General features: G+C 46.6%; 103 protein-coding genes and 1 pseudogene (2 of these 104 cut by a window edge). 58 read left to right on the top strand and 46 right to left on the bottom strand.

Annotated features, from left to right (window positions below; all coding sequences use genetic code 11):
- From ACE1CM_RS07285 to ACE1CM_RS07265, 5 genes are all read left to right on the top strand, one after another.
- Nucleotides 1–301 carry the final stretch of an ABC transporter ATP-binding protein gene (locus tag ACE1CM_RS07285; protein WP_374876733.1) on the top strand. 650 nt of this gene lie to the left of the window's left edge, so only the last 301 of its 951 coding nucleotides appear in the window; its start codon lies beyond the left edge, outside the window; it ends in the stop codon at nucleotides 299–301.
- 75 nt (nucleotides 302–376) lie between these two features.
- Nucleotides 377–1447: a hypothetical protein gene (locus ACE1CM_RS07280; RefSeq protein WP_374876731.1), complete on the top strand. Its 1071-nt coding sequence runs from the start codon at nucleotides 377–379 to the stop codon at nucleotides 1445–1447.
- A gap of 19 nt (nucleotides 1448–1466) precedes the next feature.
- A complete protein-coding gene (locus ACE1CM_RS07275; protein ID WP_374876730.1) occupies nucleotides 1467–2207 on the top strand; it encodes a hypothetical protein in 741 nt (246 codons plus the stop codon).
- Nucleotides 2208–2218: 11 nt separating this feature from the next.
- Nucleotides 2219–3817, top strand: coding sequence for a hypothetical protein (locus ACE1CM_RS07270; protein WP_374876728.1), 1599 nt, complete (start codon nucleotides 2219–2221; stop codon nucleotides 3815–3817).
- A 96-nt stretch (nucleotides 3818–3913) separates the two neighbouring features.
- On the top strand, nucleotides 3914–5644 hold the full coding sequence (locus tag ACE1CM_RS07265) for a hypothetical protein (RefSeq protein WP_374876727.1): 1731 nt from the start codon (nucleotides 3914–3916) through the stop codon (nucleotides 5642–5644).
- Nucleotides 5645–5837: 193 nt separating this feature from the next.
- Here the strand turns inward: ACE1CM_RS07265 and ACE1CM_RS07260 are convergent, their stop codons facing one another.
- Nucleotides 5838–6725 (bottom strand): CoA-binding protein, encoded by an 888-nt coding sequence (locus ACE1CM_RS07260; RefSeq protein ID WP_374876726.1) that lies wholly within the window; start codon nucleotides 6723–6725, stop codon nucleotides 5838–5840.
- A gap of 313 nt (nucleotides 6726–7038) precedes the next feature.
- A complete protein-coding gene (locus tag ACE1CM_RS07255) occupies nucleotides 7039–8226 on the bottom strand; it encodes an RNA-guided endonuclease InsQ/TnpB family protein (protein ID WP_374876725.1) in 1188 nt (395 codons plus the stop codon).
- A 337-nt stretch (nucleotides 8227–8563) separates the two neighbouring features.
- Between ACE1CM_RS07255 and ACE1CM_RS07250 the strand changes: the two genes are divergently transcribed.
- From ACE1CM_RS07250 to ACE1CM_RS07240, 3 genes are all read left to right on the top strand, one after another.
- Nucleotides 8564–9283 carry a hypothetical protein gene (locus ACE1CM_RS07250; RefSeq protein WP_374876724.1) on the top strand — a complete coding sequence of 240 codons (720 nt, stop codon included), beginning with the start codon at nucleotides 8564–8566 and terminating at the stop codon, nucleotides 9281–9283.
- 448 nt (nucleotides 9284–9731) lie between these two features.
- Nucleotides 9732–10268, top strand: coding sequence for a cyclic nucleotide-binding domain-containing protein (locus ACE1CM_RS07245; protein ID WP_374876723.1), 537 nt, complete (start codon nucleotides 9732–9734; stop codon nucleotides 10266–10268).
- A 640-nt stretch (nucleotides 10269–10908) separates the two neighbouring features.
- On the top strand, nucleotides 10909–12210 hold the full coding sequence (locus tag ACE1CM_RS07240; protein WP_374876722.1) for an S-layer homology domain-containing protein: 1302 nt from the start codon (nucleotides 10909–10911) through the stop codon (nucleotides 12208–12210).
- Nucleotides 12211–12397: 187 nt separating this feature from the next.
- Here ACE1CM_RS07240 and ACE1CM_RS07235 read toward each other — a convergent pair whose 3' ends face one another.
- Both ACE1CM_RS07235 and ACE1CM_RS07230 read right to left on the bottom strand, forming a co-directional pair.
- Entirely contained in the window at nucleotides 12398–13771 is a 1374-nt protein-coding gene (locus ACE1CM_RS07235) for an ATP-binding protein (RefSeq protein WP_374876721.1), read from the bottom strand.
- A 109-nt stretch (nucleotides 13772–13880) separates the two neighbouring features.
- A complete protein-coding gene (locus ACE1CM_RS07230) occupies nucleotides 13881–14015 on the bottom strand; it encodes a hypothetical protein (RefSeq protein WP_374876720.1) in 135 nt (44 codons plus the stop codon).
- 147 nt (nucleotides 14016–14162) lie between these two features.
- Here ACE1CM_RS07230 and ACE1CM_RS07225 point away from each other — a divergent pair, with 147 nt between their 5' ends.
- Nucleotides 14163–14483, top strand: coding sequence for a DUF3155 domain-containing protein (locus ACE1CM_RS07225; protein ID WP_374876719.1), 321 nt, complete (start codon nucleotides 14163–14165; stop codon nucleotides 14481–14483).
- A 676-nt stretch (nucleotides 14484–15159) separates the two neighbouring features.
- On the opposite strand, the gene ACE1CM_RS07220 is transcribed toward ACE1CM_RS07225, so the two are convergent.
- The 3 genes from ACE1CM_RS07220 to ACE1CM_RS07210 form a co-directional block, all read right to left on the bottom strand.
- On the bottom strand, nucleotides 15160–15696 hold the full coding sequence (locus ACE1CM_RS07220) for a cofactor assembly of complex C subunit B (RefSeq protein WP_374876718.1): 537 nt from the start codon (nucleotides 15694–15696) through the stop codon (nucleotides 15160–15162).
- Nucleotides 15697–15771: 75 nt separating this feature from the next.
- Nucleotides 15772–16146, bottom strand: a complete 375-nt coding sequence (locus ACE1CM_RS07215; RefSeq protein WP_226575124.1) for a PadR family transcriptional regulator — start codon at nucleotides 16144–16146, stop codon at nucleotides 15772–15774.
- Between the two features lie 385 nt (nucleotides 16147–16531).
- On the bottom strand, nucleotides 16532–16834 hold the full coding sequence (locus ACE1CM_RS07210) for a hypothetical protein (RefSeq protein ID WP_374876717.1): 303 nt from the start codon (nucleotides 16832–16834) through the stop codon (nucleotides 16532–16534).
- 184 nt (nucleotides 16835–17018) lie between these two features.
- Here ACE1CM_RS07210 and ACE1CM_RS07205 point away from each other — a divergent pair, with 184 nt between their 5' ends.
- The 5 genes from ACE1CM_RS07205 to rpsN all read left to right on the top strand — a co-directional run bounded on the left by ACE1CM_RS07205 (nucleotide 17019) and on the right by rpsN (nucleotide 21728).
- A complete protein-coding gene (locus ACE1CM_RS07205; RefSeq protein WP_374876716.1) occupies nucleotides 17019–17585 on the top strand; it encodes a DUF3611 family protein in 567 nt (188 codons plus the stop codon).
- Between the two features lie 412 nt (nucleotides 17586–17997).
- Entirely contained in the window at nucleotides 17998–19281 is a 1284-nt protein-coding gene (serS, locus tag ACE1CM_RS07200) for a serine--tRNA ligase (protein WP_374876715.1), read from the top strand.
- A gap of 56 nt (nucleotides 19282–19337) precedes the next feature.
- Nucleotides 19338–20666 carry an RIP metalloprotease RseP gene (gene rseP, locus ACE1CM_RS07195; RefSeq protein ID WP_374876714.1) on the top strand — a complete coding sequence of 443 codons (1329 nt, stop codon included), beginning with the start codon at nucleotides 19338–19340 and terminating at the stop codon, nucleotides 20664–20666.
- A complete protein-coding gene (nth, locus tag ACE1CM_RS07190) occupies nucleotides 20663–21379 on the top strand; it encodes an endonuclease III (RefSeq protein ID WP_374876713.1) in 717 nt (238 codons plus the stop codon). The genes rseP and nth overlap by 4 nt, the downstream gene beginning before the upstream one ends.
- A gap of 46 nt (nucleotides 21380–21425) precedes the next feature.
- Nucleotides 21426–21728 (top strand): 30S ribosomal protein S14, encoded by a 303-nt coding sequence (gene rpsN / locus ACE1CM_RS07185; RefSeq protein WP_374876712.1) that lies wholly within the window; start codon nucleotides 21426–21428, stop codon nucleotides 21726–21728.
- 93 nt (nucleotides 21729–21821) lie between these two features.
- Here the strand turns inward: rpsN and ACE1CM_RS07180 are convergent, their stop codons facing one another.
- Entirely contained in the window at nucleotides 21822–22151 is a 330-nt protein-coding gene (locus ACE1CM_RS07180) for a hypothetical protein (protein ID WP_226575136.1), read from the bottom strand.
- Nucleotides 22152–22238: 87 nt separating this feature from the next.
- On the bottom strand, nucleotides 22239–22670 hold the full coding sequence (locus ACE1CM_RS07175) for a hypothetical protein (protein ID WP_374876711.1): 432 nt from the start codon (nucleotides 22668–22670) through the stop codon (nucleotides 22239–22241).
- A gap of 84 nt (nucleotides 22671–22754) precedes the next feature.
- Here ACE1CM_RS07175 and aat point away from each other — a divergent pair, with 84 nt between their 5' ends.
- The gene (gene aat / locus ACE1CM_RS07170; protein WP_374876710.1) at nucleotides 22755–23330 is read left to right on the top strand and encodes a leucyl/phenylalanyl-tRNA--protein transferase; all 576 of its coding nucleotides are present in this window, start codon (nucleotides 22755–22757) and stop codon (nucleotides 23328–23330) included.
- 41 nt (nucleotides 23331–23371) lie between these two features.
- On the opposite strand, the gene ACE1CM_RS07165 is transcribed toward aat, so the two are convergent.
- On the bottom strand, nucleotides 23372–24280 hold the full coding sequence (locus tag ACE1CM_RS07165; RefSeq protein WP_374876709.1) for a DUF3598 family protein: 909 nt from the start codon (nucleotides 24278–24280) through the stop codon (nucleotides 23372–23374).
- Nucleotides 24281–24487: 207 nt separating this feature from the next.
- Between ACE1CM_RS07165 and ACE1CM_RS07160 the strand changes: the two genes are divergently transcribed.
- From ACE1CM_RS07160 to ACE1CM_RS07145, 4 genes are all read left to right on the top strand, one after another.
- Complete coding sequence (locus tag ACE1CM_RS07160; protein WP_374876708.1) at nucleotides 24488–27568, top strand: Calx-beta domain-containing protein; 3081 nt, start codon at nucleotides 24488–24490, stop codon at nucleotides 27566–27568.
- 427 nt (nucleotides 27569–27995) lie between these two features.
- Nucleotides 27996–28559 carry a peptide deformylase gene (gene def, locus ACE1CM_RS07155; RefSeq protein WP_374876707.1) on the top strand — a complete coding sequence of 188 codons (564 nt, stop codon included), beginning with the start codon at nucleotides 27996–27998 and terminating at the stop codon, nucleotides 28557–28559.
- A gap of 22 nt (nucleotides 28560–28581) precedes the next feature.
- Complete coding sequence (locus ACE1CM_RS07150; protein WP_374876706.1) at nucleotides 28582–28776, top strand: hypothetical protein; 195 nt, start codon at nucleotides 28582–28584, stop codon at nucleotides 28774–28776.
- A 178-nt stretch (nucleotides 28777–28954) separates the two neighbouring features.
- A complete protein-coding gene (locus ACE1CM_RS07145) occupies nucleotides 28955–30319 on the top strand; it encodes a PrsW family glutamic-type intramembrane protease (protein WP_374876705.1) in 1365 nt (454 codons plus the stop codon).
- Here the strand turns inward: ACE1CM_RS07145 and ACE1CM_RS07140 are convergent.
- The 4 genes from ACE1CM_RS07140 to ACE1CM_RS07125 all read right to left on the bottom strand — a co-directional run bounded on the left by ACE1CM_RS07140 (nucleotide 30306) and on the right by ACE1CM_RS07125 (nucleotide 35692).
- On the bottom strand, nucleotides 30306–30941 hold the full coding sequence (locus tag ACE1CM_RS07140) for a hypothetical protein (protein ID WP_374876704.1): 636 nt from the start codon (nucleotides 30939–30941) through the stop codon (nucleotides 30306–30308). The two genes, ACE1CM_RS07145 and ACE1CM_RS07140, sit on opposite strands and share 14 nt — an antisense overlap.
- Before the next feature lie 170 nt (nucleotides 30942–31111).
- Nucleotides 31112–32686, bottom strand: coding sequence for a CHAT domain-containing protein (locus ACE1CM_RS07135; RefSeq protein ID WP_374876703.1), 1575 nt, complete (start codon nucleotides 32684–32686; stop codon nucleotides 31112–31114).
- Between the two features lie 73 nt (nucleotides 32687–32759).
- Entirely contained in the window at nucleotides 32760–35273 is a 2514-nt protein-coding gene (locus ACE1CM_RS07130) for a protein phosphatase 2C domain-containing protein (protein ID WP_374876702.1), read from the bottom strand.
- 131 nt (nucleotides 35274–35404) lie between these two features.
- Nucleotides 35405–35692 (bottom strand): DUF6737 family protein, encoded by a 288-nt coding sequence (locus ACE1CM_RS07125; RefSeq protein ID WP_374876740.1) that lies wholly within the window; start codon nucleotides 35690–35692, stop codon nucleotides 35405–35407.
- A 232-nt stretch (nucleotides 35693–35924) separates the two neighbouring features.
- On the opposite strand from ACE1CM_RS07125, the gene ACE1CM_RS07120 reads away from it, so the two are divergent.
- Nucleotides 35925–36182 carry a hypothetical protein gene (locus ACE1CM_RS07120; protein ID WP_374876701.1) on the top strand — a complete coding sequence of 86 codons (258 nt, stop codon included), beginning with the start codon at nucleotides 35925–35927 and terminating at the stop codon, nucleotides 36180–36182.
- A 127-nt stretch (nucleotides 36183–36309) separates the two neighbouring features.
- Here ACE1CM_RS07120 and ACE1CM_RS07115 read toward each other — a convergent pair whose 3' ends face one another.
- The gene (locus ACE1CM_RS07115) at nucleotides 36310–36654 is read right to left on the bottom strand and encodes an NAD(P)H-quinone oxidoreductase subunit M (RefSeq protein ID WP_374876700.1); all 345 of its coding nucleotides are present in this window, start codon (nucleotides 36652–36654) and stop codon (nucleotides 36310–36312) included.
- 325 nt (nucleotides 36655–36979) lie between these two features.
- Here ACE1CM_RS07115 and ACE1CM_RS07110 point away from each other — a divergent pair, with 325 nt between their 5' ends.
- The 11 genes and pseudogenes from ACE1CM_RS07110 (at nucleotide 36980) to argH (ending at nucleotide 49939) form a co-directional block, all read left to right on the top strand.
- Nucleotides 36980–37342 (top strand): transposase, encoded by a 363-nt coding sequence (locus tag ACE1CM_RS07110; RefSeq protein WP_374876699.1) that lies wholly within the window; start codon nucleotides 36980–36982, stop codon nucleotides 37340–37342.
- Between the two features lie 146 nt (nucleotides 37343–37488).
- Nucleotides 37489–38289 carry an HpsJ family protein gene (locus tag ACE1CM_RS07105; RefSeq protein WP_374876698.1) on the top strand — a complete coding sequence of 267 codons (801 nt, stop codon included), beginning with the start codon at nucleotides 37489–37491 and terminating at the stop codon, nucleotides 38287–38289.
- 115 nt (nucleotides 38290–38404) lie between these two features.
- Complete coding sequence (locus ACE1CM_RS07100; RefSeq protein WP_374876697.1) at nucleotides 38405–39298, top strand: glycosyltransferase family 2 protein; 894 nt, start codon at nucleotides 38405–38407, stop codon at nucleotides 39296–39298.
- Between the two features lie 124 nt (nucleotides 39299–39422).
- Nucleotides 39423–40124 (top strand): DUF502 domain-containing protein, encoded by a 702-nt coding sequence (locus ACE1CM_RS07095; RefSeq protein ID WP_374876696.1) that lies wholly within the window; start codon nucleotides 39423–39425, stop codon nucleotides 40122–40124.
- A gap of 771 nt (nucleotides 40125–40895) precedes the next feature.
- Nucleotides 40896–41519 carry a transcription antitermination factor NusB gene (gene nusB / locus ACE1CM_RS07090; protein ID WP_374876695.1) on the top strand — a complete coding sequence of 208 codons (624 nt, stop codon included), beginning with the start codon at nucleotides 40896–40898 and terminating at the stop codon, nucleotides 41517–41519.
- A 156-nt stretch (nucleotides 41520–41675) separates the two neighbouring features.
- Nucleotides 41676–43298: a signal recognition particle-docking protein FtsY gene (gene ftsY, locus ACE1CM_RS07085; RefSeq protein ID WP_374876694.1), complete on the top strand. Its 1623-nt coding sequence runs from the start codon at nucleotides 41676–41678 to the stop codon at nucleotides 43296–43298.
- A 537-nt stretch (nucleotides 43299–43835) separates the two neighbouring features.
- Complete coding sequence (locus ACE1CM_RS07080) at nucleotides 43836–44984, top strand: RNA-guided endonuclease InsQ/TnpB family protein (RefSeq protein WP_374876693.1); 1149 nt, start codon at nucleotides 43836–43838, stop codon at nucleotides 44982–44984.
- Nucleotides 44985–45108: 124 nt separating this feature from the next.
- Entirely contained in the window at nucleotides 45109–46650 is a 1542-nt protein-coding gene (locus ACE1CM_RS07075; RefSeq protein WP_374876692.1) for a GAF domain-containing SpoIIE family protein phosphatase, read from the top strand.
- A 215-nt stretch (nucleotides 46651–46865) separates the two neighbouring features.
- Nucleotides 46866–48095, top strand: a pseudogene (locus tag ACE1CM_RS07070) (RNA-guided endonuclease InsQ/TnpB family protein).
- An 84-nt stretch (nucleotides 48096–48179) separates the two neighbouring features.
- Nucleotides 48180–48434: a hypothetical protein gene (locus tag ACE1CM_RS07065; protein WP_374876691.1), complete on the top strand. Its 255-nt coding sequence runs from the start codon at nucleotides 48180–48182 to the stop codon at nucleotides 48432–48434.
- Nucleotides 48435–48523: 89 nt separating this feature from the next.
- Nucleotides 48524–49939, top strand: a complete 1416-nt coding sequence (gene argH / locus ACE1CM_RS07060) for an argininosuccinate lyase (protein ID WP_374876690.1) — start codon at nucleotides 48524–48526, stop codon at nucleotides 49937–49939.
- Between the two features lie 124 nt (nucleotides 49940–50063).
- On the opposite strand, the gene ACE1CM_RS07055 is transcribed toward argH, so the two are convergent.
- Nucleotides 50064–50243, bottom strand: coding sequence for a hypothetical protein (locus ACE1CM_RS07055; protein WP_226575194.1), 180 nt, complete (start codon nucleotides 50241–50243; stop codon nucleotides 50064–50066).
- Between the two features lie 511 nt (nucleotides 50244–50754).
- Between ACE1CM_RS07055 and ACE1CM_RS07050 the strand changes: the two genes are divergently transcribed.
- Complete coding sequence (locus tag ACE1CM_RS07050; protein WP_374876689.1) at nucleotides 50755–51210, top strand: NUDIX hydrolase; 456 nt, start codon at nucleotides 50755–50757, stop codon at nucleotides 51208–51210.
- A gap of 160 nt (nucleotides 51211–51370) precedes the next feature.
- Here the strand turns inward: ACE1CM_RS07050 and ACE1CM_RS07045 are convergent, their stop codons facing one another.
- Nucleotides 51371–52198, bottom strand: coding sequence for a pantothenate kinase (locus tag ACE1CM_RS07045; RefSeq protein ID WP_374876688.1), 828 nt, complete (start codon nucleotides 52196–52198; stop codon nucleotides 51371–51373).
- A 440-nt stretch (nucleotides 52199–52638) separates the two neighbouring features.
- Nucleotides 52639–52800, bottom strand: coding sequence for a hypothetical protein (locus ACE1CM_RS07040; protein WP_374876687.1), 162 nt, complete (start codon nucleotides 52798–52800; stop codon nucleotides 52639–52641).
- A 308-nt stretch (nucleotides 52801–53108) separates the two neighbouring features.
- Between ACE1CM_RS07040 and ACE1CM_RS07035 the strand changes: the two genes are divergently transcribed.
- The 3 genes from ACE1CM_RS07035 to ACE1CM_RS07025 all read left to right on the top strand — a co-directional run bounded on the left by ACE1CM_RS07035 (nucleotide 53109) and on the right by ACE1CM_RS07025 (nucleotide 57639).
- On the top strand, nucleotides 53109–54830 hold the full coding sequence (locus ACE1CM_RS07035; RefSeq protein WP_374876686.1) for a diflavin flavoprotein: 1722 nt from the start codon (nucleotides 53109–53111) through the stop codon (nucleotides 54828–54830).
- A gap of 444 nt (nucleotides 54831–55274) precedes the next feature.
- A complete protein-coding gene (locus tag ACE1CM_RS07030) occupies nucleotides 55275–55814 on the top strand; it encodes a phosphate-starvation-inducible PsiE family protein (protein ID WP_374876685.1) in 540 nt (179 codons plus the stop codon).
- Nucleotides 55815–55917: 103 nt separating this feature from the next.
- Complete coding sequence (locus tag ACE1CM_RS07025) at nucleotides 55918–57639, top strand: diflavin flavoprotein (RefSeq protein ID WP_374876684.1); 1722 nt, start codon at nucleotides 55918–55920, stop codon at nucleotides 57637–57639.
- Nucleotides 57640–57918: 279 nt separating this feature from the next.
- On the opposite strand, the gene ACE1CM_RS07020 is transcribed toward ACE1CM_RS07025, so the two are convergent.
- The 6 genes from ACE1CM_RS07020 to ACE1CM_RS06995 form a co-directional block, all read right to left on the bottom strand.
- A complete protein-coding gene (locus ACE1CM_RS07020) occupies nucleotides 57919–58362 on the bottom strand; it encodes a hypothetical protein (protein WP_374876683.1) in 444 nt (147 codons plus the stop codon).
- Between the two features lie 57 nt (nucleotides 58363–58419).
- Complete coding sequence (locus ACE1CM_RS07015; RefSeq protein ID WP_374876682.1) at nucleotides 58420–58686, bottom strand: hypothetical protein; 267 nt, start codon at nucleotides 58684–58686, stop codon at nucleotides 58420–58422.
- Nucleotides 58687–58706: 20 nt separating this feature from the next.
- Entirely contained in the window at nucleotides 58707–59459 is a 753-nt protein-coding gene (locus tag ACE1CM_RS07010) for a DUF6232 family protein (RefSeq protein ID WP_374876681.1), read from the bottom strand.
- Nucleotides 59440–59826 (bottom strand): hypothetical protein, encoded by a 387-nt coding sequence (locus tag ACE1CM_RS07005; protein WP_374876680.1) that lies wholly within the window; start codon nucleotides 59824–59826, stop codon nucleotides 59440–59442. Before ACE1CM_RS07005 ends, ACE1CM_RS07010 begins: the two co-directional genes overlap by 20 nt.
- A gap of 8 nt (nucleotides 59827–59834) precedes the next feature.
- Entirely contained in the window at nucleotides 59835–59966 is a 132-nt protein-coding gene (locus tag ACE1CM_RS07000) for a hypothetical protein (RefSeq protein WP_374876679.1), read from the bottom strand.
- 82 nt (nucleotides 59967–60048) lie between these two features.
- Entirely contained in the window at nucleotides 60049–60678 is a 630-nt protein-coding gene (locus tag ACE1CM_RS06995) for a Uma2 family endonuclease (RefSeq protein WP_374876678.1), read from the bottom strand.
- Nucleotides 60679–60879: 201 nt separating this feature from the next.
- On the opposite strand from ACE1CM_RS06995, the gene ACE1CM_RS06990 reads away from it, so the two are divergent.
- Nucleotides 60880–61977, top strand: a complete 1098-nt coding sequence (locus ACE1CM_RS06990) for an alkene reductase (RefSeq protein WP_374876677.1) — start codon at nucleotides 60880–60882, stop codon at nucleotides 61975–61977.
- An 806-nt stretch (nucleotides 61978–62783) separates the two neighbouring features.
- Here ACE1CM_RS06990 and ACE1CM_RS06985 read toward each other — a convergent pair.
- Nucleotides 62784–70427 carry a LamG-like jellyroll fold domain-containing protein gene (locus ACE1CM_RS06985; RefSeq protein ID WP_374876676.1) on the bottom strand — a complete coding sequence of 2548 codons (7644 nt, stop codon included), beginning with the start codon at nucleotides 70425–70427 and terminating at the stop codon, nucleotides 62784–62786.
- Nucleotides 70428–71080: 653 nt separating this feature from the next.
- Between ACE1CM_RS06985 and ACE1CM_RS06980 the strand changes: the two genes are divergently transcribed.
- Entirely contained in the window at nucleotides 71081–72640 is a 1560-nt protein-coding gene (locus tag ACE1CM_RS06980; protein WP_374876675.1) for an iron uptake porin, read from the top strand.
- A 4-nt stretch (nucleotides 72641–72644) separates the two neighbouring features.
- On the top strand, nucleotides 72645–73853 hold the full coding sequence (locus ACE1CM_RS06975; protein WP_374876674.1) for an MFS transporter: 1209 nt from the start codon (nucleotides 72645–72647) through the stop codon (nucleotides 73851–73853).
- A gap of 226 nt (nucleotides 73854–74079) precedes the next feature.
- On the opposite strand, the gene ACE1CM_RS06970 is transcribed toward ACE1CM_RS06975, so the two are convergent.
- The 5 genes from ACE1CM_RS06970 to ACE1CM_RS06950 all read right to left on the bottom strand — a co-directional run bounded on the left by ACE1CM_RS06970 (nucleotide 74080) and on the right by ACE1CM_RS06950 (nucleotide 79588).
- Nucleotides 74080–74301, bottom strand: coding sequence for a hypothetical protein (locus ACE1CM_RS06970; protein ID WP_374876673.1), 222 nt, complete (start codon nucleotides 74299–74301; stop codon nucleotides 74080–74082).
- A 20-nt stretch (nucleotides 74302–74321) separates the two neighbouring features.
- A complete protein-coding gene (locus ACE1CM_RS06965) occupies nucleotides 74322–74891 on the bottom strand; it encodes a phycobiliprotein lyase (RefSeq protein WP_374876672.1) in 570 nt (189 codons plus the stop codon).
- 148 nt (nucleotides 74892–75039) lie between these two features.
- Entirely contained in the window at nucleotides 75040–76254 is a 1215-nt protein-coding gene (locus ACE1CM_RS06960; RefSeq protein WP_374876671.1) for a glycosyltransferase family 2 protein, read from the bottom strand.
- Between the two features lie 230 nt (nucleotides 76255–76484).
- Nucleotides 76485–78026, bottom strand: a complete 1542-nt coding sequence (locus ACE1CM_RS06955) for a carotenoid oxygenase family protein (protein ID WP_374876670.1) — start codon at nucleotides 78024–78026, stop codon at nucleotides 76485–76487.
- 104 nt (nucleotides 78027–78130) lie between these two features.
- Nucleotides 78131–79588, bottom strand: a complete 1458-nt coding sequence (locus tag ACE1CM_RS06950) for a folate/biopterin family MFS transporter (protein ID WP_374876669.1) — start codon at nucleotides 79586–79588, stop codon at nucleotides 78131–78133.
- A 149-nt stretch (nucleotides 79589–79737) separates the two neighbouring features.
- Here ACE1CM_RS06950 and ACE1CM_RS06945 point away from each other — a divergent pair, with 149 nt between their 5' ends.
- Complete coding sequence (locus ACE1CM_RS06945; RefSeq protein ID WP_374876668.1) at nucleotides 79738–80208, top strand: hypothetical protein; 471 nt, start codon at nucleotides 79738–79740, stop codon at nucleotides 80206–80208.
- A gap of 3 nt (nucleotides 80209–80211) precedes the next feature.
- Nucleotides 80212–80574: a HEPN domain-containing protein gene (locus ACE1CM_RS06940; protein WP_374876667.1), complete on the top strand. Its 363-nt coding sequence runs from the start codon at nucleotides 80212–80214 to the stop codon at nucleotides 80572–80574.
- A 166-nt stretch (nucleotides 80575–80740) separates the two neighbouring features.
- Here the strand turns inward: ACE1CM_RS06940 and hisB are convergent, their stop codons facing one another.
- Nucleotides 80741–81385, bottom strand: a complete 645-nt coding sequence (hisB, locus tag ACE1CM_RS06935) for an imidazoleglycerol-phosphate dehydratase HisB (RefSeq protein WP_374876739.1) — start codon at nucleotides 81383–81385, stop codon at nucleotides 80741–80743.
- A gap of 107 nt (nucleotides 81386–81492) precedes the next feature.
- On the bottom strand, nucleotides 81493–82272 hold the full coding sequence (fabI, locus tag ACE1CM_RS06930; RefSeq protein ID WP_374876666.1) for an enoyl-ACP reductase FabI: 780 nt from the start codon (nucleotides 82270–82272) through the stop codon (nucleotides 81493–81495).
- 695 nt (nucleotides 82273–82967) lie between these two features.
- Between fabI and ntcA the strand changes: the two genes are divergently transcribed.
- From ntcA to ACE1CM_RS06915, 3 genes are all read left to right on the top strand, one after another.
- On the top strand, nucleotides 82968–83639 hold the full coding sequence (ntcA, locus tag ACE1CM_RS06925; protein ID WP_226575256.1) for a global nitrogen regulator NtcA: 672 nt from the start codon (nucleotides 82968–82970) through the stop codon (nucleotides 83637–83639).
- Between the two features lie 204 nt (nucleotides 83640–83843).
- Nucleotides 83844–85724 (top strand): DUF3084 domain-containing protein, encoded by a 1881-nt coding sequence (locus tag ACE1CM_RS06920; RefSeq protein ID WP_374876665.1) that lies wholly within the window; start codon nucleotides 83844–83846, stop codon nucleotides 85722–85724.
- Entirely contained in the window at nucleotides 85725–86147 is a 423-nt protein-coding gene (locus ACE1CM_RS06915; RefSeq protein ID WP_374876664.1) for a pre-16S rRNA-processing nuclease YqgF, read from the top strand. It begins immediately after the preceding gene.
- A gap of 73 nt (nucleotides 86148–86220) precedes the next feature.
- On the opposite strand, the gene ACE1CM_RS06910 is transcribed toward ACE1CM_RS06915, so the two are convergent.
- Entirely contained in the window at nucleotides 86221–86484 is a 264-nt protein-coding gene (locus ACE1CM_RS06910; protein WP_374876663.1) for a DUF3146 family protein, read from the bottom strand.
- 256 nt (nucleotides 86485–86740) lie between these two features.
- On the opposite strand from ACE1CM_RS06910, the gene ACE1CM_RS06905 reads away from it, so the two are divergent.
- Entirely contained in the window at nucleotides 86741–88150 is a 1410-nt protein-coding gene (locus ACE1CM_RS06905; RefSeq protein ID WP_374876738.1) for a GTP-binding protein, read from the top strand.
- A gap of 136 nt (nucleotides 88151–88286) precedes the next feature.
- Here the strand turns inward: ACE1CM_RS06905 and ACE1CM_RS06900 are convergent, their stop codons facing one another.
- Complete coding sequence (locus tag ACE1CM_RS06900) at nucleotides 88287–89987, bottom strand: mechanosensitive ion channel (protein ID WP_374876662.1); 1701 nt, start codon at nucleotides 89985–89987, stop codon at nucleotides 88287–88289.
- A gap of 228 nt (nucleotides 89988–90215) precedes the next feature.
- Here ACE1CM_RS06900 and ACE1CM_RS06895 point away from each other — a divergent pair, with 228 nt between their 5' ends.
- Entirely contained in the window at nucleotides 90216–90668 is a 453-nt protein-coding gene (locus ACE1CM_RS06895) for an SRPBCC family protein (protein ID WP_374876737.1), read from the top strand.
- A gap of 111 nt (nucleotides 90669–90779) precedes the next feature.
- On the opposite strand, the gene ACE1CM_RS06890 is transcribed toward ACE1CM_RS06895, so the two are convergent.
- The 4 genes from ACE1CM_RS06890 to ACE1CM_RS06875 form a co-directional block, all read right to left on the bottom strand.
- The gene (locus tag ACE1CM_RS06890) at nucleotides 90780–91601 is read right to left on the bottom strand and encodes a SirB1 family protein (RefSeq protein ID WP_374876661.1); all 822 of its coding nucleotides are present in this window, start codon (nucleotides 91599–91601) and stop codon (nucleotides 90780–90782) included.
- Nucleotides 91602–92306 carry an actin-binding WH2 domain-containing protein gene (locus ACE1CM_RS06885; protein ID WP_374876660.1) on the bottom strand — a complete coding sequence of 235 codons (705 nt, stop codon included), beginning with the start codon at nucleotides 92304–92306 and terminating at the stop codon, nucleotides 91602–91604.
- A 105-nt stretch (nucleotides 92307–92411) separates the two neighbouring features.
- Complete coding sequence (locus ACE1CM_RS06880; RefSeq protein ID WP_374876659.1) at nucleotides 92412–93113, bottom strand: actin-binding WH2 domain-containing protein; 702 nt, start codon at nucleotides 93111–93113, stop codon at nucleotides 92412–92414.
- Between the two features lie 130 nt (nucleotides 93114–93243).
- Complete coding sequence (locus tag ACE1CM_RS06875; RefSeq protein WP_374876658.1) at nucleotides 93244–94794, bottom strand: FAD-dependent oxidoreductase; 1551 nt, start codon at nucleotides 94792–94794, stop codon at nucleotides 93244–93246.
- 111 nt (nucleotides 94795–94905) lie between these two features.
- Between ACE1CM_RS06875 and ACE1CM_RS06870 the strand changes: the two genes are divergently transcribed.
- From ACE1CM_RS06870 to ACE1CM_RS06845, 6 genes are all read left to right on the top strand, one after another.
- Entirely contained in the window at nucleotides 94906–95166 is a 261-nt protein-coding gene (locus ACE1CM_RS06870; RefSeq protein ID WP_374876657.1) for a UPF0175 family protein, read from the top strand.
- A complete protein-coding gene (locus ACE1CM_RS06865) occupies nucleotides 95159–95659 on the top strand; it encodes a DUF3368 domain-containing protein (protein WP_374876656.1) in 501 nt (166 codons plus the stop codon). The genes ACE1CM_RS06870 and ACE1CM_RS06865 overlap by 8 nt, the downstream gene beginning before the upstream one ends.
- A gap of 286 nt (nucleotides 95660–95945) precedes the next feature.
- The gene (locus ACE1CM_RS06860) at nucleotides 95946–96659 is read left to right on the top strand and encodes a hypothetical protein (RefSeq protein WP_374876655.1); all 714 of its coding nucleotides are present in this window, start codon (nucleotides 95946–95948) and stop codon (nucleotides 96657–96659) included.
- Entirely contained in the window at nucleotides 96628–97911 is a 1284-nt protein-coding gene (locus ACE1CM_RS06855) for a hypothetical protein (protein ID WP_374876654.1), read from the top strand. Before ACE1CM_RS06860 ends, ACE1CM_RS06855 begins: the two co-directional genes overlap by 32 nt.
- 302 nt (nucleotides 97912–98213) lie before the next feature.
- Nucleotides 98214–98621, top strand: coding sequence for an IS200/IS605 family transposase (gene tnpA, locus ACE1CM_RS06850; RefSeq protein ID WP_374876653.1), 408 nt, complete (start codon nucleotides 98214–98216; stop codon nucleotides 98619–98621).
- A 905-nt stretch (nucleotides 98622–99526) separates the two neighbouring features.
- Nucleotides 99527–99796, top strand: coding sequence for an HNH endonuclease (locus ACE1CM_RS06845; protein ID WP_374876652.1), 270 nt, complete (start codon nucleotides 99527–99529; stop codon nucleotides 99794–99796).
- Nucleotides 99797–99865: 69 nt separating this feature from the next.
- Here the strand turns inward: ACE1CM_RS06845 and ACE1CM_RS06840 are convergent, their stop codons facing one another.
- A complete protein-coding gene (locus tag ACE1CM_RS06840) occupies nucleotides 99866–101122 on the bottom strand; it encodes an ATP-grasp domain-containing protein (protein WP_374876651.1) in 1257 nt (418 codons plus the stop codon).
- 52 nt (nucleotides 101123–101174) lie between these two features.
- Nucleotides 101175–102092: an SDR family oxidoreductase gene (locus ACE1CM_RS06835; RefSeq protein ID WP_374876650.1), complete on the bottom strand. Its 918-nt coding sequence runs from the start codon at nucleotides 102090–102092 to the stop codon at nucleotides 101175–101177.
- Between the two features lie 288 nt (nucleotides 102093–102380).
- On the opposite strand from ACE1CM_RS06835, the gene ACE1CM_RS06830 reads away from it, so the two are divergent.
- Nucleotides 102381–104231 carry a hypothetical protein gene (locus tag ACE1CM_RS06830; RefSeq protein ID WP_374876649.1) on the top strand — a complete coding sequence of 617 codons (1851 nt, stop codon included), beginning with the start codon at nucleotides 102381–102383 and terminating at the stop codon, nucleotides 104229–104231.
- A gap of 39 nt (nucleotides 104232–104270) precedes the next feature.
- On the opposite strand, the gene ACE1CM_RS06825 is transcribed toward ACE1CM_RS06830, so the two are convergent.
- From ACE1CM_RS06825 to fetB, 3 genes are all read right to left on the bottom strand, one after another.
- Nucleotides 104271–104489, bottom strand: coding sequence for a hypothetical protein (locus ACE1CM_RS06825; protein ID WP_374876648.1), 219 nt, complete (start codon nucleotides 104487–104489; stop codon nucleotides 104271–104273).
- Nucleotides 104473–104724 carry a hypothetical protein gene (locus tag ACE1CM_RS06820; protein WP_374876647.1) on the bottom strand — a complete coding sequence of 84 codons (252 nt, stop codon included), beginning with the start codon at nucleotides 104722–104724 and terminating at the stop codon, nucleotides 104473–104475. The genes ACE1CM_RS06825 and ACE1CM_RS06820 overlap by 17 nt, the downstream gene beginning before the upstream one ends.
- 531 nt (nucleotides 104725–105255) lie before the next feature.
- Entirely contained in the window at nucleotides 105256–106029 is a 774-nt protein-coding gene (gene fetB, locus ACE1CM_RS06815) for an iron export ABC transporter permease subunit FetB (protein WP_374876646.1), read from the bottom strand.
- 155 nt (nucleotides 106030–106184) lie between these two features.
- On the opposite strand from fetB, the gene ACE1CM_RS06810 reads away from it, so the two are divergent.
- A complete protein-coding gene (locus ACE1CM_RS06810; protein ID WP_374876645.1) occupies nucleotides 106185–107366 on the top strand; it encodes a DegT/DnrJ/EryC1/StrS family aminotransferase in 1182 nt (393 codons plus the stop codon).
- A 291-nt stretch (nucleotides 107367–107657) separates the two neighbouring features.
- Here the strand turns inward: ACE1CM_RS06810 and ACE1CM_RS06805 are convergent, their stop codons facing one another.
- Together ACE1CM_RS06805 and ACE1CM_RS06800 are read right to left on the bottom strand one after the other, a co-directional pair.
- A complete protein-coding gene (locus ACE1CM_RS06805) occupies nucleotides 107658–108404 on the bottom strand; it encodes a DUF561 domain-containing protein (RefSeq protein ID WP_374876644.1) in 747 nt (248 codons plus the stop codon).
- 327 nt (nucleotides 108405–108731) lie between these two features.
- Nucleotides 108732–108908, bottom strand: a complete 177-nt coding sequence (locus ACE1CM_RS06800) for a hypothetical protein (RefSeq protein ID WP_374876643.1) — start codon at nucleotides 108906–108908, stop codon at nucleotides 108732–108734.
- Between the two features lie 204 nt (nucleotides 108909–109112).
- Here ACE1CM_RS06800 and ACE1CM_RS06795 point away from each other — a divergent pair, with 204 nt between their 5' ends.
- The 3 genes from ACE1CM_RS06795 to mutT all read left to right on the top strand — a co-directional run bounded on the left by ACE1CM_RS06795 (nucleotide 109113) and on the right by mutT (nucleotide 111327).
- The gene (locus ACE1CM_RS06795) at nucleotides 109113–110072 is read left to right on the top strand and encodes an RNA polymerase sigma factor, RpoD/SigA family (protein WP_374876642.1); all 960 of its coding nucleotides are present in this window, start codon (nucleotides 109113–109115) and stop codon (nucleotides 110070–110072) included.
- A 288-nt stretch (nucleotides 110073–110360) separates the two neighbouring features.
- A complete protein-coding gene (locus ACE1CM_RS06790; protein WP_374876641.1) occupies nucleotides 110361–110708 on the top strand; it encodes a DUF760 domain-containing protein in 348 nt (115 codons plus the stop codon).
- A 208-nt stretch (nucleotides 110709–110916) separates the two neighbouring features.
- Entirely contained in the window at nucleotides 110917–111327 is a 411-nt protein-coding gene (mutT, locus tag ACE1CM_RS06785) for an 8-oxo-dGTP diphosphatase MutT (protein ID WP_374876640.1), read from the top strand.
- 24 nt (nucleotides 111328–111351) lie between these two features.
- Here the strand turns inward: mutT and ACE1CM_RS06780 are convergent, their stop codons facing one another.
- A complete protein-coding gene (locus ACE1CM_RS06780) occupies nucleotides 111352–112515 on the bottom strand; it encodes a histidine kinase (protein WP_374876736.1) in 1164 nt (387 codons plus the stop codon).
- A 300-nt stretch (nucleotides 112516–112815) separates the two neighbouring features.
- Here ACE1CM_RS06780 and ACE1CM_RS06775 point away from each other — a divergent pair, with 300 nt between their 5' ends.
- Together ACE1CM_RS06775 and ACE1CM_RS06770 are read left to right on the top strand one after the other, a co-directional pair.
- Nucleotides 112816–114534, top strand: coding sequence for a DUF2079 domain-containing protein (locus ACE1CM_RS06775; RefSeq protein WP_374876639.1), 1719 nt, complete (start codon nucleotides 112816–112818; stop codon nucleotides 114532–114534).
- Nucleotides 114535–114838: 304 nt separating this feature from the next.
- Nucleotides 114839–115343: the 5' end (the start) of a glycosyltransferase family 4 protein gene (locus ACE1CM_RS06770; protein WP_374876638.1), read on the top strand. The gene runs 683 nt beyond the window's last position; only the first 505 of its 1188 coding nucleotides appear in the window; it begins with the start codon at nucleotides 114839–114841; its stop codon lies off the right edge, out of view.

The raw sequence follows: 115343 nt of genomic DNA, 5'->3' as shown, positions 1-115343 counted from the left end.
GGTGGAAAGTGCATCGCTTCAGGAACTTTATCGCCGTCTCAGTCGCCAGCAAATTTTGATGTCTACTTTAGGGGACTTAGAAGCATTAAAAGCTGAATTGAAAAACTATCCCCAAATTGAAGGATGCGAAGAGATACCCGGAACCAAGCAGTTGCGGGTGCATTTTTCTGGGAGTCCGGAAGATGGGGCAGAATTGTTGCGAAGTCTCGTCCACTCCGGCATTCCCCTATCCGAATTCCACTGTACTAAAGAAGACTTAGAAACCATCTTCCTTAAAATGGGACACAAACAAGCATCGTGAGATTTTAGATTTGAGATTGCAGATTTTAGATTTAATCCAAAATTTGCAATCTGCCATTAATTTTGGAGTTAGACGATGAAATTTAACTGGATAGACCAAATCGGTGACTGGAATCCGCAATTGTTGCGAGAACTTAAAGGTCGCCTCAAACCTCGCAATGTCATCATCGCTGTTGTAGCTTCGCTGGTGGCGCAGTTTTTACTGTTCGTGTCTTTTTTAAATCAGCATTTGAATACCATTTACGTGGACAGTAATTATTGCCGCCTGCGACCTAATTACGAGCCGTATATTCTCCAACGCGACCAAATCAACGCGCAAATAAATAGTCTGTACTCGAACTATGGTAAAAACGAGCAGGCGATTAATCAACTGCATATAAAACTTAGTAAAATCTCCACGATTCTGAACAAACAATGTCCTGAAGATGCACTTAACATGAAACTTTGGTGGCAAGATTATGCGCCGAAACTATTCTTATTGATTAGCGTCATAGCAATCTTCGCGCTATTGGTAGCGGGTACTTTCATGCTAATCAACGACCTTTCTCAGGAAGAACGTCGCGGCACGCTCAATTTTATTCGCTTCAGTCCTCGCTCATCCGCAAGTATTTTGGTTGGTAAGATATTGGGAGTACCAATCTTAGTTTATTTGACAGTAATTCTGGCAATCCCATTGCATTTGTGGTTGGGGATTATGGGTCAAATTCCGATTGGGGAGATTTTCAGCTTTTACGGAGTTTTAGTAGCTAGCTGTGGCTTTTTCTACAGTGCTGCTTTGCTATTTAGCTTTGTTAGCTATTCTGGGTTACCTAGTTTGCAGTCTTGGTTAATGAGCGGCGCGGTTTTAGCTTTTCTATGTCTAACAAGTTTAGCCAAAGCGATTAACCAAAATCCAACAGATTGGATAATTTTGTTCAACCATTCTTGGATATTGCCATATTTAGTATATCAGAAAGGTCGTGAATACGTCTCATCTTTTCCCTTGAATTACGGAGACATAAATCAATTGCAATGGTTCGACTTGCCATTGGGTGCAGGGTGGATTTATGATTGTGGTATCCCTGCTAAATTATACTTTGTGGACTTACTGGATATGGCAAGCACTAAACCGTTGTTTTCGCAATCCAAATGCAACAATTATAAGTAAAAGGCAGAGTTATTGGCTGGTGTTTTATTTTGCCATAGTTACTTTAGGATTTGCCCTGCAAGATCCAAAATATTACTGGCAATGGCAATGGCAATGGCATAACCATTTAACCGCTAATTTTGCTGGTCTATTTCTGTTGAATTTGGTATTCATTTTTAGCTTAATGGCGATGCTTTCACCCCATCGACAACATTTGCAAGATTGGGCGCGTTATCGACACGGGCAATTCGCCGGTAAGCGTTTCTGGAATTGGTCTGTGTGGCAAGATTTAGTATTTGGTGAAAAAAGTCCAGCACAGGTGGCGATTGGAATTAATCTCTTAATTTTTACTGGCCTTTTCTTACCCTGGGTGTTAATCTTAACCAAAGAGCAGATTTCAACTTCCGAAGATGTCTTAAAAGGTATTTTTGCTATCGCTTTCTTTTTCAGCATCATGATGATTTATGCCAGCATTGCCCAGTTGATGTTGATGATGAGAAACGATCGGCGATCGCTCTACGCCACAGCAACCATAATCGCCGCGATTTCCTTACCACCCACTATTCTATCAGTCCTGGGTATCAATCCTTCAGAAAACCCAATTCCTTGGTTACTTTCAACCTTTCCTTGGATGGGTATACAAACAGCTTCGTTGACAACAATTTTTCTAGCATTATTGGGTGAATTAAGCGTACTGACATTAATCAACCTGCGATTAACTCGCCAACTGCAACAAGCGGGTGAATCTGCCACCAAAGCACTTCTCGCTGGACGTAATTGAGGACAAAATCGATGTTACTCACTTTATTTGACCGCATTGGAGAATCGAACCCGCAGCTATTTCGAGAAATCAAAGGTAGATTTATTTATCGCAACCTTTGGGTGACGTTTATTTGCTCGTTAATAGGTCAATTTTTTCTGGTGTTGAGTTTATCTAAACAAACCTGCATCAGCTATGTTGACAATGAATGCGCTCAAGTTAGCTGGGAGTTTCACTGGCAGACTATCTATAGAGTTCTCAATTGGATATTGCCGCTTTTACTAATCTCCAATGGCGTCTACGGACTGATTAATGATGTAGCGCAAGAGGAACGTAAAGGTACGCTAAACTTTATTCGGTTTAGTCCCCAAACTAGCCAAAGTATTTTACTCGGAAAAATCCTGGGAGTTCCATCGTTAATGTACCTGGGAATTGCCCTAGCAATTCCCCTACACTTGGGTTCTGCTTTAGTGGCAGGATTACCTTTATCTTCGATTATCGGCATCTACACACTTTGGGTAATTGGTTGTTCTGTATTCTTCAATGCTGCCCTCCTATATACCTTCCAATACAGCCATAAAATCGAGGCTAAAAATCTAGCTGGAGGAGGATGTTTTTTAGCCTTTTTGTTGGGGTTAGGTTACATCGGTACAATTGACTTCGCCTTTGATTGGTACAACCTCAAAATAATCCAATGTTTAACGCCAGCACCGAGTAACAATTATTTGGATTACTGTCAGACAAATGGATTGAACTGGCAATGGTTCTTTTTACCGATTGGCAATCAACCAGCGGTCGCCTATGGTTTAGCATTCATGACCGTCAGCATAGCAGCTTACTGGCATTGGCAAGCTGTAAATCGTCGTTTTTGCTCTCGCCATGCTACCCTAATTAGCAAGGGACAAAGTTATTGGTTAGTTGCCAGTTTTGAACTGTGGCTATTAGGCTTTTCATTAGCCGAAATTAAACCAGTTGCTGCTAATAACTTCGGTACTGGGTTTGGCTTACTATTCTTTTTGACTCCATTATTTTTGCTGTTTGTCGCTTTTAACTTAACTCCGAGTTATCAAGCTTTAGTTGATTGGAGTCGTTACAAACATTTGGAGGTCAAAAACCATAAGTATTCATTAATGCGCGATTTGATTTGGGGTGAAAAAAGTCCGGCAATTGTTGCAGTTGCCATTAACCTTGCCATGACAGCACTGATTTGGTTACCCTGGATGTTATTATGGCTACAAAAAGATGGGTCGGATAAGATTCAAACCCCCCAACTGCTACTGGGATGGTTTATGACCATGAATGTTATGCTGATTTATGTAGCGCTCGCAGAACTGCTGAGGTTGACAAAAACTCCAACTTGGCTGATATTTGCATCTACTGGCTTGAGCGCAATTGTCCTAACAACAGGAACGATTTGGCATCTCGCGGCAAACAAACTACCCCTCGTACAGTTTCTCTTACTATTTTCCCCCTTTCCGATTGTTAGCTTAGCATTGGGAGGTACAACAATAACATTTTTAGGTTTAGTGGCGCAGCTAGGAACTCTATCTTTGTTAACCTGGCAATTAACCAGAAAAGTGCAAAAAATTGGTGCATCTTCCTCCCAATCTTATCTGACACCTTCGCCTTGAAATAGCAGTAACGGCGGGTTGAACTAAATATTTCTTGGTTCCACTGAATGGTTGGTAAAACCCGCCCATACTATAATCCAAATTGAGGTAAATACGATGAAATTTCCTTGGATAGACCGAATTGGTGACTGGAACCCGCAATTGTTGCGGGAACTTAATGGTCGCCTTAAACCGCGTAATGTCCTAATTGCAATAGCAATTTCCCTACTAGGACAATTTTTCCTATTTCAGTTTTTCCAAACCCAGCTACCCATCGCACCTGCACCAGGGGAATACAAATACCCTATTTTCAACCAATTCTGCACGGGAAAACGCGAATATGAGAGCGCAAGAGTATATAAATGCGTCCTCGATTCTTTGGGCAATTTTTCCATAAATTGGCAACAATGGTGGCTATCTGTATTTGTATTTCTGAGTTGTGTCGGCATCTTCGCATTGTTAGTAATCGGCACTTACATGCTGATAGCTGACTTAACTCAAGAAGAACGTCGAGGTTCGCTCAACTTTATTCGATTAAGTCCAGAATCTACCCAGCGTCTTTTAATTGGTAAAATGCTGGGCGTCCCTATTTTGGTCTATCTCCTAGCAGCGCTAGCACTTCCATTGCATCTTGTTGCTGGGTTATCTGCTCAAATTTCCTTGGGCGAAATCCTCGCTTTCTACGCCGTCGTTGTTGCTTGTTGCATCTTCTTTTATAGCGCCGCGCTTCTATACGGTTTAGTTAGCAATTGGTTGGGAGGATTTCAAGCTTGGTTGGGTGCTGGTATCGTTCTCGGTTTCTTATGGTTAACTTCCACATTGGCGATTTACACACCCATCTACAATCCAATTGCTTGGATGAGGTTATTTGCTCCTTTTGATCTGATTCCCCATCTTGCTGATAATTCGATCTCGTATCAAAATGTGCAACTGGAAAAGTTACAGTGGTTCCACTTGCCATTGGGTGCGAATATCCCTATTCTGATCGCCTTTGCTCTCCTAAATTATGCCCTTTGGACTTACTGGGTTTGGCAAGGTTTGCAACGGTGTTTCCGCAATCCTAATGCGACAATTTTGAGCAAGAGACAGAGTTATTTATTCACAGCTTGCTTTACTGCTTCAACTTTAGGATTCGCTCTACCAGGATATACAGATGGTTATCTGGAAAATAATCCAAAAGAGTGGTTGTTCCAGCATCTAATGATGCTCTCCTTCTTCGATTTGCTGCTGTTTCTCTATCTGATGGCAGCTTTGTTTCCTCATCGTCAAGCTTTACAAGATTGGGCGCGCTACCGTCGGGAAAAAGTTTCGACTCGTAAGAGGTTTTGGAATATTTCCGTCCTGCGGGATTTAGTTTGGCATGAAAAAAGTCCCGCAGTGGAAGCAATTGCAATTAATCTTGTAATTGCCGTTATTCCATTAGTTGGATTGATTCTAGTTTCACCCTCTGAAATTGATGCAAAAATCTCGGCATTTTTCAGCATTGGTTTAGCTGCTAGTTTAGTAATAATCTACGCCGCCCTAACCCAATTAATCCTGTTTATGAAAGCTCAGAATCGCATATTCTGGGCAATTGGTACGATAGGGTCTGCACTTTTCTTACCGCCTATTATTTTAGGTGTATTGTCGATTCAACCCGGAACAACCGCTGGTTTCTTGTGGTTCTTTACCGCTGGCGCGCCAATAGTTGTATTATATCCCCCCTCCGGTTTGATGTCGTCAATGATGGTTTGCTTAGCACTTCTCGGTCAATGGACTATCTTTGGAGTGTTGAACTTACAATTGAATCGACAACTGCGAATCGCCGGAGAGTCTGCAACTAAAGCATTGCTAGCTGGAAAAAGCTAATTATATCAAATCCGGTTACATCGGAATGATTAACCTTTCTTGCTAATTGCTAATTGCTAATTGCTCCTAGGCGCAATAATTCCGATGCAACGGTCAACGATATTGCAGATTTAAAATTGCAGATGGCAGGTGCCAGAAACCGGGTTTCTCTGAGAAACCCGGTTTCTTTTATTTCTAAATCTGCAATCTGCAACTACTTCTTGAGTGCTTTTTTCAGCAGTTCGGGAATTTGAGAAGGGCGTTGCGCTACAGGGATTTTCTTTTGTTCAAATGCTGTAATCTTGCGTCCTTTCTTATCCACATCTACCTTTAAATCTGATTGAGAAGGCAGGAAGTCGCTGACGTGGTGTTGATGTTTAAAACCGGGTGAATGGCGCCCCGCAATATAAGCAATGACGGGTTTAGTCATTTTCTCTGCAATATACTCGGCTAGGGTTTGTTCGTTGGGTTCGCCCACCTCTCCCACCAGCACCACTGCCTTGGTATTCTTATCTTTATCCAACATTTGCAGCCATTGTGACAAGGAAGAACCTACAATAATATCGCTGCCAATATTAACGCCGATCGACTGCCCAAACCCCGCCTGACTCAACTCTAGGGCAATTTCTGAAGTCAGACTACCAGCACAACCGATTAATCCTACCCCGCCCGGTGTGTAAAATTCCTCTGGTTGAGTTCCCAACAACCATTTCCCAGGTACGATAATCCCCAAACTGTTGGGACCGAGAATAGTTGTCTGGGTCTCGGAAGCTATTCTTAGCAAGTGAACCATATCCAGCGGCGGGATACCGCCAGAAATTAGAATAATTTGTCTAATACCCGCGGATATCGCTTCTAATGCAGCATCCAGCGCCAGATAAGGCGAGACGAAGATAATTGTAGTGTCAACTGTCCCCACCACTGACAACGCTTGCTCGACTAAGTCGAAAACAGGAATATCGTAAACTGTCTGTCCCCCATATCCCACGCTCACCCCAGCGACGACATTCGTGCCGTAGTCTTTCATCTTAGCGGCATAAATCGCACCGAGCGGTTCGGTGATGCCTTGAATCAAAACTTTGCCATCCAGCGTAAAATTCATATCTAGATACAACCGTTGACTAGCTCTGTAGATTTGCCAAACCAGTCAGTTCTCAGTATTCCTGCCTTGCAAGTTTAGCTCCTCGGTTCCCAATTTATGCTCTCCACTCTAGCGCCCACTGGCGATCGCAATGAATCTACCCTTCGATAGATGCCTCTTGATCGGGGAGATGAGGATACGGGGATACGGGGACGCGGGGATAAGGGAGAGCGGTGACGCGGGAAAATCTTCAATCAACCTCGACCCGTCGCCGCGTCTCTCCGTCGCCGCGTCTTCTTCCCCTGCTCACCCGCTTTCTTCCGCTCTGCCAAACCTACTCAAATCTACATACAAGACTTGTATCGGCTTGACTTCCTGCTTCCACCAAGGGAGTCGGCTCCTTCTTGTCCACAGGCGTAACTTCGGGAGCAGCTCTCCCTACTCGCTCTAAATTGAGCGCTGCATTCAAGTCTCTATCTCCCTTCCAACCGCATTTTTCACAGTGAAAAATCCGCTCACAAAGAGATAAAGACTGTTTCACTTCACCACAACAATGGCAAGTTTTTGAACTGGGAAACCACCGGGAAACTATCAAAAGCTTTGACCCGTACAGTTGGCACTTGTACTCTAACTGTCTTTTAAATTCATAAAAACTCCCATCTGCTATATATGATGCTAACTTCCGATTCGCTAACATGCCGCTGACGTTTAAGTCCTCAATTACTATCACGCCGTGGTTCTTGGCTAAGTAGGTGGTTAACTTGTGTAAGTAGTCGGCGCGAATGTTAGCAATTTTGTGATGTAGCCGCGCGATGAGTATTCTTGAAGCGCGCCAATTTTGGGAGCGAAGTTGTTTTTGTCGATGACTCCATTGTAAGCGTGCTAGCTTTTTGAGCAGTTGACGAGTTTTTTTGACACCAGGAAAAACTTCTTTAGTTGAGAGTGTGGCTAAATTTAATATGCCTAAGTCTACCCCAACCACATCAATCGCTTTTGGCGTATATTTGGGTTCCACCTCCAGTTTAAACGAAATGAACCATTGATCGGCCTTGCGGCTAATCGTCAATGTTTTGGGCGTGATGCCACAAGGTAATTGTTCGTATGTTTTTAACACTCCGATGACCGGGACTTGAATCTGATTGGCACTAATAATTTTGATTTTCCCTTCAAGGTTGAATGAATCGTGACGTCCTTTCTGCTTAAATTTTGGTACCCCAGCTTTCTTTTGGAAGCATTTTTTCCAAGCTGAGCTTAAATGTATTAATGCATATTGGGGCGCTGTTTTTGATACTTCATAGTACCAAGGATGTTTCGACTTAACTAATGCCACTAGCCATTTATGTAAATCTATGGCACTGGGGAATTTGATTTTATCCTCTGGGTGGTTCTGATTGTGGTCGAGGATGGCTAGGGTTAATCCTAATCCCCAGTTCCAAGCATGACGTGCTACTCCTGCGTGTTTGGCAAGCAGTTGAGATTGAGTGTTTTTCAGTTGGATTTGAGTTTTAAATCCTAGTAGCACGGTTGGCTGGCTGTTTAGTACCTGTTGTGAGTGTAATGCTAATTCTAGCTTGGTTTCTGCTGGTCAAATTTTCGCAAAACTTCACATTCTGCTCAGTGTTTAGGAAGATTTAGGCAGAAATAGGTAGATTTTTTCAATCTGTTTTTACCCCTCTGACAGGTGCTAGCGCCCCATTAACTGCGCCATCCTGGGCAATAGGCGTACCTGGAGTGCAAATAGCCATCGCTACCGCAACCAATTCGCTATTTTCTTTGCAAAACTTTACTCGCGGTGGCAACAAACTGGACACCAGGGCGTCAAAACAGATAACACAGAGAAATTGTAACAGGTGTCCCCGATGTTTACTTTCTTGCGCTGGCAGTCCAAAACTGCTGTAATTATGGCTGTGGCAATGACTGGTGCAACGGCTACCCCATTTATGGCTGCGGCTCCTGTCTTGGCTGAGACTCGTATAGCTCAATCGCAACGATTTGTTGACTTTAGAATCCCAACGGGAACGGTAATTCCGGTTTCTTATGACAAGGAAAAAATTGTTGTCGCACCCAACGAAACGGCAGAATTAACTTTAACCGTAGCCCAAGACATTGTATCACGAGACGGACGCACTGTAATCATTCCGCGCGGCAGCGAAATTGTCGGGCAATTGCAACCCGTTCGCGGTGGTTCCCAATTTGTCGCTAGAGAATTAAGAATTTCTGACAATAGATCGCAGTCTATCAATGCCAGTTCTAGAGTTGTTACCACAACGCAAGAAGTGCGTCGCGGGCCGAATGCGAGAAATATCCTGATCGGAGCCGCAGCGGGTTCGGGAGCGGCAGCAGCGATCGCCGGACTTACAGGCGATCGCCGCATTAACCCCCTAGAAGTCTTAATCGGTACCGGGGTGGGTGCTGCAGGCGGCTTGCTCGTGGGTCAGAATCGCTCGTCTACTAGGGTAGTTGTGATCGACCCAGATAACGATTTAGACCTGACATTGCGCTCCGACTTGGTGGTGCGCGGTCTAGGTTACAATACCGGCTTGGATCGAGGCTTTGACCCGAATGACACAGGCATTTAGGGTTACCAGCAAAAGCCGGGACAGTTAGATCGAGGGACAAACAGGTAGCCCTGCTTAGCAGGGGTGACAAATAATTGCAACGCAATCGCAAGCTTCTGTTGCTTGCGATCGCGTTTTTTTATGTTTATATGTATTTGCGAGCAGGGTGCTTCAGGATATATTCAGCCCATGCCCCTATGCAAACTGGTTTATCAGTGTCGTAGATGCGGCCTTGTCATAGACCGAGACTTCAACGCTGTCATAAACCTAGAACAGGCTCCAAACAAGCGAGTACTTGTGGCAAGCAAGGAATTGACGCCTGGGGACTGTTGGTGCCGACACCCTTGCTTGAAGCGGGAAGCAAACCTTAAAACAAGCCAGTTAAATAACTTCAGCTGGTTTTGAGTCAGTTTTGTGTTGCACAACACCAACAATCGCCCTTTAGCCGAAATGAGGAATGTTGCCAACGATGAAAAAAGTACTGTTTTTATTGGGCGAACTCAATGACGACGACATCGACTGGCTACTCCAGACAGGTACCAGGCAAGAAATCGCCGCCGGTACCGTACTGATTAAAGAAGGAAAGCCGATTGATGCGCTGTATATACTGCTGACCGGCACTTTTACCGTTTCTATAGCAGAGTTGGAGCACCGCGAGATAGCCAGACTATCCAGCGGCGAGGTAGTCGGAGAAATGTCTTTCTTGGATAACCGTCTACCCTCTGCCACGGTTCAAGCTATTGAAGACTCGCTAGTCTTGTCAATCCCTCGGCGAGAATTAGCTAAAAAACTACAACTGGATATCGGATTTGCTTATGGTTTCTATCGCGCCCTTGCTACTATACTTTCCAATCGTCTGCGTCGGATCGTGAATCAACTGGGTGATGTTAAAGCCCAAGCACTGACTGAAGTTGGAGTAGATGATGCAGTTATGGAAAGCACGGCAAATATCAATCTTGCCACCACTAGGTTTGACTGGATTTTGCGACGTTTAATTGACGGGTAATAATTTAACTTTAGTTGCTAGCTATCTCAAACCTGCGGCTAATTGCTAATGGCTAATGACTCGAACGGGTAAAATGGTCAGGAATTACGCAAGCGCGTTCGTAGAAACCGGGTTTCCAGCTGCGTTCTCTAGTTTCCCACCCACGATTTTTCCGAGCAACCCGGTTTCTTTGCCTCAGCCCTGATGGTATAGTACTTAGATGTTTGAATATCTCGGTATTAGCTATTAACGCAAGTTGCTAGTTATCAGCTTTGGCGCTGGTAATTGGTAATAGGTAATTGGTAATTGGATTAAAAGCGCTGTGGCATCGTTACAATTACCCATTACCCCAGTCAGAAACCCGGTTTATTCTTCGATTTCTCGCTGTCAAACCCACGATTTTTCCGAGAAACCGGGTTTCTTTGGCCCGATGTAACTAGCAACTTGGGTTATTAGCAACGCCCAAGTTTATAACTGGTAGGGGCGGGTTTTACCTGCCATCACCTTTGTTTCTGTGAAAAATTGTTGAGCCAGGAAAGAGAGCTATGTCGAAACAAAGGTGATGGCCTCGTTAAAGCAACCCCTACTGGCGTTAATTTACCTTTCAAATGACAAAAAATAAATTATTCTGTTTTTATCCATTGACTAAAACAAGCACTTTATGCCTAATTTGAATCTCTCTAAGTTAGGAACTGCTTTATTGACGGCGATCGCAATGACGGCTAATACGGCAGTAACCCTAGCAATATTAGCGCCTGCCGTTGCCCAAACCGAACCGACTTTTTCCGATGTATCTTCTAACTATTGGGCAAAAGACTTTATTAGCGCACTGGCGGCACGGGATATAATTGCTGGATTCCCAGATGGGAAGTTCCGACCCAATGCGCCTGTAACGCGGGCGCAGTTTGCCACAATCGTCGGGAAAGCTTTCAATACCAACCCCATGCGGGAACCAATCAATTTTGTCGATGTACCCAGCAACTATTGGGCGGCTGATGCTATTAATGAAGCTTACACGACTGGGTTTGTCTCAGGTTATCCCGGCAGGGTTTTCCGACCGAATCAAAGAATTCCTCGCGAGCAGGTTTTGGTTTCCCTCGCCAGCGGACTGAATTATTCTGGCAGCTTACCCCCGGCTTCGGTTTTGGAATATTATCACGATCGCAGAGCGATTCCCGACTACGCTGGCGAAAAAATAGCCGCCGCCACCGAACAAGGAATTGTCGTCAACTATCCAGATGTGGATCGGTTAAAACCCAATAAAATAGCCACCCGCGCTGAAGTCGCTGCGTTCATCTATCAGGCGTTGGTCAATAGCTCCGAAGCGCAAGCGATCGTCTCCCCCTACATCGTGGCTCGCAACAATTCTTCACCTCCAGCAGTTCCAAAGCAGCCAAGCTTGGTAGGAACGGTGAGAATACCATCTGGAACTAGACTCCCGGTTAAATACGACGCCGCAGAAAGAATTTTAGTCGCGCCGAACGAACCCGCACCCGTTCCCCTTACCGTCACCATCGCGCGCAATGTTGTTTCCGAGGGGGGAGTGTTGTTAATTCCGGCCAGATCTCAGGTTATCGGGGAATTGGTCACCATAGAAGACCAAAAAAGCGCCCAATTCGTCGCCAAACAGTTAATTTTGACCAACGGTCAACTCGTTCAAATTCGGGCAACTTCCCAGATAATTAGCAAAATAGAAACGATCGCTAGGCGACCTGCTATATCTAGGAATCGTCGGTTCATCGGCAGCACGGCATTAGGCGTAGCAGCAGCAGCAGCAGTTGCGGTTTTGACTGGCGGGGCTAGCCTTGGGGGAATTTTACTCGGTGCTGGTGCTGGCGCTGGCGTCAACCTGTCAGGACTATTTCGCAACCGCGATCGTGTTGAACTAATCTCGATTATCCCCAATACCGATTTGACTCTCACCTTAAATGCCGATTTGGTATTGAGTAGTAGCGGTAAATAATTTTTGCCAAAAATACCGTTAATATCATGTCCTTAAGCAAGGGTTGTGTAACTGCTAATAGCTAATCGCTAATGGCTGCTGGAGGAGGCAATTGACAAACAAACAATTAGCAATTAGCAATTAGCCATCCATACACTACCGCTCCTACCGGCAATGATATAATTGGTCATTTGTCAATAGGCAATTGTCACTTTTTTACAAATGAATCGTCCTCTGTCCTTAACCAAACGACAAAAGTTACGCCCAATCTACCTGTATCAGGGTGTTGCGCGGGGCTAATCACTTGAATTTCCCCTTGCATTTGCTCGACTAACTCTTTGGCGATCGCTAAACCCAACCCAGTCCCCGGTATTTCCGTTTCTGCCTGGACGCCCCGATAACCCCGCTCGAACAGGTGGGCTATATCTTGCGGCGGAATACCTGGACCGCTATCGCTGACGGCGATGCCCACAAACCGACCTTGGGGCGTTTCTCGCTCTTGCCCGACTTGAATGTAAATTTTTCCCCCATGCGGTGTATATTTTAAGGCATTATCGATTAAATTACTGAGTATTTCCCGCAGAGCCTGGGCATTAGCTCGTACTGGCGGTAAATGGGAGGGAATTTCCGCTTGTAAATCCAGATGGCGTTCGACAGCGATCGCGCGAGCTGATGCCAGTAGGGGTTCTAAAACTTGTGTTACCGAAAGGGATTCCAAAGTCGAAGTGATTAAACCAGCTCCAGGTAACAACAGCAGTGGTTTAGCTGTTGGCTTTTGAGCGTCAGTCTCAATGTCTGTTTCTGTCTCAACCCGCAGGTGGGCGGGAGCCAGCGTCAGGGGCACCTGGTTGGTATCAGCCAGTTCCAGGACGCGATCGAACTGTTGCAGCAACTCTTGGATCCGATCGCTCTCCCGTAAAATATTGGCGGCAATGTCCCGGTTTGGATCGCCGATGCCCAGGCGCTTGAGCAGCAGCTTGCCAAACGTCCGCAGCGCCGTCAGCGGATTTCGCAACTGGTGGAGTAAATTGTGCAACAGGTCATTTTGTTTTTCTTGCAGTTGATGTTGTTGAGTTAACTGCTGCTCAAACCAGGCTCGCCGCTGATCGAGAATGCAAGCGATCGCCATTGTATGGGCAATTTCTTCAATCTGGGATCGTTCCCGCTGGTTCCAGGGTCGATCCTGACGTTCGGTTACCAACAACCCCATCACCAACCCCTCGTGCATCAGGGGCAACACGATGCGGCGCTGTTTTAGCAGCGTATTGACTTCCGACTGGGGCTGGGTACTTTCTGACCCCTCAAACTCGCCATCTAGGGGGATAAAGGTATCTGCTGCGGATGGCAACCAGGGAACCGGGGAGGTTGTATCCGTCTCATTTGGCAACAGCGCCAACTCTTGCTGTTCCTCCCACACCACATCGGGTGAAGGGTAAGCCACAACCGGAATTAGGTTAGCCTCTGAGTCTTCCACCAGTTCTTCGGTCAAATAAACCGCGCTCAAGGTGGCTCCTAGTTTTTGCATCACCTTGACCTGCGCTTGACAAAGCGCCACAAATTCTGAACTGGCAGGCATTAACATGGCGTCAAAGATTCTGATAACTTACCCGGTCAGGTGGCGAGCCGCGCCAACTAGGTTTAACGTTCCCAATTATCATGTTTTAAACATTTAATCTGGTTTGCTTCCCTCCTCAGGCTGTTTCGGTGCCGGTTTGGCAACGGCAATTATGAACTAGCCCTGGGACAGCCTTGGTGAGGAGGGATTCTCCTGCCACCAAACCCACCGCAATCCCCTCAATTAAAGGTTTTCCGGCTTTTTGTACCACACCAAATTAGCAAGGGCATCAGCGGCACTTCCAGACTTTGTATCAAAACCTTAAAAAAAGTTGATTTTTTCAACTAAACCAGATATACTTTGCACGGGTTTGGTAACTATCACTACAATCGCTCGCTGGAAAAAGGAGGTAAACAGCTTGGCAAGGAGACGCAAGCGCAAAAGCCGTCGTCGTCAAGAAGGACGGAGAATTCTTGAACACGTGCCTCAATATAGCATCGAAAGCGGACAGGATAAACCAGTGACGGCGGCACGAAAATTTATTCAAGCCGAAGGTATTGTCCCACCTGCTTTACTGCTAGTTAAACGGAACGAGCATACCACAGATCGATACTTCTGGGCAGAAAAGGGACTGTTTGGCGCTCAATACGTTGAAGAAAACCATTTCCTATTTCCCAGCTTGAGGCAGTTAATCGAAGCCTCTGGCGAAAAAGCTCCAATGGCTCTTCAACCCGTCTGAGACCCAACGGATGACCTCAGACACCATTTCTCGATAAATTTTACAGTCTGGAGGAACAGCCCCCAATCAAAGGCAAGCGACTGTGTTATCAGCTAAAACGAGAAGTGCAAAACTCCGCACCTAATGGTCGGAGATGTAGCGCTACCGGGAGAGCGAGTACGTGCGGCAAGCGCGGAATTTACGCCTGTAGACAAGTTGGAGCCGACTCCCAAAGGTTGAAGCAGGAAGCTTTCCGTCGAATTAAGCGAAATACTTGATTTGATCAGTTTTGTCTTGCACTCTGAGAAACCTGTGGGTAAAACCACTAAACGCCTGAAACAACGTCACAAGATATCACCGCGCGCTTGTGGATTGAGTGGTGCAGCCCAGGAAGCCCAAGAATCAGGATATTAAGGTTGTGAAGTCTTAAAAATCCCTGTGCCTTCAGCCCAGGCAGTGCCAAATCTGCACCGCTCAGATTTGAGTCAGTTTCAGGCCACGGAAGTCCGGCTATAACCAGCACGAAGTTGGCAATCAGCTGGTAAATCGGAGATAAACGCCCGCCCCTGCCCCTTAAGCTTGCCATAGAGCCATAGCGGCTATTAGGGCTAGGCGTTACCAAAATTTTCGGGAAGATCGTAAATCGACAGCCCCGCCTGAATCATAGATTCAGACGGGGCTTGCCATTGTTCTGAGATTAATCGCAGGGGGTCAAGTTCAGAGCCTGTTGCAGGGCTGCCAATTCATCCCGATGAGCTGTAACGGTTATCAGGCTCTGCGCCTGTTCCGTACCCTCACGAGGGGAATCCTCTAACTTTAACGATACCTGCTCAGTCCGCCCAGCTTTTTGCCAGTAAAACAAACCAGCTAAAGGCGACAAGAGTTCTAACCCCAGAAATAGAGTTGCTGCCCCTGGGAACAGCTGGGACAGAACCAGAGATAGACAAAGTAGTCCAACCGCCGCCAACAACGATAAAAAGATCGCCAAAAACCAACTGGGGCGGACAAAACCTTGGAAAACCACCTGGTTTTGCGCCGCATCCACAGCGGCAACCCGGTAAGCTCGTTGCGTAAAATACTGCTGTAATTGAGCCAACAGGGATTCTTGCGGTTGCCCGGATATCAGCTGGACGGCTTGGGTTCTGTCTTTGACGGACGCCTTAATAAAGAAAAACAATCCGACCGACAACAATATTGTCAGCAGGAATGTTGAAGAAAGAATCGTTGTGTTCATCCGTTTAGATCCGGGTCGGTAGGCTTGCAAAAATTTTACAAAAATTTACCGACCCTAACTCCCTACTTTGACTGGTTATCTGGCACTGGGTTTGGTTGGAATTGGATAATTGTTCCGGCTGGCATACTCGTGCCAAAGACGAGCCAAGTCCTGAGCGCGATCGAGCCAATCCACCCTGACTCGATACATGCGACGGGGACGTCCGCGCCCCTCTACTTTTTTCCAGTAACCAGCGATCGCCTGTTCTTCCTCCAGGAATTTCAGCGCGCTGTAGAGGACTGTATCCGACAGCCGGAAAGCTGGGTATTCGGTTTCGATCAGTTGAATTAGCTCAGTTCCATAGGACTCTCCTCGCACTAAAACCGCAAGTACGTAGCACACTGCTAGCTCCTTGCTCAGATAAATCGGAGGAGGACAATGAAAAAACTGGTAAATGTCGTCTACTTTCATGTGCATAATCCACGGCTCCACCCCGTCAAACGCATTTAAACGAACAATTGAGAAGCTGTAAGTCTGTACCATAGCCACAGAAGAAATTCACGCTTGGCTTTTGGGAAACTGACGCAGCTCATCCCTCAGTACCGTCAAAGGTATTGAGGTTACATCCTCAACCTTGGGGAACGGCTGAATACGATCAATTTTAGACAGTGAATTCTGGGAGTGCCTAACAGACTTAATAACGATACCAGTCTTAACCTTTAAACGAGACTCAAACTGGTAGTAGATAGCACCATCAGAACCCGAATATAGATCGCGAGGGAAGATGATTGTGTCAATGATAGAGCCAGATCTACGGCTGAGGCTACATCGCCAGGGACCTTTTGCAGTGATCGCTCTACGGAGAACTGTTAAATTTTGTTGTTTCCAACAATTGCTGCGAGCTAAAGTGGCTATCTCTACCTGGCAAGACTCGCTTGGGTACGCCAGTCTTTCCCACCGGGAACGCCCCAGGAGGGGACTGGGTTCTGATACCGTTGGGATTGGTAGCGGCGTTCCCTTCAGGGCGTCTTTGAGCAACCATAACCGGATTGGTCAAAACTGTTTTGTGGTAAAGTGCCAAACTACCCACCAAGGCAACCGCACAACTGCCACAGGTAAAACGCTGTCCCCATAAAGAAATTAAGGATTGAGACTGCATAACCTAGTTCCTTTCCATAACTGCGTTCGCTATTCGTGGCGTAGGCAATTGCACCCAGATCCCGGATCGCGAACGACCATCCAGACAAACGGCAGCACACCGGATGCGGTGACGACCCGCTGTGCTTGAAGTGTCTTCTTTAATTACGTTTTCCCATATCCAGTCAGTTTTAATCGGTATACCTATGACAGATCAATCAGAGTCACAATCAGTCCCTGCTCCTCTGCGGCAAATCGCCAGGACTTTTAGCAGAACCGGCTGGATTAGCTTCTGGTCTCAGGTAGTGCTAGGAGTAATTTCAGGCGTAGTCTTGCTGGTGTCGTCAGCCTTCGGTCGCAACACCACAGTCAATAATCCTGGAACGGGTTTTGGCGCCTTTTTAGCGGTTTGCGGACTGCTGGTGTTGGCTGGCAGCATTTACATGGCTTTCCGCTACACTTCCATTGCCAAACAGTTACAGTCTCCCAATCCCTCCCAGCGCCCTCGCAAAGCCGATACGATTCAAGTTTTGCGCCTGGGATTGATGGTGAATTTAGCAGGCATGTTAATTACGCTTTTCGGCGCCTATGCCATTGTCGGCACTCTGGTGGGAAAAGCGCTCTCAATCGGTCAAACCGCCTTGTTAGACCCCAGCCGGGGGATTAGCGGTTTTGATATGTTTGTCGTGCAGGCAAATATTAATACTATCGGCGCTCACTTTGTGGGAATTGTCGCTACACTCTGGCTGCTCCATCGTATCAGTCGGACTTGACATTCTCCCCGACTTGTTCAGGACTTACGCACGCAAAGCCAAAAACAAAGGTGATGCGTCAATCTCGCGCCTCTACACCCACGATTTTTCGGAGTAACTAGGCACGCAACCCAAAAACAAAGGTGATGCGTCAATCTCGCGCCTCTACACCCACGATTTTTCTTAGAAACCGGGTTTTTCCCGCCATCACTGACGAGGTTTCTTGGTTAGTCCTTGCACCTTACCAGAAGGGGTTTCCCCCTTCGTACAGCGGGTCAAATCATCCCCAGGCATTACTTCAAAGAAAGCTGTGATTTTGCCCAGCCGCGCCCAGTTCCTCTCTGCCTCAACTGGAATACAGTGGAGATACCCGCGATCGCACCAGTAGCAAACAGGCTATCCTAATCTATTGGCAGGTATCTAAGGACAATCGGTGCTAGACCTCAAGCAAATACGCGAAAATCCACAACAAGTCCAACAACGACTCGATCGTCGCGGCGCGGGTCAATATGACATCGAGCCGATTTTAGAGTTGGATCGTTCCCAGCGGCAATTAGAGAAACAGCGCAGTCAACTGCAAGCTCGCAGTAACGAAATTGCCAAATTAATCCCTAAAAAAATTAAAGAGCTTGGCGATGCTAACGCGGCAGAGGTTCAAGCTTTAAAGGAAGAAGGCAACCAAATAAAGACCCAGTTGGGTGAACTAGAGCCAAAGGAAAAAGACCTCAAATCCCAAATCCAAGCGCTTTTACTAGCACTGCCCAACTTGCCTGGCGAAGCCACCCCCGTCGGCAAAAACGAAGACGAAAACGTCGAAGTCCGCCGCTGGGGAGATGAATACATTCCCCAAAATCCCAATATTCTGCCTCACTGGGAAATCGGTGAAAAACTAGGTATTCTCAACTCAGAACGCGCGGTTAAAGTCGCCCAAAGTCGCTTTGTGATGCTGATTGGATCCGGTGCGGCGCTGGAGAGGGCGCTGATTAGCTTCATGCTAGACCGACAAACGGCGGCTGGTTATATAGAAGTTCTGCCACCCGTTTTGATTAACAGCCAGTCTCTCACCGCCACGGGGCAGTTGCCCAAATTTGCGGAAGAAAGCTTTAAATGCGACCCAGATGACCTGTGGTTGGCTCCTACAGCGGAAGTGCCGGTGACAAATCTTTACCGGGATGACACCTTGGAAGCCTCCCAACTGCCCATCTATCACTGTGCCTATACGCCTTGTTTTCGGCGGGAAGCGGGGGCTTATGGGCGGGATACAAAAGGTTTAATTCGACTGCACCAATTTAACAAAGTCGAGTTGGTCAAATTGGTTCATCCCGACAAGTCGGAAGAAGAACATCAATCGCTTGTCCGGGATGCCGAGGCGATTTTACAGGCATTGCAGCTGCCTTACAGGGTGATAGAACTTTGTACCGGCGATATCGGCTTTGGGGCGGCAAGGTGTTATGACCTGGAAGTGTGGCTACCCTCGTCGGGTAAATACCGGGAAATTTCCAGTTGTTCCAATTTTGGTGATTTTCAGGCAAGGCGGGGCAATATTCGGTTCAAGGAAGCGGGGAAGAAAGGCACTCAGTTTGTCCATACCCTCAACGGTTCCGGACTGGCGGTGGGGCGTACAATGGCGGCAATATTGGAAAATTACCAACAACCCGATGGGACGATACGGATACCGGAAGCGCTACAACCATATCTGAAGCGGGATGTGCTGTGAAGCACAGTTCTTTAGAATGTAAGGAAACGTGTAGCGGAGTTTAGTTAAATTTATCTATGTCAGTATTGGCAGCGATCGCAGTCCTGGCTCTCCTGATCTTGGTACACGAACTAGGTCACTTTATGGCAGCCCGCCTTCAGGGAATTCACGCTAACCGCTTCTCCCTGGGTTTTGGCCCGGTTTTGTGGAAATATCAAGGCCCAGAAACAGAATACGCTATCCGAGCATTTCCTTTAGGCGGTTTTGTCGGCTTCCCTGATGATGACCCCGATAGTACTATCCCCCCCGATGACCCGAATCTGCTCCGCAACCGACCGATTTTAGACAGGGCGATTGTGATTAGTGCCGGAGTGATTGCTAACCTGATCTTTGCTTACTTAGTCATACTGCTACAGTTTGGTATCTTGGGAATACCAGCAGCAAGTAAGCCAGGGATTTTGATTCCTCAACTGATTGCCGAAGTCAGCGAAGTTAGTCCCACAGCTGCTAATGCCGGGATAAAACCAGGTGACGAATTCTTGGTTGATGGTAAAAATTTTGAATTTTATTGGGATCAGGAAAAAAACCAAGGAGAATTGCTTTCCACAACTTCAAGCAAGCAAATAAAGTTGCTTGTCAGCCGTAAAAACGAGAAAGAGCCAAAGGCAGTCTATCTAACTCCTAAACTAGGAGCAGATGGTAAGGGTCACATAGGTATTAATTTGGCTCCCACTGCGGCAGTGAAAGCAGGAATCAAACCAAACGACGTTATTTTGGCAGCAAATGGCAAGTCGTTTGGTACTTCGTTAAATGACATCCAAGAATTCAGGGAATTAATCAGAAATAGTTCAGGGCAGCCAGTTGATATGCTCGTGCAGCGTGGCGAGCAAAAACTATCCTTGAACGTGACTCCTGAACGTACAACAAAAGGCTTCCGCATTGGAGTACCTCTAACCTTTAACGGCGAACAGGTGTACAGTCGAACCCAAAATGCGTTCCAGCTTTTTAGTGCATCTGCTGAAAGATTTCAGCAGATAGTTAATTTGACAATTAATGGATTTGGGCAGCTAATCGGTAACTTCAAAGAAACAGCAGAACAAGTGGCTGGGCCAGTTAAAATTGTGGAAATAGGTGCTAAATTAGCCCAAGAAAATGCAGCTTACTTGTTTAATTTTGCGGCTTTAATCAGCATCAACCTGGCGATTATCAACATTTTGCCCTTGCCAGCACTCGATGGCGGTCAATTAGCCTTTTTACTGATTGAAGGCATTCGGGGTAAGCCATTGCCAACTAAAATTCAAGATGGGGTGATGCAGACAGGTCTGATGCTACTGTTGGGACTGGGAATCTTTCTGATTGTCCGAGATACTGCTAACTTGGAAGGAGTTCAAAGGTTATTCCGGTGAGCATTATCCGCAAGTGGTCGTCTAAGCAGCAGCGCGCGTTAGAGATACTGATTCGTCTCAAGCGACTTTATCCCAACGCGACTTGTACGCTTAACTACGAGACGCCAGTGCAGCTGTTGGTAGCAACGATTCTTTCTGCTCAGTGTACCGATGAGCGAGTCAATCAAGTCACGCCTCTGTTGTTTGGCAGGTTTCCCGATGCCGTCAAGATGGCGACGGCAGATTTAGCAGAATTAGAAACCCTAGTCCGTTCTACCGGCTTTTATCGCAATAAAGCTAAAAATATTCAAGCAGCTTGCCGCATGATAATCGAAAAATTTGGCGGCAAGGTGCCCAAAACGATGGAACAGTTGCTCGAATTGCCAGGAGTGGCGCGTAAAACCGCAAATGTTGTCCTAGCTCACGCCTACGGCATAAATCAAGGCGTCACGGTAGACACCCACGTCAAGCGCCTGAGTAACCGTCTCGGTTTAACGGAACATGCAGACCCCATCCGCATCGAGCGCGATTTAATCCGCTTATTACCGCAGCCTGACTGGGAAAACTGGTCAATTCGACTAATTTACCACGGTCGCGCTGTTTGTACGGCCAGAAATCCCAAATGCGGCGCTTGCGTCCTTGCCGACCTTTGTCCTGCGGCGAATTTACCCCAAATCGATGCAGGTGTCGAGGAAAATAAATCCTCTGGTATTGTACCCGCCGCGAAACGCTAAGATAGAAAATGCTGTCTTCACAGATTCACAAAAACAAGCACCATTCATGGCTAAAAAGAGCATGATCGAGCGCGAGAAAAAACGCGCTAAACTCGCAGAAAAGTATGGCGACAAGCGGGAAGAATTGATGGAACAGTTTGCCCAAGCAACTTCCCAAGGGGAAAAGCTGGAAATTCACCGCCAAATTCAACAACTACCCCGTAACAGCTCTCGTACCCGCCAGCGGAATCGCTGCTGGGTCACGGGTCGTCCTAGAGGATATTATCGGGATTTTGGTCTGTCGCGCAACGTCCTGCGCGAGTGGGCGCATAAAGGTTTGCTTCCCGGTGTGGTCAAATCTAGTTGGTAGCTTGATTTTGGTAATTGGTAATTGGTAATTGGTAATTGGTAATTGGTAATTAGCTATGACCGATGACCTATAACCTATTACCAAGTCTAAAATTCATTGTCCGCAGCAGCGCTCAATGCCTAGACTGTCTAAAAGCAAGTCGCTTACAGCATTAGCGATGGCAAACTCGCTGTAAAAACTGTTGGAAAAGTCAAACGCCTGCATCTCCGTTACAATCGCGATTACGAGCGATCCCAGGTCATTTTCGCCTTCCATTCGGTGTCGGATGTAGATCTGGGTAGCTCGGCGAGCAATCTCCTGATTCACCGCTTCCGGGATAAACTCTCGATTAAGCCAATTTAGCAAGGTATTTTGCAACCATTCTCCTTCTTGCTGCGGATTTTGGCTAGCGGGTAGTGTAATTGGCGGGATTGGTTCTGACATGATTGCTAACCATCCTGAGGACTTGACAAGTTATACGGTTGAAATTCCTATTTAATTTTAATTTAACAATTTGGCCTCAGATCGCCGTCAGTCTTGTACAACGGTAACTAGGGGTGGCTTTTCATCTTCTTTGGTTTGTTTTGAGGTATCTTCAATAATCTTGGCTTTGACCAATTCAGCAAACATTTGATTAATGGAAAATCTCAAAGCATTTGAATGGTGTTGATAGCAAACTTGATAAATTCTTTGTTTGGTATAAGTTCGGGTTGGCTTATTGTATATTTTATTCAGCTTGGTTTGTACTGATACGTCTGGAGTAGAATTTTCATACCAATATAACTTATAAATGTGACCGGATTCGTAGGAAACAGTGAGCATAGCCTCATCAGTACCCACAAGGTGTAAAGTATAAACATTATCTTTTTTCTTGATTTGGCAATAGCCCCAATCTTTCTGGGTTTTATTGAGGAGATGGGTTAAAGTACTCTCAAGGAGTGGAACTTGCTCAAACTTTTTCATAGCATTAAAGCTTGGGTTTAAACCGGATTTTTATAGACAAATTAATTGTAGCTTAGTAAAAATATTACCAGAATCAGCCGATATATGCAGCTTGATATTACCGCAATAATCGAGGGATATGCTCAGGGATACTTCCTCATGGCAGATGAAACGGGGAATTTGGGGTGGTATTCTAGCCGCAAGCGGGCGCTAATTCCCTTGGATTCACGGTTTCGCTACCCGAAGTCGCTGCGTCGGGTGCTGAATAGCGATCGCTTCACCGTAGCCATTAACCAAGATTTTAAAGCCGTCGTTGCCGGATGTGCTGGCAGGGAAAGCACCTGGATCTCCAGGGAGTTACAGGAGATTTACTGGGCGCTTTATCAAAGGGGAATTGCTCAAAGCTTTGAAACTTGGGAAGGAGATCGACTCGCAGGAGGGATTTTAGGAATTGTCATCGGGGGCGCTTTTATCGGCGAATCGATGTTTTACCGCATTCCAGAAGGGTCGAAAGTAGCAATGGTAAAGTTAGTACAACGACTGCGGGATCGGGGGTTCGTCGTGTTTGATGCCCAGATGAACAACCCCCATCTAGAAAGATTTGGAGCCTATACCGTTACAGAAAAAGAATATCAAACCCTGCTCCAACAAGCTCTAAGTCGTCGTTGTTCTTTACTCTAGGATATGAGAATTTGAATTTATATTCTCCCATGCTCCCATGCTCACCTGCTCACCTGCTCACCCGCTACCTTAGATTCAGTTACCAGGGTTAAACTAACCCATCCACCCTTGGCGTCGTAACTGCGAATCATCCGCTGTCGTTGGTTAGGTGCGTGCATCCAACCCACTTCCAGGATAAAAGCTTGACGGTTCTTAATTTGCCAGGGACAGTTACAAGAAGCACCGTTAGGTAACAACAAGACTTGTACGGGTTGGGAACCTTGGTCAAAATAGAGGAATTTGCCATCAATTCTGGCAGATGAGGTGATGGTGCGATCGGCAAAACTGAGTTGCTGCACCAAACGACCGGCATCATTAAGATAAATTTGCAGTTTAGTGGGATAGATATCAGGCGATCGCAAGTCAGGATAAATCGTTACAGCTTGTCCCTGCCATTCGCCCAACAGGTCATCTACAGTTAAATTAGGCTGTTCTGCCACTACAGGGGGATTGGGGCTGTTATTTTCTCCTCTGAGTTTTTCCCGAATCAGGGTGATTTTCTCTAGCTGAGAATTGCGATTATACATTTGTAGCAGGCGCAGACGGCGATCGGTCTCAATTAAGCCTAACTCAGCACCGAATTCAGAAAAGGGTGAAAACTGCATCGCACCTTGGGAAAAAGCACCATTGTTGAAAAACAAGATGCTGCGATTGAGATAACTGTACTCCAGAACCAACTCCTGTGGTTCTAGTTCTCCCGTGGGACTGGTTAAAGGAAGATAGCGACGAACTATCTGGCGGATGGTTTTGTTGTCGTTCAATCCTTGGAGAGAAACTACCGTAGGTGTATCTTCAAGTAATTCTCCCTGAGGTGAGAAGCTGGTAAACGAACCCTGCCAGACACCTAGATTTTGCAGCAAACATTCCCATTGCGATCGCAAGGCTTGTCCATATATATCCCACTCTCCCATCGGTTCAACTCCAGATTCACCAACTTTCTGCGGGTAAATTACTAAGTATTATCGCTTACCATTCACCCCAAGGCTTTCCAGGCTAAGGATTGACCCCAGACACCTTCGGCCTAAAATTGACTACAAATAGGCATTATTACGGAAATATTAGTTGAGCGTAAACAGAAACATTAAAGTATATGACGTGGGTAGTGAGGAGTTTCAGAAATGGTATTTATCGTCGGCACGCCCAATAGCGATTTTCTCAACGGGACAGCAGAGAATGACACAATTCTCGGTCTCGCTGGGAATGACACGGTGCTGGGAGAGGACGGCAACGACCTGCTATTCGGCTTTGAAAACAACGATATCCTCTACGGCAATAGGGGGAACGATACTCTCCGGGGAGGTCAAGACAACGACCAGCTGTACGGAGGTCAAGACAACGACCAGCTGTACGGAGACAAGGGAAACGATACGGTTTCTGGCGACCAAGGTAGCGACACAATATATGGTTTAGACGATAACGACCTGCTATTTGGCGGTCAACAAGATGATGTTATCTTTGGCAACAAGGGCAACGATACCATCCGAGGCGGTAAAGATAACGATCTGCTGCAAGGAGGCAGGGACAACGATCAACTGCATGGCGATCTGGGTAACGATAGCCTGTATGGCGATCTGGATAACGACTTCCTCTTTGGCAGTGACGGAAACGACTTTATATCCGCTAACCAAGGCAACGACACCATCAATGGCAACATGGGCAACGACACCGCCTATGGGGGTCAAGGTAACGACATAGTGCGGGGAGGAATGCAAAATGACTCCCTGTTTGGAGACAAGGGCAATGATACGTTATACGGAGACTTGGGTGACGACACGATCTATGGCGGTGCCGATAGCGACTTGATATTCGGCGACCAAGGTGAAGAAAGTCAATTTGGCGGCAGCGGTAACGATGTTCTGTTCGGCAACGAAGGGAACGACACGATATTTGGTCTTGGTGGTAACGACGTCATGTACGGCAACCAAGGGGATGACATCCTTGTGGGCAACATGGCTAAAGACACCCTCTATGGCGGACAGGACGACGATACACTGCGGGGAGGGATGGAAAGCGATCGCTTGTTTGGCGACAAAGGCAGCGATGTTCTCTACGGCGACCTTGGTGCCGATACCCTCACGGGCGATGTCGCAGGCGACACTATCAGCGACACCTTCGTTATCGGTCGGGTAAGCGAAATACCGAATGCTGCAACTAAAACAACTGGCGGTCCCAAACGAGAAGATGCCGATGTTATTACTGACTTTCAAGCTTGTATCGATTTCATCTCGCTAACTGGCGGTCTAACTTACGACAATTTAAATATCTTCCAAGGAACCGGCGCTGATGCTGCCAACACGATTATTCAGGATAAAGGTACGGGCGAGTTTTTAGTCGTTTTGCAAGGGTTTAATAGAGAAAAAATCGATGGCACTTCATTCATCCCAGCAGGACCTCCGGATGTGCGGATTATAGCCACCGATGGGTTCGCAACCGAAGCTTCCATCGGCAGTCCCATAGATACAGGCGAGTTCACGATTTCTCTCCCTTGTCCTACAGAAAAACCGCTGCCGATAAATTACACTATTTCAGGCACAGCCACCAAAGACACCGACTACAACCCCTTAAGCGGTGTTGTCATTATTCCAGCTGGTTCTAACACTGTCACGATTCCGATTATCCCCCTCGGCGATACTTTAGCGGGTGAAGGTAATGAAACCGTGACGCTAACCCTGGTTGACCTTCCCGGTTACAACCCGCAAACCCCCTTAACCGCTACGGTGAACATTGCCGATGGGCCAATTGTACAACCCGGTGCGCTACCGATTGTTTTTGTCACCGCACCTGACCCGACTGCATTTGAACAGGGATCTAAAGCCGGTACGTTTCAATTCTCGCGGACTGGTGGCGATACCAGTAAAGACCTCACGATCAATTACACAGTTAGTGGCACAGCTTCTAGCGATGACTTTAACGCAGGTGCATTAACGGGTTCAGTTACGATTGCCGCAGGTAAAACTGTCTCTGATTTAATTCAAATTGTACCCACTAATGTGGGTGGCAGCGAACCAACCGAAACGGTGACGGTCAGCATCGGTCGAAATAGCGATTACATTGTAGCTGCGCCAGATACAGCGACGGTCAGCATTATAGATGAGCAACCGTTAAATCTGTCAGCAGCGGCCGAGCCGATTCTGGTATTTGACCAGAATGGCACATTCCGGTTTGGTCGCACAAACATTAATACAGCTGTCACCGATGCTCAAAATAACGACATCATTTTTCTGCGAGCAGGTACATACAATAACAACGCTGGCGATTCAACGATTACTATCAACAAACCGTTGACGTTCCGCGGACCGAATGCGGGGACAAACCCCACCAACGGGGTAACAACGAACCCGGCAATTGTGACCGTCGGCACAGCAAATCAACCAGTTTTTCAGGTTGTTTCTGGCAATAACGTCACGTTTGAAGGGTTGCGAATTCGCACCAATGGGCAGAATGCCATTCGATACCAGGTTACCGTAGACAATAGTCAACAGAATAATAATATCGTCATTCGTCAAAATGAATTTGACGGAGCTGGACCGGCAGATAGCGGTATTATCTATTTAGACTTTTTGGGTCAAGCAAATTCATCGGCAAGAATCTCCGAAAACTTGATCCGCGATGTCACGACAACCACCGACGTTACAAGTGGAATCCAGGCATTTCGCATTAGCGGTAATACGGTAATTTCCGATAACTTGATCGCTAACCTAACCGGACCCGGAATCGCCGCCGACGCGCTCAATGGCGCAGTGAATTCCAATCTAATTGCCAACAATAGGGTCAGCAATGTAGGAGAACAAGGGATTCAACTCGCAGGTGGCAACGCCAATATTACCAACAACAAAGTCACCAACGCCAACACCACCAGTGGGGCAGATCGAGGCGGTATCCGACTGCGGAATTCCGGTTTAAACCCTGCCATCAATCTAGGAACCGCAAACATTACCGGAAACGTCATCACCAATTCGTTCAACGGTATATCTATTAGAGATGGAGACAATATCACCGGAACTGTTAACGTCAATCGGAATAACCTGATTGGGAATAGCAATGCCGCTTTTTACCACGGCGGTACTGGGACGATCGATGCCACCAATAACTGGTGGGATTCGCCTACAGGTCCGTTCGGCACCAGTGGACCTTCTGCAATCGCCGGAACGGGTGCTGGCAGTGTCAACTTCGATCCGTTTGCGATCGTGCCTTTCTAAGGCATCTTTTCCCAATCAAGCAATGGGGGAAATCGGCAGGAGGGAAAAGGGTAATTCTCTGACCGCCTCCGCTCCCCCCATTGTCCAAATCTCCCAGGAATTAAGCAAAGAAACCCGGTTTCTCTAAAAAATCGTGGGTTTGGTGGCGAGAGATCCCAGAAGAAACCCGGTTTCTCTCAAAAATCTTGGGTTTGGTGGCGAGAGATCCCAGAAGAAACCCGGTTTCTCTCAAAAATCTTGGGTTTGGTGGCGAGAGATCGACTCAGAAACCGGGTTTCTAGGAAAAATCTTGGGTTTGGTGGCGAGAGATCGACTCAGAAACCGGGTTTCTGGCAACGCCCTTGGGTAAGTCCTGTCTCCCTGACTCACAGTGTTTGAGATTAAGATGAAAGTAAGAATGGGAAATTACTGTTTTGGTAACGGTTAAATGGCTTCTGAGGTTTTGGTGGAAAAGAAAAAGTTAGAAAATCCGCCTTTGGAAATTCACTATCTGGGCGATCGCGCGTTACGCTACCCAGCTAAGCGCATTGCCAAGGTAGATGCGGAAATCCGCGACCTGGCGCGACAAATGCTGCAAACGATGTACAGCGCCGATGGCATCGGTTTGGCAGCCCCCCAAGTGGCGATTCACAAACAACTAATCGTTATTGATTGCGAACCGGATAACCCAGCAAATCAACCGCTGATTCTGGTGAATCCCACGATCAAAAAGGCCAGTAGAGACATCTGCGTGGCTCAGGAAGGCTGTCTGAGCATTCCGGGGGTTTATTTAGACGTAAAACGACCCGAAGCCATTGAGGTGTCTTATAAAGATGAATACGGGCGTCCTCGGACAATAACCGCGACTGGACTGCTATCCCGTGCGATTCAACACGAAATGGATCACTTGACTGGGGTGCTATTTGTAGACCGGGTAGAAAATCGTTTGGCGCTAACCCAAGAGCTAGATAAACACGGCTTTTCGACCCAAGCGGTCAAACCAGTAGCATAAGGAGTTATATATCGTGAATGTAATGACTCCAAAGAGCGGTTTATTTTTGGGCGCTGCTTGTATCAGCGCGATCGCTGCGGTTGGTTCCATATTCGAGCTGTCTTCGGGAAACCCTGAATTAGGCACGATGGTCACCACTACGATCCTGTTAATTAGTGTCCCTCTAACTGGATGGCTTTTCTGGGCTGCTGTTAGAGATGCAAAAGCAAACCAATAAAGTAGTAAAGCAAGTTGCTAGTTATAACTTGCGCGTTGCTAATAGCTAATTGCTAATTGGGAGAGAGAAGATCTTACTAATATCGTGACATTAGCCATTAGCCGCACTTTTGAGATAACTAGCAGCTAGAGTTAGTCGTTGCTCAAAAAGTCGTTGGCGACCCACTAGAGAACCGAAAATGACAGGGTTTGACCGTTCTGTAGGATTTCTCAGGCATCTGTCCCCTAGTGGGTTAGGGGAATCTCAACTGCGCCACAAACTGACAACGACGGGTGAAGTTATTATCGGGCGAGACTTCGGCTGCGAAATCGTTTTGGACTCGGATGAGTACGGGATGGTGTCCAGGCGTCATGCCGCAGTCCGCCCGGTAAATGCTGGTATCTGGGAAATTTGCGACCTCAATAGCGCCAACGGCACTTACGTCAACGGGGAACGCTTGCAGGGATGCCGCTATTTGCGAACGGGCGATCGGATTCAGTTGGGTAAAAACGGCCCGGAATTTATCTTTGAGTACAACCCGATCAGCCAAACTCCGGGGTCGTTTCGCTCAGCGCCAACCCACGCTGCTAGACCATTGATGGCAACACCAGCCATCTCAAATCCTTCTGGTAGGTTAGATCGGGTTACTATCAGCCAACTGTTTCCCATCCTCTCCACTGGACGACAGCTCAAACAAAAAGCTTTTTTGATGCCAGCGATCGTCACAGTGGGATTTGTGGTGCTGATGTTTACTGCGGTAGGAGAGCCGCTGGCGTTCAACATGTTGCTGGCAGCTTATCTGGCGGGTGCTGCTTACTACTTTGTTTACCAGCTCTGCGGCAAGCATAAACCTTGGTGGGTGTTGTTGGCATCTGCCCTCATGACTGTCTTGATTTTAGTCAGTCCCCTACTACAGGTATTTTTGCTAATTTTTCGCGAATTCCTGCCAGGAAGCATCCCCACTGAAACCGAGTCTGTCAGCTTTCCGGTTTTGCTGATGCGAATGTTTTTTGGAGCAGGATTGATGGAGGAACTGCTGAAGGCGTTGCCCGTGGTAGGAGCCTATTTACTGGCACGCCAGCTGCCATCACCTTGGCGAGAACGTATCGGCGTCTGGGAACCGCTGGATGGGATTTTGCTGGGAGCTGCCTCTGCTGTAGGTTTTACCCTATTGGAAACCCTGGGACAGTACGTACCTGAGGCGATCCAGAACGTGACGTTTCAGGCGGGAGAAGGCGCCGGACAACTTGTAGGATTGCAGTTGCTGATTCCTCGCATTATGGGGTCTGTCGCCGGACACATGGCCTATAGCGGCTATTTGGGGTATTTTATCGGGTTGAGCGTCCTCAAACCCCGCAACTTCTGGAAAATTCTGGGGGTGGGTTACTTAAGTGCTGCCGGACTCCATGCGCTTTGGAACGCAACGGGGTTTTTCAGCGGGTTCGGATTGGCAGTGGTCGGGGTTTTATCCTATGCTTTTCTAGCGGCGGCAATCCTGAAAGCCCGTGCCTTGTCGCCGACGCGATCGCAAAATTTCGCCACCCGTTTTATTACTCGTCCGTAGTTTCCAATTCATCTAAAGCGATGCGCGCGATCGCTAAACTCAAACGCGCCCGTTCTATTTCCGATAACTCAGTCCAATCTAGAGGTCGAACTGCTCCCAAGGCTAATTCAACCGTTTCGGCTTCTGCGCCCCGCATTGCATAGGCTAAAGGACGCGCCAACACTTGCAAATCGTCTTCTGCCCAATTGGGAAGTAATTCCTGGACGCATTGTATCATTCGATCCATTAAAGACAGTGCCGGGGCAGGATATGCGGTGGCGTCAATTAGTTCGCTGGCTTTGGTAGCGATTGCATCTAACCAGTGGGAAGGAACGCGACAGGCAAACCGATCTGATAAAGATGCTTGCAGGCGTACCAAAATCCCGTTGGGAACATTTTCAGGCCAAAGTTGTTCTATCTCAGAGAAGAAAGCTGCGGAGCGCGTCCTTATTTCCGTCGCCGACCAATCCTCTAAAGTAAATTCCTGTTCTAGTTCGGCAAAAAAACCTTCCGACTCTGGCGCGAGTGGATTCCAGGGATAGGATACCTCTTCCTCCTGCCACAGTAGCTGCACTAGCTCCTGTACCGCTTGAGTCTGTAAGCGTTCAGAATATTCCGAATAACCGTTATTTGTGTTTACCATGATTCTGCTCCAACAATCCACTCTCTATGCACGCTGGTGTGGTTAGCTACACCAGCACTTCCACGAGTTCCGCAACTGGTCGCCATTTATTCAATTGTTTCTGTGTGACCTCAAAGTACATCAGTTATAGGGCATGGGATGCTCAGACCGGGGACGAGATTGGGGTCAAACTATGTGTCGATGACAAATTCCCAACTTTGGCCTTGGGAACTGCCAAACTTGAGCTGCATCCCTGACTGCAAAGGCACTTCTTGATGATGAACCTTTTGCCAACCCGTAGCGCCTAAAATCAGTGTACCGAAGCGAGATTCATCATTCAGAAAATAAGTTGCTTTTGCCTTATTTTCGATCCGCTCTTCGCGGCAAAATATTTTCGCATGTTTTTGAGAAACCCAGGGTTCGGGAATGACCAAATCGTTCCTTTGATTTCGTCCCACCCACATCAATCCACCGTAAATCCGCCAAATTTTATTTGTCGCTCCGACTCGGCGCAAGAAAGCACTGGGGCGGACTTGTCCGATCCAAGTCGAGGTATTGGGTAATTCGGTGATGCCGTCTAACGGTTGGATCAGCTGACCGTCAAATTCTGGATGCAAGTATAGAACCGGCAAAGTCCAGGCTGGTTGATTAAATTTATACAGCGTCAGCAGCTGCTGTCTTGCTACCGCCACAGCACGATCGATCGGCATCCGCTCTGCTAACGATCGGGCAAAAGTTTGTATAAAACTTAACGCTTCTTGGTCGGCGATGGCATCGCGCATGGCCAACACTGCTGGCACTCCATGATGGATCAGCACTTCTGCCAAACTGCTGCGGGGAATGCTAGTTTGTCCCTGGTGTACGGGTTGAGCGCCCCAGCAAGCATTGAAAACGGCGAGGGTGACGCGACACCGAGTCAGCACCTGCGCCAGTTCCGTGCCGTTCATGGTAACTCCTGGCCCCAAAAACAACAAGCCGCCGTCTGGGGCGGGTTCCCCATGACCCGCATAAAACATGATGTTGTAACTGCCGCTTTCCAACCGCGCAATTAGTTCGGATGGGGTTGGCTGGATCAGCGTATCCACCAGACAGGGAACAAACGTGCCAGAACCGCCCGCCGAACCGATCTGTCCGCTGTGTTCCAAAAGTTTGGTTAAAGTTCTCCCCTCTTTTTCCAGATCCAAACGGCTGGCAGTTTTGCGCCCAGTGGGAAGGTTCTCTCCTAAAATCAGCAGGATATTTAAAGCGTGATCCGTGCGCCGGGGCGGTAGGGGGTCAACATCGCTGGTGGTGCGACTGAATAGCAATTTTTGGTGGTTTAAAGAAATCGCTTGCGTCCCAGCTTGGGGTTGCATAATTTCCCAAGGCAGGACGATCAAGTCCGGGTCGCGAATTTCCAGACGCAACCGCAAAAATTGCTCCTGTCCGGTAGCGATGCCTTGGCTGTGTTCCAAACTGCGTTGAATCGGCCCATCGAATAACCATTGCCAAAGTTCAATTCCCAACTGTTGCATCAGACGACTGCTGTAACTGGTAGTCTGGTTAGAATAATCTGCAACAACAGGTGGTTTTGGGGGTTGAGAGAGGGAAAACATTTGTTGCCACCCCAACCAAGTTTGCGTCAAGGTTTCTAGCCAAATGCAGTCGTGGTGGACATATCCACCTGGATAAGGAGCTTTCACAACCCAGATGGCAAAGTGGTCTGCCCCAGCAGCTACCAGGCGATCTACGCTCAAGTTGAGGCAAGGACTCTCAGATGGCGACATTGAGAACACTGGATATTAAACCTAGACCTAGACTGTATCAATTTTCTGTCGAGATTGGCAGCAACAACCCGGACTAATCCGTAACAGCAGCGCATTTTCCCTGTCGTGGGGCAGGAACCGTTGAGGTTGGCAGCGCAAAGGAAGTAAGATCCGCTTCTTTGATCCAGCCGGTTTCTCCCGGTTCTAGCAGGGGATTTTCCTGGGGCGCCCCAGCGCGTTCGCGCCGCGTGCCCTCAGGCGTATCTCTCTGCGGCGGCGGACTGAGGTTGGTTGCAGTTGGGTTTTTCTTCACGGGTTCCTGATGTTGTACGGACTGAGCCGCAGTAGGTTTGACCGTTGTATTTCCTGCTCTGGTTTTGGGTAGCGAGCAAACTTTCAGCCTTAGCCAGACATCCTCCCCTGGTGTTGCCTGCTTGCTCAGGACTTGTAAAATGCTACCCGCGGGGACTTTTTTCTGCCCCGGTACGGTTGCCGATAAACCGGACTCTGGCACCGGCTGTTGGAACAGTACCAAGTCGCGGATCTGGCCCGAACCGCTTTCTGCTGAACTTTTGACTAAAATAAAAGACCCTGGACTGAACGAGGCTGGCGCAGCCGGACTTGAAGGCTTAGTAGAGGGGCTGGGACTGGAATTAAAAATAACCGACTTTACTTTCTGCCCTACTTCTGGTATCAGCAGGTAGGCCATAGCCCCGCCCAACCCCAAAAGCAGCCCAATGGCGCACAAAAGCGGTAACAAGCTGCCCTCGCGGCGTGGGGTTAAAAGCAGCCGCGTCTTGAGTACGGTAGATGGGTTTTGGGCCCTCCCAGAGGCAGGTCGCTGCGTACTGTGGATGGCAGTTTGGATATCGGGGGCGGGGGAGGATGTTCCATTACCCGTCAACCTACTGGGGAGCATTTCTGGGTTAACGCTGACTCGACAGTGAAGCAAACCCACGGTAACGTTGTCATGTCCGTTGAGGGTGTTGCCAATTTCGATCAGCCTGGCGGCGGCGCTTGCCAGATCGACTTTTCCGTCTAAAACTGGTATAATCTCCTCTTCCCAGAACTGCTCTACGCGATCGCCGTCGCTTAAACCATCGGAACACAGCAGGAAAATACAGTCTTCATCGACGACAAACCGCCCGACTGTAGGATGCAGGTTCATCGAGGAATTCATGCCCAATGCCTGAACCAAAGAACCCGACCCGATTTGTTGCAGTGCTTCCCGATAAAGAGAGTAACCCAGCCGCACTTCCCGCGAAGCCACATCATCGTCTAAGGTGACCTGATGGCATCCGCTGCGCGATATCCAGTAGGCTCGACTATCTCCCACGTGGGTGATGTAAATTTCATGACCGTAGGCTAATGCCATCACCAGGGTGGTTCCCATGCGTTGCCGTTGCTGTCGCTGTTCGGCATCGTTGCGCTGACTGATCTGGTCGTTAGCGGCACAAACTGCTATTTCTAATTTGGTTGATAGGGTTTCTGGTTGCCAACTGCCGTCATTTCTCACCTGCTGGAGTTGCTGTTGGATGGTTTCAACTGCCAATTTGGAAGCAACCATGCCCCCCTCATGTCCCCCGATGCCGTCGCAGACAATTGCCAAGGGAGTGTAGCTGGATGTATTTGAGCGTTGTTTGGACTGGGAATTTTGTCCTGAGAACTCAAAACTGTTTGGCATGTCGCTGTTCGGGTAGCGGGCATCTTCATTGCGCTGGCGGCTGGGGCCTTTATCGGTGCGGGTGATAATTTCATAGCTGCGGTCTAGAGTTTTCCCGCAGTTATTCAGTGCTAAATCTAACTCAGCAAGCAAGCGATCGCCGGATAGTTGCCCCTCAATCATTTGTTGGCACAGTTGTGCGATAAATTCCGCCACGATTGGGTTTGCGCCTTCTACCCATTGCCGCCACAGATCGCCAAGTTGGCTTAACGCTGGGGGCGAACGATCTTGTTGCAATTGCAGCAGTCGCACTAGCCCCCCTTCTACTCGCAGCAGGGTTGGACAAAGCAAGCTAGACGCAACCCCTTCGCTGCTAAACGGCTGCCACAGCGTCCCTATCTGCCACAACCAATTGAGCTGGCGCAATGGGGATGCGCCTTGCCAAACGTGGGTTAATTCGGGCACTAGCTGCGGTTTGACCTGTGTTTTTCGCTGCTGCTGTTCCCTGTAGATGGGTGCTTGCTCTAGCAGCCAAATTTCCTCAGTCTTGCCTTTTTTTTCCAGCGTCGCCACTCCGAAGACTTGAGGCACGTGCAGTCGATAGGGAAACAGCCGCAGGTAAGGGCTAATTGCGGGTGGAATATCCGATGGAAACTCTGGCGGCAACCCCGGTTTGGTATCGAGTACGATGCGATTGTGCTTCAAAGACCCTACCCCAAACCCCTGGCTGTCGCCGACTGGATGCTCCAGGTTCGCTGCTTCACTCGCGCTCTCGATCAAATAGCGCTCTGCCAAAAGTTGCCCTTGTGTTAAGCTTTCTATCCCCTTACCCAGAGCATACAAATACCGTTTGGGCAAAATGGCACGACACTGCTGGCAAAACCTGTGAGTCTCTGGATTGATTGCCTGACAGAAGGGACAACTAATCTTAGCTGTGTCGTGCATTAAGGTTCCTCGCGTCTATCAGCCTTCGGTGTGTTGTCAGCGGACACCGGCGCTCTCTACTTAAATTGCTGCATCTGTATCAACGAGCGCCTATTTTAGCGCTTGATTTTTGGGTTCAACATGGGCAATTTTCAGTTATATTCGCCCCTGGTTGGCCCTTGACCGGATTTTTCCATCATATCTGGGGTTTCCTGCTCCAGAGGCTGCATGCCGCCGCTTTGCCTCATCAGCCCGGGCCAAATTAATAAAAAGAAGCCCATCCAGGCAGATACTGGAATAGATACCAGAACCGTCACCCACAAGGTTTTGAGCAGCACCCAACTGCCGCCGATTAGGGTTATGCCAAAAAGCAGGATCGACCAAGGCTGGCACCACCAAGGTTTATAACTCCAAGGGCTTACAGGTTGTTGAGCAGACATGATATCTTTAAATAATAACTTTTGAGCAGCGTTAACAAAAAATTCCACAAGCTATAGATCGGTAGTTTTTATTTTATTAAATATTAGGTGGGGAAGCGGTTTGGGCTACTGAGCTACTCACCTCTTGCCAGCCAAATTTTAAATAGATTTGTTTATACAAATCTTTTTGCTATTCGATCTAGCTTTTGGATTATTTTAATGTTAGCGCATCAAAATCTTTTGGCGGATCGCTATGCCTGAATTTCAATTTAACCAATTGCCAGAGCAAAAGAATTCAGCGGCAGAATCACCTGAGAACCAAAAGGTGGCTCAGCAACTGGAAAACCTCAAGCGATCGCACTCCCAGCGCCATCAGTTAACGAACCTTGAGATTTGGGCGCTTGTCAGCACGATGGATGATTTTATTCCGGGTTTTTGGAGCCGTTTTATGGTCAATCGTCAAGTGGCCTTTAAAGAATTTTTAGAGCAAAAAAAGACAAAAGGATCTTAACTGGCTGCGTCCTCGATCCGGATTGCTCCGAACAAGGGAGAAGGATAAGGGAGAAGGCGAGGGGAAGCTTACCCCATAGGTCTCCCTAGAAACTCTGCCTGCTCAAAAGCGTTCAAACCATCTGCATCTATACGCTTCCTTCAGATGCCACTTGAGGCAAGCCCATACTGTAGTTGAGAACGCGACTGTTGAGGTTATAACTGATTTGACCGCTTTGTAGGAGACCGCGCACGAAATGCTCCAAATCCGAACCAATGCGACGGAGATTATATTCCGTCAAATCTTCGCCGCTATAAGACTCAACCAGTTCATCGAACATGCGATAAACCTGTTGCAGCGCTTCTTCGTTCCAATTCAATTCATTATCCGGATCGATATCCAACGTTAGAACGCTGTCGCTAGGTGCTAGCTCGTTGTTCTCGACCTCAGCAGCAAAAATCCGAATATGACGGGTTGTACACTTGAGCAGCATGGGGATAATGCTTCAATCGCCAAATACACTGGAACACATTGTGACATACTCCCCTACCCCTCAGTCGCGGACAAGCAAAAAAACTCTCTGGGGGGAGCGGGGGATATGCCTCCCTACCGCTGGCGCTACCCCATCTAAAAAAATCGCTTTTTCTCTCCTGGTAAGGCAAAGCCAGCACCGGCCTCTCTCCAGCGGTTTCTTTGGCTCGCCGAGAAAAGACTTCGCTTAGCCTTGATGTTTCAAAGGTGGGGATCAGCTCTGTTCTAGGAGGATTTTAATCGCCGTCATGGTATCATAACTTTACGCCAGCAAGTTCAGCGTCAAAATGTTGGTTTACGAGTTCAAGGTCAAAGGCAAGCCAACCCAGTACCAGGCAATTGATCAAGCGATTTGGATTGCCCAGTTCGTTGCCAACAAGTGCTGGCGGTACTGGATGGATAACAACAGGGTCAGCCGTGGGGATTTGTATCGCTACAACAGGCAACTAAGGGCTGAATTTCCCTTTGTTGCAGCCTTGAACTCTCATGCTTATCAGGCATCCTTGGAGCTTTGCTGGTCTGGGATGGCACGGTTTTACGACAACTGCAAAAAGCAGATTTCCGGCAACAAGGGATTCCCAAAGTTTAGGAAACACAGTCGTTCTGTAGACACACCGGAAGCTACACGCTTGGGGAGTCCGACCCTCTAGCTTCGTTGGAGCAAGGAAAGCGGGGTTAGGGTTGGACGTTGAATCAAGAATCCCCGCCCTTCGAGGGCTGGGGAGTGTCAAAAACTAGCTATAGTCAATTGCGCTTAAATAAACTAGAGTATCACCGATTAACAAAACACTAAGCTATGAAAGCGACAACTAGCCGCCAACCTTCTTCCGTAGCTGCCGGAATTTTCCAGCTAGTGGGAGTAATTATGATCTTGTCCTCCCTGATTGACTACGCAGTTTTACTGTTTCCCCCCGTTACACCGACTAACCTCAATCCCGAACAGTTGCAACTTCTGGGTCTGCAACAGACAGTTTCCGTTACAACCCAATTAATCGACAGGGGTATTATCCCAATGGTCGGTCTGGCTTTCCTGTTTGCTGGGTTTTGGATTGACAGCAATTCAGGAGCGACCAAAAAAGGGTTGTCAGGCATACTCCAACCCGGAGCGCTGGCATTGTCTGTATTATTGGGAATAGCATTTTTAGGGCTGACCTTTGTGAACGTAAACAGCCAGCGGTTGCTCAACCAACGGACGGTTGAGCAAATTAGTACAAGATCCCAGCAAGCAGAAACACAACTCAAAGACCGCTCCCAACAGGTTGCCGCTCTGGCTCAAGACCCCAGGAGGCTTTCTGAGTTGGATCAAGCGATCAGTAGCGGTCGAGTCCAAGGACAGCAGCGCGATCAGTTGCAGGCGATTAAACAGCAATTAGAGCAGTTTAAGCAAGACCCTAAAGCACTTGAGCAAAGAGTGAAGGAAGCTCAGACCCAAATTCGCAGCGAGCGGGATCAAACCCTGAAGCAAAGCCGACAAGACTTGATCAAGTCATCGGTACGCAGCGGCGTCAGCAGCTTGCTATTGGGGCTAGGCTACCTTGGTATTGCCTTTACCGGGGTCAGCGGTTTAGTGGGCGGTGTCAAACCTCCTCGTCGCTAAGGATTGAGCCATTACCAAGGCATTTGGTTAATCGCACCTGTGGAAATCATCGGGGTAGTATTGGGAATCATGTGTGTAGGATCGATAGATTTGTTGCTGTGACTGGAAGCTGGGCATGTTCTCGATTTATATCCTGACTTACAACGAAGAAATTGATATTGCCGCTTGCATCGAGTCAGCTTTGCTGTCCGATGATGTTATCGTGGTGGATTCTTGTAGTAGCGATCGCACCGTTGAGATTGCCAGCCGCTATCCGGTTCGTGTAGTGCAGCACGAGTTTGAAAGTCACGGACGCCAGAGGACTTGGATGCTGCAAGAAATCCCAACCAAACACGAATGGGTTTACATCTTAGAAGCCGATGAGCGCATGACTCAAGAGCTGTTTCAAGAGTGTTCGCAGGCAATCTTAAGTCAAAACTACATCGGCTACTACGTAGCAGAGCGCGTCATGTTTTTGGGACAGTGGATTCGCCGCAGTACCCAATACCCCCGCTACCAAATGCGACTGTTCCGCAAGGACAAAGTTTGGTTTACAGATTACGGTCACACCGAACGGGAAGTCTGCGATGGGCCAACCGGCTTTCTGAAACAAACCTATCCCCACTACACTTGCAGCAAAGGATTAAGTCGCTGGCTTGACAAGCACAACCGCTACTCGACTGACGAAGCTTACGAAACCTTGCATCAGCTGGAACGGGGAAATGTTAAGTGGATAGATTTATTCTTTGGGCGCTCGGAAGTAGAAAAACGGCGGGCGCTGAAGGATTTGTCGTTGCGTTTACCCTTTAGACCCCTGTTGCGCTTTATTTACATGTATTTCATTCTGGGGGGATTCCTGGATGGGCAAGCGGGATTTGCTTGGTGTACTTTGCAGGCTTTCTACGAATATCTGATTTTGCTCAAAGTCTGGGAAATCGAACACATGCCGTCACCCAAGTTAGAAGCAACCCAGATTGCGGATCTGGGGAAGTCTAATGTTGATTCGGTTGGGGTCAAACCTTCGTCTTAGCTAGAAAACGGCGTGCGGAAAACAGTGATTTCTGATACCATCTAGTCCATCCCCCGTATACGTGGAACAGGCATCTTGCCTGTTATGGGTAAACTTGAGCCAGTTGACAAAGAGTGGCCTAACTGTGTTCCAACGCCTAAAGCAGGACTTAAAAAATGACCTGATTGCAGGTCTTTTGGTAGTAATTCCCCTGGCTACCACGATTTGGTTGACGATTACCGTTGCCATTTGGGTGATTGATTTTCTCACTCGTATCCCCAAGTGGCTCAATCCGTTTGACGGCCTTCATCCAATCTTAGTTAACCTGCTGAATCTGGTGGTGGGACTCGCTGTACCGCTGCTGGGTATTCTGCTGATTGGTTTGATGGCACGTAATATTTTCGGGCGCTGGTTGCTCGATGTCGGCGAGCAACTGCTGCAAGCAATTCCTTTAGCCGGAGCGGTGTATAAAACGCTCAAACAACTGCTGGAAACTATCTTAAAGGATACTGGCGGGAAGTTTCGCCGCGTGATTTTGGTAGAATACCCCCGGCGAGGAATCTGGGCGATCGGATTCGTCACCGGATCGATCGGTGCCGAGCTTCAGTCTCAGCTATCTTCCAGACCGATGCTGAGTATTTTCGTCCCGACGACACCCAACCCGACCACGGGTTGGTATGCGATCGTCGCCGAAGATGAAGTGGTCGATCTATCCATGTCTGTGGAAGATGCCTTTAAGGTAATTATCTCCGGCGGCATTGTTAGCCCTAGCGCGATCGCTCCTTTGGCTATACCTCCATTTCAAGAGCGGCAGTTGAACCAACCCCTTTTGAAAGAAGAAGTCTAAATCAATAAATTGAGCCATTCCGCGCTCTAAAGATGCGCGGATTCAGGCTAGGAGTTGGGTACAGCTTTTCGCCCTGAACCTAGAGGGACAGCTATCTGGCTGGACTTTCCTAGCTATGGGGCGAACCGATCACCAGGGGTAATCAGCCACCTGCTTTCGGACGCGCTTACTTGCTTGCGATTTGATGATGATTCTGTCTTTTTACCGCCCGCCGGAACTGCTCCGTCCCTGAATGTTGTTGACATTCCGTAAAAAGACCATCCTGATTAGGGCAGTCGATTCGTTTCGGGTATGAATCGACATTATTTTCGCCACCTTCTCCGCAATTTCAGCTATAGAAAGAAGTTTGTTTTTTGGCGTTAATTTTTTAGTGCATTATGCAACACAAAAAACAACCTACTATAAAACCATGTTTGGTGCAAGTTTTTAGATAGAAAACTTAATAATTGTGACAGTGAATAAATTCGCCCGCGTCAGCTAGGGGCCCCGCAATAAATTGACGGGGCTACCAGCCTCCCGTTTCATTTTGGTGTACAGTGAGGCAGGGGGCAAGTGAGCAGGTGAGCAGGTGAGCAGGTGAGCAATTACGGTGTGGGTTTCACCAATCACCTTTGACAGAAACAGACGATTAAATTAAACGCGCCCCCCAAAGGTGAGCAGGTGAGGTTTTACCGTACAAACGATAATCTTGCCTTAAATCTCTCTGAAAATCCCACCTGCTCACCTGCCCACCTGCCCAAGATCCCCCTGCCGTCATGCCCGACGAAGCTTATGCAACCCCGTCAAATTGCCCGCGAACTGGCTCTGCTGAGCCTATCTCAACTACCAGCTAATCCAGAAAAACTCTCGGAACAACAACTAGCAGATCTGGTTCTCGCTGCTGTCCGCACTCTGAGTACAGAAGTTCAAGATGCTTTAGAGGCAGCCGCAGCAGAACTCAAACGCGCTGCGGATCGCCTTCTTAAGAGCGAAACCCGCGCCTCAGATCTCCAGAGTGCTACAGCAATGGTAAAAGATGCGATTGAACTATCTCAAACAGCAGTCAACCGCTTGGGTGGCGCTGTAGAATTACCAGAATTTATTCAAATATCCAATCAACGAGAGATTCGCGATTACGCCATCCAAATCATCACTACCGTCAATGCCAATCGCAGCGAAATTGACGATATATTGTCAAAATCCCTGGTGGATTGGCAATTGAATCGCCTAGCTCGCGTTGACCGAGATATTCTGCGAATCGCAGTGTGTGAAATCCAATTTATGGAACTCGCCCATCAGATGGCAATTAACCAAGCGGTGGAACTAGCCAAACGCTACAGCGGTGAAGAAGGACACCGATTTATTAATGGGGTTCTGCGTCGAACCCTGGAACAAATTAAAGAGGTTAATCGCTAATAGCTATTGGTGAGTGGCTAATCCCTAATCGCTATTTACAAGTGAACCGGGAAGGCAAAAACGATCGAGATGCTCCAGAGGTCTTTATCATGGAATTAGACTAGCTTGATATCACAATTAACAGTCAGCAATTAGCAATTAGCAAGTATAAGTGCAATGGTATTTAATTGGTTCCGCCGCCAGCATAGCGACGCTAGCGAACAGAAAAAAGAGCAACCGGCAGAAACTAAAGAAGTTCAACCCCAAGTCAAGCAATCTGAGCCAGAGGCAGCACCAAAGCCATCTGGTGAAGTTGCTGCTGATTACCTGACTTGGGCAAAAGCTGCCTACAAAAATATTCAGGCGAAGCAACAAACACAGCAACAAGAAGCCGAAACCCCAGCGACGGAACCCGAAACAACTACGCCAGAAGAAAGTGCAGCCCCATCGCCCTTGACTGAGGAAGCCACACCGACTCAAACAATTGCTGCCGTTGCAGAAACTACCGAAACTGCTGCAAGTTTAGTTACTGCTACAGAGGGTGATTCAGCGGCGACGGTATCTCCCCAAGTATCAGCAGCGGTACAACAAACCCCTGTAGCAGAAACAACCCAAGTCCAGGAGGAAACAAAAGCACAACCACCCGTCGCACCTGCCACACCAACATCAGTGCCTTTTTGGGCAAAAGATGACCTACAGGCGCGGATGGAACGCCTGAAGGAAACAGCGATTGAAGAACCCGAACCGGACGTCCAGCCAGCCGCTGTGGCGATGGAAGAAGTGCCGGGACTTGCCTTTGATGAAGGATTTTTGTGGTCGGCAGAAGTTTTGGCGGCTCAAGGACGCCGCGCCGAAGATGTCTCGGTGGAAGAAATTACTTGGCTCAAAAAGCTGCGTCAAGGCTTAGACAAAACTCGCCGCAATCTGATCAACCAGCTTAAGGCAATTGTCGGTCAGGGGCCGCTCAATCAAGATGCGGTGATGGAGATCGAGGCGTTGCTGTTGCAAGCTGATGTTGGGGTAGAGGCGACGGAGTATATCATAAAAGCGCTAAAAAGTAAACTGCGGGAAGAAGCCCTACCACCAGAAGCAGCGATCGCATACCTCAAACAAATCCTGCGGGATATGCTCGAAGCACCCCTGCAAAAATCCCACAAACGTGCTTTTGTGCCAGAAAAAGAGGCGTTGAATATTTGGTTGATTACAGGGGTGAATGGGGCAGGAAAAACCACAACCATCGGGAAAATAGCCCATATTGCCGAAAAATCAGGCTATAAATGCTTAATCGCAGCGGCAGATACCTTCCGGGCGGCGGCGGTAGAACAAGTCAAGGTTTGGGGACAGCGCAGCGGCGTTGAAGTGATTGCCAATCCAGGACAGAATACCGATCCGGCGGCGGTGGTATTTGATGCGATCGCCGCAGCCAAAGCACGGGAAACCGAATTGCTTTTGGTCGATACCGCAGGGCGTCTCCAGAATAAGAAAAACCTGATGGACGAACTCAGCAAGGTGCGTCGGATTATCGATAAAAAAGCAGAAGGCGCGATCGTGGAGTCTTTACTGGTTTTAGATGCTACTCTCGGTCAAAATGGACTGCGCCAAGCCCAAGTCTTTTCAGAAGCTGCCCAACTCAGCGGCGTCGTGTTAACCAAACTCGATGGAACTGCTAAAGGCGGCGTTGCCTTAGCAGTAGTACAACAATTGGGTTTGCCCATCCGCTTTATCGGCGCAGGTGAAGGGATTGAGGATTTACGCCCCTTCTCCAGCTACGAGTTTGTCGAAGCTTTGTTGAGTGGTTAGCAAGTGAGGGAGTGCGATCGCGCTCTCTGACATCATCCATCAAAAAATGATTGTAGCCCCCCGATCCTCCTGCCGTTCCCCTTAAAAAGGGTGAACACAGCGGACGTAAGCGCTTTTTTTCAGCGCTTTTTTTATCCGAGGGTTGGGGCGATCGAGGGTAAGTCCTCATACTTCAATTGCTCCCACCTCTTCTGAAAAATTGTTATTGACTTTAAAGCAAGTATCTGATATAATTCATTTTCTTAAGACTGTCAAAATAGGCTGTAATAGAAGCCAAACTGCTCAAACAGTAGTATATTTTCAGTTTTATCAAATTCGTGGAATACCCCATCCGTCTAAAAGGTGGGGATTGTTCTTCGCTCTAGACTAAGCGAGGTCAATCCTCCGAAATGAACCGGGATCTAAATGGTGCGCGCGGGATTTTCCTGGGTGCATTGGTTGATACGCCTTGGTTAAACCAACATTTGGTGGTTTAACTTATGTATTTGTTAGCAAACGTGAGCGAAAAAGTATCGGTACACACTTAGAATGCAAGACATGGAAAAAGCATTTCGCTACCGATTCTATCCAACGCCTGAGCAGGAGAACTTGCTGAGGCGAACAGTCGGTTGTGTGCGGTTAGTCTACAACAAGGCGTTGAACTACCGGACAGAATCGTTCTATGGGGAAGGTTTGCGAATCAGCTATAACCAAACCTCCAGCGCCTTAACTCAGTGGAAGAAGCAGGAAGAGCTACACTTCCTCAACGAGGTTTCTTCTGTTCCGTTGCAGCAAGTTCTCAGACATCTACAATCCGCTTTCAACAACTTTTTCGAGGGACGAGCAAAATACCCTAGCTTCAAAAAGAAGCGTGGCGGTGGCAGTGCAGAGTTTACCCGTGCTGCATTTCGATATCGGAACGGCAAAATCTATCTGGCTAAGTGCGATCAACCGTTGGATATCCGATGGTCACGTCAGTTACCCAAGTATGCTGACCCATCTAATGTCACCGTTCGGCTCACCCCCAGCGGACGGTGGTACATCTCGATTCTTTGCCATGTCAAAATTGTGGCACTACCTCAGACAACCCAGCGTATTGGGTTGGATATGGGTATCAGCACGTTGGTCACCGCCAGCGATGGACAGAAGTTTACCAACCCGAAATCACTCCGCAAGGCACACAAGAAGCTGAGACGACTGAACAAAGCCCTGGCTCGAAAGGAGAAGGGGTCCAATAACCGATACAAAGCAGGGTTAGCCCTAACCAAGCAACATGCCAGAATCGCCAATATCCGACAAAATAACTTACATCAACTAACTACCAAACTCATCCACGAAAACCAAATGATAGTGGTGGAGACGTTGAACGTAAAAGGAATGTTGGCAAATCGTAAACTTGCTCAAGCCATTAGCGATGCAAGCTGGGGTGAGTTGGTTAGACAGTTAGATTACAAAGCAAACTGGTACGGACGAAATCTGGTTAAGATTGACCAATGGTTTCCCAGTTCCAAACGCTGCTCTAGCTGTGAATATGTGATGGATAAGATGCCGCTGAACGTGAGGGAATGGGAGTGTCCGAAGTGTGGGACAAGCCATGACCGGGATGTAAATGCGGCAAGGAACATTTTGGCGGTCGGACAGACCGTGACAGCCTGTGGAGCGACCATAAGACCAAAACGCTCGCTTGCGTCGAGGCGGGTGCAATGAAGCAGGAAGTAAGGGTAGCGATGCCCTAGAGATTAAGCCGCAAAGTCAACGGGCTTATGAATCCCCATCGGCCTATGCGGTCGGGAGTATGTCAAGCTAGATTAACCACTTTTCACTGCTATTAGTGACTGCTGTGCCCCTTCATCGCTCATCGTCTTACTCATCTGACTCAAACAGCGACGCCGCTGCTGAAGTAACGCCAGTTTTTGCCCTCAAACAACTGGTGGCGCGGTTGCATCGGGAACAAAATAAAATTCAGGATTTGTTGAGTTCTTTGGGATTTGCCCTGCGAAGTTTCAACAATCTGAACCAGTTTTTGGAGTTGATACCGCTGATGGCAACGCGAGTAACGGATGCTGACGCGAGTGCGTTGGTATTGTTAAAACCTAACGGTCAAGTAAAACTAGAGCAATTGCACTGCCAGGATAGCGTTCAGGGTACGCAGATTCGGAATGCAATTGAAACAGCAACTCGTCAAATTGCAGATACTGGCGCCAAAAAATCCCCGTCGCTACCGGAAAATTCTTCAGAGTTAGATATCACCGAAGCACAACCACAGGAGAAAAAACTGGCGAAGCTGGATGAGCAGGTTAACCAATTATTAGGCGCAGATATTCAGTTATTTGGTACGCCAATTTTGGTTAAGCAGGACGAACGGGGGCGGTTGTATGTCTTTAGCCGAGATCCGGAGTACACTTGGACGGAAACGCGACAAAAGTTAGTCAGGTTAGTGGCGGATCAAACAGCAGTTGCGATCGCTAACGACGAATTGACCGTCGAACTACGCAAAAAAGAACGCCTAGATCGCGAACTGGAAATTGGCGCCGAAATTCAACAGCGTCTGCTGCCTCACCAGTGTCCTAAAATTCCAGGCATAGAACTAGCCGCTCGCTGCAAACCCGCCAATCGCGTTGGCGGAGACTACTACGACTTTATCCCCACCCACCCGGATTGGCAGCGAACTATACAAGCAGAAGACTCCAAAACTAGGGGCGATGCGCCAAAACTCCCATCCGCATTACCAAGCTGGAGTCTCTTAACGAGCCAAAATCCAAATTGTAAAATCCAAAAGAAACGTTGGGGGATCGCGATCGGCGACGTGATGGGCAAAGGCGTCCCGGCGGGTTTGATCATGACGATGACGCGGGGAATGCTCAGAGCAGAAGTGCTTAACGGTCACTCCCCTGCTAGGATTCTGCAACATTTGAACCAGGTAATGTACGCCGATTTGGAAAATTCCCATCGGTTCGTAACTTTGTTTTATTCCGAGTACGATTTGGCTAGCCGTATCCTGTATTACAGCAACGCTGCCCACAATCCTCCATTTTTGTGGCAAGCAGCAACTCGCAAGGTGATGCGCTTGGATACGGCAGGGATGTTGATCGGCTTGGATGTAGACTCGCAATACGAGGATGCTCAAGTGCAACTCGCTCCCGGCGATACGTTAATTTACTACACCGATGGGTTGACCGAAGCGGCGAATACCAGCGGCGATCGCTTTGATGAGGAAAACCTGATCGAAGCCTTCCAGCGAGCTTGTCAGCGTTGTACGGGAGCGCAATCTATTCTAGACTACTTGTTTGACGAAGTCCTGAAATTTATCGGCCCCGGAAACCGCAATGGGGATGATATGACCCTCGTGGTCATGCAAGTCCAACCCAGTTAGGAGCGATTGCCGAAAATTCCTGTGAAATCGCCGTACTATGCCTAAGTTTTATCAAAAATCGCCTTATATCCCCATCCCTAATGACGGGTGGGGATATAACGCGAGTAAATTTTGTGAGGTCAATCCCGACAAAATTTAAAAATCGACAATTTAAGTAATTGCTACTTTATGGAAGCAAGGTTACTATAAAACGGTGGTAGTTAGGTCGATACACCATGTTCGTTTACGAGTTTAAATGTCTTGGAACCTTAGAGCAATATCTTGCAGTGGACGAGGCTATCCGCACATCCCAATTTATCCGCAACAAGTGTTTAAGATACTGGATGGATAATCACGGTACCAATGGATACGACCTGAACAAATACACTGCCAGATTGGCTAAGGAATTCCCCTTCGCAGACAAACTCAACTCGACAGCAAGGCAATCATCGGCAGAGCGGTGCTGGGCAGCCATCACCAGATTTTTTGACAATTGCAAAAAGAAAATACCTGGCAAGAAAGGTTTCCCGCGATTCAAGAAGAATCAACGCTCTGTCGAGTACAAAAAATCGGGCTGGGCGCTCTCTCTTGACAGAAAGTACATCACCTTCACCGATAAAAACAAAATTGGCAGATTCAAGCTAATTGGCACTCGCGACCTGCATTTTTTTTAGCAAAAAGAGGAAAATCAGCGAGTTAGATTGGTGAAACGTGCTGACGGTTATTATTGCCAATTCGCAATTAACTCGGAATTAGCTTCGGACGAGGTTAAGCCTACCGGAAAATGTATCGGCATAGATATGGGGTTGACCCATTTCTATACCGACAGCAACGGTGAAAAAGTAGAAAATCCCCGCTACCTCAGAAAGTCTTCAAAAAGATTGAAGCGCCTACAAAGTCGAGTTTCTAAAAAGGTTAAAGGCAAGAGGAATAGAAGAGCCGCTATAACCAGATTAGGTAAACAACACCTGAAAGTCTCGCGCCAGCGTAAAGATTTTGCTGTGAAGTTAGCAAGATGCGTGATGAAATCTAACGATTTCGTGGCTTATGAAGACTTGAAGGTAAAGAACATGGTAAAAAATAGACACTTAGCTCTTTCGATTAGCGACGCGGCATGGGGAATATTTAAGGAATGGCTGAAGTACTATGCTGCCAAGTTTGGCAAAGTAGCGATCGCGGTTCCTCCCCATTACACGTCGCAGGATTGTTCGGGATGCGGTGCAGTAGTTAAAAAATCTCTATCGGTTCGTACTCACATTTGTTTTTGCGGCGTCGTACTCGATAGAGATGAAAATGCTGCTGTTAATATCCTGCACAAAGGATTGTCGATAACTGGCTATATCACAAATACGTTGGGGCGCAGCGAAATTCAAGCTTGTGGAGAGATGGCTCTCTACTTAAACTTGGAAACAATGCTTAAGCAAGACCACTCTGTGAAACAAGAATCCCCACCCTCAACTTCGTAGGGTGGGGAGCGTCAAGTTAAATAAATCCTGGAGGTTGGCTCTCGCCGCCTCAATCGATATCCAATTAGCGAGAAAAAATTAACAATGGTCGTCAACGGAATACAAGCAATAACCGCCACTTGGTTGAGCTACCAGGCTGTTTATCACGAGTGGATGCTCGCCTTGATCGCCAAAATTCCATTTACTTGGATAGATATTTTTCTACAAATTAAGCAAACCGACCTATGGGGCGATGTACAAAGAGCCTGGAACCACTTTGTCAAAACAGGGCAACTTTGGGCGATGATAATTGGATTTATCTTAGGCTACATGATTAAGGGTTTTACCAGCTTTGGTTAGCCGCCCTTAGTAGTTCGCCCATGGGAAATTGACTTTTTTGGTGAACTTCTAGAATAAATGCCCGGTTTCTGCGAAAAAAAGAGGACAAGTTGGATACGCAATTCTCTCAAGAAGCCAATACCAGTATTGAGCCAAAAACCTGGAGCCAGCGGTTTGAGTCGGCGCTGCATCCGGCGATCGCACGGTTTAATGCCAGTATTAATTTTGACATCGAATTGATTGAATACGACATTACGGGTTCGATCGCCCACGCCAAAATGCTGGCGCATACGGCGATTATTTCTCCCCAAGACGGAGAGCAACTGGTAGCGGGTCTAGAACAAATTCGTCAAGAATACCGCCAAGGACAGTTTAAACCGGGTCTAGACGCCGAGGACGTTCATTTTGCCGTAGAACGGCGTTTGACAGAAATTGCCGGTGATGTGGGTAAAAAGCTGCATACGGCGCGATCTCGCAACGACCAAGTAGGTACCGATACCCGACTTTACCTGCGGGATCAAATCCAACAAATTCGCACCCAAGTGCGCGAGTTTCAAGGGGTGTTACTCGACTTGGCATCTTTCCATGTAGAAACCTTGATTCCCGGTTATACGCACCTACAACGCGCTCAGCCAGTGAGTTTGGCCCATCACCTGCTGGCTTACTTTGAAATGCTACAGCGCGACTTCGAGCGCTTGGGAGAGGTTTATCGGCGCGTTAATATCTCTCCCTTGGGGTGCGGTGCCCTCGCCGGGACTACATTCCCCATCGATCGGCATTATACGGCGCAGCTACTGGGTTTTGAGCAACCCTATGCCAACAGTCTCGATGGCGTAAGCGATCGCGATTTTGCGATTGAATTCTTGAGTGCCGCTAGCTTGATTATGGTTCACCTCAGCCGCCTGTCCGAGGAAATTATCCTCTGGTCATCTCAAGAATTCGGCTTTGTCAAACTCAAAGATAGCTGCGCCACCGGCTCCAGTATTATGCCCCAAAAGAAAAATCCCGACGTACCGGAACTGGTGCGGGGTAAAACGGGGCGCGTTTTCGGTCACTTGCAAGGGATGCTAGTACTGCTCAAAGGACTGCCTTTGGCTTACAACAAAGATTTGCAAGAAGACAAAGAAGCTTTATTTGACAGCGTTAAGACGGTTAAAGCTTGTTTGGAAGCCACCACTATCCTGCTGCGGGAAGGACTAGAATTTAGCACCACGCGCCTTGCAGATGCCGTTGCAGAAGATTTTTCTAACGCTACCGATGTAGCAGACTATCTAGCAGCCAAAGGCGTCCCCTTCCGGGAAGCTTATAACCTGGTGGGGAAGGTGGTGCGAACTTGCCTGGAAGCGGGCAAGCTGCTAAAAGATTTGAGTTTGGAAGAGTGGAAGGCGCTGCACCCAGCTTTTGAAGCTGATATTTATCCCGCCATTGCTCCCAAACAAGTCGTTGCCGCGCGCAATAGTTACGGCGGCACCGGGTTTGAGCAAGTCAGACTTGCACTTGTTGCAGCGCGGTCGAAACTCGAATAAAGAGCAACTGGGGCCATTTTTATCGGCTGTACCCTGTGGTCATAGGTTAATACGTCATATAGGGTTGACTTTTGTCGATTCTTACCTATGACCAATGACCTATGACCGATTACCCAATGGGTTGTTACTCCATTTTTTCCATATCATCTTCGGCGTTGTCGCTGAAGTTGTCACCACTTCTGCCGCCCATTGGGGGACGCCGATTTCTGGAAAAACGACCTGTAGTTGTACGCTTGCGAAACTTGCGAGCGTAAGCTTTATTGCGCTGCTCCTTTTCTTTTTTGGGATTGCGGCGCTTAGACATGGTCACCTCGTTAAATAAACAACAAAAACAGATTCTCAGGCAGGGCGAGAAATGCTTGTCAGCGTTAGCCTTGCCCAAATACCCTTGCTAAGATTGTCAGAATTCAACCGTTGCTGAACCTGCTATCGCGAGCGCAACTCGCGGGTCGGTCGGTTGTCTTGCTTGGATTGAGCTTTGTTAACCCGCAGCCTTTGATCCATTTTGCACTATAGAGAGCCGCGATCGCTGTTATCCAGCGATTTTCTGCTTTTCAAAACCGCATCCTCGCGACTGACTTGTCTTTCAGAATTGATGGTTTTCAGTTTATCGCATTTACTTGTTGCGTCGCTATGCCCTTGCCCTCATGGCGGTTGCGGTTAGCGCTAGGAGAATGTAAAAATTGAAACAATCTACTATAGAGTCAAGTCAAAATCTCTTGCTGCCCGGATTGTTGCCAATTTAACCTTGCGAAAAAATCGGTTATCAGACTATTGGACATTGTTTCCGGTTTTGCAGCTACCTGAGCTTATATATGCTTCGATTGTGGCAATTCGTACAAACTGTTCTAGGTATTTTGTTTCGCCATCCGATTGTCGGCGCGACGATCGTTCCCATTTTACCGGACGGTCGGATCGTTTTAGTTCGCCGCCGCGATACGGGTGAGTGGAGCTTACCTGGGGGTATCGTAGATTGGGGACAGGATATTCCCACGACGGTAGCGCGGGAGTTGACTGAGGAAACAGGACTGGAATTGGTGAAAATTTGCCGCTTAGTCGGCGTTTATTCCGCACCAGATCGAGACCCTCGAATTCATTCCATCGCTATATTAGTGGAAGCGCAAGTGCAGGGCAAGATGCAGGTTCAGGATACCTTGGAACTTAGCGAAATCCAGGCTTTTACCCGCGCCGATCTGCCAAAGGGCAAACTCAGCCACGACCACGACCGCCAGTTACATGACTATCTGAATGGGGTGACAACGATCGCGTAAATTTGTCCCGTCAGCAAAGGCAGGGAGGCGAGTTGATCTAAGTTATTTGTTTGAGCCAATAATTGTATATAAAACCCGCCTTTAGTAGTGACTATTGAATGCAGGACTGACGCAAACACCAAAGTTTCTCCGAAAAATCATTGGTTTGTAAACTAGAGATCTACGAAGAAACCTGGTTTATTTTCTCATCGTGGGTAAGTCCTGGAATATTGACTATTGACCGCATTCCCCAAAAAATTAGATTGGGTTCAACGGTTATTTTGGCGGCGACTTCGGGTGCTTGGGTTTGCAGATAGGTGAACATCAAAGTGCGATCGCCTCCCGTTAGCAAGATTCTACTTTCTGGATAGGAGTCCCACCAAGCGCTGATAAAGTCTCGCACCCCTGCTATAACCGTATAGACGATTCCACTTTGCATTGCCTCTTTAGTATTTAAAGCAAAACGCTGGGGTATTTCTGCGGGTAATTCAATTTCCGGTAGTGCTGCGGTTCTTTGTCCCAAAGATTTTAACTGCAATCCCAATCCGGGTAAAATCGCCCCACCTACCAGTTGATGATTCCCATCTGCCCCCGTAAAAGTTAATGCTGTTCCAGCATCGATGACTAATACGGGCCATCCCCAAATTTTACCAGCGCCCCATACTGCCAAGGCGCGGTCTATTCCCAGGGTAGGATAAATTCCCCCTAATGGAATTTGGTCGAGGGTAATAATGCGAACTGCTGGATATGCTTGCCAAAGTTCCGTCTGAGTCGGAACAACAGAAGCTACATATAAGCGTAAATCCCTGGGAGCGCTGACAGTACCTTTTAGCGGCAAAATCTCTTGAGGCCATATTCCCGCACTCCAGGATTCAATTATTTCTTTGATAGCGGCTGCTGGTAGATGGTTTGTATCCCAGGTTTGCAGGGTTTCTCCGATAAGCCCTGCCCAGTGTAACCGGGAATTTCCGATAGTTAATCCCAGCCAGATTGGTTGCTCTTTTTTCAATTTTACTGGTACAAATAGACGTTATAACACTTATTTATTAGCATTGCCTGCGCTGAAATATGACTGACGCATTCCGAGCCTATCACCTTTGTTTTTTGCTGGGATCTCCAGTTACCCTTCCCGACGATTTTTCAGAGAAACCCGGATAGGTGCGCTTAAGTCCCGCAACTGAATGAAATTATTATAGCTGGAATCTGGTATTTTTATCTATTCTTCGTTTTTTCCACCTGAATAATAGCTATTTTAACAACCGCGAAGGATGCTATAGATGCTTGATTCGGCGCAACCGTCGCCCAGAATATAGGTAATCTTGTAGCAGCGCCGGGGGTAATTTAGGGCGGAGATAATTGGTTTATATTATCTTTGGGTCGCATCTCGGTAGAGATACAAGTGGCAAGGCAATCTTTAGATAAAGCTTCAGATAAACTCCAGGTCAATTTCTACATAATTTTGCTCAGCTTATCAGCTTCTTCTTGGGTTAATTGAAACTCTGATAAATCTATGTTAACACTGGCTTCAAGCACCACGGAGACATCTTTGTCGTAACAGGGAATAGTTAAAAGGATATTCTTGATTAAAATAAAGTCTTTGGAAGTAGACATTTTTAATCTTTGGGTTTAGGCCGTAATTTATTATGGGTTATTTTTTAATAATTAAAAGTGAGATTAATTGGGAAAAATTGTGACTTAAATCCGGAAAAACTGTGAAAGAGATCGCAGGCTCTCCGCGCTCCTACTGAGCCTCTGCCTGTAACCCAAGTCCGGGCTTTTTGTGACCGCGATCGCTTGCATCATAAGTTATATTGATAAATCTTAACGACCCTATAGGTTTTTTAATAAAAATTTATTAAAAATTTGTGTGACAATATTGACAAGTAAAAAAAGATGAGTAGCCAACAAGGAGACCCGCGATGGTAGTGCTAACGGAACGCGCCCAACGCAGGCTGACAATGGAGACGGTGGAAATTGCCGCAGATACTACGGCAATTCGTTCGCTGGATTGGGATCGCGATCGCTTCGACATTGAGTTTGGACTGCAAAACGGCACGACATATAACTCTTTTGTGATTCGGGGTGAGAAAACGGCGCTGGTAGATACCTCCCACGAGAAGTTTCGTCAGCAGTATATCGATACCCTGACTGGCCTCATCGATCCAGCGGCAATTGATTATCTGATTATCAGCCACACCGAACCAGACCACAGTGGTTTGGTAAAAGATATTCTGGCATTAGCACCCCAAGTGACCGTCGTGGGGTCGAAAGTGGCAATTCAGTTTTTAGAAGGTTTCGTGCATCAGCCGTTTAAACAGAAGATAATTAAAAACGGCGATCGCATCGACTTGGGTAACGGGCATGAAATCGAATTTGTGATTGCGCCTAACTTACACTGGCCCGATACAAGCTTCAGTTTCGACCATAAAACCCAAATTCTCTACACCTGCGATGCTTTTGGAATGCACTATTGTTCCAGCAGCACGTTTGATCAAGATTTAGCCGCGATTGAAGAAGATTTCCGCTATTATTACGATTGCTTGATGGGGCCAAATGCTCGCTCAGTCTTGTCTGCACTCAAGCGGATGGGTGAGTTACCGGAAATTACCACGATTGCGACGGGACACGGCCCTCTGCTACGCTACCACGTGAGCGAACTGACGGGACGCTATCGCAAGTGGAGTCAAGCACAAGCAAAAGAAGCGACCACAGTAGCAGTATTTTACGTTTCTGATTACGGATATAGCGATCGGATTTCCCAAGCCGTCGCCCACGGGATTACCAAAACCGGCGTCGCTGTAGAAATGATGGACTTAAAAGCGTCCGATCAGCAAGAAATTAGAGAATTGGTCAGCAGCGCGGCTGGTATAGTTATCGGAATGCCGCCAGTATCGGCGAGTGCGAATGCTCAAGCGGCTATTGGTACAATTTTGGCAGCTGCGAAAGCCAAACAAAGCATCGGCTTGTTTGAATCAGGCGGTGGAGAAGATGAGTCGGTTTACACGCTGCGGAATCAGTTCCGCGAATTGGGATTGGTAGAAGCATTTCAGCCAATTCGGATTACCGAAACTCCAGGGGAAGGAACTTACCAGCTATGCGAAGAAGCGGGTACAGACATGGGACAATGGCTGACACGCGATCGCTCCATCAAGCAAATGAAATCCCTGGATAACGAACTAGATAAAGCGCTAGGTCGGATCAGCGGTGGATTGTACATTATTACCGCTCAAAAAGGCGATGTTTCCGGGGCGATGTTAGCTTCCTGGGTGTCGCAAGCGAGTTTCCAACCTTTGGGCGTTAGCATTGCTGTAGCAAAAGACCGGGCGATCGAGTCTATTATGCACGTGGGCGATCGCTTCGTACTAAACGTTCTGGAAGAAGCGAATTACCAACCGCTGATGAAGCACTTCCTCAAGCGCTTCCCTCCCGGTGCAGATCGTTTTGCCGGAATTAAAACCCAACGCGCTGAAAACGGTTCTCCCATTCTATTAGATGCTCTCGCGTACATGGAATGCGAGGTCGTTAGCCGTATGGAGTGTATCGACCACTGGATTGTTTATAGCACGGTGCAATCGGGTCGCGTATCCAAACCCGATGCACTGACAGCAGTTCACCACCGCAAGGTTGGAAATCACTACTAATTTGGTAATTGGTAATTGGTAATTGGTAATGGGTGTTGATTTTTTCCTATTACCAATTACCGATTGTTATTCCAACACAGGGGTAGGGGCACGGCATGAGAGAATCTATTCAAGCGATTGAATGTTGCTGACGCCGTGCTACTACAAAGCACGGCATGAGAGAATCTACTCAAGCGATTGAATGTTGCTGACGCTGTGCTACTACAAAGCGATTGAATGTTGCTGACGCTGTGCTACTACAAAGCGATTGAATGTTGCTGACGCTGTGCTACTACAAAGCGATTGAATGTTGCTGACGCCTTGCCCCTACTGCGCTGCAATTGCAGAATTCCACTTCTTTAGTATTGATGAGAACCATAGAAAAATTTGATAGATAAAGGGGTAAGTTATAAACGAAATTAAATGTAAACTAGATACTAATCAAACAAACAAGAGGAATCTGATATGCAGCAACCGATGAGAAATGAATGGTTGTATCGTCAGCGGATAGTGCAAGTTCTGGAAGGCATTCAAGATTTAATTGTAATTTCTTTATGTATCGGCCTATTCTGCTTCATGCTGATACAGTTGCGAGGAATGTTTTACTCGCTGTTGCCTCCTTTGAACTTTAAAGAAGTCACTTCAGATATTTTATTTCTGTTAATTTTAGTCGAGTTATTCCGACTGCTGATTATTTACTTGCAGGAACAACGAGTATCGATCGGCGTAGCGGTGGAAGTGTCGATTGTATCGGCATTACGAGAAGTGATCGTGCGGGGAATTTTAGAAGCTGAATGGACTCAAATATTAGCCACTTGCGCGTTTTTGCTCGTGATGGCAATGCTGCTAGTTGTGCGAGTTTGGTTACCGCCAACTTTCAACGGCATTGACCCAGAACGTCGGATTGCCAAACGATTCAAGGAATTCGCCCCAGAGGAAGCATCTGAATATACAGAAAACCTTAGTTTAGTAGAAACAAATGGTCGATTGAGACATAAAGAATGAAATGGTAATAGGTAATAGGTAATAGGTAATGTTATTTGTTACCAATTACCAATTACCTATTAGCAATTAGCAATTAGCAATTAGCAAACAGGGAAATAAATCTATGCAAGCAATTAAAAAACGCGATGTCCAAGTTTTTCCGTTGGAAGCAGAGACTAGGGTGATGCGATCGCGCACCTGGGATCGACTCAAGTTTGAAATCGAATACGCGCTGCAACGGGGAACAACTGCGAATACCTATCTGATTGAAGGAACGCAAAACGCCTTAATCGATCCGCCGGGAGAATCGTTCACGGAAATCTTTTTGGCAGCATTGCAGAAACGCTTCGATCCGAAACAAATAGATTACGTGATTTTGGGACACGTTAATCCTAACCGGGGCGTGACGATAAAAGCATTGCTAGAAATGTCACCGGGAATTACTTTTATCTGTTCTAATCCGGGTGCGATCGCATTGCGCGGCATCTTGCCAGACTTAGATTTGAAAATTAACGTAATCCGGGGTGAAGAAAGTTTAGATTTAGGTGAAGGCCATCACTTAAAATTTATTTTGACGCCAACTCCGAGATGGCCTGATTCGCTTTGTACCTACGACCCAAAAACAAAAATTCTCTATACGGATAAGTTTTTTGGGGCGCATATTTGCGGCGATCAAGTATTTGATGAAGGGTCAACGATATTTAATGAAGACCGGCGCTATTATTTCGATTGTTTGATGGCACCCCACGCGCGTCAAGTGGAAACCGCGTTAGATAAATTTAGCGAATTTGAGCCTAAATTTTATGCCCCTGGTCACGGCCCTTTGGTGCGCTACGGGATGATCGATCTGACCAAAGATTATCAGAAATGGAGCCAGCAAGAAAGGGAAAGGGAAGCAACGGTGACGCTGTTGTATGCTTCGGCGTATGGGAATACAGCGGCATTGGCGCAAGCGATCGCCCACGGCATTACCAAAGCAGGCGTCAGTGTAGAATCAATTAACTGCGAATTTGCCGAACCAGCAGAAATTCAAGCCGCCGTTGAAAAAGCTGATGGATTTATTATCGGTTCTCCCACCCTTGGCGGACACGCACCGACGCAAATTCAAACCGCATTGGGAATCGTTTTATCCACTGCTGCGAAAACTAAATTAGCAGGCGTATTCGGTTCTTTTGGGTGGAGTGGAGAAGCAGTAGACTTACTCGAAGGAAAGCTAAAAGACGCGGGTTACAGACTTGGTTTTGAAACCATTCGGGTTAAATTTAAACCCACCGACGCCACGCTGCAAATGTGCGAAGAAGCGGGAACAGACTTTGCCCAATCACTCAAACGCGCCAAAAAAGTTCGTCCCATCCGCCAAGCAGTCGGCGAATCTCAAGCAGCGCGTACTGAACAAGCAGTAGGAAGAATTTTGGGATCTTTGTGCGTGATGACGACCAAAAAAGGCGATGCTGAAAGTGCAATGTTAGCTTCTTGGGTATCGCAAGCGACGTTTAATCCTCCAGGTTTTACCGTCGCCGTCGCCAAAGATCGAGCAATTGAATCGATGACCCACATTGGGGATAAATTAGTTTTGAATATCTTGGCAGAAGGGCGACAAATCCGGAAGCATTTCATGAAATCTTTTGCCCCTGGCGAAAACCGTTTTGCCGATGTGGAAACGACTGAAGCTAACAACGGTTGTGCCATTCTTTCCGGTGCGCTTGCTTATCTCGAATGCACCGTACAAAACCGGATGGAATGCGGCGACCACTGGCTAGTTTATGCCGTAGCAGAAGATGGTAAGGTGCTTCAATCTGATGGCGTAACTGCGGTGCATCATCGCAAGTCGGGAAGCTATTATTAGGGAATTGCAGATGGCAGATTGCAGATTTTAGATTTGAATTTGCAATCTGTCTAGAAATAGCCCAGAAATAAATTTCTGGCTGAAAGCTAAAGTCAGTTAAAACTGACTGAAATGCTTAGAACTTACCTAAAACCCCTATCTGTAGGGTGCGTTAACGAAGTGTAACGCACCATTGCCTTAATTTGACATCTGAAATTTACCAAGATTTCCTGGACTCGTCGTGCGTAAGTCTTGTGGCAATATTATCGGCGATCGCTCGGAAACAATATAAAATCTGCCTCAAGTAAAAGAATGCGTCATTTCCTTCATTTCTGATATCGCTTGTTCCAGCCAAATCTGTTCAAACACAATATCAACAGTAGACCCCCCAGAACCTTTAATCTGGTGATGAAAGAGATCTATATCAGTCGCTGCACCGTTGTTTCTAATTTGTGAAATCAAAGGCGATGGTTCGATAACGCACCAATCTAGAATAACTTCCCTCGATGCCATGTCACCCACGAAATCTGTTTTCAGACGCCACACATTACGAAATTGGACATCTACAATACTCGTTTTAATTCCCAAATCGAATAGAGGTTGCCTTGACTCTTCTGGGTTGATTTCACATCTAAAATTTACCAATATTTCCCCATTATCTGACCAAGATGCCTGTAGCTTGTAAATATCAGCGTCATGCCACAGCCATTCAAGAATATCTAAATTTTTTAGTAAGATAGCCATAAACTGTTTATCCTCCTTAGACTGTCTATCACTAGAATAAAATAGATCCGAGCTGCACTAGGGAGATGGGGTTCCAGGATAGGGTGCATCTGGGTCAAATGGCGTATTGGGGTCTAAATGTTGTTTGCTGCCATAGTGGTGAACATGATCTTGACCCCGCCAACCTGGTTTTCCTAATTCTGCTTTGTCCAGTCGCCAATATTCCCTAAATCTGCCATTTGGGCCATCATATTTACCCCAACTTCCGGGACGATTTGGATTTTCTATAAACCCTTTCGACTTTAGCACTGCTCCAGGGTCGTTGATCTCAATTATGGTTAGCATTTCTATAGAAATTGATCTGCTTAAGTTTTGCGCTCATCCATAAGCTCACTCGACCGCTCATCAGACATATCAATCGCTTTTTCTAACGCGGCTTTCATCTGTTTGAGATCGTCACTATTTTTAGGTTCGAGGGTGATTACTTCCCCTTGATTGGTAGTGACGATTAACTTGTATGTAGGCTCTACCTCGGTTGGGTTGAAAATCCAAAGTAAAACCAGTATCGCTCCCAGTATAATTAACTCTGGCAGATCGAAGAAGTACAAAGCCGCTGCTATCAATAGAAAAGCCAGAATGGTGAAACTGCTCAAGGATTGCTCATAAGCTAGTTCCTTTTCCAGCAGGACTTGGCAAATGTTCCGAATTTGATACTCTGTTCCTCTATACTCAAGCAAATTCCTAGTGATGCGAACCTGATTTTTGTTGTAAAGGGCTTTTTTAGATGACTTAGTGACAGTATGCGAATTTTGTGGTTCTTTTAGCGACTGCTCAGATTGGGTAAACTGCTGCTTGTCAACGTCTACGGAGCGGCTACGGTCTGGTTGCTCCTCTGGTAATTGTTCAGTCTGGGAGAGCCGCTGCTTTTCCCTCCAAGCTACAAATCCTATCCCCCCGAAAAAGCTCAATGCCACAATAAAACCCGGTGGGTTACCACCAGTTAATAAAAGAATAACCAACAAACCTAGACCAACTTGAGCCGTTTGCTGAACCAGCGAACTAAATCCAGCTTTGGCTTCATCATATAGACTAATTTTTCTACGGTTGACCAGAGCCATATCCACCTCTTCGGTTACCTTGCCTCAAATCTTTCAAATCTGCCCAGAAACGACCGATAATTCGACCAGCAAGCACAATCCAAAGCAAAAAATCAGATGTTACGATAATAAAGCAAGCATATCGTGTTGGACTTAAGGCACTTTCTTTAAGACAAACGCTAAAATCGGAAAAGCTTTTACCGATAATCCACTGCCCGATTAAACCTGGAACTTGTAACAGAATGCTGAGAGCGATCGCATCCTGAATTGATAAATAAGTAGTTCTCCACAAATCCCCCATTAAACTCTTACCCAGAAAATCCAGAGGCTCCCAGATGTTCTTTAAAATTACCTCTTTCCTCCTACCTAATCTAGTCTTTGGTTGCACAGTTTGAGTTAATGAGTTAACGGGACGGATTGAGGTTGTGGTGTAGTCGAAGTAGGCTGAGAGTTTTGTGGTTGAGTTAACGGGACGGATTGAGGTTGTGGTGTAGTCGAAGTAGGCTGAGGGTTTTGTGGTTGAGTCATCTGAGAATCCGCTACGTGCAGATATTCTTCAAGTGTATCATTTTTCCTAAATTTTATCTCTGGTTGAGCCGGTAGCAATTACTCATTGCTGAATTTTACTCTTAACCCAGTCGCGAAATTCCGCTATTAATTCTAAATAATCCTTAGTCTCCGCTTGTTGTAAAAATCGATTAATTTCGGATAGGGGTAGATTAGGAAAAGCTAGACTTTTACTAGAAGTAACGTACTCTAGATCCTGGAGAATATTAATACTGAAAGATTTGCCGTCATAGAGCCATATTTCAGGCACTCCCATATCTGCATAAACTTGGAAACGATTTCTGGAACTACTGGTGATATCAATTTCAACTACTAAGTCTGGGGGTGGATCTGTTTCTAAGTCAATCCTTTTTTTCCCTTTAATCGCACTTATATTTTTAATGTAAAAACATGCGTCTGGTTCAGAACCACCGAGTTCTGCTACTTTAAAAGTAGTCGAACCACAAGGTGCAATTTTAACTTTTAACTCTTGAGCTATGGTTTTAACAAAGTCACCCAATACTTCCTTGTAGTTTTCGTGTTCGTAGGATGGAGCCATGATTTCAAGGTAGCCGCGATTATAGGTGAGGCGCAGTCGGCGATCGCTCAGTTCCTTTAGCAAGGTTTCATAAGTCTGCCAACTGATACCCGATAAATGGATTATTTCTTGTGGTTGAGCAAGCGAGACAGTCATAAGGTTACTGATTTAGGAGCGAATTGCTAATATAGTTCTCAGATAAGCTAACCAATTCAAAACATTTAATTGTACTCCTCAATAGTGTATCATTTTTTCCTAAATTTTACCCCTGGTTGCTCGGTTCTTGTTGTTTCCAGAAGCACATCTGCAAGTGCAAGCTAGAGCTATGATGATTCTGGCGCTTAAATATAGAACCCTATGAATACCGAAAACAATCTTTTCTCTGCCGTTCAAGTTGGTGCTTATACCTTACCCAATCGGATTGTGATGGCACCGATGACTCGCCTGCGTGCTGTTAATTCAATTCCCAATTCTTTAATGGCGACTTACTATGCTCAACGGGCATCTGCTGGTTTAATTATTACTGAATGCACGATGGTTTCTCCCCTGAGTAATGGATACATGAATTGTCCGGGTATTTACTCACCCGAACAAATCGAGGGATGGAAACAAGTTACGGAAGCGGTTCATATTAAAGGTGGCAAGATTTTCTTGCAATTGTGGCACAGCGGGCGCGTAAGTCATCCTGCCTTGCTAAATGGGGAATTGCCCGTTGCGCCTAGTGCGATCGCTGCCCCAGGCACTCTCCACACTCCCATGGGCAAAGTAAATATCGATACACCACGCGCTTTAGAAACTGAGGAAATCCCAGAGATTGTCGCAGAGTTCCGCCAAGGTGCAGAAAATGCAATGCAAGCAGGATTCGATGGTGTTGAGTTGCACGGCGCGTTTGGTTATTTAATCGATCAGTTTCTGCAAGATGGCTCTAATCAACGTAGCGATATATACGGCGGGTCGATGGAAAACCGCGCCCGCTTTTTGCTGGAAGTGATGGAAGCGGTGACAAGTGTTTGGGGAAGCGATCGCGTCGGAATTAAACTTTCCCCCAGCAACAGTTTCTACGGGATGCAAGATTCAAATCCCAAGGCAACTTTTAGTTATGTTATTGATGCTCTAAATCGCTATAACCTGGCTTACATTCACCTGATGGAACCCAACGAACAAGATTTAGCAACGCGAGAAGTTCTGAATCCAGTTTTGCCGATTTTCCGTCCAATTTACAGCGGTACAATTATTAGCAATGGCGGCTACGATAAAGCGAAAGGAAATACAGTTATTGCCTCTGGTGATGCCGATTTAGTGTCCTTTGGCAAGTTATTTATTTCTAATCCAGATTTACCTCAACGCTTTATAGCCGATGCAGAATTGAATCCGCCAAATCCCAAAACATTTTATGGAATGGGAGACAATAATTTAGAGCAAGGTTACACCGATTATCCAGCATTGGCGGCGTAAATCTAAACATAAGGCGGGCTTTCCTGTCCACCCCACAAGAGATCCCCAATTGTTGTGGGGTAGGCGCGGGCTTTCCTGCCCACCCCACAAGAGATCCCCAATTGTTGTGGGGTAGGCGTCCCGCCTGCCCAGTGCGAGGTGTGAATTTATCAGGACTTATGCACGCAATGCTTCATATGCCGATCCCCCCTAGCCCCCCTTGCCAAGGGGGGAACCGGAAAGCCCGCTTTGGGGGCAGGGCAAGCGCAAAGTCCCCTTTGGGGGAACCGGAAAGCCCGCTTTGGGGGAACCGGAAAGCCCGCTTTGGGGGCAGGGCAAGCGCAAAGCCCGCTTTGGGGGAACCGGAAAGCCCGCTTTGGGGGCAGGGCAAGCGCAAAGCCCGCTTTGGGGGAACCGGAAAGCCCGCTTTGGGGGCAGGGCAAGCGCAAAGTCCCTTTTGGGGGAACCGGAAAGCCCGCTTTGGGGGAACCGGAAAGCCCGCTTTGGGGGCAGGGCAAGCGGAAAGCCCCCCAAGGCATTGGGGGAACCGGAAAGCCCGCTTTGGGGGCAGGGCAAGCGCAAAGCCCGCTTTGGAGGCAAGCGGAAAGCCCCCCTTGCCATTGGGGGTTGGGGGGATCGATGCGTAAGTTCTGTTGATCAGAAAATTTATATCCCAGGATATGCTTTGGGTATCGAACTCACATTCAACCCGGATTTGGTATTAATTATGCAGCGCAAAAAAAGCACGGTCAAAGACCGTGCAAAGGATAGAATATTGAAATTTTTCCGGCGTCTTAACGACTAGACAAGGAGTAACTCAACGAGTATTACGGTAATTTCTGCTTGAGTAAAGCCATAATTTGATCGAGTTTTTCTTCCAGGGCTTTTTGTTTTTTAGCCAACTCCTTAATTGCGTCGATTTCTTCTTCTTGTTTGAGGGAACGAAGATCCCGACCAAAGCCCATCAGTGCTGGACGTTCTACATAAGTAACACGGTGCAGCACGCGCCAAGCTTTGTTGGGTTTACCTACCATTACCTGACGCAAAGCGCGGGCTTCTTCGTCGTTACTTTGCAGCCATTCTGGGTCAACGACATAGTTAAAAAAGTCGTAGAAGTTGCTGTTACTACCCTCGAGATAGAAGCTCATAAACCGATAGCGATCGACTTTTTCTCCAGGTATAATTGGGTAATCGTTGTAATCAGTAATTCCCTTACTTTCTACGCCACTGAGATCGACACTTAACTCAATTCCCTTGCTACGAACCTCAGTTTTAGTCATGGTTTGAGTCATATTCACAGTGGCTAAGGCAGTTAATTCAGTAGCCGCTGGTCCAATATCAAACTCTCCGCGAAATCCTAACCCAGCGTCTAAGGTAAATGAACCACCAATAGTGTGTTCTGCAGTACTAGCAAAACTTTGAGCTTCCGCCCGCAAACCACCATCTGCATCCCAAACATAGGTGTTGACGATATTGCGCTTTCCAGAGCGAGCCTGGATATCTTCCATGCGCTTTTGCCAACCGGCAAAACTATCGGTGGCGTGCTTGCGTTTTTCCAGATCGTCAATCTTGGATTGAATTTCTGCTTTCTTTTTCTTGGCTAATTCTGATTGTTTTTGGGCGCTATTTTCTAACTCTTGGTTGAATTTATCGAGTTGTGCTTGTTGGGCAGCTTCCTTGTCTGCGTTAGTAGTGGTACCAGTCGTAGCTTTATCTTCTTCTCGTTGCAAGGAAATACCAACCGGAACTTCGCCACTCCCAACTTCTCTGTCTAAAGAAGTTTCATCGATTAGTCTGACATTAAACTGGGCAAAATAAGATTCTCGCCGCTTGTCTTCCCGTTCAATTTGCTGTTTAAGATCGTAGGCTTCTTGGAGACGATAGTAACTGGCAGGATACAAAGATCCGTACTGACTTCGCATTTCGGGAACGTGGCGGAAGAAGCGATCGCTAGTAGCATTACTGCCTGTTAAGCCATCCAAACTACCATTCATGGTGTAAGTAGGATTGAGCAAGAAGGTAATAGTATTTACATCTGGGGAAATTCCCTCAACCGGCTGAACTTGATAACCTACCATTTTGCCACTACGAGCAAGTTTGGTAATAAATACATCCGCCAAACTAGAAATCACCAAAGCATAGCCGACATTTTTGGGAATAAATCGTTTACCCAAGTGAGAGAACTTAGCAGATGTTTCTTGGGTTCCTCGTAATTCCAGCTTGTCAGTCATTTGTTGAGAGGAACTGGAAGTAATGTTACTTTCGTTGATGAATTGGTAGTTGAAATCACGGTTTCCTTGTCCGCCAACAATTGCTCCTGATTTTTCCAGAACAATTGCACCTACGCCCCCACCTGTCAAAACTTCCGTATCCGAGCCAACAAATAGGTCAATAGTTGCACCTAAACCGCTTTCTTGCGATCGATTCCAGCTAAATTCTACATCTTCTGATATGGTGAGTTCGACGGAAGTTGCACCGTTATAATCGTCTGATTCTGTCAAGTTTTCGCTAGGAATGGGAGGCGCTCCTTCTATATAACCCAATAAAGTAGGCGCAAATTGAGCGTTACCAATCCATTTCAAATTGAGTTGTTCAATCCGTTTATCGGGCAGTAAGTTAACACCATTGAGGGCAGGGTAAGCAAAGAAACGCCGCATTAATGCAGATTTACGGCGGGTGATTGGATCGATACTAACGGTACTGTATTCGCAACTAACTAATGCACTACTACCAATTGGTAGAGTGTTGTCAGCAACGACGATCGCTTCATTCACCGTACCAGAGTTACTACCTGCTAAATCGGGAGTTTTGAGTGCTGCACCTTCGGGCTTAGTTTCACTCAAAGGTAAGTAAAGCACCAAATCTGTTTGTGGCCCGGTGAGAGGTTCGTTCATCGCTGCTTGAATTTCTTCTATGGTGCGAGCTTTTTTCCACAACCGAAATTCAGCCATTTTGCCGTTGAAGAAACCATCTCCTGTCCAATTACTATTGCCGATGTAATTGCTAGTGCGATTGACATTATTGGGAAGATTTATTTTTCCGCTTTGAATTAGTTGCCCATCTTTGTAGAGTTTGGCATTACCTGCTGCATCCACAGTTCCCGCTAGGTGCATCCATACACCTGTTTGCAATACTCCAGATGCTTGAATTTGAGTATCTGCAGACCCCCTACGAATATTTAAAACGAGATTGTTTGTTGTTCCTGGATTTGCGAAAACGATATTATCTTGATCCTTACCGATGCCAAAATCCATCACCCGCGACCAACTATTGAAGCTGTTGTAGTAAACCCAAGCTTCTACGGTTAAACCTTGGGAAAAATCGGCATTCAAGGCAGGTAGAGAAATGAAATCATTCTTACCATCAAACTGAATAACTTTATGTCCCAGGTTGCCAATTACGGCGGTGCAATTCCACCAACTTGCGCCTTGAATTGTGCCGTTGCGTCCGCTACCTGTAGCATCTCGAACTTCTGTACCTGTAGCTTCATTGAGTGGGTAATATCCTAATAGTCCTGGTTCATTGCCACTGAGAAAGATTTTACTATTGATCTCAATTTCTTCTGGCTTCAATGCCATTGCCCAAATCCGGACTTCTGCTAGTTTTCCGCTTTGATGACCGCCAGTTTTTTGATTGCCAATAATTTGGATTTGTCCGGTACTGCGGCCTAAAATTGTTTCAAATTTGGGCGTACCAACTATAGTCGCATCCCGTTTGCTTGCACTGGAATCTTTAGCGGCATTGTTAGCAAATGTCCAATATCCTACTAACCCATTTTGTTCGCCTTTGAGAGTTTTGCCAAAATCGGATTGAATTTCTTCTTGAGTGCGGGCGCGATTCCAGATTCTGAGATCTGCGATCGCTCCATGATAGTAACACCGATCTTCTAACGCGAGTCTGCCTAGTTTGACTTGGGCTGTTTTGGGCAAAGGTTTAGTTTTCCCTGTGGCAGTATGCCATAAGATACCATTCCGGTAAATTGACATTTCTCCCAGTCCAACACTTTTCACAAATGCCCAATGCGTCCAGGTTCCTTCATATTCATTTTGTTGGGCAGCTTTTTCAATGCGGTCAAAATCTTTGCCCTCACTACCACAATCAAAGTAAATTGTGCCGTCAGACCAAGGTAGATGTATGTTTAAAATCCGGTTATTTTTACCATCAACGGCTTCAATTATTGATGTTTCTTTGGGTAGGGAAGTGTCACCTTTTACCCAAAAACTAATGGTAATTTCATTGCCAACCGGGATACTTTCGGGTGCTAATACTAGATGTTCCTTCTGTCCGTTCAAGCTAATTGATGGCTTGGCGACAATTGGTTCTCCTACTTTTTGTCCGTCTATATAGAAGGTAGTGGTAGTTTTATCGCCTGTACCTTCGCCCATCGCTATGAGATGATGCCAGCCCGAAGATAGATTTTCCAAGCTGTAGCCACTATCATGGAAGAAACCATTAATCCGAGTTCCTAATTGCACTTGGTTGTAGACTACAATTTGGTTCTCAACCCCATTACCATCGCTGACTAAAACGCGCCAAGTTATTTTGTCATTAAACGGATAGCAAAACCAAGTTTCAACTGTCCATTCCTCATTGATTAAAATCGGAGCGTTTAATTCCACTAAGCTGTTAGTGTTATTGAAGTTGAGACAAGTTCGCAATGGTTCGGGCATCCATTGTTCAAAGGCAATATTACGGCTATCTGAAGTAGCATCATAATTTGTTAACCGCATTCGTCCTTGAGTATCAAAGTAACTTAATTGGACGTTACCTTCGCAAGTTTCTATGGCACTGATACGGCTACCCGTTCGGACAAATTCTAACATTCCTCCGGTGGTTTCTAGTCCAGCTTGGGAGCCTTTTGTTACTTTATGCACTACTCGCATAGATTGAGGAGTTAGCTGAATATTTTTAATCGCTGCCAGCAAGTTAGTATTGAGTTGATTCAGCTCATTTCGCAACTGATTGAGTTGATTATTTACATTGGCTAGCTGTGCTTCTAATTCAGCTTTCCTGGAAAGTCCCAATTGCAAGAAAGCTTCAAGACCAGCTATTTGTTGTTGCGTTCTTTGTAATTCAGCTAGTTTTTGACTCCAAGCAGCTTCAGCCTCATCAATTTTGCTAGGGTAGGCCACCATTGCGGTTTTTTCTAGCTTCCAAAAAAGTCGCCAATTATTGTTATTAGTGGCAACTATAACGTTGGTAGGATGATCCCGATATAAGTAACAATCGCTGCCATACCCATTTTCTGGATTTAAGCCATTTTTGAGCAGGTAATATCCATTACCTTGGTCTTCTAATTTCCAAAATTGCCGCCAATTGTTATCTTGTGTAGCGACTCCTACATTAGTGGGATGTTGGCGATGAAGATAACAATCTTCACCGTAGCCATTTTCTGGAGAAAGGCCATTTTTGAGGCGGTAGTATCCACTACCATCTAATTCAAATTTCCAATATTCTCGCAAATTTTCTTCGTAGTTGGCAACTTGAACATTGGTTGGATGAGCGCGATACATATAGCAATCCGCCCCATAACCATTTTCGGGATTTAAGCCATTTTTAAGCCGACACCAGTAATTGAGGGGATTGTTTTTTTCAGTTTCGTAAATATTCCGTAGAGATGTTTCTTCAAATACCAACCTGAAACCGAACCATTTCAATTCGTTTAACCGTTGCTGGAGTTTAGGAATTGAAGCTAGTTGCGCTAATTCTTTTTCTAGCCGCAATTTTTCTTTGAGTAGGCGAGATTCTTCACCTTCTTTACTGGCGAATATTTTTGAGTCCTTTTCTAAAGCTGCATAGCGATCGACAATGCTAGTTAAAGTCACTGTATCGTTATACTTAGCTTCAGTAATTGCATCAGAGACTAAGCGGATGCGATGCTTGCGAATTTCCAGCGAGTTCCAAGTTCCCCGCACTTGAGCAATTTCAAAACAGCGCAGCATAGAAATGTTTTCGGGGACGGTAAAGCGACAAGAGGCAAGATACCAACCATCACCCAAATTTTGAAATTGATTCTGCACTGCGGAAAACGAAATTTTCTCTTCAGCACTGCGGCTAGTTTTCCCCCAATAAGACATCAAGAAAATCTTATTGCCTAAGTTATCAACGTTATTGATATCTATGGCTGTATTGCTGTTGACTTTGAACTCAAAGCTTTCTTCGTAGGTTTCTTGTTGAGTAACAGCAAATAATTCTGGATTGCTGTATTTAACTACCAGTGATGTTTGGGAAGCAAGACTGCGGGGTAGGGTAACTCCACCTACATAAGCGCCACCATAGACGATGCCATCATTAGCATTAACGGAAAAATCTGCCGTTTTGCGTTCTTTACCTTCTGCGATCGCGCCTAAACGCCAGTAACCTACTAAACCGGCTTCTTTACCTGTCAATTGTAGGTACATGGTATTTTTAATTTCTTCGGGAGTGCTGGCTTGTTTCCAAATGCGAACCTCGGCTATTTCACCCTGCCAAAAATTGTCTACTTTGCCGATGTGATACTCACTACTCTCCTTGGTGTAAAACTCTTTAGGCGCTGGTTGAGTAGCAAATAGTTCGCCATTGCGGTAAAATTTATATTCTGCTCCTTTCTTCACCCAAGCAACATGAATCCACTGATTTGCTACATTAAAGAAATTAGTTAGTATCCCGGCATATCTGCTGCCTTCAACACTGTAAGAATCGTAATGCAATCCGCCATTACTGTCGGATATCCACAATCCGGGTTTGCGATATTTATCGCCTTGTTTGCCAATAAATCCGTGAAAACTTCCGTCGTTAATTGCCGTAGGTTTTACCCAGAGTGCGATCGTAAATTCTGTATTGTTTGCAAACGGATCCTCAGTGGCAACAAAATCATCTTTACCATCAAAAATGATGCCGCGACGTTTTCGAGATTGCAGTTTGATGTTGACTGCTTCTACTGTTCCCCACAGGCGTTCTAGCGCAAAGCTATGACTATTAATTTTGATGACAGGATAGGCATCGTTTAGGCTTTGACTACCAATAATCTGCACTTCATCGCCATTTTCTAGACCGTGATTAAAAGCTTTAATCTGTAATTGACCATCTGCTGTAATTTGATAACTGCTAATCTGACCATCAAAAATTAGATTTTTATCTTCTTCTTGCTTTTCCCAAAAACCTAATTCGCTACTCGACCATTTATTGTTGATGGCAAAGGTATTAGCATCGATCTGACTGACTTGATATACGCCGTTATAACTCAGCGTACCGTGAATTTTTACCCGATCGCCATCTTCTAAATCTATCTCTGTATCCGAGATGATTCTGATTTTATCTTCTGCTTCTTCAACAGGATCGTCGCTACCTCTTTCTATACCCATAATCTTGCCTTGGGGTGGCATAACTCCGGCGATAGATTTAATTTCATCCAAGGTATTTAAAGGTAATAAAATCTCCCGTTCATTACTGCGAAGTACAGTTGAGGTTGGGGTTTCGTTGATTTCAGATAAAGTTCCATCAGAGGCGATCGCAAAACTTATTGCTGCTGTGCCTTTATCGGTGGGAACTGCCAGCATTAAACGGCTAGTTTTCTTAATTAATTGCACCTCCCCGCCAGGAATTTTCTTTTCTGTTTGTAAGTCGTATTTTGTGGCACTCAATCCATCAGTAATTTTAGCCACAGTCAAATCGAATGTACGTTTGATAATTCCGGGAATACTGCGAGGAATTAATGTTTCATCATCTTCTGATTTTGGTTCCAATAAGGTATAGTCTTTGACATCAAAAAGTCCCTCTTCAGAAGCCAGAATCGTAGTCAGTTCAACTTTTTGATTGCTGCTATTATAAGCAAAAATATGCCAGCGATGCCGATCGTTTTCTTTGGTCGGTACTAGCACTACTGTAAACCAACCATTTTGCAGGTTATTTACTAAGCACAATTCCGTAGTAGGTTCATAAAAGAAATTTCCGTCTGGATCTCGGAAGTCTAGGGAATCAACGTTTTGCAGCGCATTCCCATTTTTATTCATGCTTTCACTAGGTTGATACTTCTGTCTGCTGCGCTTAAATCGTACTTCCAGTTTCCTAGTTAATTTGTTAGTTAGCCCATCCAATACAAAGCGATCTACTAACAATGTATTACTCTTATATTGGCGAAAAACATATACATGACCGAGGGCTGATATTAATTGTACAGGTGCTACGGCTGATTGGTTTTTAGTTTTGTATCGCGACTTAATAATAAATTGATTGGGCGTAGCTTTAACTGTCAGTTCTTCTGCTTCTTTATCGATTACCGATCGGTCGTCTGTTTCATCGGGAAAGATTAATTCTTGCCAATTTTCCCATCCTGTTCTTTGCTCTGCTGGCACATTAAGATAGCTATCTTCAAATCCATCTTGCTTAACTGTATACCATATTTTGCCATCGCTATCTGTACCGAATACTACTACTTTGCTTTCGTGGCTAATGGTATTGATATGTTGAATTTTAGCTTTTTGCAACAACATTTGAGCAACTTCCTTTTGCGACTGAAATCACTACTAAACTTGCCTCTATTTTCTAGGCATGACGCAACTAAACACCTTTGAAACTAGGTGTAATAGCATCATTTGTCTATCTATTGCCCTATTGATTTTAGATGTTAGTAGGATTCCGACAAAACCCTAAAAATACCTACAGCCGATAGGAGCAGAGATGATATTAATAGGAAAATTAATTTTTTCCCGTCTAAAAACATACCATAGAGAGCAAAAACCAATCATTAAAAAATCTGAAAATATGTATATTTTTGTATTTTTTTGTTATTTTAAGTAAAATTTGCTAATTCAAAGCATAGCTTTAATTAACGTGAGTTCGACTGTCGATCCGACGGGAAGATCGATGTAGACACCGGCGATAGCGATCGCAGTAAAGCAGGGGGTTGAAATTAAACCACCTACTCTACTCAGTTAAATTAGGTAATTTTAGCAACAATTGTAGTGGCGCGACACAGCTAAAGTAGTGCATTAGCCAATTAGCTTTAATTCCAACAAATTCAGGTTTTTGCTGATTTCCTACTGCCTCATTTTAGCCTTGCCACGCTAGTAGGGTAAGTTAGTCATGCCTAACGCACCAAATACATGTTATAACCAAAAAATATAGATGCGATCGCGCAAAAACAATGACGCCAATTTCTAAACTTTTCTCAAGTGTATTCTGTCTCTTATTTCTCGCAGGTCAAACCCCAAAAGTACTAGATCAACCTACAACCGATGCGCTAATTGGTCAAGTAACCTCGGTCAGCCAATTAGAAGATGTTCAGCCGAATGATTGGGCGTTTCAAGCACTACAATCGTTAGTTGATCGCTATGGCATAATTGAAGGTTATCCTGATAACACTTTCCGAGGAAACAGAGCGATCGCTCGTTACGAATTCGCAGCGGGTTTAAATGCAGCGCTAAACCGAATTAACGAAATAATCGCCACAGGAACAGAAAATTTAGTTGCTCGCGAAGACTTACTAACCTTGCAGCGACTTTCTGAAGAATTCGCGGCAGAACTATCCGCACTCCGGAGTCGGATTGATGCCCTAGAAGCACGCGCTACAGAGTTGGAAACCAATCAATTTTCTAACATAACAAAGCTTACAGGTCAAGTTATTTTTGCCGTAAATACAGGCAGAAGAATTGCTAGCCAAAGAATAATCGCTCCCAGAGGCGCAGTTATTAGCGAAGATGACCCGAATCCCACCTTTATTTATCGAGCCAGTTTAGATTTAAATACCAGCTTTAGCGGCACAGATTTATTAAAAGTTAGATTAGTAACTGGCAGCGATGGCATTACCGACAACGCCGCAGGATTTCTTGAACCTAACTTAGGAAGTACTTTAGACTTCTCAATTCCCGGTCGCGATGGTCGGTTCAGCCTTGCAAGATTATACTACAGTTTTACGCCTATAAAAGACTTAAAAATTACAGTTGGACCAGCGCTAGTTGCTCCAGATTTTGTCGATAAAAACCGCTATGCAAATACCAGCTTTCTGGACTTTTCTACCCTAGCTTTAGTTAATAACTTTATCCTACTTCCCAGACCAGGGGGCGCGGGTATTGTTATCGACTGGAATCCGGGAGGAGGTGCAGTAAAATTACGAGGACTATATGTTTCTGGAGATGCAGCAGATAGGTTACCCGAAAACGAGCGATTAATTGGTGGCGGCGCACCTGAAAATATCCGGTTATTTCCTACAGCGGGTGGAGATGCTAAAGGGGGTTTTTTTGGCGATCCTTACCAAGGATTTTTAGAACTAGAATATGCTCCGAATAAAAATTTTGCCCTTCGCCTCCAGTACAGCGGCGGTGAAATATTTGGTAGCCATTTTAATGGATTTGGTATCAATTTTGACTGGGCGCTGAACCAGAAATTGGGTATATTTGGACGATATGGTTATGCCAGTTATCCCGATACCAGTTTGGGCGATATTAGCCCGAATTACTGGAGTGCGGGAGTTGGTTTCCGAGACTTGTTTGTACCGAAAGCTTTAGCAGGCATTGCCGTTGGTCAACCTTTAATTGAAAATGCCGTCGGGAATGGGACTCAAACGAACTTTGAAGCGTTTTACAACTTTCCCTTCAGCGATAGATTGCGGGTTACACCCTTAATTCAGGTTATTACCAATCCCGCCAATCAAGAAGCGAACGGTACAATAATCACAGGCACTTTACGAACGGTATTTTCGTTCTAAAAAGATGAATCAGTCCAATCCTAATTCTATACTAACCAAAGCTACCTTGCTCCTCGCCAGTACTTTAACGGTAATGTCAGGCGCAACAATTGCCCCTTCCTTACCCGCAATGCAAGACCATTTTGCATCGGTTGAAAACGCGGCAATTTGGGTGAGATTGGTATTAACAGTTCCGGCTTTATTTATTGTGATTGGTTCGCCGATTGCGGGTGTGATTGTAGACCGAATGGGACGCAAACCGCTGTTAATTGTCTCTGCTGTATTGTATGGCTTTGCAGGGGGTTCTGGTTATGTTTTAAACTCTCTATTTGCGATTTTAGGCGGTCGTGCTTTGCTCGGTTTAGCCGTCGCTGGAGTAATGGTAAGCGCTACCACATTAATTGCAGATTACTATATTCGACAAGCTCGCGCTACTTTCATGGGATTGCAAGCAGCATTTATGGGGTTGGGAGGAGTTTTGTTTCTCTCTGCTGGGGGTTCGCTTGCTTCTGCAAGTTGGCGATATCCATTTTTAATTTATCTGTTTTCTTGGGTTTTAGTGCCTTTAATTTTGATATCTATTTACGAACCGCGTCGCGTTAATTATGCGGAATCGCCAGGAGGAAATCAATCTGAAATTAATGCTTCTATACCTGTAAACCTGCTCATACTTGTTTATGGCGTGACAACGCTGAGTCAGGTGGTTTTCTATTTAATACCAGTCCAATTACCGTTTTATCTCCGCAGTTTGACCAATGCAACACCAGCACAAAGTGGTATAGCAATCGCATTCTGTACTCTCTTTAGCGCTTTTGCCTCTTTAAGCTATGGCAAAGTAAAAGCAAGGCTGGATTTTGTCAGCATTTTACCCGTCATTTTCGGCTTTATGGGCATCGGTTATGGGATTATTGGTTTAGCGGGTAACTATGGGTTGATATTGTTAGGTTTAGCCACAGCAGGTTTAGGATTGGGACTGCTAATGCCTAATATGACCGTATGGGTATCTTTCGCAGTACCAGATGCGGTGCGAGGACGCGCTTTAGGAGGACTTTCTACGGCTTTATTTTTAGGGCAGTTTCTTTCACCAATCCTGACTCAACCTGTTAGTCAAAATGTCGGTTTGGGGTTGACTTATGCTTTTTCCGGCGCACTGCTTTTAGTTTTGGGAATTGCTTTTACTGTTACGAAACAGCAAGTTATCGCTTTAACTGCTGTTTCCAAACCCGTGCAGTAGGGGCGGGGTTTACAAACAATATACCTCTGGCAAAAATATGTGAGGCGGGCAAGATGCCCACCCCACAAAACCAGAAAAATTCTTGTGGGGTGGGTGTCCTGCCCGCCCTTTAAATCGTCTCAAAAGGACTTTGGCAACAGGTATAATCTTTAATACCTAGATTTTCGACTTCTCTAAGAAGTCGGGGTTCTAGGTGTTATAGTCGCCCCTTTATATACACCCTAGATTAATCCTTCTCGTCTTTGTCATCCTTGTCATCATCTTCTTCATCCTTTTCATCTTCCTCATCAGCTTTATTACCAGCATCGCTGGGGCGATTTTGTAGCTGCTGCTGCGGGTTATTTGGCGGAATGGGGGAAGGCGCTTCTTTTTCAGAAGCGCAAGCACTTGTGAAGACAAGCAAAACAAACGCTATCAACCGCACAATTAGGTGAGTTTGACTCCTCATACCCTTTTAATCTTGATAAATTACGAAGTTGTTTCGTGAATATTATCAGATGACGGGATGCGCTTTTCTAAATATTGACCGATCATCAATTGTTCGCCAGCACGGGATATAATGCTTTGTCGCGTGCGATAGTTATTGCCAATCAGTTTTAATTCTTCCTCAAATACAGAATCGTTATATTCTGTCTTTAAACACAAAGTTTTGGGATTGGTGAAGTAATATTGCGCGGTGACTGGTTTGGATGTGGCGAAACCGCGATCGCGATACACTATTTTTCCCAACACCCCAAACAGCGTCGAACCCTGGGACTGTTTCCGATCTGTTACGGAATCCTTGCTGTCCCAGGTAATTTTCGCCCCACAAGTCAAGGATACCTGATCGCCCAGACCGTGCAGTTGCGCCAGTTGCCCTAGTTCCTCGCTTCCTCGTTCCAGAAACTTGACGGTAATAAAACTTACCATCTCCTGCGTTTTTCCATCGGGTAGGGTGTAGTACCGACGTTCTGAACGCCAAGCACCCTCGGATTCTTGGAAGAACTCGGCAATTAGCTGCTCTCCATCGGTCTGTGTAATTTGTATCAATGATGTCACTGGGGTCAATCCTTATTCATCGCCATCTATATCTACATTGTACCAATGCATAAAATGGGAACTTGGATAAATTTCGTAACTTTTTTTAATATTCTTTGGCTTGGGGGGGTGAGGGAAAAACTGACCATTAGCGATTAGCGATTAGCCATTACCCATTACCAAAAACTTCAAAATCTATCAAAACAAACTTGCGAATCGCGATTTGTTTATTGTTTTCTGGATCGGATAAAGCTGATTTGATTACCAGCTTCCATGCAGCAGGTGAAGAAAGGGCTGGTAAAGCTAGTTGGACAGCTGTCAGCAACTTTCCTTGCTTGCACGCAACCCAGCTAGAGCGCAGTTTCATATAAGATTGAAAATGTTGCAGGTTTGGCAGAGCAGCCCGATGCTTTTCGTTGGTAATGGCGTACATTTTTGCCATTACTAATAGGTTGCTATCTAGACTTTTTTGCAACCACGGGGGCTGCTTGTAACGGAAGATAATTGCTTCGATTAAAAGCTGCCAAGCCTGTGGCGATAATCCGGCTGGAAACGCAAATTTAATCGAACTAAGATAAGCTTTCTGCTTGAGCGCAACCAAGCTCCAATGCAACTTGACATAGGCGCGAATCGCCTCAATTTCTGGAATTAATGCGCGGTGATTTTCGCTGACTAAGGCGTGGATTTTTTCCTTGATTAAAATATTGGTTTCTAGCCGCTTTTCCAGAGAGAACTTTTGATTGTAACCTCCAGGCCAAACTGTGCGATAAGCCAAACATTTATTGATAAAAATCGCATCTCCAAACTGAGCAATTCTCAGCCAAGAATCAATATCGTCAAAGTTGGCATCTAAACTGGAATCCCAACCCCCAGATTGAATAAACGCATCGCGGCGGAAGGCGACTTGAATCGGCGTACCAAATGGAATTTGCTCCAACAGCATTCCATAATGGATATCTTCTTGGGGGATATAAAAAGCTTGCCCTGGTCCCATTTTACGGGTGCGGCTAATTTCTACTTGATTGACATCGACTTGGGCAGCTTGACAAGAACAGATTACAGCTTCCCGGCGTAGCGCGATCGCTCGCATCATCTCCTTGATACAATTCGGGTCTAAATAATCATCGTCATCCACCGGCTTGATCCAATCCCCTTGCGCCACTTGCACCCCAGCATTCACCGAAGCCGCATGACCCATATTAGTGGGGTTACGATGGTAGGTAATGGGAGATCCCAAGCTGCGGACATAATCTTGGGTGTCATCCGATGAGCAGTCATCCACCACCACCACTTCACAGGGTACAGTTTGGGCAAGAGCAGATTCAATGGCTCGCTTGAGAAACGACAAGCGGTTATAGGTCGTGATGACAATACTAAATTTCATCTGGGTCACCAGTAGAACACCCTAGCAATAGGGTTGTGGGAGCGGGAAAGTAGGAAGTAGTGCTACCCTAACTCTTTCCTTACTACTTTACCGTTGCTCCAGCCAACTGCCAAAAGGGAGAATCGAGGCGGACAAGATTGGGTCACACCAACCAGCATTGCTTTTATCCGCTGGGGGCGACGGCTGCGTGCTGGTAGCAACGATTTTTGCCGAATCGCCGCTACCCCGATTTATGGCGATTGCAACGAGCCAAACCAATGGGGTGTAAAGCTTCCGTGCAGACCATAGGGAACGTGATGCTTCAGATGCAATCGAGCCACAGGTCCTCGATTCAAGTCACGAGCATCCAAAATCGCCAAATCAGAGCGATGGTGAGCCGAATCATAGACTAATGTTAGCAGCCAACCATCATCTTCATTCACAGTCTCAGGGCGAGGGACGAAAATAGGTTCGCTGACATAGCCCTTGGGTGCTGCACTCCAGACTTCTCTGCTACCGGACTTTAAATCAACTTTAAGAATTGCCTGAAGCGGAGCGTTGCCGGATGGCGCATGAGCAGCACCCAGATAAAGATATCGATAAGGCTGCCCTACTTTTGTGGGATTAACCCAAGGAAACTCGCAGCACCGACTTTCCAACATCTGACGCTGCACCCCTGGCTGCCACGGCTCTGCCTGGGAGCGCCCTCCTCGCTCCCAGGCAAAGCCGTGGGAGCTATTCAAATCGATCTCAAACCGCCACAACTGTCCAGGAGATAAAGCCTCAAAATTAGTTTGGCGATAATCCGATTCAGGTTCAACAGAGGGCAAGGACTCATAACAAATTGAATCCAAATAGATTTTATCCCCCTGCTCAAAGGCATTGGCATGGTGGAAAACAAAACCCGCTTCGGTTTGGAGCAATTGCATCGGTTGCTTGGGATTCCGAGGGATAATAATAACTTGGGTTGGTCGATTGGGATTCAACTTAATGCACTCCGCCGCACCTCGCCAACCCAGCACAAAAGGCAGCGGATTGAACCTCACCGGATTCTGAAAGAAAATACAGTAATTCGGTGTAATCGCAAAATCGTGAATAAAGGCAAAACCCGGAACATAATGGCTGTGTTTTGTCAACAGCTTGCCCGATGGCTCGAATTCGTAGATAGTAATTTTACTTGATAAACCTGGTTTGATAGAAAAGTTGACCAATCTCCCAGTTTTCCCATCAATTCGAGGATGGGCAGCGAAGGCATCATCCGCCTCTAGCACCCCATCAAGGTATTCTAGTCCCAAAGTTTCTAGAGTGTAAGGGTCTAAGCGATAAGGTGCCGCTGCTTCCCACAACGCCAAAAGTTTATCGCCCCAATAAATTACATTTGTATTTGCGATATTTTTGTGCCTTAAATCAAACGCATTCGCTAACCAGCCCCCCGGTTTTTGAGTGCCAAATACACCGCGATAAAGAATTCTGCCCGCCGCCTGTTCTTCTTGATAGCCTTTTGTGCGGACAAAGCGGTTGGAAAAGTGGGCACTACCATCTTTAAACGCAATCTTGGCAATCATCCCATCCCCATCAAATGGATGGTGGATGCGCTGTCCGTTAATATCCAGCAAACCGGGACCATTGCGAAACAAAGTGCCGTTTAAATCCGCCGGAATATCTCCTTCTACATCATCGATCCAGTAATCAAACTCTTGTTTAAGAGATTCGTAGCCTCGCTGCCAATCTTGGGCATTATAAGAAGTTACTGGAACCGTAGATGCGTGTTCGTATAGTTGAAAGGTCTGCATTGGTAATTGGTAATTGCTAATTGCTAATTGCTAATTGGTAATTGCTAATTGCTAATTGGTATTTTTTTATTATTACCGATTACCGATTACCAATTACCCATTCATTATTCAGCCGTATTATCGGCTTCTACTAAGCGGGACTGCTGCACTAATTCCGACATCAGATCTGGCAAAAACGGCTGTCCCATGTGCTTGGAAGCGGTAGAATCTAGTTCCAAAGCCGGAATGGGTTGAATTGTATGAGATTCTAGGTCTGTTTGGGGATCTCCGGTTGGTAACCAACCCAAAAACGGTAAGGGCAAAAGCGTGCTGAGGTTGGTAATAACAACTAACAGCCAGAGTAACTCAAAGTTGGTTGCACTAATACCAAACCAATGCATTAGTAAAGCTCCAAACTGAGCAGACAGCATTCCTGCCAAATTTACCACCGACATTAGCAAGGCAAATAACGTAGCTTCTATCCCTGGAGGGCAGAGTCTGGCGGCTAATACTAAAACGGGCATGTAAGCAATTTGTCCCATCACGGTGAGGACAAGACTATCCCCCAAACTAAACCATTTGTCATCAATTCCTAAGGCGCGATTGGTGTGGGTAACTAGCAGTAGCATCGACATGCCCAAAATCGTCGATATTACCGTAGTCCAACCAAAAATAGTCCGAAATGGCATCGTTTTAAAGTATTTTTGGAACAGCCAGACCCCAACTAAAGATGCGACACTGGTTACCAAGCGCACCCGCCCCAAAAACTCTGGTTGAAACCCCAATTCGTTAGTATTGAAGAAGAAAAACGCAGCATCTGCGCTTGGGGTAGACTGGCAAAGGAAGATAAACACTGTGGGCATCCAAATAGCTTTTTGGCTAACGGCTTTCCCCAGTTGCTGCACTTGGTGCCAAACGCTACCAGCATCGGGAAGCTCAAATACTGGCGACTCGGCAATTAACCAGGCCACACAGGAAACAATCAGCGGAAACGTAGCCGTAATGCCAAATACGGTGCGGGTGCTGAAATGTTCTAATAAATAGCCGCTAAAGTAAGCGGTGATTAAGCCTCCAAGGGCAGAAGCCCCCCAAGCCAGGGATTGAAGCGATCCGGCATGGCTGACAGATTCACCTCTGGCGCGTTCGACAACGAGGGAATCTACAATCACGTCGCTAACGGTAATTGCTAGGGTACCGAGAGCGATCGCAGCTGTCGCCGCCCAAGCGGTATGTACTACCGTCGCCAAACAAATCCAAGACGCCGAGCCCAGCAATCCAGATAATATCAGATACGGTCGCCGCCGATACCCCAAAATTGGTAAACCATCGCTCATAAAGCCAAATAGAGGCTTGACGATCCAAGGTAACCCAGCAATCCCCATCAAGGCAGATACTTCCGCCGGACTCAGCGCCAGTTCGTCCTTGAGAAAAAAGCTAATCGCTAAGCGTGCCAGTCCTACAATGCCCTGAACTAAGTAAACCAGCAAAATTGCCAGCAATTCTGCATTTACCTCATTACCAAAAAAAAGCTTTTTTGTCAAGGGTTTTTTCAGATTGGACAACTCGGAGGAGGAAACCAGCATTGATAAAATATAGTTAAGAATTATTGACTTTTATATCATATGCATGGGAGGGTGGGGTCTGTCGGAAGAGCGATCGTTGATGGAAAAAGGTATCAAACAATTGGGGAAAGGGGGATTTGGGGAAACTTACTTGCACCTATACTAAAAACATGAGTGAAGCAAACACCCTTACTATCCAAATTTCTGGGGATGATAGCTTGCGCCTCGCCGCCGAAGCTAAACGCCGTCAAATTGACGCTGATACCCTAGCGCAAATGCTACTGCACGACAGTCTAACTAAACTAAGTCCCCTATCACCAACGGATATAGAATCTCTTGAGAAGCTATACACCTTCCAAGGAAAAACAGAAGTCTTGCAGTTTCTAGACAAATATCCCTTTCTGGTTCCCCTGGTGTTAGAAGCACACCAGCATATTCGCCGTCATTTTCCCGATTCACCGTTGTATCTGCAACATATCACCGATCCGGAGTACGATCATCCCCAACTAGCGGTTTATATTGATAGACCAAAAGAACTGAATGCAGAGGAAGCAATTGATATCCTTGAGGGAATTGATGATGAATGGTGGATCGATGCCGAGACGCGATCGCAAGACAAAATGTTTATCGGTTTTTACTAACGAATGAGTTTTGATTGGTCAGAGTATCTAAATTTAGCAAGAGAACTCGCACAAGCAACGACCGATGAAGCCAAAATGCGATCGGCTATCAGTCGAGCTTACTATGCTGCGTTCATCAAAGCACGCAATTTTTTACAAGAACGGGAAGGCTTAACAATTGTCACGGAAAATTCCCACCAGTATCTGATCAACCAATTTAAGAATAGTTCCGATCCAGCGCGTAAAAAACTTGGCGAGAGGTTGAAGCGGTTAAGAGTTTACCGCAACCAAGCAGATTATGACAATACATTTCCACGATTAGCAGAAAAAGTTCAGGAGTCTTTAACTTTAGCCAGACGAATTATTTCTATTCTCGATAACTTGTGAGATCGTGTCCGCTTGCTTCAGCATTGCAGGTCGGGGGCGGGTTGATCAACACAATTCGCAAGGCATCAAAAGTAACTGGTAAAACCCGCCCCTACAAAACTTGATATGGCTGCAAAACTCTTCTAAATCTTCCCTCTGCGTCCTGGAGCGCCTCTGCGGTTAAAATCTACAACACGCCCTTAGAACTAGGAATCGCACCCGCACGACGGGGATCGACTTCTACCGCCATCCGCATTGCCCTAGCAAAAGCCTTAAACGTTGCTTCAATAATATGGTGCGAATTAATTCCATCCAATTGCCGGATATGCAGCGTCATCTGAGAGTGATTCACCACCGCTACAAAAAATTCCCGCACTAATTGAGTATCGTAAGTTCCAACCCGCTGCGTCGGAATCTCCAAACCATAACTCAAGTGCGGGCGTCCGGAAAAGTCTAGCGCCACCTGAACTAACGCTTCATCGAGTGGCGCGAGGAAATGCCCGAAGCGGACAATACCTTTGCGATCGCCCAAAGCTTTCCCCAAAGCTTGCCCCAATGTTATCCCCACATCTTCGTTAGTGTGGTGGTCGTCTATTTCTATATCTCCCTTGGCTTGGACTTCCAAGTCAATTAGCCCGTGGGAAGATATCTGATGCAGCATGTGATCCAAAAACGGAATTCCCGTCCTGGCGCTGCAATTGCCCGTTCCATCTAAATTGAGACTCAAATATACGTCAGTTTCCCCGGTTTTGCGGCCAACTGAAGCAGTCCGAGGGCTTAGAATTAGTTCCGGGTGTTGGGATTCGGTTGTGGGGCGATCGCTTGTCTGCATAATTTGGTAATTGGTAATTGGTAATTGGTAATTGGTAATTGCAGATTTGAGATTTGAGATTTCAGATTTAAATCTCAAATCTCAAATCTCAAATCTCAAATTCCCCATTAACCCATTCCCATGATTTCGTATCCAGCATCGACGTACAGGATTTGACCTGTAATGCCGCTAGCTAAGTCGCTACAAAGGAAAGCTGCCGCATTTCCCACTTCTAACTGCGTCACGGTGCGTCCCAGGGGTGCGACTTGCTCGACGTGGGAAATCATATCGCGAATCCCACCCACAGCGGAGGACGCCAGCGTGCGAATTGGACCTGCTGAGATCCCGTTTACCCGGACATTTTGCCCGCCTAATTCCGATGCTAGGTAACGAACGTTCATTTCCAAGGCAGCTTTGGCGATACCCATCACGTTATAGTTGGGAACTACCCGCACGCCGCCTAAATAGGTTAGCGTGACGATACTGCCACCTTCTGTCATTAAGGGTTTAGCTGCTGCACTCAGTTGAATCAGCGAGTAAGCGCTGACATCTAAAGCCAGGTTAAACCCATCTTTCGAGATTTTGCTAAAATCTCCTGATAAATCATCTTTATTTGCAAAGGCCAAACAATGGATCAGAATGTCTAATCTGCCCCACTTGTCGCGGATAGTATCGAAGGTAGCCTGAATCTGCTCGTCATTTTGAACATCACAGGGTAAAAATAGACTTGGATTGAGGGGTTCTACCAGTTCGGATACTTTTTTCTCAAAGCGACCCCGGTCATCGGGTAGGTAGGTGATGCCAAGATTCGCGCCTGCTTTATGCAGTTGTTGAGCAATACCCCAGGCTATCGAGCGATCGTTGGCGATGCCCGTCACGAGGGCGTTTTTTCCAGTTAAATTCAGCATAAAGGTTTATTATATCGGAACAAGGGTTAGTTTCTCCGCCAGCTTTTCCCTCGGCAAGATGGTCACACTGGGGAATATATTACCAACTTGTTCGCTGCAAAGCCCCTGGCTTTAGACATGGGAATTTAGCTTGCCGTGGGAATTTATTCGCTTTTCCGACTGAGGAAGCTAAAGAAGCGATTCTGGGAATCCCCTCGCCTTCAGGCATGTAGAGGATGTCAATTGATTATCGCCCCCATCTCCCCCATGGCTTGACTTTCCGCCAAAAATCACCAAAAGTTAGCAATGAGGTGTGTTACCCCTCATGCCCTGTCACTCGATTCCTGGTATAAATGAATCGCCCTCTTGCTACCAAGCCAAGAACTACAATTGCCCCCTACCACCTTTGACCCGTCACGCTTTCGCTTCCACATGAGGTAATTTAGCAAAAATACTGTAGCTATTCATACAAACTTTGTGAAAAGTAAGTAAAGCTTCGTTTATTTGTCAGAGTACCGGACGATGAAAAACCCAAGAAAAAGTGTTAAAATATACATTTAATCAAAAAAGACTGCTATACAAAAAACTACACGGCGTCCCTAGCTTTTTGCCGTCTGGAACTAACTCACATTGAGACTTGCCGCTCGGTTTGTGAGGTTATAGTGCATTGCTAAGGAGTTGAGAGAAGTCTTTAGAGTTCGGTGAGGACAACTGAAATGGTCGTGATGCAAGATAGACCTTTAGCAGCCGTATTTCGGCAAATCAGCAACCCATCGTTTCCACCAGTTGTAGAAACGTTTGAGCGGGGGAAAACGATCTTTTTCCCTGGGGATCCGGCTGAAAGAGTATATTTCCTGCTCAAGGGGGCTGTCAAGCTTTCGAGGGTGTATGAAGCAGGGGAAGAAATTACCGTCGCCCTGCTGCGAGAAAATAGCGTCTTTGGCGTGCTGTCTCTGATTACGGGGAATAGATCCGATAGATTTTATCATGCGGTGGCGTTTACCCCAGTAGAGCTGCTATCAGCGCCGATAGACCAGGTAGAACAAGCGCTGAAAGATAATCCAGAATTTGCCATGTTAATGCTGCGGGGTCTGTCGTCGCGCATCCTGCAAACCGAGATGATGATCGAGACGCTGGCGCACCGAGACATGGGATCGAGATTAGTCAGCTTTCTGCTAATTCTGTGCCGAGATTTTGGCGTTCCTGGTGCCGAAGGGATTACGATAGATTTGAAGCTATCTCATCAAGCGATCGCCGAAGCAATAGGTTCGACTAGAGTGACGGTGACTCGTTTGTTGGGAGATCTGCGGCAAGAAAAAATGATCTCAATCCACAAGAAAAAAATTACCGTACACAATCCAGTCGCCTTAAGCCATCAATTTACCTAGTTAAATAGGTTATACTTGACCCGGTCATAGATAGTGAATCATGGCTAATTTCTAGGTTGCCAGTCTGACCTCAGCCTCCCCAACTGTCAGGAAAGTGACCGTGGGAAGTATACAAAGCAATAGCCAGCGCAGTAACTGACGACCGCAGGCGCAAGCGTACTCAGCATGAGTTAGGCTGTAACTGGGTGAGGATCGTCGAACAATATGACTACAGGGTGGATACTGATTGCGGCAATTTTGGTGTTGGGAGGCGCGATCGCGTCAGTAGGCGATCGCGTCGGCACGAAGGTAGGCAAATCAAGACTTAGCCTATTCAATTTACGTCCGCGCAAGACGGCAATTTTAATTACCGTTTTGACGGGGAGTTTGATTTCTGCCTCGACGCTGGCGATATTATTTGGTACGAGCGAGCAACTAAGGACTGGAGTTTTTAAGCTGGAAAAAATTCAGAAAAATCTCCGAAACGCTCGCAAGGAACTAGAAAAAACTAAAACTCAAAAAAGTCAAGTAGAAACAGAGTTAACCCAAGCTAAATCTCAGCAGGCAGAAGCACAACAAAAACTAGATGCGACAAATCAATCTTTGCAATCAACTTTAGTCAAACTATCGGAAGCAACTGCCAACCAAGCACGTACCGAAACGCAACTAAAACAAACCCAAGGGCAATTAAATAACAATAATAACCAACTGAATCAAACTCAGGGGAAATTAAATCAAACTCAAAATGAATTAAACCAAACCCAGGGTCAATTAAATGCAGTTTCTGCTCAAGTAATGGCGCTGCGTGATGAACGCCAGAAGTTGATCGATCAACGGGATCAATTGCAAGCAGAACGCCAAAATTTAATCGAACAGCGCAATCAACTGCAAGCAGAACGTCAGAATTTAATCGGACAGCGAAACCAACTGCAAGCGGAAAGATCGACGTTAATAGAACAGCGGGATAAACTACAAGCAGAACGCCAAAATTTGCTGGGACAGCGCAATCAACTGCAAGCAGAACGCCAAAATTTGCTGGGACAGCGCAATCAACTACAAGCAGAACGCCAAGATTTGCTGGGACAGCGCAATCAACTACAAGCAGAACGCCAAGATTTGCTGGGACAGCGCGATCAACTACAAGCAGAACGCCAAGATTTGCTGGGACAGCGCGATCAACTACAACAGGAAAGATCTGCGCTGGTTGGACAGCGCGATCGCCTCAAAAACGAGATTGGCAACTTTAAATCTCAGATTGCCCAACGGGACCAAGAAATTGCCGCTCAAGACCAGGCAATTGCCCAACTAGATCAAACCATTTCCCAGCGCGACCAAGTGATTGCTCAGCGGGAAACCAGCCTTAAACAACTAGAAAGTCAACAAAAAGAGCTGGAAAACAAACAAGCCAACTTACAACGGGCAGTAAAAATTCTAGAAGAGTATTATCAAGATTATCAAGCGTTGCGGGGCGGCAATTTAGTTTTGTTTCGCAACCAAGTTCTGGTAACAGGAGTAGTTCGCATTGTCGATCCAAAAGCGGCTCGTCAAGCTGTAGATCAATTGTTGGTAACGGCAAACAAAGTCGCAATTGAGAACACTCGACCCGGTGACAAAAATTTCAACCAACAAGTGATACAAATTAGTCCCAAAGAAGTCGATCAGATCATCGATCGCATTGATGACGGTCGAGACTATGCGATCAGAATTCTCTCAGCAGGTAACTACATCAGGGGAGAATCTACCGTACAAGTTTTTGCCGATGTAACCCCCAATCGCATCGTATTCCAAGCTGGGGAAGTAGTAGCGGCAACTTCTACCAATCCCTCCACCATGACTCAAGAGCAGCTTGAGCAACGAATCGAGCAGCTAATTGCAGCTTCTCAATTCCGGGTGCGTCGCGCTGGCGTGTTGGCAGATAAAATTCAGATCGGCGATGCTCGCGTCGAAACGTTGATGCGCTTCATCGAGCAATTAAAACAGTCCGAGACACCCGTTGACGTGCAAGTGGTAGCATCAGATGTTACCTACACCGCAGGGCCGGTCAAAATGGATCTGGTAGCGGTTCAAAAGGGACAGATACTGTTTCGCACTTCACCTGATAGCTAAATGTCTAATCATACTCCCGCTCAGCCAGCAATTTTGGGCTTCGATCCGGGACGGGATAAATGCGGTATCGCCGTTATGGGAGCAGATCGGCAAGTATATTACCACGAAGTTATTCCCGCAGAAGTGGCGCTCGCTACCATTTCCCGCTTGCAGCAAAAGTATCCCATCTCGGTTTTGGTGATGGGAGATCAAACAACGGCTAAAGCATGGAAACGGAAACTGGAACAAGACTTGCCAGAACCACCGCCGATTATGCTGGTAGACGAGCGCTATAGTACCCTGGAGGCGCGGGCTCGCTACTGGCAAATGTACCCCCCAAGCGGTCTTTCTCGCCTCGTTCCAAAGGGAATGCGACCCCTCCCACGACCTGTAGATGACATTGTAGCTATCCTCCTGATTGAAAGATACTTATCGCGGGGATAGGGAATTGCAGATTTTAGATTGCAGATGGCAGATTGAAGACAAATCTCAAATCTAAAATCTGAAATCTGAAATCTCACAACTCGGCGCGGATGGTAAAAGCATAGTCCCCCCCAGGTTCCAGTTTGTAGTCGGATTTTTCTAAAAAACGGCTGAGGGGTTCTTGAATCAGGGCGCGTCCCAGGGAAGGTTGAAGGAATAATTTCCCCTGCTTGAAACACCACTGGAACTGCCAATCATATTCACCCGCTCTCACTTCGCCCTCAATTTTGCCCAACTGCCAAGACTGTACGGTAATCCGGACATAGGCAGTGGTTTCCGGTAAACGTTTACAACTCACGGTTCAATGGTTAGTCGATTTATTCCAAGTTCGTTTAATTACCCATGATAAAAACCTCTTGCCATTACAAGCGTCAGCCGCAAATGTGGATATTAAATATTTCTTAGGATCGAAGCAGCATATAAGGCGATGCGGCTAAAAATCGCATCTCACCACAGCTATCCTTTGTCAATCCTTGGAGAATCCCCTCTTGAGTACTAAAAATTCTGGGGACAAGAAACCATTCTTCCCCCCTACGCCATTAAATCCCCCAGACCTGGATCGGCAACTGCAAAGCACGGTCGAGAGCTTTTCCGATCTTCAGGCGCAATTGAATTACAAACAAGCACAAACGGCGTTGCGAGATTTGGTAGAAAATCTAGATCTGACGCCTCAAGAGCGGTCTGGACTAGAACCGGCGATTTACGATTTGCAGGCGATGCTTTCCAAGCTAGAACGCTCTGTGGTGCAGATCGCGGTTTTTGGCATGGTAGGAAGGGGTAAATCTTCCATCCTGAATGCGCTGTTGGGTGAAAAAGTATTTGAAACTGGTCCACTGCACGGCGTTACTCGCACGAGTCAGCGGGCGAATTGGCAACCTTCTGGGGATAGCGCGCGCTCTATCCTACAAGTAACCATTAGCGGTGCAGACAATTCCCAAGTCGAACTCATAGACACTCCCGGACTCGACGAGGTGGACGGAGAAACCCGCGCCGCCTTGGCTCGCGACGTAGCTAAAAGTGCCGATCTGATATTATTTGTCATCGCGGGGGACATGACCAAAGTCGAACACGAGGCGCTATCTCAATTGCGAGAAGTGGGTAAGCCAATTTTGCTCGTGTTTAACAAAATTGACCAATATCCAGACGCCGATAGGCAGGCAATTTATCAGAAAATTCGCGATGAACGGGTGCGCGAGTTGCTTTCCCCCGATGAAATTGTCATGGCGGCGGCATCGCCCCTAATTGCTAAAGCCACTCGCCGTCCTGATGGCAGTTTAGCAGTGCAGCGTCAACCCGGTACGCCCCAAGTCGATGAATTGAAGCTAAAAATTCTGGAGATTTTGCATCGAGAAGGGAAATCTTTAGTTGCTTTAAATACCATGCTCTACGCCGATAATGTCAACGAGCAATTGGTGCAACGAAAGATGGAAATTAGAGATAGTAGCGCCAACCGATTAATTTGGAATACAGCTATTACTAAAGCTGTGGCGATCGCCCTCAACCCGATCGCAGTTATCGATTTGCTCAGCAGTGCTGCGATTGATGTCGCGTTAATCTTGACTTTATCTAAACTATATGGTATACAGATGACCCAAGCCGGAGCGGTTAACTTACTGCAAAAGATTGCGATCGCCATGGGTGGTTTAAGTGCAGGGGAATTGCTGGCGAACTTCGGTTTAAGTTCGCTCAAAAGCTTGTTGGGTTTGGCAACACCCGCAACGGGTGGGGTATCTTTAGGCGCTTACGTATCCGTCGCGCTTACCCAAGCGGGGGTTGCCGGTGTTTCTTCCTACGCCATCGGACAAGTAACGAAAACTTACTTGGCTAATGGCGCTGCTTGGGGACCAGATGGCCCAAAAGCCGTTGTATCGAGCATTTTGGCATCGCTTGATGAAGAATCGATTCTCAGCCGACTTAAAGATGAACTGCAAGCTAAGTTGAAATTGCCAATGGCTAATCGCTAATGGCTAATTGGTAATGGCTAATTGGTAATGGCTAATGGGTAGCTGGTGAGAATATTTTCTGGCTTTACCATTAGCAATTAACTATTAGCCATTAGCTATTAGCAACCCTCAAAAGGTAACTAGCAACTTACGTTACTTAGTGTTGGTCTTTCTTGTCTTTAAATGAGGCTAGCCAATCTCTCACTTGGTCGGCGGCGATATCGCGACCTCCCAAACCAAAGGCGAGGGCAATGGCGACAGCGATCGCGCCCAACAACAAACCAAACGCCAAGTTAACGATATCGCTGGCAATTCCCATTTGTTGCAGTGCCATTGCAGAGACTAGGGCAATAATCGCAATTCGGGCTGCATTTCCCAGGATCTTACTTTGTGCTGAGCCGGAACTGACAATCAGGCTAAAGGCTAGGTTAGCCAGATAGAGACCAATGGCAAATACGAGCAAGCCCGCGAGAATGCGACCAAAAATCGCGATTATTGCCGTGATAATCGCCGTTAATCCTGGAAAAGCGAGTACCTCGGTTGCCGGTACGATCGCTAACAACATAATCCCGACCAGCACCACAATCCCCGCAATTTCTGAGGGAGTGCGGGTAGCTTTGGGTGCTGGTTGAGATTCGGGAGAGATATCTTCGACTACTGGCGGCGCAGTTCTTCTGGGTGCAGGTAGACCCAGCCAGGTGAAGATATTGTTAAAGCCAACGCTAGTCAGGATACTCGTGACAAAATCTGCCACAAAGCGTCCGATGAAGTAGGCGAGGGCTAAAATTACCCCAGCGGTGAAGATTCTAGGAATGGCGTTGAGAATTTGGTTGAGCATAGCGATCGCCGGGGCGGAGATCGCTTCAATTCGCAGCGCATTGAGGGCGGCGATCGCGGTCGGAATTAAAATCAATACGTAGACAACCGTACCGATAATCCCCGACAACGATTGACCCGAAGTAGTGGGAGAAATGCCGAATTGGACACCTAGCCGATCCGTCCCTGTTGCTGCTAACAAATTGGTGACAATTCGGCGGACAACTTGAGCAATTAACCAACCGACTGCGCCAATTAATATCGCGGCAAAAATCTTGGGCAGAATCGACAGAATTTCATTGAGCAGCTGCTGTACAGGTTGCAGAGTTCCCTGCAACTGTAACGTGTTCAATATAGCCGGGAGAAACAGCAAAAAGATAAACCAATACAGCGTATTGCCAATGGTTTCGCTCAGAGAAAAATCTGTGGCGGATGCTTCTCCAACTTGCTGCCCCAGACGCCGATCCAAATTGAGCGTGCGTAGGGAGCGAGTTACCAACAACTTGACCAAACTTGCCAGCAACCAAGCAACTCCCAATAAAAGCGCCCCACCTGCTAACTTGGGCAGGAAATCAAAGATTTGGGTGAGTAATTGGTTGAGAGGGGTAGAAACTGCCGTCAGGTTGAGTGCCTGTAAAAAGGCAACCAACGTGAAGATAATGATGATCCAATACACCGCATTGGCAATCCATTTCTCCACCTCTGGTGCTTCAGCGCCATCGGGACGCCCCGCTATCCAAGCAGAAATGCGGTTATCGATATTGGTGCGATTGAGGATACCCCGGATCGCGGCGGATGCGATCGCCGCGATCACCCACCCCAGGACTAAGATCGCGATCGCTGCCAGGATGTTCGGGATAAAGCTGCCTAAATTTAGCCAAAAGGTTTGGAAAAAGGCAGCCGTTTCGGCAGGAATATCCTGGACACGCGCTGGCGGTGCAGTACGGGGCGATCCGTTCTGTGCCTGTGCCAGAATTCCATTGATTGGCATCAATAAGCCCACATGCAGGGGTGGTGCCATATCTTGCCATATGTTATTCATGGTTCTCGATCAACCTCAGAATTCAGCGGCAAAAAGGCGAAAACTATCGCTTAAAGCGAAGTAATCGCTGACTGAGATACTACACTAATGCACCGAGTGTGGGAAGCCAGTATTTGTTATATTTTGCTACCAAATCGAGGGAAGGCATCTTGTGCAGGTGAGCAGGTGAGCAGGTGGGCGGTATTATCTGAGAACAGAGTGCTTTCTCGTCTCCCTCTGACTATAAAAATGTCACAGCAGCAAGTTTTTGAACAATCGATTGAAATCAATGCTCCAGCTACAGTAGTTGAGCATTGTATCGCCGACCGCGTTTTGATGCACCGATGGCTGAACCCCGCGTTGCGATGCGATCCTGTGGGTGAGTGGAGTACAGATGTGGGGAGTCGCAGTCGTTTTGTAATGGAGGTGCCCCTGTTACAGCCTACACTGGAAAGTACGGTAGTCGAGCGAGAACCGGGGCTGATAGTATGGGAGTTTAACGGATTTTTTAAAGGACGCGATCGCTGGGAATGCCAACCCGTAGAAAAAGGCACCCGCTTGCTCAACCGCTTTGAATTCCAGGTTCCCAACCCTATAATTCGCTGGGGGTTCAATACCTTTGCCGCCGCTTTGACTCAACAAGATATGCAAGCGCAACTGCGTCGCCTCAAACGAGTCGCAGAAGGGCAAATAGGCAAGTAAGGGCGGGTTTTACCGACGATCTTTGCCAAAAACAGACTATTAAACTAAACCCACCCCTACCCGATGCAATTAGCAATTACCAATTAGCAATTACCAATTAGCAATTACCAATTACCCATTGCCAATCTGTTCTAATAACTTGCGAATCGCGCCAGCATCTTCAGCATTGGGGACGCGGACGAGATAAGTTTCCAGATCCTGACTTGCCAGGGTCAACTCTCCGATTTGATAGTATAGAAGACCGCGATCGCGCAATTCCATCGGCGCACCTGGAAACAACAGCAAAATGCGATCAACTACTGCCAGCGCTTGCTCCAACTGATGGCGATTCAGGTAAATTAATTTCAGATTCATCAGCATCCGCGCTAAAAAGCGGCGGTTACTAACTGGCTCTAAAAACGAGGGTTTTAACTCCACTCTTTGCTGATAAAGCTGAGATAATCTTTCCTGACAATCCTGCTCAAACAAAGTTTCGCCGCGATTAAACGCATCCACATAGATGCCAGCATCTTGAAAATCAGGTCGAATTATAAAATGACCCGGCATCCCTATTCCCACCATTGGAAAATCCACCCGCTTGGCAATTTCCAAGTAAACTAAAGATAGAGTAATCGGGATGCCCGTGCGCCGCTCTATGACATCATTTAAGAAACTATTACGCGGGTCGTAATAATCATCCTTATTTCCCGAAAACCCCAAGTCATCGTAAAGATACTGGTTAATCGTCTGGATGACCCGCAGCGGATAGCGTTGAGCTGGCAGACGCTCTTTCACCTCATCTGCCATTGTATCGAGCGCGCTGAGGTATTCATCCGGGTCGAGGTCTGGATACTCCTCTTGGGCAATATACAAAGCTGCCTTTGCCAAGTCGATTTGTTCTTCTGGCTGATATATCTCTTTGTAGAAGTATTGCCGTGGGAGGGGGAAGTCCATCTAATTAAAACCCAATATTTCAGACACTGCTTTTACGATATCAAGATAAATGTTGCCTTGCATCTGACGAAACAGTTCAAAAGGCGAGTTAGGAGAGCCAAAAATCGGCCTCAGCGTCCAGCCTAGCTGACTGCCGACGAATCCATAAAGCATCAACCAGAACTGCAAGATCCTGGTACGAATTGCTTGACCTTCCGGGTCTTCATCGGAAATTAGCTGAATTCCATTATAAAGGAATTGAACCCCAATTACCCCCGTCAGCATAAAAATTGCCACATTCAGCAGTTTAAAAAACTGATAATGCTGGGTTGTAATCAGAAAAAACAAAGTGACGGGTGCAAAACCAAATAAAAGCGCGCTAATCACAGAAGCCGCACTCAGGACAACTGCAAAATGCTGCCCCAGACTGCGATTCGAGCCAAAAAAAGTACTAAAAATGTACAGCGTTGGTAAACAGATTAACAGAGTCAGCAAATAAAGACTTGGCAGCTTAATTGCCGAAGATAAAGATTGAGCCGGACTGTGGAATAAGCCCACAATTGCCCCATAAAGAGCGAAACAAACCGAACTGCAAACCAACAGGGAGATAATTTTACCTTGAAGCCCTTCACCCTGACGAATTTCTTGGAGAAAAGCCTTGCGATCGCGCAGCAGCGTAATCAGCACCGTAAAATGATTTGTTGAGCGAGATGTTTTCTGAATCATAACTGACCTTGGTAATTGGTAATGGGTAATGGGTAATTGGTAATCGGTAATTACCTCTTCTCTTCTTCTTCTTCTCTCTGCGTTCTCTGTGCCTCTGTGGTTCGTTTAACGAAATCCCAAAAGATAAGCGAGAGATTGAAATACACTCACATAAAAATTACCCTCCCTTTCTCTAAACAACGAAAACGGAGAATCAGGCGTACCGAAAAAAGGTCTAAGCGTCCATCCTAACTGACAACCGACGAAAGCGTAAAGAAATAACCAAGCTTGTAAAATCTTTCGCCGCGTATCGCTACCTTCAGTATCTTGTTCCAAAATACAATTTGCCGCCTGATACAACGAAGAAACCCCAATCCATCCAGTTAAACTAAAGATAGCCACATTCAACAAAATGAGAAACTGGTAATGGGTGGTACTAATCAAGAAAAACAAGGTAATAGGCGCAAAACTGAACAACAGCACGCTCGTTACCGAAACCGCGGTTAGCACCAAAGCGAAATGCTGACCAAAAGTGCGCTTGGATCCAAAAATAATGTTAGAAAAGTACAGCGTTGGCAGACAAACAAGCAGCGTAATTAAGTAAAGCGCTGGCAATTTAACCGCCGAGGATAAAGCTTGCATCCAGCTATGATAAATCCCCATAATTCCGCCATAAATTGCCAGGAATAGGGAACTGCAAACGAGGAGAGAAAAGATTTTACTGGGGAGTTTTACACCTTGACGAATTTCTTCTAAAAAGAGGGCGCGCTCCCGCAGCATACTTATCATCACGCCAAAGGATTTCGCCCCCTGAAATTGCTGTTTCATCCTGCTTATCTCCTCAAATAATTTATCTCGTACCCAGGCTGATCCTGGGTACGAAAATCTCGATGATCTGCATCGTTTTACTAATCAAGGCGGAGCCTTGAGGATATAGTTCCCAGGCTGAGCCTGGGAACTAGAGTATGGAGTAATCGCCGCCAGAACCGTATTGCCAAGCTTCCACCCAACGATGGTAATAATATTGCTGAATGGGCGGTAAATTTTTCATCCAAGGTTCGATAGCTTTCCCCAGTGGATAAAGAGCGCTATAAGCGCCCAAATTTACATAATGAACCATCCAATCCAACAACGGCAATAAACCTACCTGCGGAATAATTTTGAGGACTAATCCAGGCTGGGCGATAGAAGTTTTAAACAGCGTTTGCGACAGGGCGGGAAATTGCACCACATCTTGTAAAAACGGTTTTAACACATCTTCTCCCAACTGCTCCATTTCTTTAAATACCCCCGTCAAAAGTTCGTTAATTTGATTCGGGGGTATTTGTTGATTAATCCCGGCGCTCATCGAACGTTGAAACATCCAAGTTACCGCTATACTTGGCTGATAAGGCTGTAGGAGTTTCAAAGCATTTTGACTCAATTGGTCGCTTTGTAGCGCCTCGTGGACGCCGTTTGCGAGACGTTTTAGATGCCGTACCATTGCCCCAAAACCGCCAAAACTCAAAGGGGATTGACTGCCGCTACTATCTCCAATGGGAAGAATGCGATTCCAAGGCATTCTTAAGGGACTTTCGCGGAAAGTGGGGAAGAAACCAAACAGCGCCCGTTTAAATTGCAATTGTTCGAGTTCTACCTGCTGATATTGGGGTAAAAGGCGCAGGTAGTCCTCAAAAAATGCTTCTAAACTAAAGCGCTGCGGGTTAGCATCCATGTAAGTAAACAGGTAGGTTGTTCTGCCATCGCGGGCGGGAAAAGCTTCCCAGAAGTACTGGCATTGATTTTGCAACGGTGTGAAGGAGTACAACAAGTCGCCCGTGTCGTTTTTCGGAAAACCTGTGGCACAAGTTCCGACAACAAGACACACCCCATCGGGTTTTGTTCCTGCCCTTGCCTGCTGTACGATGGGGGAAAAATGTCCCATGGCGTCGATTAAGAGGCGAGTTTTGAAGTTGTTACCCGCTTCCAGCATTACTCCATCTGGATGGATAACTGCGCTTTGGAAGGGTGTTTTTTCAAATAGCTTGCCGCCCGCTTCGAGGAATTTTGTTTTGAGGGTTTCTAAGAGATAAACTGGATTGAGGCCGATGTTGAGAACGTCTTTTACCCAGAGATCGTTGCCGCCAAAAAAGCCGATGCGGGCGGGGTTGTATTCGGTGGCGATCGCTTTTTCCAATTCTGCTGCTGAAAGCAGTCCCAATTCGACAAATGTTTCTAATTCTTTGCGGGATATATTCCATTCTTGCTCTCTGCCGCGCAAGATTCCTCGTTCAACTAAAGCAACTCGCCAACCTTTTTGGGCTAATGCAGCGCCGATTAATATTCCTAAAGTGCCGCCGCAGATGACAACATCAAAATCTACTTCTCCCAAGGGTGTGGGATTTTCTTTGACTACGTTGGGGATGGGTGCGGTGTTTTCTTTGAGGGATTTCCAAAGAGTATCGACGCGGCGCAGTTGTGCTAAGACATCGCCGGGGAGTTGGTCAAGAATTTGTTCGGTGAGGGTCATGATGGGAGTGGGTTAGACAGGAATTACTTATTGTTATGGTAGTGCGATCGCAGGCAGCAGAGGATAGAATCTAGTCAGAGCGCAACCTAGCAGACTGCTGGAAACCGTCAAATGGTAAAAACTGCACAACTCAAAATCGACTATCCAGAGACATTTCCCGATGCCTTGCAACAGACAAGAGAACAATTTGAGCAAGAAGCTAAATGGGCAATGGCGGTGAAATTGTTTGAAATGAAACGCTTATCTTCGGGTATGGCTGCTGCATTGGTAGGGACAGATCGAGTAAGTTTCTTGTTGAATTTACATCGGTATGGAGTCGCGATGATCGATTTAACAGAAGAGGAACTTTTATCCGATTTAGAGAATGCTTGAACCTAACAGAATTGCAATCAACACTGCACCGCTCATTAGTATTGTCGCTGCTTTAGGCGATTTAGAGATACTTCGCAATCTATATGCTCAAGTCCTGGTTCCGTTTGAAGTCTGCCAAGAAATACTTGCCAAAGGTATCAGCGGATTTGCCGTTGCAGAATTTGAGGCGGCTTTTTGGTTACAAAAAATAGCTATTCCCATACAAATTGCCCCGATTTTTCTCAATTCGTTGGATCTAGGCGAGGCATCTGTGATTCAATTAGCCTTGAATGAAAATATCCAAACTGTTTGTATAGATGAGCCAGCGGGTAGGCGAATTGCTAGATTAAGTGGTCTTTCGCTAACAGGTTCTATAGGTATTTTATTGCGTGCCAAGAGGGAAGGATATCCACTTTCAATGCAGCAAGCGATTGAACGGATGAGAAATAGAGGCATCCGGCTAAGTGACACTGTGGTTAATTTTGCACTTCGGGAAGCTGGTGAGGATGGATGAGTGCGATCGCTCGTTGTTATGCCAAACTAGCCGAACGAGTGAACTCGCGGCTACACAAACGAAGCCTGCCGACCCAGGCTTTGCGGTTGTCTGCGTGTTATTACGGGTGCGATCGCGGTTTTATCTCCATTCGACGATACTGAACAGCCTGAATATAGCGAAATTTACGGTTTCGGATAACTACTTAGTTGGGTAAAAATTGGGTTAGGGAAAATGCGGGGACGAGGATGAAGGCGCGATCGCTTCTTAATCTAATTGCAAGCATAACTTTTTGGACATTGGTTTGTTGACAATAATTTCCTATCCAGCTACAACTCAGGAAATTCAAAGGCTTCCCCCATCGCCAGGAATTAATATCGGTAGAGTTGAATATCTTCGTGCAGAAAGAGTACGCGATCGTCAACTTGAACAGGCATTAATTCGCGAAGGGGTAGAACCTAACATAACATATACTTCAGTCTCGTATGTTTATAACAAAGTGGATTTAAACGGAGATGGTCATCCGGAAGCAATAGTTTCTCTTAAATCGCCTGCGTTTTGTGGTACTGGAGGTTGTCTTGCTTACATTTTCCGGTCAAATGGAAGAGGCTATCGAGAAAAAGTTTATGAAAGCCTCACCTACGGCACAATTGTGATTGCACCCCAGAAAAATTCAGGGTGGAATAATTTAATCAGACCTTATCGGAATTGGGAGCGCGATAGATGGGTTATTCGTTATGGTATCTTGCGCTTCAATGGCAGAGAGTACACAGGTATAAGTAATCTGCCACGCAACTCAACTCTTACTGGCACAGTTGCATTGGCATCGGATTACGAACATTCTCTGCAACCCTCGCCTAATGAGCAACAGACGGCAACGGAGCGCTCGCCAAATCAAGCGCGTTCAGCTACTTCGTCTAACATGACTGCAAGACCTCAAGTTCCAACTTGGGATCAGTTTGTAGCCAGTTTAAAGGAAGGAGAAGATTATGTTGCCTCTGATTTTGACCAGCCTCAATAATTTAGGAACTCGGTGGATTGGTGTATATATCCTAAAAGCAGGATTAGCAAGCTATCCTATTCCAGGCAATTCAGAGATTAACCAAGTTAATTTTGATGCAGATCGTTATGTCCAATCAGGACAAGCTATTTACTTGTTTTGGAATTTAAGTCATTCGGCTATAGCATATGCAAATGACAATCAGGTTAGATTTCCCGAAAAAGGGAGAGGTTGTTTGGCAATTACCTGTTTAACAGCTCCTTCCATGAGTAACGCTCAAATTAGCAGTATTTTGCGTTCAGAACGAGCGATTAGTACAACTGCATCTGCAACGTCCAGCACTCAGCGATCGCCTAATTCTGGGCAACAGACGGCGACGGAGCGATCGCTTCTAGTAGCTGCTAATGCACAATCAATTCGCGGCGTTACTGTTCCACCCGCTGAAAAAAGCCCTAGTCGGCTAGCGGATGGCTATGGCTTCTTTCTTGATAAACCCAACGCTAAAAAACTAGATGATGGCACATTGATATACAGCTTTGATGTCTATAACTTGGGTTATGCTGATGGTGTAATTGAGGTATATGATTCACGCAATAACTTGATTGAAGTCAGAGGAATTGAAGGATTTAGAAATCCTGCTACTAACTTATACGCTTACCCAGTAGAAGGAGTGAACAGGCTTTTCAGACTAGCTACTGAAGGATATGGTATTTTGGATTTGAGAAATACATTCGTTAGAGCGAAAAAGACTGAAATTAGAAACATAGCTATTCCACGTGGAGGACGCTTGATTTTCACGTGGAATAGCGAACGAGCCATAATATATAACCAAGCAACTTTTGTAATGGGAGTTTTAGCTGATTCAGTATTATCGAAATTTCCTAGCGGTGATAATTATACTATTAAAACAAATATTCTGTCATCTCTTTTTATCGAACTTCAAAAAGAACGAGTTGGTAGCTTGCTCCGAGATGGGATGTTGCTAACAGCGCAAGATAGCCGCAGAGCTTTTGCCAACCAAAGTTGGATTGAAGAGCAGAACTTATCCAAGCTAATGGAAATAGGCTCTAAGGTTCTTGCACAAGAGTTGTTGAAATATGGAGCGGAACGCACGGTAGTTGATCAGTTAGTTTTAGGAAAAAAATTAAGTTTTTGGGTGACAGCCGCAGAAATTACTGTACAAGGTAGCAATGCCTTTTTACAATGGCTTGATTTGGAGCGTTCTCGAAAATGGGAACAAGCAGACGGGCAACCTTTTGGTATCTCTAATTGAAGAATGCCGAACGCCTGAAGGCGCGGCTACACGAACAAAGCCTGCCTTCGCGGGCTGGGTGTTTAAATCGGTAAGATTGCGGGTGCGATCGCGAGCAAAACTTTCGCAAAATACAATAAAGGGCTTTACGCTTTGGGTTTTCTCACCAACGCAAAATAGCCCGAACGAGTAAACTCGCGGAGCGCAAGCGGGCACACAAACAAAGCCTGCCAAAGCAGGCTAAATTTCCACAGCCCGCGCAGGCGGGCTTCGTTTGTGTAGCCCCACCCTTCAGGGTGAGGGTATTTTAACAAGAGGAAAAAATGCACAGAAATTTTACACAATTGTACCTGCATTTTGTCTGGGGAACTTGGGATAGATTGCCTCTAGTCACACCAGACATTCAAGAAGTCATTTATGCCGCAATTATTAGTCAATGCCGTCAATTGGGATGCACGGTAATTGCCATTGGCGGCGTCGCAGATCATGTTCACTTACTCACCGATTTTCCGCCTACCTTAACCGTATCTGAACTAATCGGCAAAGCTAAAGGCACTTCATCTCACCTAATTACCCATGAAATTAAACCCAAAGAATTTTTCAAATGGCAAGGCGGTTACTGTGCATTTACAGTGAGTCACCAAAATATAGATCAAATAGCTAATTATATCCGTAACCAAGCAAGTCATCATCAACAAAAATCCCTCATCTCGCACTGGGAAATCAGCTGATTGAGCCATCCCGCAGCCTAACGCCTAAAGGCGCGGCTACACCAACAAAGTCCGCCTACGCGGACTCTTTAGCCTGGGTCGGCAGGCTTCGTTTGTGTAGCCGCGAGTTCACTCGTTCGGCTCTAGATTTGTGCATGCGAATCTTGGGTAGGGGGAGGGTACAAGAACGAGCAATAGCGCAGTTGAATAGCTTATCCGTCGATAATCCAATCCGCTCGATTGCTCTAGAATTGTTGTATAAGTGCGATTCGTTTAGCCTAAAGACACTCTAGAAATAAGTTCTAAAGTGACGGGACGGTTAGCAGAAATCCTGTAAAAAGGATTCTGACAACTGATTACGCTTGTGGGTGTAAGTCCCACTCTGCAAGTGCAGCAGTAAAAGCATAACCCCTATCAGATTGAATAACAACCAATCAGGTAAAGCGGGGATAAAAGGCAGAACTACTGGAAGCCGAATCTGATAACTGCCGAGCCAGAATTCATGGGTAGCGAAAGCAAATATGTGTCAGAACCATCGTCATAATTAATAGTCAAACCGCTGATTAAGACCAAGCCAAAAGGCAAGGATAGGGTATTGGCGGTTTCGTATCCGACCAATCAGCACTACCCAAAAACCCGGTGGAGAGCATCACGCTAAAAATTCAACCAAAGCGTAATCGGAACGAAGTAACCCCAATATATCTCTGGGAAGGTCGATACCCAGTAAGTAGTTAGCCACAAGGTATATCGGGGAGGGATTGAATCAAAAGCGAACGCCCTGTAGTAATTACAGGGATATGCTGACAGATTCACAATAACCTTAACGAAAGAGTTGTCAATGGGCTAGGAGAAGAAGCAAAGGTAATATTAATCAGGGCAAATATTGGCGAACAGTAGGCAAACGAAGTTGGTGTTTCACCACAGAATTGGGACTAGAATTACTTCTACACTCAGCAACGCCAATTGTGCGGCACGTCAAAGTGAAAGGTAATGCTAGCCCTTACAATGGTGACTGGATTTATTCGAGTAAGCGACTCAGAAAACATCCAGAAGTACCAACCAGAGTAGCCAAACTACTGAAAGCACAAAAAGGAAAATGTACTCACTGCGGTCTGTATTTTACACCTACAGACATTGTAGAAGTTGACCATATGAACGCTGTCACAATATCAACACAGCCAGGGATGGCTGGTTGAACTCGTACCCTAGTCCTGGCTTTCTACCATACAAGAAACCCGGTTTTTTAGAAAAACCGGGTTTCTTGATTATTTGGCTAAGGAAACTGCTTTTGAGACTGCTTCATCCAATTTATCTACCACAGATACTCCCAACCCTGCCAAACGCTCTCTAGCGGCGAGTAGGTAGGAACCCGCGAGGCGCACTACAAAATGGGGATAGTGAGTCTGCGATCGCACTTCCACCCCAGCAGCTACTTCCTGGGTCACGCTCACCCCACTACGGCGGCGACTCCCACTCGTTGAATTCACCGCTGGTACCGTTTCCCCACTGGGTGGCAGATATTTGGCAATAATGCCAGCTACGCCATCGCAGGAAGTAGCTCCGCCTAAAATATTCACTAAAACAACCTTAATCCCCCTATTTTCGCTCAATAATCCCAGTCCCCTTTCCAAGCGATCGCACAACGTCGTCCCTGTCCCCATCCCCGTCATCTCTTCGCCTATATTCAAGTAGCTGGCTGGCTTTCCCCCTCCTTGGTATACCAAATCTAGGGTCACCATCCCTAAACCATTCCCGTTACACACCACCGCAATATTTCCGCCCGCTTCCAATACCTGGGGCCTTGAATTATAACACATACTTAAATCTTTAGCAAGATCGCGCTCGTCTCCCTTTTCTTTTTCCCGCTGTTTTGCCAGGATTACCAACTCGCGATGGCGTCCCAAAGCCGCATCGTTGGCGATGACTTTACCATCTAGCGCCATAACTTCGCCAGCAAGACTGACACCCAGGGGATTAATTTCGACTAAATCCAAGTCTTTCTGGATAAACAATTTATACATCGCTTCGACGATGGTACTGACAGCCGAAATTAACTGACCCTGCAATCCCATCTTCAAAGCCAAACGGCGGGCGTAGAATGGGGAAAATTCACCCTCTACAATTACCTGCTGCATTTTCTCTTGCACCGCATCCGAATCCATACCGCCCTGGGGCGAACCCAACAAAACGGGGCGACAAAGGGTATAATCCAGGGCGACTGCCAGATAAAATTCTTGTGTCGCATTGTAGCGAGCTTCTGCTAGGAGTACTTTGGGATACTCGCCCCGAATGGGTAATTGGAAAATAGTTTGAGCTGCGGCGATCGCATCGATTGTATTTTCCACAAATTTAATCCCGCCTGCTCTTCCCCTATTCCCCTTTGGCACTTGAGACTTCAACACCACTGGATAGGGTATCTTTAAATCCTTCAGGTCGCTAGGGCGGTCGATGCGTTGGGACGGTAAAACCGGAATGCCGATTTCGCGAAATAATTCTTTAGCTTGATATTCTAAAAGGTCCATAAATAATTGCGGTAGTGGGTATTGAGCGGTGTATAGTGAGTAGATTCACCCACTACTTATTACCTACTACCTTTTCTTGCCAGTCTTTGGCGACTAGATCGATGCCGTAGAACCGCTGCCAGAAGCGATCTACAACCTTTGTGGGCAAGACTTTGGTCATGAAAAACAGCAAAATCTTGCCGCCCGTAGCAGCAGTATAGCGGGGTTTTGGATTGGGGTCTGTAAGCGAGCGCACAATTACCTCTGCCACGCGCTCAGATGTCCAAGCGCGGGAAGTGGTTTTATCCTGCAATCCTTTTAAATTCTCAAATGCAGCGCGGTAAGGTGTAGTTTCGGGAGAGGTTACCGCTTGCTCGACTGCTTGAGCAGCAACGTCAAAAAAATCCGTACTGACCGGCCCTGGTTCAATCACGCTGACTTTAATATTAAACGGCTCCAACTCCATCCGCAGGGAATCGCTGAGGGATTCCAAAGCAAATTTAGAAGCGCTATATAACCCGCCAAACGGAAACGCCATCCGTCCCCCGATTGAACTAATATTAATAATGCGTCCGCCGCCAGAGTTACGCATAACGGGAATTAATGCTCGAATCAACGCCAGCGGTCCCAAGACGTTAACTTCAAATTGCCGCCTTGCTGCCGCCGCCGGAATTAATTCTATCGGCCCCATTTGACCGTACCCGGCATTATTAACCAAGGCGTCAACGCGACCAAATCGTTCCAAGGCTCTGCTAGCCAAGGCTTCGACTTGCTCGACCTTTGACATATCTGTGGGGACGACCAATACTTCCGCACCGGCTTTGTTACAGTAGGTGGCAACGGCTTCCAGCTTTTCGGTGTTGCGAGCTGCCAGAACTAATCGGATGCCTAAAAATCGTTGAGCCAAAACTTGTGCTAAAGCCGCTCCAATTCCCTTGGAGGCACCAGTGATCAGTACAACTTGTTCGGATAAGGCAGGAAAATCGGGCATAGTAAATTTAGTACTCCTAAGAAACTCGCTCAAGAGCATGTGGGCAGGTGAGCAGGAGTTTCTTTTTTATATGACTGGTTGCGTTTGCTGCCCTGGGGACGCTCTTAATCTTATCTTTACATTTCTTATAATTTTTCGCAGCGCATATCTCTTGTTTCTAGGGTGGGAAAATTGACTTATTTGGCTGGTTGGATCTGAGAATAAACCCGGATGGGACTTATCTTTATCAATCAACGTGAAAATCAAATTGATTAAAATTAACACTCAAAAAACCAAAGGTGGTACCCTATGCAAACAGTAGCGCAGCAGGATGAGATCAAAGCACTAAAGCGATTTTTGCAGAAGCGGTTGCAGTCAGAAGCAGCCTTGGAAGTACCCTTCCAACTACAGTGCGTTCTCAAAGATGGGGAATTATTGATTTTGGTGCAACACGAGGCATCAAACGGATTTGACGCGACAAACATCTTCAACACGCTACAGCAAGCAATTTCTGCCGTGGGATCGGCTTTGCCCAACGCAGGGTCGGACTTCCAGCAGGTACACGTTTTCCTGAGAGTGGCGGGACAAAAGCAGCCTTATGCAGCGGAAGATTTTACAGTAGAGAACCCAGTCGCTGCGAGTAAGAACGCTTCTGAACTGGAAAACCTGCTGGCATTGGAAGAAGAAGAAAACCCGCCCCTAAGCTGGGATAATTTCACAAACGATCCCGAAACATCCGCAACGGGGACATCAAAACAAACAGTCGAAGATCGCCAAGGCGTCCAAAAGCAACCCACGCCAAAGCGAGAGAACCCGTTTAAAACAACACCCAAGGTGCAACAGCACAGCAGTGACAGGGAAACGCCGTCGCCAGCGCCCCCAGTACCATTGTTGGCAGCCGTTGGTGTAATGGCGGGGGTGCTGTCATTGGCTAGCATCTACGCCTTGACGCGCCCTTGCACGATCGGATCTTGTTACCAGCTACAAAACGCGCAGCAGTTAAATCAAGAGTCAATTGAAATTCTGCGTCAAGCCAAGTCGGGACAAGAGTTGGTGGTAGCGCAACAGAAATGGCAGCAAGCCACCGAACAATTGAAAAGTATAGCCCCTTGGGCGCGCGATCGCGCCAAAGCACAAAACCTGTTACAGACTTACTCAGCGCAGATGGCGAGGCTAGACTTGGTTTTAACCGGGTTAAACAAAGCCACCCAAGCAACGCAAAAAAGTCAAAATCCTCCCCACTCGGTACAAGAGTGGCGAGATATCCTGGCGCTGTGGAACGAGGCGATCGGGCAAATGCGGCAAGTCGCTCCCAATAGTTCGGTTTATCCCCTAGTCAAGCAAAGATTAGAAGAATACCAGCTCAACGTCGCAATTGTCAACCAGCGCATCCGCACCGAACAACAAGCAGACCAAGAATTGATCGAAGCCAAGCAAACGGCACAAGTTGCCGAAGCGCGCATGGGGAACGCGCGCAGCTTTGAAAACTGGCAACAAGTTTTCAATAGCTGGCAGGCATCAATCGATGCCCTCACCTCGATCCCGCCAACTACAACGGCTTACAGAGAAGCCCAGGATTTATTATTAAACTACCGACCTAAACTGGCAACCGCACGCGATCGCCGCACCAGAGAACAAATCTCGGCAAACGGTTACAATCAAGCCGTGAGTCTGGCATCTCTCGCCCAGCGCCTAGAACAACAAGGTCAATGGTCGCAAGCGGTCGCTACCTGGCGTCAAGCTTCTACCTCCGCCTCCCAAGTCCCCAGCGAAAGTTTTTACTACAATCAAACCCAACCGCTGATCGATGCCTATGCTAATGCTTTAAAGCAAGCAGAAGCCAATCTGAAAATATCCCTCCTTTTACAAAAAGCCCGCTTGGATCTCAACCGCACTTGTTCCGGTACAACCAGGATTTGTAATTTTAATGTCGCCAACGATGGTATTAAGGTTTATCTTACTCCTGCTTATTACAACCAGTTGGTAAGAACTAACGCCACCGCGACTCTAAACGGCGACGCCGATACCCAACAAGCAGTCGAAGATCATCTCCAAACCTTACAAGCTGCCCTAGAAGCTATCAGCGAAAACGCTAACCTGCCCCTGGCGCTTTACGACCACCGCCGTCAACTTATCGGTACTCATACGCCTAAAAGTTAATTGGTAATTGCTCATTGCTAATTGCTTATTGCTAATTGCTTATTTAGGGCTGACGCGAAGCAACCGGGTTTCTCTGAAAAATTTGTCAACGATATTGGAGGGGTTAATGTTTTTGTGAATGATGTTAGCAGCGTGGATTTGAGCTAAACTTGCAGTTGTTGCGATCGCAATCTGTAAAAAGTCCTCATAGTTGACTTGGCGGTTACTCATCCAGCTAGTCAGGGATTCGCCGCCAAAGTCCTCAAATACAATTGACAAAGGTATTTTGAGATTTTTCTAAACTGAGGGAACGACAAACGCCAGTGATATTGAGTTTATGAGTAATTTCATATTCTTGCCTGTAGCACACTAGCTCTTCCGGTGTGGTATAGTCTTGTTTGAGAAGTTTGAGGATAACATCTTGACAGTCTAACGAAAGGATAGCTCGGTAGACGAGAGAGTTGGCACTTTCGTAAATCTGTCTAATAGTTTGGTAGCCAGGAAGGATGAGCATAGAGCGAATTACCGTCAGAAATAAGATAAACAATCGAGAATAAGGGCTTAATTTCCTGTTTTTAGCACAATCTCTTCTGTAAACCTGATAATGTAACAACAAATTATTTTTTCAGGTTTTCCGACTATCCCAGATAGAGAGTTGTTTTGACGCAAGTTGCCCTGGGGAGGTGCAACTTCGGTTGGCTGAAATCCTCATCTTGTATGAGTTATAGCTGTTTGATTCATCGGTAGTTACAGTCATAGAATGTAAGATTTTATTAAGCTTTGCAGCGATATCATATCTGGTGGAAATGGTGCGCTACACGACCTTAACGCACCCTACTGGCGCGACACGCCTAAAATGGTGCGTTACGACGGATTGTTGAATTTAAGTCAGAGCAAAGATGATCGCCGTCTAACGCACCCTACTCTAATCCACTGTTTTAGCTGTGTCGCGCCACTACATATAGAAACTTTGGGTAATTCCTGTAATTGCTAATTGCTTATGGGAATATTTTCGGGATCTACCATTAGTTATTAGCTATTAGCATTAATGAATTAGCTGATCGTATGAATTGAAAACTTTTAAACAAACTCCTTTTGTAACTAACAAAGTAGCGATTAAAGTAGCAGTTGCTACCATAAATAAAACTAACATCTGGTAAAATGCTGCTTGAAACGGGCTAACACCGCCCAAAATTTGACCTGTGAAAAATCCTGGAAATGCAATCACACCGACGATTGCCATCGAGTTTAAAGTGGGAATAATACCAGCGCGGATTGCTTCTTTGCGATAGGATGCTACTGCTTGTTGAGGTGTAGCGCCCAAGCTGAGGTGAGTTTCGATTTCTATGCGTGCGGCGACTAAACTGCTGGTGAGGCGTTCACCTGCGATCGCCGCCCCATTCATTGCCTGACCTAATACTATCGCCGCCAAGGGCACAAGATACCGGGGTTCGTACCAAGTCGGCGGTTGCAATACCAACAAATTGACATACCCTACAGTGAAAGCCGTACTGAGTAACAGCGAACCCCACACTATCGGTAATATTTGGGGAATCTTTTTACCGATGCGATTGCGCGCTACCAGCGCCGCCGTGGTGAGTATCAAAATTAACACAACTAGAACCGCTACTGGGTTATTCCCGGCGAAGGCTACCTCTAAAACAAAGCCTACCCCGAATAGTTGCGCGATCGCGCGCACCGTCGCCGTCAACAGACGCCATTCCAGTCCCAGTCTTTCTATAGCAGATAACCCTATGGCAATTGCGATCAAACCCAATGCCCAAGCTAGGTGTCCGATATCAAGTTGAATTAAATCCATATGCTAATCGGTAATGGGTAATCGGTAATTGGTAATGGGGTTATGGACATCCTACGGGAAGCCAACAAGCGCGTCTACGTCTTTTTCCCTCCTACCAATTACCAATTAGCCATTACCCATTACCATTCTTATAGGTAAAAATTACTGGTAACAGAGTGAGCAACATTCCCCCCGTTGACTTGGCGCAGCAATATCAGATGATCGCAGAAGAAGTGAATGCTGCTGTTTTAAGCGTACTGTCCTCTGGTCGTTACATTGGCGGCAACTCAGTCGAAAGTTTTGAGCAACAGTTTGCCAGCTACACTGGCGTTAGCGAATGCATCGCCTGTAATTCTGGTACTGACGCGCTGTATTTGGCATTGCGATCCCTCGGCATCGGGTCGCAAGATCAAGTTATTACCACGCCCTTCACTTTTATAGCCACCGCCGAGGCGATTAGCGCCGTTGGGGCGACGCCAGTATTTGTCGATATTGACCCCGAAACGTTTAATTTAGACCTTAACCAGTTAGAATCGGCTATTACCTGCAAAACTAAGGCAATTATTCCGGTTCACTTGTTTGGGCAGCCTGTAGATATGACGCGCTTGATGGCAATTGCTTCTGCCCATAACCTGTTTGTCATCGAAGACTGCGCCCAAGCGACAGGGGCAGAATGGGCAGGGCGAAAGGTAGGCAGCATCGGACACATCGGCTGTTTTAGCTTCTTTCCCACCAAAAATTTAGGCGCTTGCGGTGATGGGGGGGCGGTAACGACTAATGATAGCGCGATCGCTACCCAAATTCGCCGCCTGCGAGAACACGGTACCAGCAGTCGCTACTACCACGAAGCCATCGGCATCAACAGTCGCCTAGACGCCCTGCAAGCCGCTATTGTGCAAATTAAACTACGTTACCTCGATACCTGGAATGCCCAACGTAGGGAAATTGCCACCCGCTACCAAGATCTGCTAAGTCCAATTCCAGGCATTATCCTCCCCCAAGCACCAACTAAGGGTAAAACTGTCTGGAATCAATTTACGATTCGGGTAATCGGCACAGATGAAGCGGCTACTAGGGACAGGGTACGCAGCCAAATGCAAGAAAAAGGCGTTTCTTCAATGGTTTACTATCCTTTACCCCTGCACTTGCAACCAGTTTATCAAGGTTTAGGTTATCAGCAAGGCAGCTTTCCCGCTGCCGAACAAGCTTGCCACGAAGTGTTGTCTTTGCCAATATTTCCAGAACTATCTATCGAACAACAGGAACGGGTTGTTTATGCATTAAAAGAGTCATTATTCAATAGTTCAATAGGGGCGGGTTTTACCGATGATCCATGCCATCAGCGACAATTGGTTTAAACCCGCCCCGGTATTGTCTAGGGGCGGGTTTTACCAATTCAATAGGAACAATAAATTTCAGGCTGTAGGCGCACAGCATTTTTAAGTTTTTGGGTAGAAATCAAAACCGATCTACGTTCCCTACAAACCTGTTAAAACATCTGGAAAATCAAACTGTAGGGGCACGGAATTCTACCATCTGTGGGTAGAAATCAAAACCGATCTACGCCGTCAAACTTTAGGGGCACGGCATTTTACCATCTTTGGGTAGAAATCAAAACCGATCTACGCCGTGCCCCTTCGCCCCTACGATTAAACGCGGACGCGGTTTTTGCTAGTTGTCGCCAAGGCTTCTACCAAGCTGCGGACGACTGCTATCATTGCAACTTCGCTATTGAGTTGGTTAACAGCCGATCCTACACCGACGCCAGACGCACCCGCAGCGATCGCTAAAGGTGCGGTGACGCTGGATATCCCAGAAGCGCAAAGTACCGGGACGGATACGGCGCGGGAAATTTCATACGCCGCCGCCAAGGTAGGTGCTGCCTTTTCGATCAATCCCAGGGTTCCTCCATGAGTAGGGGCGCTGCTGGTACCCCCTTCGGTTTGGATAATATCAGCACCCGCTTTCACCAGTTCTTCTGCCAGATGTACCTGTTCGGACAGTTCTAAGGTATGGGGAACCGTCACCGATAAGGTAATGTGGGGCAGGAGACTGCGCGTTTGCTGCGTCAGCCCCAATACTTCCTCTGCTTCAAACCGACGCCCCAGGGCATAGAAACTGTCATAGTTACCAATTTCGATCAAATCTGCACCCGCAGCCACCGCCGATACAAACCGATCCGGTTCCACTGCCGATACACAAATCGGCATATCTGTCAATGCGCGGCACAGGGAAACCAGATCCCGATCGGCGGCAATATCTACAAACGTCGCCCCGCCTTGGTGAGCGGCTTTCACCGTTGCTGCTACTCGCATAGGGTCGAAATTATTCAAGCCGCTGATAATTTTTAGGGCAATGCCTTGGTCAAAAGCACCCTGTAGTTTTGCATCGATCATCTAAAACCTCATGAGAGTGTGGAAACCACCATCTTTTCAGTGGTGGATGAAACAGGATGCAGCGTTTTTAAACGCTGTCCCCTAAAGGGGAGGAGAGGTATGGTTGCCTCTCCCTGCGGATATGATTGTCCCCCAAACCCCATTTCTGGGGTAAAGTTAGCAAGGCCAAGGTTATCGGTCGGTACTATCTCAAAAGCACTGTCTTACACCTCGTAAAACTGTTTAACTCTTGAGTTCTAGAGCAGGGAACTAGCACTCTCATTCCCTGGTAGGAACTTGAACGCTTGCCGATAACTTTGTTTCCCCGTTGCACCGGACTCGGGCCCGTCAGCTACCTAAAGTTTCGAGGCAGTGAGCCGCCGTCTCTTTAGAGCGGGGTGCTGACTTTGCTTCTGTTCTCGTACAAACACTCGTACAAACAAATGTATAGCTCATTTTGACATTCCCGGTCCCCACCAGCTGCCTTGCGATCGCCCGATAAATTATTCCATCAAAGTCAATCATTTTTAATAAATCTTAATAGTAGCTCGGTCAGCCGAATTGTGAGATTTTTGTTTTTCAGGATGCAGTTATCACTTTGATTTCTAGGTAATCTCAAGGAATAACTCCCTGGCGACAAGGTGCTAGGACCTGAAAAACTAGCCAAAAGAGGTATACAATGCCATTCATAAATGTTACAATTTTTTACAAAACTTTAAAGGTAGCGCCATGAAGACCGCTCAGACTTCCACAGACTTAGTGCGCACATACCTTCGGGAAATCGGCAGAGTTCCCCTGCTAACACACGAGCAGGAGATATTGTACGGCAAACAGGTACAGCGCTTAACGGCACTTATGGCGGCGAAAGAATCCCTTGCTGCTAAGATAGACCGCGAACCCACTATGGCGGAGTGGGCGCAGCAAGTTGAGCTGTCCCCGTCAGAGATACAGCAGATTATGAGAGAGGGAGAAATTGCCAAGCGCAAGATGGTCGAAGCCAACTTGCGACTGGTGGTATCGGTTGCCAAAAAATATATTAAGCGCAACGTAGACCTGTTGGATCTGATTCAGGAAGGCACGATTGGGATGCAGCGGGGGGTGGAAAAATTCGACCCGACCAAGGGGTATCGGTTTTCCACCTATGCCTATTGGTGGATTCGTCAGGCAATTACTCGTGCTATAGCGGAAAAAGGTCGGACGATTCGCCTGCCGATCCATATCACCGAGAAGCTGAACAAAATTAAGAAAGCTCAGCGCTATCTATCCCAAAGACTGGGAAGAGCTGCTACCGCTGCCGAGTTAGCCGAGGAACTAGATTTGACCCCGAAGCAGGTACGGGAATACCTGGAGCGATCGCGTCAGCCGCTATCGCTAGATTTGCGCGTCGGCGATAACCAGGACACCGAACTGGTGGAACTGTTAGAAGATACCGGGCCTTCCCCAGAAGAATTCGCCGTGCAGTCGGCACTCCAGACAGATCTGGAAAAGCTGATGTCGGATCTGACGCCCCAGCAACGGCAGGTGTTAGAGTTGCGGTTTGGTTTAGAAGACGGACAAGCTTTAACCCTGGCTAAAATAGGCGATCGTCTCAACATCAGCCGCGAACGAGTGCGGCAGATCGAACGGGAAGCGCTGACAAAACTCCGCAAGCGCAGAACGGATATGGAGGAATTCCTGCTGGGAGCATAAATAAAAAAGATAGGAAATAGGGAGCCGAAAAAACCGTAGCATTCTGCTTCATCTGAGGTATCTCCCTATACCCTGTCCTCGCTCTCCATCTTCCTTATCCCTGACCAATGCCCGATTCCAGTGAGAAAAACCACCAGACAAAGGTTCGGTTCCACCCACTACATGACTTAGATCGGATTGCTAAAGTAGTTGACATAAGCGCATCAATAGCAAGCTCGGTTGTAAACATTTCAAAAGTGCGCCTTTTAAAGTTAAGCATTCAAACAATTGCACGCCACCACGGAGGTTATGGTGAATCAATCATCTAATAGAGGCCCAGAATTTTTGAAAGAAGAATCCGAACAAGCGAATTTGCTGTGGCAATACGTGCAATCTATGAGTCCGGATACAGTTGCCCAGCTATCGAAACCCTCTTCGGCGGAAGTTTTTCAGGTGATGGAACGCAACATTATCGGTTTGTTGGGCAACCTGCCTTCAGAACATTTTGGCGTCACCATTAGTACCAGTCGGGAAAATTTTGGTAGACTTTTGGCTTCTGCCATGATTAGCGGTTACTTTCTCCGCAACGCCGAACAGCGGATGACTTTTGAAAAGTCTTTGAGCGGTGCTGAAGCCAGCGCCCCCGAAGGCGAATAGGCAAGCAGTGGGGTGCGTTGAATATGTCGTCCCCACTCAAAAACTCGACAGGCTAGCTCAACGGCCTGTCGAGTTTTATTATGGCCCAATTGAGGCGATCGCTCCCGTTCCTAGTAGGCGCTTTAGCCGTTCTTCGTAGGCGCTTGAGCGCCCCCGTTCTTCGTAGGCGCTCAAGCGACCCCAAACTCTTATAAAATCTGAATTACCGATGCGCGAACCAAACGCACCCTTACCCCATAAGCTAATTGGCGTTGCCGCGATATGGAACGACCAACAACAAATATTAATTGACCGTCGGCGTCAAGATGGTTTATTAGGAGGATTGTGGGAATTTCCCGGTGGCAAACTAGAGCCTGGTGAAACCGTTGAAGAGTGTATCAAACGGGAAATATTAGAAGAGTTGGGAATTGAAATCGCAGTCGGCGACCATTTGATTACGATTAACCACCCCTATTCTCACTTCCACGTCACTCTAATCGTGCATCATTGCCGCCACATCAACGGCGAACCGCAGCCGATAGAATGCGATGAAGTGCGTTGGGTAACGTTAGATGAGCTTGATCTGTATCCGTTTCCCCAGGCTAACCTCGAGATTATCAACGCACTGCGAAAAAGCTAAAGCAACTGCGTCCCATGCCCGATCTTAATTTTGTCGATAAACTGGCAAAGTGAAGTGGAAGCAACTGCCACTACCGGGAGTAGAATCTACCCAAATGCGACCGTAGTGTGCTAGAATGATGCGCTGACACAAAGATAAACCAATTCCGTATCCCTCCTTGGCTTGATCCCGTTGGAGGCGGAAGCTGTCTTCAAAGATATGTTCTCGGCTTTCTTCGGGGATACCGGGACCATTGTCGCTGACGCTGACTTGTACTTTTTGGGAAGTGCGGTGCAGGATCGAAATGGCAATCGTGCCTTCTTCTGGGGTGTATTTAATTGCATTGTCGAGCAGGTTTACCAACACTTGGCGCACTCGTTCTGTATCGGCATATACGTAGGGCAAGTCTTTGGGGATATCGGTTGTCACCTGCTGCATTTTTGCTTCAAATACGGGTTTCATCGAATTGAGAATATCTAAGCAGAGGTTCTCCAGGTTGAGTTTTTGCGGGTGAATGCGGAGCGTTGCTGTTTTCCCTTTCCCTGCTTGGAGTATATCGGCAATCAGCCGCTCGATGTTGCGGGTTTGCACTCGCGCCTGTTTGATTAAATGGGCGGTGAGGGCGGGTGTTAGCCGCGATATTTGACCGTTATGAGGATTGTAGTTGGTTTCTAGGGTTTCTAGGGCAATCGAAGCCGCCGTGAGGGGATTTCGCAGGTCGTGCGCCAGCATGGAGATAATCCGGTCTTTGAACTGCAACAACCGTTGTAGTTCTTCGTTCTCCTGCTTCAGTTGAAAAATTTCTTCGGTTAGTTGAATCAGTTCGGCAAAATTGTTAATCGAAGCGAGCAAAGGTTGGGTGGTTACACTGGCATCAGGTTGTAATGTCAGATGCTCAATCGCATCGTGTTTCCAGCGCGTCCACCATTCCTGCAATTGCGCCACTAAGTTACTACCCGCTAGCACATGTCGCGGCGGTGGGCTGATTTTAATCAACGCTGGTGTTGCCACCAGTTTAAAATGTTCGGCTAGATAGGGTTGTGCCCCAACATCGATCACCTCAAATTCTAACGGATAGTCAGCTTTGAGCTGTTCGAGATCGTGTCGGAGTTGCTGAAGTTGTTCAGTGGAACTTGGACGTTCGTCTACGAATAACAACAGCTGTAAAGGCGTCTGGGGATGGGTTAACTTTTCAGCAGTTGCTGGCATGAATTCTTTTTTCAGCACGGCGGAATTTCCAAGGTGACGCTATTCCAACAGGTTAAGGTAATCAACCAGGTGAGGGTAGAGTACTTGCCCGTTTGACTTCTATTTATAAGCTACCTCTTTCTGAGTATTCTAGTAAGTCGTTGCAACTATCTTAGGGTATAGGGCATCAATCATGAAGTATGGAGCATGTTTTACCAACGATCTACCACCTTCGCGACAGTTTATTTAAACCCGCCCCTATCTTGAGTCATACAACATAACATGAGACTCTGATCGAGAGCGTAAATTGGTGAGCGAGTGATGGTGTTGATGGCGCGGAAATCACCCCAAGTGCGGGTTGTCCTGGTGGGAGCGATCGCTTTCTTCGTTTTGGCTCTTACTTTAACACTGCTAAGGCACTTCTGTTTTTATTCTTCCTACGACCAGGGGATTTTCAACCAAGTTTTCTGGAACGGTATTCACGGGCGATTTTTCCAAAGTTCCCTTTCTTCCCAACTTTCTACCAATGTCGTCCACAACGGCGAGGTTCCTGCCGTATATTACCACCGTTTGGGGCAACATTTTACACCTGCTTTATTACTTTGGTTACCGATCTACGCCCTGTTTCCGTTTCCAGCTACTTTGACGGTATTGCAAGTAACTTTAGTCACTGCCGCTGGATTGGTTTTATATGCTTTAGCAAGGCAATACTTACAACCAACGGTATCGGCAATAATTACCTTAAGCTTCTACGGCGCTAATGGGATTGTTGGCCCGACACTGGCTAATTTTCACGATATATGCCAACTGCCGCTATTTATGTTCGGCCTGCTGCTGGCAATGGAAAAACGCTGGTGGTGGCTGTTTGCTATTCTCTCGGCGTTCATTTTAGCCGTGCGGGAAGATGGCGGCATCAGTTTGTTTGGTGTCGGATTTTACCTGATAGCGAGCAGACGCTATCCTAAAATTGGCTTGGTTGTATGTACCCTGAGCTTTGGTTACATGCTGTTGCTGACTAATGCGATCATGCCGCTGTTTTCCGATGATATTTCCCGGCGGTTTATGATCGAACGGTTTGGTCAGTATGCGGATGGGGAAGAAGCTTCTACCGTAGAAATTATTTGGGGTATCGTTAGCAATCCTTTGCGGTTGTTGGTAGAACTATTTTCGCCCTTTTTTGGGACGATTCGCTATTTAATTAGTCATTGGTTACCGTTTGCGTTTGTCCCAGCTGCTTCACCTGCAGCTTGGGCAATCGCCAGCTTCCCCCTGCTCAAACTATTCTTAGGTAAGGGCGAATCGGTTTTGGCAATTAACATTCGCTATGCCATGACCGTCGTGCCTGGGCTGTGTTACGGTGCTATTCTGTGGTGGAAAGGTCGCGAAATTCTTCTAGATGCACCGCTGCGCCAGTTTGTTATCCAACCTTTTTACTCGCTGCAATCGCTTGCAGGAGTCGGTCAAATATTCCATCGGGCGATAAACTGGTTCTCGCAGCACCCAAAATGGCCCAAAATCTCGATGCGGCGGTTTTGGGCAATTTGTCTTTGTATTTCGCTGTTTTTTAGCTTTACTTCTAACCCAAATCGCACGCTATCGTTTATAATCCCCGATTCCATTCAACCTTGGGTTTACGTGCCGCTACCCCGTCAGTGGGAACACGCCACAGCAATTCGTTCCCTACTAAATCAAATCCCTAAGGATGCCAGCGTATCGGCGACAACGTTTATTGTGCCACATCTTTCGGGTCGTCGCGAAATTATCCGGTTTCCTTCGTTGCAGTTCCGCAACGATGCACGACAGGTGGTAAAGGTAGAGTATGCGATCGCAGATATATGGCAGTTGCAGCAGTATCAACCAGCTTTTAGAGGCGATCGCCAAACCTTACAGGATAGCCTTCGCACCATCAAACTGGTTACTAGCAAGCGAGAATACGGCATTATTGGCTGTGAGGATGGCGTGATTTTGATGCAAAAAGGCGTCGCTTCTAACCCAAAAGCCTTAGCAGCATGGCAGTCAATTTTGAAGAGGACGCGGTGAGGCACCGGAGAGGGTGACGCGGGGACACCCCATGGTAGGCGCCAGGGGATTCCAGCTATGTAGAATTAGCGCGTTTAAATTCGGGAGATCGCGCTTTGCGTCTCCCCCTCTCCCCATCTCCCCGTCTTCTTCGTCAGGATGCCTATCCCACCTGCACAAGATGCCCCATCCCCTCTGCTCAGAATATAAAGAAATAAATAAGTACATTAACTTTAATTACAAAAATTTAAACAAATTGCCATAATGGGCGCAATGGAAATGTGTCAATCTTAATAAATCCGTAACCTTGAGGGGCTTGGAAGCGATGAAGATTCTGGTATTGACTTGGGAATTTCCGCCTCGCCTAGTCGGGGGAATTGCACGCCACGTAGCAGAGTTATATCCAGAACTGGTCAAATTAGGGCATGACGTCCACTTGATCACGGCGGAATTTGGGGAAGCACCGATGTACGAACTGGTGGAAGGTGTGCGCGTCCATCGGGTACCCGTAGGGTGGAGTCACGACTTTTTCCACTGGGTGGCTAATTTGAACGAGAGTATGGGTCGCCACGGCGGTAAAGTAATGTTAGAGGATGGGCCGTTTGATATCATCCACGCCCACGACTGGTTGGTGGGAGATGGGGCGATCTCGCTCAAGCATAATTTTAAAGTCCCCCTGGTAGCCACCATCCACGCCACGGAATACGGACGCCACAACGGTATCCATAAAGAGGAACAGCGCTACGTCCACGGTAAAGAAAACATCCTTTCCTACGAAGCTTGGCGAATTATTGTTTGTACCGACTACATGCGGCGCGAATTGCAACGCG

Origin of the sequence: Microseira sp. BLCC-F43, assembly GCF_041929235.1 — a bacterium.
GTDB lineage: Bacteria > Cyanobacteriota > Cyanobacteriia > Cyanobacteriales > Aerosakkonemataceae > Microseira.
Note: the sequence above shows the minus strand (reverse complement) of the source record. Positions and strands in the feature narration are given on the sequence as shown.

Excerpts from the sequence above, each read along its gene's own strand:
- ACE1CM_RS07280 (WP_374876731.1), top strand. The coding sequence starts at position 377 with ATGAAATTTAACTGGATAGACCAAATCGGTGACTGGAATCCGCAATTG.
- ACE1CM_RS07270 (WP_374876728.1), top strand. The coding sequence starts at position 2,219 with ATGTTACTCACTTTATTTGACCGCATTGGAGAATCGAACCCGCAGCTA.
- ACE1CM_RS07265 (WP_374876727.1), top strand. The coding sequence starts at position 3,914 with ATGAAATTTCCTTGGATAGACCGAATTGGTGACTGGAACCCGCAATTG.
- ACE1CM_RS07260 (WP_374876726.1), bottom strand. The coding sequence starts at position 6,725 with ATGAATTTTACGCTGGATGGCAAAGTTTTGATTCAAGGCATCACCGAA.
- ACE1CM_RS07250 (WP_374876724.1), top strand. The coding sequence starts at position 8,564 with ATGTTTACTTTCTTGCGCTGGCAGTCCAAAACTGCTGTAATTATGGCT.
- ACE1CM_RS07245 (WP_374876723.1), top strand. The coding sequence starts at position 9,732 with ATGAAAAAAGTACTGTTTTTATTGGGCGAACTCAATGACGACGACATC.
- ACE1CM_RS07240 (WP_374876722.1), top strand. The coding sequence starts at position 10,909 with ATGCCTAATTTGAATCTCTCTAAGTTAGGAACTGCTTTATTGACGGCG.
- ACE1CM_RS07235 (WP_374876721.1), bottom strand. The coding sequence starts at position 13,771 with ATGTTAATGCCTGCCAGTTCAGAATTTGTGGCGCTTTGTCAAGCGCAG.
- ACE1CM_RS07220 (WP_374876718.1), bottom strand. The coding sequence starts at position 15,696 with ATGAACACAACGATTCTTTCTTCAACATTCCTGCTGACAATATTGTTG.
- ACE1CM_RS07215 (WP_226575124.1), bottom strand. The coding sequence starts at position 16,146 with ATGAAAGTAGACGACATTTACCAGTTTTTTCATTGTCCTCCTCCGATT.
- ACE1CM_RS07210 (WP_374876717.1), bottom strand. The coding sequence starts at position 16,834 with ATGCAGTCTCAATCCTTAATTTCTTTATGGGGACAGCGTTTTACCTGT.
- ACE1CM_RS07205 (WP_374876716.1), top strand. The coding sequence starts at position 17,019 with ATGACAGATCAATCAGAGTCACAATCAGTCCCTGCTCCTCTGCGGCAA.
- rseP (WP_374876714.1), top strand. The coding sequence starts at position 19,338 with ATGTCAGTATTGGCAGCGATCGCAGTCCTGGCTCTCCTGATCTTGGTA.
- rpsN (WP_374876712.1), top strand. The coding sequence starts at position 21,426 with ATGGCTAAAAAGAGCATGATCGAGCGCGAGAAAAAACGCGCTAAACTC.
- ACE1CM_RS07180 (WP_226575136.1), bottom strand. The coding sequence starts at position 22,151 with ATGTCAGAACCAATCCCGCCAATTACACTACCCGCTAGCCAAAATCCG.
- ACE1CM_RS07175 (WP_374876711.1), bottom strand. The coding sequence starts at position 22,670 with ATGAAAAAGTTTGAGCAAGTTCCACTCCTTGAGAGTACTTTAACCCAT.
- aat (WP_374876710.1), top strand. The coding sequence starts at position 22,755 with ATGCAGCTTGATATTACCGCAATAATCGAGGGATATGCTCAGGGATAC.
- ACE1CM_RS07165 (WP_374876709.1), bottom strand. The coding sequence starts at position 24,280 with ATGGGAGAGTGGGATATATATGGACAAGCCTTGCGATCGCAATGGGAA.
- ACE1CM_RS07160 (WP_374876708.1), top strand. The coding sequence starts at position 24,488 with ATGGTATTTATCGTCGGCACGCCCAATAGCGATTTTCTCAACGGGACA.
- def (WP_374876707.1), top strand. The coding sequence starts at position 27,996 with ATGGCTTCTGAGGTTTTGGTGGAAAAGAAAAAGTTAGAAAATCCGCCT.
- ACE1CM_RS07150 (WP_374876706.1), top strand. The coding sequence starts at position 28,582 with ATGACTCCAAAGAGCGGTTTATTTTTGGGCGCTGCTTGTATCAGCGCG.
- ACE1CM_RS07145 (WP_374876705.1), top strand. The coding sequence starts at position 28,955 with ATGACAGGGTTTGACCGTTCTGTAGGATTTCTCAGGCATCTGTCCCCT.
- ACE1CM_RS07140 (WP_374876704.1), bottom strand. The coding sequence starts at position 30,941 with ATGGTAAACACAAATAACGGTTATTCGGAATATTCTGAACGCTTACAG.
- ACE1CM_RS07135 (WP_374876703.1), bottom strand. The coding sequence starts at position 32,686 with ATGTCGCCATCTGAGAGTCCTTGCCTCAACTTGAGCGTAGATCGCCTG.
- ACE1CM_RS07130 (WP_374876702.1), bottom strand. The coding sequence starts at position 35,273 with ATGCACGACACAGCTAAGATTAGTTGTCCCTTCTGTCAGGCAATCAAT.
- ACE1CM_RS07125 (WP_374876740.1), bottom strand. The coding sequence starts at position 35,692 with ATGTCTGCTCAACAACCTGTAAGCCCTTGGAGTTATAAACCTTGGTGG.
- ACE1CM_RS07120 (WP_374876701.1), top strand. The coding sequence starts at position 35,925 with ATGCCTGAATTTCAATTTAACCAATTGCCAGAGCAAAAGAATTCAGCG.
- ACE1CM_RS07115 (WP_374876700.1), bottom strand. The coding sequence starts at position 36,654 with ATGCTGCTCAAGTGTACAACCCGTCATATTCGGATTTTTGCTGCTGAG.
- ACE1CM_RS07110 (WP_374876699.1), top strand. The coding sequence starts at position 36,980 with ATGTTGGTTTACGAGTTCAAGGTCAAAGGCAAGCCAACCCAGTACCAG.
- ACE1CM_RS07105 (WP_374876698.1), top strand. The coding sequence starts at position 37,489 with ATGAAAGCGACAACTAGCCGCCAACCTTCTTCCGTAGCTGCCGGAATT.
- ACE1CM_RS07100 (WP_374876697.1), top strand. The coding sequence starts at position 38,405 with ATGTTCTCGATTTATATCCTGACTTACAACGAAGAAATTGATATTGCC.
- nusB (WP_374876695.1), top strand. The coding sequence starts at position 40,896 with ATGCAACCCCGTCAAATTGCCCGCGAACTGGCTCTGCTGAGCCTATCT.
- ftsY (WP_374876694.1), top strand. The coding sequence starts at position 41,676 with ATGGTATTTAATTGGTTCCGCCGCCAGCATAGCGACGCTAGCGAACAG.
- ACE1CM_RS07080 (WP_374876693.1), top strand. The coding sequence starts at position 43,836 with ATGGAAAAAGCATTTCGCTACCGATTCTATCCAACGCCTGAGCAGGAG.
- ACE1CM_RS07065 (WP_374876691.1), top strand. The coding sequence starts at position 48,180 with ATGGTCGTCAACGGAATACAAGCAATAACCGCCACTTGGTTGAGCTAC.
- ACE1CM_RS07055 (WP_226575194.1), bottom strand. The coding sequence starts at position 50,243 with ATGTCTAAGCGCCGCAATCCCAAAAAAGAAAAGGAGCAGCGCAATAAA.
- ACE1CM_RS07050 (WP_374876689.1), top strand. The coding sequence starts at position 50,755 with ATGCTTCGATTGTGGCAATTCGTACAAACTGTTCTAGGTATTTTGTTT.
- ACE1CM_RS07040 (WP_374876687.1), bottom strand. The coding sequence starts at position 52,800 with ATGTCTACTTCCAAAGACTTTATTTTAATCAAGAATATCCTTTTAACT.
- ACE1CM_RS07035 (WP_374876686.1), top strand. The coding sequence starts at position 53,109 with ATGGTAGTGCTAACGGAACGCGCCCAACGCAGGCTGACAATGGAGACG.
- ACE1CM_RS07030 (WP_374876685.1), top strand. The coding sequence starts at position 55,275 with ATGCAGCAACCGATGAGAAATGAATGGTTGTATCGTCAGCGGATAGTG.
- ACE1CM_RS07025 (WP_374876684.1), top strand. The coding sequence starts at position 55,918 with ATGCAAGCAATTAAAAAACGCGATGTCCAAGTTTTTCCGTTGGAAGCA.
- ACE1CM_RS07020 (WP_374876683.1), bottom strand. The coding sequence starts at position 58,362 with ATGGCTATCTTACTAAAAAATTTAGATATTCTTGAATGGCTGTGGCAT.
- ACE1CM_RS07015 (WP_374876682.1), bottom strand. The coding sequence starts at position 58,686 with ATGCTAACCATAATTGAGATCAACGACCCTGGAGCAGTGCTAAAGTCG.
- ACE1CM_RS07010 (WP_374876681.1), bottom strand. The coding sequence starts at position 59,459 with ATGGCTCTGGTCAACCGTAGAAAAATTAGTCTATATGATGAAGCCAAA.
- ACE1CM_RS07000 (WP_374876679.1), bottom strand. The coding sequence starts at position 59,966 with ATGACTCAACCACAAAACCCTCAGCCTACTTCGACTACACCACAACCT.
- ACE1CM_RS06995 (WP_374876678.1), bottom strand. The coding sequence starts at position 60,678 with ATGACTGTCTCGCTTGCTCAACCACAAGAAATAATCCATTTATCGGGT.
- ACE1CM_RS06990 (WP_374876677.1), top strand. The coding sequence starts at position 60,880 with ATGAATACCGAAAACAATCTTTTCTCTGCCGTTCAAGTTGGTGCTTAT.
- ACE1CM_RS06985 (WP_374876676.1), bottom strand. The coding sequence starts at position 70,427 with ATGTTGTTGCAAAAAGCTAAAATTCAACATATCAATACCATTAGCCAC.
- ACE1CM_RS06980 (WP_374876675.1), top strand. The coding sequence starts at position 71,081 with ATGACGCCAATTTCTAAACTTTTCTCAAGTGTATTCTGTCTCTTATTT.
- ACE1CM_RS06975 (WP_374876674.1), top strand. The coding sequence starts at position 72,645 with ATGAATCAGTCCAATCCTAATTCTATACTAACCAAAGCTACCTTGCTC.
- ACE1CM_RS06970 (WP_374876673.1), bottom strand. The coding sequence starts at position 74,301 with ATGAGGAGTCAAACTCACCTAATTGTGCGGTTGATAGCGTTTGTTTTG.
- ACE1CM_RS06960 (WP_374876671.1), bottom strand. The coding sequence starts at position 76,254 with ATGAAATTTAGTATTGTCATCACGACCTATAACCGCTTGTCGTTTCTC.
- ACE1CM_RS06955 (WP_374876670.1), bottom strand. The coding sequence starts at position 78,026 with ATGCAGACCTTTCAACTATACGAACACGCATCTACGGTTCCAGTAACT.
- ACE1CM_RS06950 (WP_374876669.1), bottom strand. The coding sequence starts at position 79,588 with ATGCTGGTTTCCTCCTCCGAGTTGTCCAATCTGAAAAAACCCTTGACA.
- ACE1CM_RS06945 (WP_374876668.1), top strand. The coding sequence starts at position 79,738 with ATGAGTGAAGCAAACACCCTTACTATCCAAATTTCTGGGGATGATAGC.
- ACE1CM_RS06940 (WP_374876667.1), top strand. The coding sequence starts at position 80,212 with ATGAGTTTTGATTGGTCAGAGTATCTAAATTTAGCAAGAGAACTCGCA.
- hisB (WP_374876739.1), bottom strand. The coding sequence starts at position 81,385 with ATGCAGACAAGCGATCGCCCCACAACCGAATCCCAACACCCGGAACTA.
- fabI (WP_374876666.1), bottom strand. The coding sequence starts at position 82,272 with ATGCTGAATTTAACTGGAAAAAACGCCCTCGTGACGGGCATCGCCAAC.
- ntcA (WP_226575256.1), top strand. The coding sequence starts at position 82,968 with ATGGTCGTGATGCAAGATAGACCTTTAGCAGCCGTATTTCGGCAAATC.
- ACE1CM_RS06920 (WP_374876665.1), top strand. The coding sequence starts at position 83,844 with ATGACTACAGGGTGGATACTGATTGCGGCAATTTTGGTGTTGGGAGGC.
- ACE1CM_RS06915 (WP_374876664.1), top strand. The coding sequence starts at position 85,725 with ATGTCTAATCATACTCCCGCTCAGCCAGCAATTTTGGGCTTCGATCCG.
- ACE1CM_RS06900 (WP_374876662.1), bottom strand. The coding sequence starts at position 89,987 with ATGAATAACATATGGCAAGATATGGCACCACCCCTGCATGTGGGCTTA.
- ACE1CM_RS06895 (WP_374876737.1), top strand. The coding sequence starts at position 90,216 with ATGTCACAGCAGCAAGTTTTTGAACAATCGATTGAAATCAATGCTCCA.
- ACE1CM_RS06890 (WP_374876661.1), bottom strand. The coding sequence starts at position 91,601 with ATGGACTTCCCCCTCCCACGGCAATACTTCTACAAAGAGATATATCAG.
- ACE1CM_RS06885 (WP_374876660.1), bottom strand. The coding sequence starts at position 92,306 with ATGATTCAGAAAACATCTCGCTCAACAAATCATTTTACGGTGCTGATT.
- ACE1CM_RS06880 (WP_374876659.1), bottom strand. The coding sequence starts at position 93,113 with ATGAAACAGCAATTTCAGGGGGCGAAATCCTTTGGCGTGATGATAAGT.
- ACE1CM_RS06875 (WP_374876658.1), bottom strand. The coding sequence starts at position 94,794 with ATGACCCTCACCGAACAAATTCTTGACCAACTCCCCGGCGATGTCTTA.
- ACE1CM_RS06870 (WP_374876657.1), top strand. The coding sequence starts at position 94,906 with ATGGTAAAAACTGCACAACTCAAAATCGACTATCCAGAGACATTTCCC.
- ACE1CM_RS06865 (WP_374876656.1), top strand. The coding sequence starts at position 95,159 with ATGCTTGAACCTAACAGAATTGCAATCAACACTGCACCGCTCATTAGT.
- ACE1CM_RS06855 (WP_374876654.1), top strand. The coding sequence starts at position 96,628 with ATGTTGCCTCTGATTTTGACCAGCCTCAATAATTTAGGAACTCGGTGG.
- tnpA (WP_374876653.1), top strand. The coding sequence starts at position 98,214 with ATGCACAGAAATTTTACACAATTGTACCTGCATTTTGTCTGGGGAACT.
- ACE1CM_RS06840 (WP_374876651.1), bottom strand. The coding sequence starts at position 101,122 with ATGGACCTTTTAGAATATCAAGCTAAAGAATTATTTCGCGAAATCGGC.
- ACE1CM_RS06835 (WP_374876650.1), bottom strand. The coding sequence starts at position 102,092 with ATGCCCGATTTTCCTGCCTTATCCGAACAAGTTGTACTGATCACTGGT.
- ACE1CM_RS06830 (WP_374876649.1), top strand. The coding sequence starts at position 102,381 with ATGCAAACAGTAGCGCAGCAGGATGAGATCAAAGCACTAAAGCGATTT.
- ACE1CM_RS06820 (WP_374876647.1), bottom strand. The coding sequence starts at position 104,724 with ATGCTCATCCTTCCTGGCTACCAAACTATTAGACAGATTTACGAAAGT.
- fetB (WP_374876646.1), bottom strand. The coding sequence starts at position 106,029 with ATGGATTTAATTCAACTTGATATCGGACACCTAGCTTGGGCATTGGGT.
- ACE1CM_RS06805 (WP_374876644.1), bottom strand. The coding sequence starts at position 108,404 with ATGATCGATGCAAAACTACAGGGTGCTTTTGACCAAGGCATTGCCCTA.
- ACE1CM_RS06800 (WP_374876643.1), bottom strand. The coding sequence starts at position 108,908 with ATGATTGACTTTGATGGAATAATTTATCGGGCGATCGCAAGGCAGCTG.
- ACE1CM_RS06795 (WP_374876642.1), top strand. The coding sequence starts at position 109,113 with ATGAAGACCGCTCAGACTTCCACAGACTTAGTGCGCACATACCTTCGG.
- ACE1CM_RS06790 (WP_374876641.1), top strand. The coding sequence starts at position 110,361 with ATGGTGAATCAATCATCTAATAGAGGCCCAGAATTTTTGAAAGAAGAA.
- mutT (WP_374876640.1), top strand. The coding sequence starts at position 110,917 with ATGCGCGAACCAAACGCACCCTTACCCCATAAGCTAATTGGCGTTGCC.
- ACE1CM_RS06780 (WP_374876736.1), bottom strand. The coding sequence starts at position 112,515 with ATGCCAGCAACTGCTGAAAAGTTAACCCATCCCCAGACGCCTTTACAG.
- ACE1CM_RS06775 (WP_374876639.1), top strand. The coding sequence starts at position 112,816 with ATGGTGTTGATGGCGCGGAAATCACCCCAAGTGCGGGTTGTCCTGGTG.